At 33.8% G+C, this 115343-nt stretch carries 111 protein-coding genes and 1 riboswitch (2 of these 112 cut by a window edge); of the genes, 19 read left to right on the forward strand and 92 right to left on the reverse strand.

The features are described from left to right. The 7 genes from ptsP to C1Y58_RS03535 form a co-directional block, all read right to left on the reverse strand. Positions 1 to 535: the 5' portion of a phosphoenolpyruvate--protein phosphotransferase gene (gene ptsP, locus C1Y58_RS03505; RefSeq protein ID WP_105614589.1), read on the reverse strand. 1172 nt of this gene lie to the left of the window's left edge; 535 of the gene's 1707 nt are visible here — the first part of the coding sequence; its start codon is at positions 533 to 535; its stop codon lies off the left edge, out of view. Positions 536 to 840: 305 nt separating this feature from the next. Next, positions 841 to 3675: an excinuclease ABC subunit UvrA gene (gene uvrA, locus C1Y58_RS03510; RefSeq protein WP_105614590.1), complete on the reverse strand. Its 2835-nt coding sequence runs from the start codon at positions 3673 to 3675 to the stop codon at positions 841 to 843. Positions 3676 to 3864: 189 nt separating this feature from the next. After that, positions 3865 to 4335: a hypothetical protein gene (locus tag C1Y58_RS03515; RefSeq protein WP_105614591.1), complete on the reverse strand. Its 471-nt coding sequence runs from the start codon at positions 4333 to 4335 to the stop codon at positions 3865 to 3867. A gap of 100 nt (positions 4336 to 4435) precedes the next feature. Further along, positions 4436 to 5452 (reverse strand): spore photoproduct lyase, encoded by a 1017-nt coding sequence (gene splB, locus C1Y58_RS03520; RefSeq protein WP_105614592.1) that lies wholly within the window; start codon positions 5450 to 5452, stop codon positions 4436 to 4438. Then, on the reverse strand, positions 5453 to 6127 hold the full coding sequence (locus tag C1Y58_RS03525) for an HDIG domain-containing metalloprotein (protein WP_105614593.1): 675 nt from the start codon (positions 6125 to 6127) through the stop codon (positions 5453 to 5455). A 163-nt stretch (positions 6128 to 6290) separates the two neighbouring features. Continuing rightward, positions 6291 to 7568 carry a stalk domain-containing protein gene (locus tag C1Y58_RS03530; protein ID WP_170311503.1) on the reverse strand — a complete coding sequence of 426 codons (1278 nt, stop codon included), beginning with the start codon at positions 7566 to 7568 and terminating at the stop codon, positions 6291 to 6293. A gap of 270 nt (positions 7569 to 7838) precedes the next feature. Further along, a complete protein-coding gene (locus C1Y58_RS03535; RefSeq protein ID WP_105614595.1) occupies positions 7839 to 10313 on the reverse strand; it encodes an FAD-dependent oxidoreductase in 2475 nt (824 codons plus the stop codon). Positions 10314 to 10693: 380 nt separating this feature from the next. On the opposite strand from C1Y58_RS03535, the gene C1Y58_RS03540 reads away from it, so the two are divergent. After that, complete coding sequence (locus C1Y58_RS03540) at positions 10694 to 11113, forward strand: metal-dependent transcriptional regulator (protein ID WP_105614596.1); 420 nt, start codon at positions 10694 to 10696, stop codon at positions 11111 to 11113. Between the two features lie 67 nt (positions 11114 to 11180). Here the strand turns inward: C1Y58_RS03540 and C1Y58_RS27320 are convergent, their stop codons facing one another. The 13 genes from C1Y58_RS27320 to C1Y58_RS03605 all read right to left on the reverse strand — a co-directional run bounded on the left by C1Y58_RS27320 (position 11181) and on the right by C1Y58_RS03605 (position 28306). Continuing rightward, positions 11181 to 12563, reverse strand: coding sequence for a nucleoside recognition domain-containing protein (locus C1Y58_RS27320; protein ID WP_242985321.1), 1383 nt, complete (start codon positions 12561 to 12563; stop codon positions 11181 to 11183). Continuing rightward, positions 12550 to 13335, reverse strand: coding sequence for a FeoB small GTPase domain-containing protein (locus C1Y58_RS27325; RefSeq protein ID WP_105614597.1), 786 nt, complete (start codon positions 13333 to 13335; stop codon positions 12550 to 12552). Before C1Y58_RS27325 ends, C1Y58_RS27320 begins: the two co-directional genes overlap by 14 nt. A gap of 10 nt (positions 13336 to 13345) precedes the next feature. Then, positions 13346 to 13591, reverse strand: a complete 246-nt coding sequence (locus C1Y58_RS03555; protein WP_330404372.1) for a FeoA family protein — start codon at positions 13589 to 13591, stop codon at positions 13346 to 13348. 251 nt (positions 13592 to 13842) lie between these two features. After that, positions 13843 to 14562 carry a helix-turn-helix domain-containing protein gene (locus tag C1Y58_RS03560; RefSeq protein WP_157949931.1) on the reverse strand — a complete coding sequence of 240 codons (720 nt, stop codon included), beginning with the start codon at positions 14560 to 14562 and terminating at the stop codon, positions 13843 to 13845. Positions 14563 to 14624: 62 nt separating this feature from the next. Then, positions 14625 to 15893: an MFS transporter gene (locus tag C1Y58_RS03565; RefSeq protein ID WP_105614599.1), complete on the reverse strand. Its 1269-nt coding sequence runs from the start codon at positions 15891 to 15893 to the stop codon at positions 14625 to 14627. A 222-nt stretch (positions 15894 to 16115) separates the two neighbouring features. Further along, on the reverse strand, positions 16116 to 16388 hold the full coding sequence (locus tag C1Y58_RS03570; protein ID WP_105614600.1) for an HPr family phosphocarrier protein: 273 nt from the start codon (positions 16386 to 16388) through the stop codon (positions 16116 to 16118). 26 nt (positions 16389 to 16414) lie between these two features. Beyond that, entirely contained in the window at positions 16415 to 17674 is a 1260-nt protein-coding gene (locus C1Y58_RS03575) for a zinc-binding dehydrogenase (protein WP_105614601.1), read from the reverse strand. 38 nt (positions 17675 to 17712) lie between these two features. Continuing rightward, positions 17713 to 18642, reverse strand: coding sequence for a 1-phosphofructokinase (pfkB, locus tag C1Y58_RS03580; RefSeq protein ID WP_105614602.1), 930 nt, complete (start codon positions 18640 to 18642; stop codon positions 17713 to 17715). A 74-nt stretch (positions 18643 to 18716) separates the two neighbouring features. Beyond that, positions 18717 to 20579 (reverse strand): PTS mannitol transporter subunit IICBA, encoded by a 1863-nt coding sequence (locus C1Y58_RS03585; RefSeq protein WP_105614603.1) that lies wholly within the window; start codon positions 20577 to 20579, stop codon positions 18717 to 18719. Positions 20580 to 20616: 37 nt separating this feature from the next. Beyond that, positions 20617 to 22716, reverse strand: a complete 2100-nt coding sequence (locus C1Y58_RS03590) for a BglG family transcription antiterminator (RefSeq protein WP_105614604.1) — start codon at positions 22714 to 22716, stop codon at positions 20617 to 20619. A gap of 297 nt (positions 22717 to 23013) precedes the next feature. Next, positions 23014 to 25218: an ASKHA domain-containing protein gene (locus tag C1Y58_RS03595; protein WP_105614605.1), complete on the reverse strand. Its 2205-nt coding sequence runs from the start codon at positions 25216 to 25218 to the stop codon at positions 23014 to 23016. 474 nt (positions 25219 to 25692) lie between these two features. Further along, positions 25693 to 27066, reverse strand: a complete 1374-nt coding sequence (locus C1Y58_RS03600; protein WP_105614606.1) for an MATE family efflux transporter — start codon at positions 27064 to 27066, stop codon at positions 25693 to 25695. A gap of 409 nt (positions 27067 to 27475) precedes the next feature. Then, a complete protein-coding gene (locus C1Y58_RS03605) occupies positions 27476 to 28306 on the reverse strand; it encodes an AraC family transcriptional regulator (protein ID WP_105614607.1) in 831 nt (276 codons plus the stop codon). 157 nt (positions 28307 to 28463) lie between these two features. Here C1Y58_RS03605 and C1Y58_RS03610 point away from each other — a divergent pair, with 157 nt between their 5' ends. Then, positions 28464 to 29729, forward strand: a complete 1266-nt coding sequence (locus C1Y58_RS03610; RefSeq protein ID WP_105614608.1) for a uroporphyrinogen decarboxylase/cobalamine-independent methonine synthase family protein — start codon at positions 28464 to 28466, stop codon at positions 29727 to 29729. A gap of 49 nt (positions 29730 to 29778) precedes the next feature. On the opposite strand, the gene C1Y58_RS03615 is transcribed toward C1Y58_RS03610, so the two are convergent. The 4 genes from C1Y58_RS03615 to C1Y58_RS03630 form a co-directional block, all read right to left on the reverse strand. Beyond that, a complete protein-coding gene (locus C1Y58_RS03615) occupies positions 29779 to 30981 on the reverse strand; it encodes a glycoside hydrolase family 88 protein (protein ID WP_105614609.1) in 1203 nt (400 codons plus the stop codon). 92 nt (positions 30982 to 31073) lie between these two features. Then, positions 31074 to 32705 carry an extracellular solute-binding protein gene (locus tag C1Y58_RS03620; RefSeq protein ID WP_105614610.1) on the reverse strand — a complete coding sequence of 544 codons (1632 nt, stop codon included), beginning with the start codon at positions 32703 to 32705 and terminating at the stop codon, positions 31074 to 31076. Positions 32706 to 32789: 84 nt separating this feature from the next. Next, positions 32790 to 33683 carry a carbohydrate ABC transporter permease gene (locus C1Y58_RS03625; protein ID WP_105614611.1) on the reverse strand — a complete coding sequence of 298 codons (894 nt, stop codon included), beginning with the start codon at positions 33681 to 33683 and terminating at the stop codon, positions 32790 to 32792. Positions 33684 to 33694: 11 nt separating this feature from the next. Continuing rightward, positions 33695 to 34648 carry an ABC transporter permease gene (locus tag C1Y58_RS03630; RefSeq protein ID WP_105614612.1) on the reverse strand — a complete coding sequence of 318 codons (954 nt, stop codon included), beginning with the start codon at positions 34646 to 34648 and terminating at the stop codon, positions 33695 to 33697. A gap of 327 nt (positions 34649 to 34975) precedes the next feature. On the opposite strand from C1Y58_RS03630, the gene C1Y58_RS03635 reads away from it, so the two are divergent. Continuing rightward, positions 34976 to 37237 carry a helix-turn-helix domain-containing protein gene (locus C1Y58_RS03635; RefSeq protein ID WP_105614613.1) on the forward strand — a complete coding sequence of 754 codons (2262 nt, stop codon included), beginning with the start codon at positions 34976 to 34978 and terminating at the stop codon, positions 37235 to 37237. A 97-nt stretch (positions 37238 to 37334) separates the two neighbouring features. On the opposite strand, the gene thiD is transcribed toward C1Y58_RS03635, so the two are convergent. The 13 genes from thiD to C1Y58_RS03695 all read right to left on the reverse strand — a co-directional run bounded on the left by thiD (position 37335) and on the right by C1Y58_RS03695 (position 49286). Continuing rightward, a complete protein-coding gene (gene thiD / locus C1Y58_RS03640) occupies positions 37335 to 38132 on the reverse strand; it encodes a bifunctional hydroxymethylpyrimidine kinase/phosphomethylpyrimidine kinase (protein ID WP_105614614.1) in 798 nt (265 codons plus the stop codon). Next, positions 38129 to 38785 (reverse strand): thiamine phosphate synthase, encoded by a 657-nt coding sequence (gene thiE / locus C1Y58_RS03645; protein ID WP_105614615.1) that lies wholly within the window; start codon positions 38783 to 38785, stop codon positions 38129 to 38131. The genes thiD and thiE overlap by 4 nt, the downstream gene beginning before the upstream one ends. Further along, entirely contained in the window at positions 38766 to 39596 is an 831-nt protein-coding gene (gene thiM / locus C1Y58_RS03650; protein WP_105614616.1) for a hydroxyethylthiazole kinase, read from the reverse strand. The genes thiE and thiM overlap by 20 nt, the downstream gene beginning before the upstream one ends. Continuing rightward, positions 39590 to 40273, reverse strand: a complete 684-nt coding sequence (gene tenA, locus C1Y58_RS03655; protein WP_105614617.1) for a thiaminase II — start codon at positions 40271 to 40273, stop codon at positions 39590 to 39592. Before tenA ends, thiM begins: the two co-directional genes overlap by 7 nt. After that, the gene (locus C1Y58_RS03660) at positions 40273 to 40884 is read right to left on the reverse strand and encodes an energy-coupled thiamine transporter ThiT (RefSeq protein WP_105614618.1); all 612 of its coding nucleotides are present in this window, start codon (positions 40882 to 40884) and stop codon (positions 40273 to 40275) included. Before C1Y58_RS03660 ends, tenA begins: the two co-directional genes overlap by 1 nt. 119 nt (positions 40885 to 41003) lie before the next feature. Continuing rightward, positions 41004 to 41114: riboswitch (TPP riboswitch) on the reverse strand. 70 nt (positions 41115 to 41184) lie between these two features. Continuing rightward, positions 41185 to 41253: a hypothetical protein gene (locus C1Y58_RS27220; RefSeq protein ID WP_242985336.1), complete on the reverse strand. Its 69-nt coding sequence runs from the start codon at positions 41251 to 41253 to the stop codon at positions 41185 to 41187. 17 nt (positions 41254 to 41270) lie between these two features. Continuing rightward, positions 41271 to 41327 carry a hypothetical protein gene (locus tag C1Y58_RS27225; RefSeq protein WP_408646586.1) on the reverse strand — a complete coding sequence of 19 codons (57 nt, stop codon included), beginning with the start codon at positions 41325 to 41327 and terminating at the stop codon, positions 41271 to 41273. Between the two features lie 36 nt (positions 41328 to 41363). Then, entirely contained in the window at positions 41364 to 42308 is a 945-nt protein-coding gene (locus C1Y58_RS03670) for a sugar phosphate isomerase/epimerase family protein (RefSeq protein WP_105614619.1), read from the reverse strand. Between the two features lie 165 nt (positions 42309 to 42473). Further along, on the reverse strand, positions 42474 to 43325 hold the full coding sequence (locus tag C1Y58_RS03675; protein WP_170311504.1) for a helix-turn-helix domain-containing protein: 852 nt from the start codon (positions 43323 to 43325) through the stop codon (positions 42474 to 42476). 222 nt (positions 43326 to 43547) lie between these two features. Beyond that, the gene (locus tag C1Y58_RS03680) at positions 43548 to 45329 is read right to left on the reverse strand and encodes an NADH-dependent [FeFe] hydrogenase, group A6 (protein ID WP_105614621.1); all 1782 of its coding nucleotides are present in this window, start codon (positions 45327 to 45329) and stop codon (positions 43548 to 43550) included. A 13-nt stretch (positions 45330 to 45342) separates the two neighbouring features. Continuing rightward, on the reverse strand, positions 45343 to 48432 hold the full coding sequence (nuoF, locus tag C1Y58_RS03685; protein ID WP_105614622.1) for an NADH-quinone oxidoreductase subunit NuoF: 3090 nt from the start codon (positions 48430 to 48432) through the stop codon (positions 45343 to 45345). Positions 48433 to 48451: 19 nt separating this feature from the next. Then, the gene (locus C1Y58_RS03690; protein ID WP_105614623.1) at positions 48452 to 48946 is read right to left on the reverse strand and encodes an NADH-quinone oxidoreductase subunit NuoE family protein; all 495 of its coding nucleotides are present in this window, start codon (positions 48944 to 48946) and stop codon (positions 48452 to 48454) included. 37 nt (positions 48947 to 48983) lie between these two features. Beyond that, positions 48984 to 49286 carry a hypothetical protein gene (locus C1Y58_RS03695; protein ID WP_105614624.1) on the reverse strand — a complete coding sequence of 101 codons (303 nt, stop codon included), beginning with the start codon at positions 49284 to 49286 and terminating at the stop codon, positions 48984 to 48986. Positions 49287 to 50208: 922 nt separating this feature from the next. Here C1Y58_RS03695 and C1Y58_RS03700 point away from each other — a divergent pair. Beyond that, complete coding sequence (locus tag C1Y58_RS03700; protein WP_105614625.1) at positions 50209 to 52551, forward strand: ATP-dependent Clp protease ATP-binding subunit; 2343 nt, start codon at positions 50209 to 50211, stop codon at positions 52549 to 52551. 54 nt (positions 52552 to 52605) lie between these two features. Here the strand turns inward: C1Y58_RS03700 and C1Y58_RS03705 are convergent, their stop codons facing one another. The 3 genes from C1Y58_RS03705 to C1Y58_RS03715 all read right to left on the reverse strand — a co-directional run bounded on the left by C1Y58_RS03705 (position 52606) and on the right by C1Y58_RS03715 (position 54728). Beyond that, positions 52606 to 53565: an alpha/beta hydrolase family protein gene (locus C1Y58_RS03705; RefSeq protein WP_105614626.1), complete on the reverse strand. Its 960-nt coding sequence runs from the start codon at positions 53563 to 53565 to the stop codon at positions 52606 to 52608. Positions 53566 to 53653: 88 nt separating this feature from the next. After that, the gene (locus tag C1Y58_RS03710) at positions 53654 to 54097 is read right to left on the reverse strand and encodes an NUDIX hydrolase (RefSeq protein WP_105614627.1); all 444 of its coding nucleotides are present in this window, start codon (positions 54095 to 54097) and stop codon (positions 53654 to 53656) included. Positions 54098 to 54101: 4 nt separating this feature from the next. Next, a complete protein-coding gene (locus C1Y58_RS03715) occupies positions 54102 to 54728 on the reverse strand; it encodes a class I SAM-dependent methyltransferase (RefSeq protein ID WP_242985322.1) in 627 nt (208 codons plus the stop codon). A gap of 224 nt (positions 54729 to 54952) precedes the next feature. On the opposite strand from C1Y58_RS03715, the gene C1Y58_RS03720 reads away from it, so the two are divergent. The 3 genes from C1Y58_RS03720 to C1Y58_RS03730 are packed head-to-tail and all read left to right on the forward strand — an operon-like array spanning position 54953 to position 57545. Continuing rightward, the gene (locus C1Y58_RS03720) at positions 54953 to 56032 is read left to right on the forward strand and encodes a P-loop NTPase family protein (RefSeq protein ID WP_105614629.1); all 1080 of its coding nucleotides are present in this window, start codon (positions 54953 to 54955) and stop codon (positions 56030 to 56032) included. Positions 56033 to 56049: 17 nt separating this feature from the next. Beyond that, positions 56050 to 57180: a vWA domain-containing protein gene (locus C1Y58_RS03725; RefSeq protein WP_105614630.1), complete on the forward strand. Its 1131-nt coding sequence runs from the start codon at positions 56050 to 56052 to the stop codon at positions 57178 to 57180. A 32-nt stretch (positions 57181 to 57212) separates the two neighbouring features. After that, positions 57213 to 57545 (forward strand): hypothetical protein, encoded by a 333-nt coding sequence (locus C1Y58_RS03730; protein WP_105614631.1) that lies wholly within the window; start codon positions 57213 to 57215, stop codon positions 57543 to 57545. Between the two features lie 34 nt (positions 57546 to 57579). Here the strand turns inward: C1Y58_RS03730 and C1Y58_RS03735 are convergent, their stop codons facing one another. Both C1Y58_RS03735 and C1Y58_RS03740 read right to left on the reverse strand, forming a co-directional pair. Then, the gene (locus C1Y58_RS03735) at positions 57580 to 58308 is read right to left on the reverse strand and encodes a helix-turn-helix transcriptional regulator (protein ID WP_105614632.1); all 729 of its coding nucleotides are present in this window, start codon (positions 58306 to 58308) and stop codon (positions 57580 to 57582) included. 2 nt (positions 58309 to 58310) lie between these two features. Continuing rightward, positions 58311 to 58814, reverse strand: a complete 504-nt coding sequence (locus C1Y58_RS03740) for a GyrI-like domain-containing protein (protein WP_105614633.1) — start codon at positions 58812 to 58814, stop codon at positions 58311 to 58313. Between the two features lie 167 nt (positions 58815 to 58981). On the opposite strand from C1Y58_RS03740, the gene C1Y58_RS03745 reads away from it, so the two are divergent. Next, positions 58982 to 59455, forward strand: coding sequence for an SAM-dependent methyltransferase (locus C1Y58_RS03745; RefSeq protein WP_105614634.1), 474 nt, complete (start codon positions 58982 to 58984; stop codon positions 59453 to 59455). Between the two features lie 53 nt (positions 59456 to 59508). Here C1Y58_RS03745 and C1Y58_RS03750 read toward each other — a convergent pair whose 3' ends face one another. The 15 genes from C1Y58_RS03750 to C1Y58_RS03820 all read right to left on the reverse strand — a co-directional run bounded on the left by C1Y58_RS03750 (position 59509) and on the right by C1Y58_RS03820 (position 72824). Further along, the gene (locus tag C1Y58_RS03750; RefSeq protein ID WP_105614635.1) at positions 59509 to 60555 is read right to left on the reverse strand and encodes a uroporphyrinogen decarboxylase family protein; all 1047 of its coding nucleotides are present in this window, start codon (positions 60553 to 60555) and stop codon (positions 59509 to 59511) included. 42 nt (positions 60556 to 60597) lie between these two features. Then, positions 60598 to 61500: an AraC family transcriptional regulator gene (locus C1Y58_RS03755; RefSeq protein WP_105614636.1), complete on the reverse strand. Its 903-nt coding sequence runs from the start codon at positions 61498 to 61500 to the stop codon at positions 60598 to 60600. 59 nt (positions 61501 to 61559) lie between these two features. Further along, positions 61560 to 62537 carry a biotin synthase BioB gene (gene bioB / locus C1Y58_RS03760; RefSeq protein ID WP_105614637.1) on the reverse strand — a complete coding sequence of 326 codons (978 nt, stop codon included), beginning with the start codon at positions 62535 to 62537 and terminating at the stop codon, positions 61560 to 61562. 115 nt (positions 62538 to 62652) lie between these two features. After that, positions 62653 to 63237 (reverse strand): hypothetical protein, encoded by a 585-nt coding sequence (locus C1Y58_RS03765; protein WP_105614638.1) that lies wholly within the window; start codon positions 63235 to 63237, stop codon positions 62653 to 62655. 68 nt (positions 63238 to 63305) lie between these two features. After that, positions 63306 to 64469 (reverse strand): hypothetical protein, encoded by a 1164-nt coding sequence (locus C1Y58_RS03770; RefSeq protein ID WP_105614639.1) that lies wholly within the window; start codon positions 64467 to 64469, stop codon positions 63306 to 63308. After that, positions 64456 to 65781 carry an AraC family transcriptional regulator gene (locus tag C1Y58_RS03775; protein WP_105614640.1) on the reverse strand — a complete coding sequence of 442 codons (1326 nt, stop codon included), beginning with the start codon at positions 65779 to 65781 and terminating at the stop codon, positions 64456 to 64458. Before C1Y58_RS03775 ends, C1Y58_RS03770 begins: the two co-directional genes overlap by 14 nt. Positions 65782 to 65942: 161 nt before the next feature. Beyond that, positions 65943 to 66647 carry a Bax inhibitor-1/YccA family protein gene (locus C1Y58_RS03780; protein ID WP_105614641.1) on the reverse strand — a complete coding sequence of 235 codons (705 nt, stop codon included), beginning with the start codon at positions 66645 to 66647 and terminating at the stop codon, positions 65943 to 65945. A gap of 90 nt (positions 66648 to 66737) precedes the next feature. After that, on the reverse strand, positions 66738 to 67151 hold the full coding sequence (locus tag C1Y58_RS03785; RefSeq protein ID WP_105614642.1) for a GNAT family N-acetyltransferase: 414 nt from the start codon (positions 67149 to 67151) through the stop codon (positions 66738 to 66740). Between the two features lie 27 nt (positions 67152 to 67178). Continuing rightward, on the reverse strand, positions 67179 to 67643 hold the full coding sequence (locus C1Y58_RS03790) for a pyridoxamine 5'-phosphate oxidase family protein (protein ID WP_330404378.1): 465 nt from the start codon (positions 67641 to 67643) through the stop codon (positions 67179 to 67181). An 81-nt stretch (positions 67644 to 67724) separates the two neighbouring features. Further along, the gene (locus C1Y58_RS03795; RefSeq protein WP_105614935.1) at positions 67725 to 68402 is read right to left on the reverse strand and encodes a DUF1287 domain-containing protein; all 678 of its coding nucleotides are present in this window, start codon (positions 68400 to 68402) and stop codon (positions 67725 to 67727) included. A gap of 128 nt (positions 68403 to 68530) precedes the next feature. After that, positions 68531 to 69232, reverse strand: coding sequence for an HAD family hydrolase (locus C1Y58_RS03800; protein WP_105614643.1), 702 nt, complete (start codon positions 69230 to 69232; stop codon positions 68531 to 68533). 63 nt (positions 69233 to 69295) lie between these two features. Further along, complete coding sequence (locus C1Y58_RS03805) at positions 69296 to 70033, reverse strand: alpha/beta fold hydrolase (protein WP_105614644.1); 738 nt, start codon at positions 70031 to 70033, stop codon at positions 69296 to 69298. 24 nt (positions 70034 to 70057) lie between these two features. Beyond that, the gene (locus tag C1Y58_RS03810) at positions 70058 to 70924 is read right to left on the reverse strand and encodes a class I SAM-dependent methyltransferase (protein ID WP_105614645.1); all 867 of its coding nucleotides are present in this window, start codon (positions 70922 to 70924) and stop codon (positions 70058 to 70060) included. 13 nt (positions 70925 to 70937) lie between these two features. Beyond that, the gene (locus C1Y58_RS03815; RefSeq protein WP_105614646.1) at positions 70938 to 71465 is read right to left on the reverse strand and encodes a GNAT family N-acetyltransferase; all 528 of its coding nucleotides are present in this window, start codon (positions 71463 to 71465) and stop codon (positions 70938 to 70940) included. A gap of 447 nt (positions 71466 to 71912) precedes the next feature. Beyond that, entirely contained in the window at positions 71913 to 72824 is a 912-nt protein-coding gene (locus C1Y58_RS03820; RefSeq protein WP_105614647.1) for a TIM barrel protein, read from the reverse strand. 346 nt (positions 72825 to 73170) lie between these two features. Here C1Y58_RS03820 and C1Y58_RS03825 point away from each other — a divergent pair, with 346 nt between their 5' ends. Further along, a complete protein-coding gene (locus C1Y58_RS03825; RefSeq protein ID WP_105614648.1) occupies positions 73171 to 73917 on the forward strand; it encodes an MBL fold metallo-hydrolase in 747 nt (248 codons plus the stop codon). A gap of 54 nt (positions 73918 to 73971) precedes the next feature. On the opposite strand, the gene C1Y58_RS03830 is transcribed toward C1Y58_RS03825, so the two are convergent. After that, a complete protein-coding gene (locus C1Y58_RS03830) occupies positions 73972 to 74412 on the reverse strand; it encodes a DUF2721 domain-containing protein (protein WP_105614649.1) in 441 nt (146 codons plus the stop codon). A gap of 79 nt (positions 74413 to 74491) precedes the next feature. After that, complete coding sequence (locus C1Y58_RS03835; protein ID WP_105614650.1) at positions 74492 to 75466, reverse strand: FMN-binding protein; 975 nt, start codon at positions 75464 to 75466, stop codon at positions 74492 to 74494. Between the two features lie 194 nt (positions 75467 to 75660). Here C1Y58_RS03835 and C1Y58_RS03840 point away from each other — a divergent pair, with 194 nt between their 5' ends. Further along, on the forward strand, positions 75661 to 77574 hold the full coding sequence (locus C1Y58_RS03840; RefSeq protein WP_105614651.1) for an alkyl/aryl-sulfatase: 1914 nt from the start codon (positions 75661 to 75663) through the stop codon (positions 77572 to 77574). A gap of 94 nt (positions 77575 to 77668) precedes the next feature. On the opposite strand, the gene C1Y58_RS03845 is transcribed toward C1Y58_RS03840, so the two are convergent. The 4 genes from C1Y58_RS03845 to C1Y58_RS03860 form a co-directional block, all read right to left on the reverse strand. After that, positions 77669 to 78154 (reverse strand): hypothetical protein, encoded by a 486-nt coding sequence (locus C1Y58_RS03845; RefSeq protein ID WP_105614652.1) that lies wholly within the window; start codon positions 78152 to 78154, stop codon positions 77669 to 77671. Between the two features lie 163 nt (positions 78155 to 78317). Continuing rightward, positions 78318 to 78806 (reverse strand): hypothetical protein, encoded by a 489-nt coding sequence (locus C1Y58_RS03850; RefSeq protein ID WP_105614653.1) that lies wholly within the window; start codon positions 78804 to 78806, stop codon positions 78318 to 78320. Further along, complete coding sequence (locus C1Y58_RS03855) at positions 78799 to 79299, reverse strand: RNA polymerase sigma factor (protein WP_105614654.1); 501 nt, start codon at positions 79297 to 79299, stop codon at positions 78799 to 78801. Before C1Y58_RS03855 ends, C1Y58_RS03850 begins: the two co-directional genes overlap by 8 nt. A 199-nt stretch (positions 79300 to 79498) precedes the next feature. Further along, complete coding sequence (locus tag C1Y58_RS03860) at positions 79499 to 80329, reverse strand: MerR family transcriptional regulator (protein WP_105614655.1); 831 nt, start codon at positions 80327 to 80329, stop codon at positions 79499 to 79501. Positions 80330 to 80452: 123 nt separating this feature from the next. Here C1Y58_RS03860 and C1Y58_RS03865 point away from each other — a divergent pair, with 123 nt between their 5' ends. Next, entirely contained in the window at positions 80453 to 81790 is a 1338-nt protein-coding gene (locus C1Y58_RS03865; protein ID WP_105614656.1) for an MATE family efflux transporter, read from the forward strand. Between the two features lie 139 nt (positions 81791 to 81929). On the opposite strand, the gene C1Y58_RS03870 is transcribed toward C1Y58_RS03865, so the two are convergent. The 4 genes from C1Y58_RS03870 to C1Y58_RS03885 all read right to left on the reverse strand — a co-directional run bounded on the left by C1Y58_RS03870 (position 81930) and on the right by C1Y58_RS03885 (position 84382). Further along, positions 81930 to 82784 (reverse strand): alpha/beta fold hydrolase, encoded by an 855-nt coding sequence (locus C1Y58_RS03870; RefSeq protein ID WP_105614657.1) that lies wholly within the window; start codon positions 82782 to 82784, stop codon positions 81930 to 81932. A 78-nt stretch (positions 82785 to 82862) separates the two neighbouring features. Beyond that, positions 82863 to 83555 (reverse strand): TetR/AcrR family transcriptional regulator, encoded by a 693-nt coding sequence (locus C1Y58_RS03875; RefSeq protein WP_105614658.1) that lies wholly within the window; start codon positions 83553 to 83555, stop codon positions 82863 to 82865. 186 nt (positions 83556 to 83741) lie between these two features. Continuing rightward, entirely contained in the window at positions 83742 to 83936 is a 195-nt protein-coding gene (locus tag C1Y58_RS03880; protein WP_105614659.1) for a YwbE family protein, read from the reverse strand. 107 nt (positions 83937 to 84043) lie between these two features. Next, entirely contained in the window at positions 84044 to 84382 is a 339-nt protein-coding gene (locus C1Y58_RS03885) for a winged helix-turn-helix transcriptional regulator (protein ID WP_105614660.1), read from the reverse strand. A gap of 154 nt (positions 84383 to 84536) precedes the next feature. Here C1Y58_RS03885 and C1Y58_RS03890 point away from each other — a divergent pair, with 154 nt between their 5' ends. Next, positions 84537 to 85070 (forward strand): GNAT family N-acetyltransferase, encoded by a 534-nt coding sequence (locus C1Y58_RS03890; protein ID WP_105614661.1) that lies wholly within the window; start codon positions 84537 to 84539, stop codon positions 85068 to 85070. 52 nt (positions 85071 to 85122) lie between these two features. On the opposite strand, the gene C1Y58_RS03895 is transcribed toward C1Y58_RS03890, so the two are convergent. The 5 genes from C1Y58_RS03895 to C1Y58_RS03915 all read right to left on the reverse strand — a co-directional run bounded on the left by C1Y58_RS03895 (position 85123) and on the right by C1Y58_RS03915 (position 88692). Then, positions 85123 to 85548, reverse strand: a complete 426-nt coding sequence (locus C1Y58_RS03895; protein ID WP_105614662.1) for a DUF6608 family protein — start codon at positions 85546 to 85548, stop codon at positions 85123 to 85125. Then, positions 85545 to 86006 (reverse strand): LytTR family DNA-binding domain-containing protein, encoded by a 462-nt coding sequence (locus tag C1Y58_RS03900; RefSeq protein WP_105614663.1) that lies wholly within the window; start codon positions 86004 to 86006, stop codon positions 85545 to 85547. Before C1Y58_RS03900 ends, C1Y58_RS03895 begins: the two co-directional genes overlap by 4 nt. Before the next feature lie 22 nt (positions 86007 to 86028). After that, positions 86029 to 87006, reverse strand: coding sequence for an alpha/beta hydrolase (locus C1Y58_RS03905; RefSeq protein WP_157949932.1), 978 nt, complete (start codon positions 87004 to 87006; stop codon positions 86029 to 86031). Positions 87007 to 87253: 247 nt separating this feature from the next. Beyond that, a complete protein-coding gene (locus C1Y58_RS03910; RefSeq protein ID WP_170311505.1) occupies positions 87254 to 87751 on the reverse strand; it encodes a cysteine hydrolase family protein in 498 nt (165 codons plus the stop codon). A 98-nt stretch (positions 87752 to 87849) separates the two neighbouring features. Then, positions 87850 to 88692, reverse strand: coding sequence for a CPBP family intramembrane glutamic endopeptidase (locus C1Y58_RS03915; protein WP_170311506.1), 843 nt, complete (start codon positions 88690 to 88692; stop codon positions 87850 to 87852). A 186-nt stretch (positions 88693 to 88878) separates the two neighbouring features. Between C1Y58_RS03915 and C1Y58_RS03920 the strand changes: the two genes are divergently transcribed. Continuing rightward, a complete protein-coding gene (locus tag C1Y58_RS03920; protein ID WP_105614667.1) occupies positions 88879 to 89469 on the forward strand; it encodes a helix-turn-helix domain-containing protein in 591 nt (196 codons plus the stop codon). Between the two features lie 111 nt (positions 89470 to 89580). Here the strand turns inward: C1Y58_RS03920 and C1Y58_RS03925 are convergent, their stop codons facing one another. The 7 genes from C1Y58_RS03925 to C1Y58_RS03955 form a co-directional block, all read right to left on the reverse strand. Continuing rightward, positions 89581 to 90294 carry a DUF434 domain-containing protein gene (locus C1Y58_RS03925; RefSeq protein ID WP_105614668.1) on the reverse strand — a complete coding sequence of 238 codons (714 nt, stop codon included), beginning with the start codon at positions 90292 to 90294 and terminating at the stop codon, positions 89581 to 89583. 83 nt (positions 90295 to 90377) lie between these two features. Then, on the reverse strand, positions 90378 to 91298 hold the full coding sequence (locus C1Y58_RS03930; protein WP_170311507.1) for a helix-turn-helix transcriptional regulator: 921 nt from the start codon (positions 91296 to 91298) through the stop codon (positions 90378 to 90380). Positions 91299 to 91391: 93 nt separating this feature from the next. Next, entirely contained in the window at positions 91392 to 92615 is a 1224-nt protein-coding gene (locus C1Y58_RS03935) for a GGDEF domain-containing protein (protein WP_157949933.1), read from the reverse strand. A 280-nt stretch (positions 92616 to 92895) separates the two neighbouring features. Beyond that, complete coding sequence (locus tag C1Y58_RS03940; RefSeq protein ID WP_105614671.1) at positions 92896 to 93312, reverse strand: hypothetical protein; 417 nt, start codon at positions 93310 to 93312, stop codon at positions 92896 to 92898. Between the two features lie 27 nt (positions 93313 to 93339). Next, a complete protein-coding gene (locus C1Y58_RS03945) occupies positions 93340 to 93906 on the reverse strand; it encodes a hypothetical protein (RefSeq protein WP_105614672.1) in 567 nt (188 codons plus the stop codon). A 124-nt stretch (positions 93907 to 94030) separates the two neighbouring features. Beyond that, positions 94031 to 94600: an RNA polymerase sigma factor SigZ gene (gene sigZ / locus C1Y58_RS03950; protein ID WP_157949934.1), complete on the reverse strand. Its 570-nt coding sequence runs from the start codon at positions 94598 to 94600 to the stop codon at positions 94031 to 94033. 132 nt (positions 94601 to 94732) lie between these two features. Then, positions 94733 to 95020, reverse strand: coding sequence for a putative quinol monooxygenase (locus tag C1Y58_RS03955; protein WP_157949935.1), 288 nt, complete (start codon positions 95018 to 95020; stop codon positions 94733 to 94735). Between the two features lie 203 nt (positions 95021 to 95223). Between C1Y58_RS03955 and C1Y58_RS03960 the strand changes: the two genes are divergently transcribed. Together C1Y58_RS03960 and C1Y58_RS03965 are read left to right on the forward strand one after the other, a co-directional pair. Further along, a complete protein-coding gene (locus C1Y58_RS03960) occupies positions 95224 to 95613 on the forward strand; it encodes a winged helix-turn-helix transcriptional regulator (protein ID WP_105614675.1) in 390 nt (129 codons plus the stop codon). A 300-nt stretch (positions 95614 to 95913) separates the two neighbouring features. Continuing rightward, entirely contained in the window at positions 95914 to 96420 is a 507-nt protein-coding gene (locus C1Y58_RS03965) for a flavodoxin family protein (protein ID WP_170311508.1), read from the forward strand. A gap of 91 nt (positions 96421 to 96511) precedes the next feature. Here C1Y58_RS03965 and C1Y58_RS03970 read toward each other — a convergent pair whose 3' ends face one another. The 4 genes from C1Y58_RS03970 to C1Y58_RS03985 form a co-directional block, all read right to left on the reverse strand. After that, entirely contained in the window at positions 96512 to 97030 is a 519-nt protein-coding gene (locus tag C1Y58_RS03970) for a GNAT family N-acetyltransferase (protein WP_105614677.1), read from the reverse strand. Positions 97031 to 97061: 31 nt separating this feature from the next. Then, a complete protein-coding gene (locus C1Y58_RS03975; protein ID WP_105614678.1) occupies positions 97062 to 98024 on the reverse strand; it encodes a 4Fe-4S binding protein in 963 nt (320 codons plus the stop codon). Positions 98025 to 98156: 132 nt separating this feature from the next. After that, a complete protein-coding gene (locus C1Y58_RS03980) occupies positions 98157 to 99935 on the reverse strand; it encodes a sensor histidine kinase (RefSeq protein WP_105614679.1) in 1779 nt (592 codons plus the stop codon). Beyond that, positions 99932 to 100693 carry a response regulator transcription factor gene (locus tag C1Y58_RS03985; RefSeq protein WP_105614680.1) on the reverse strand — a complete coding sequence of 254 codons (762 nt, stop codon included), beginning with the start codon at positions 100691 to 100693 and terminating at the stop codon, positions 99932 to 99934. Before C1Y58_RS03985 ends, C1Y58_RS03980 begins: the two co-directional genes overlap by 4 nt. A gap of 259 nt (positions 100694 to 100952) precedes the next feature. Between C1Y58_RS03985 and C1Y58_RS03990 the strand changes: the two genes are divergently transcribed. The 3 genes from C1Y58_RS03990 to C1Y58_RS04000 are packed head-to-tail and all read left to right on the forward strand — an operon-like array spanning position 100953 to position 104066. Next, a complete protein-coding gene (locus tag C1Y58_RS03990) occupies positions 100953 to 102260 on the forward strand; it encodes an ABC transporter substrate-binding protein (protein WP_157949936.1) in 1308 nt (435 codons plus the stop codon). A 58-nt stretch (positions 102261 to 102318) separates the two neighbouring features. Beyond that, complete coding sequence (locus C1Y58_RS03995) at positions 102319 to 103221, forward strand: carbohydrate ABC transporter permease (protein ID WP_105614682.1); 903 nt, start codon at positions 102319 to 102321, stop codon at positions 103219 to 103221. Further along, positions 103221 to 104066 (forward strand): carbohydrate ABC transporter permease, encoded by an 846-nt coding sequence (locus tag C1Y58_RS04000; protein WP_105614683.1) that lies wholly within the window; start codon positions 103221 to 103223, stop codon positions 104064 to 104066. The genes C1Y58_RS03995 and C1Y58_RS04000 overlap by 1 nt, the downstream gene beginning before the upstream one ends. A gap of 59 nt (positions 104067 to 104125) precedes the next feature. Here the strand turns inward: C1Y58_RS04000 and C1Y58_RS04005 are convergent, their stop codons facing one another. Then, a complete protein-coding gene (locus C1Y58_RS04005; RefSeq protein WP_105614684.1) occupies positions 104126 to 105451 on the reverse strand; it encodes a GEVED domain-containing protein in 1326 nt (441 codons plus the stop codon). A 329-nt stretch (positions 105452 to 105780) separates the two neighbouring features. Here C1Y58_RS04005 and C1Y58_RS04010 point away from each other — a divergent pair, with 329 nt between their 5' ends. Continuing rightward, positions 105781 to 109065, forward strand: coding sequence for a hypothetical protein (locus tag C1Y58_RS04010; RefSeq protein WP_105614685.1), 3285 nt, complete (start codon positions 105781 to 105783; stop codon positions 109063 to 109065). Positions 109066 to 109153: 88 nt separating this feature from the next. Here the strand turns inward: C1Y58_RS04010 and C1Y58_RS04015 are convergent, their stop codons facing one another. From C1Y58_RS04015 to C1Y58_RS04050, 8 genes are all read right to left on the reverse strand, one after another. After that, a complete protein-coding gene (locus C1Y58_RS04015) occupies positions 109154 to 109903 on the reverse strand; it encodes an ABC transporter permease (RefSeq protein ID WP_105614686.1) in 750 nt (249 codons plus the stop codon). 1 nt (position 109904) lies between these two features. Further along, complete coding sequence (locus C1Y58_RS04020) at positions 109905 to 110834, reverse strand: ABC transporter ATP-binding protein (protein ID WP_105614687.1); 930 nt, start codon at positions 110832 to 110834, stop codon at positions 109905 to 109907. A 3-nt stretch (positions 110835 to 110837) separates the two neighbouring features. Beyond that, positions 110838 to 111293, reverse strand: coding sequence for a GyrI-like domain-containing protein (locus tag C1Y58_RS04025; protein WP_105614688.1), 456 nt, complete (start codon positions 111291 to 111293; stop codon positions 110838 to 110840). A 14-nt stretch (positions 111294 to 111307) separates the two neighbouring features. Next, positions 111308 to 112174, reverse strand: a complete 867-nt coding sequence (locus C1Y58_RS04030; RefSeq protein WP_105614689.1) for an AraC family transcriptional regulator — start codon at positions 112172 to 112174, stop codon at positions 111308 to 111310. Between the two features lie 154 nt (positions 112175 to 112328). Next, positions 112329 to 112637 carry an AzlD domain-containing protein gene (locus C1Y58_RS04035; protein WP_105614690.1) on the reverse strand — a complete coding sequence of 103 codons (309 nt, stop codon included), beginning with the start codon at positions 112635 to 112637 and terminating at the stop codon, positions 112329 to 112331. After that, on the reverse strand, positions 112627 to 113349 hold the full coding sequence (locus tag C1Y58_RS04040) for an AzlC family ABC transporter permease (protein WP_105614691.1): 723 nt from the start codon (positions 113347 to 113349) through the stop codon (positions 112627 to 112629). Before C1Y58_RS04040 ends, C1Y58_RS04035 begins: the two co-directional genes overlap by 11 nt. A 142-nt stretch (positions 113350 to 113491) precedes the next feature. Further along, complete coding sequence (locus C1Y58_RS04045) at positions 113492 to 114520, reverse strand: hypothetical protein (RefSeq protein ID WP_105614692.1); 1029 nt, start codon at positions 114518 to 114520, stop codon at positions 113492 to 113494. 516 nt (positions 114521 to 115036) lie between these two features. Beyond that, positions 115037 to 115343: the final stretch of a sensor histidine kinase gene (locus tag C1Y58_RS04050; protein WP_105614693.1), read on the reverse strand. 1493 nt of this gene lie beyond the right edge of the window; only the last 307 of its 1800 coding nucleotides appear in the window; its start codon lies off the right edge, out of view — the gene reads right to left on this strand; the stop codon is at positions 115037 to 115039.

Below are 115343 nucleotides of genomic sequence, written 5' to 3' on the forward strand. Positions count from 1 at the left end.
CCGTTATAATACCTTTAACTTGCTTACTTAACCCGACTGTGTCAGAAGGCGTTAGGTCTTTAGCTATAAGGATAACGGGTTCATTAATATCTGCAAGTGATTGGTGATCGATACCTAATAGAATTTGAATCAAACGCCTTGTCACATCATTAATATCAGCAGCTCTCCCTTGAATATATGGATCAGGAATAGCCATAAACATTTTCTCAATGTTTTGTCTTGCAGCTTCTACTGCTACTTCAGCCTTTTTCCCTTGATCTATACTCTCCTTAATCCTTTCAGCTAACATAGGATCTTTTAACATCATCAAATGTGCTTCAAAAATTTCAGCTTCTTCTTCTCCAATTTCATTTAAAGCCTTTTCTTTGAGAGCATTTAGTTGTAATTCTGCCTCTAGGTATGCACTATCAATCTTTTCTTCTTCATACACGATTTCTTCTTGTGCAACTTCTATATCATTAATGATTATTTCTTGTTGATTATAAATAAACGGTCTAGCTATCCCTATTCCTTTACTTACAGCTATGCCCTGCATTCAATCACATCCAATCATTTAAATTATTGTAAGTTGATTGTTTTTGATTGATTTTATTATAATATAATCAAAACCAAAAATCAAGCATTTTTTATAATAAAATTTCTTATATTTTAACTATTATTAATAAAATTTCATAATTAGTTGCACAACATCAACCACATAAATTTATATAATCACTCTATATTTGATTGTTTATCATCAAACCAACCAGATAATTTGATCGTTTTTGATTGTTTATTCATATAAAAAAACCTCATCAAACAACCTACAGTCGAACTGTGTCATTTAACAAGGTCTTATTGCTATTTATCTTTATTTAAAATTTTATTGAGGAATAGTCCTGTATAGGAACCTGCTGTAGTAGAAACATCCTCTGGTGTTCCAGTTGCTATGACTTTACCTCCACGGTCTCCCCCTTCGGGTCCCATGTCAATGATATAGTCTGAAGTTTTTATAACATCTAAGTTATGTTCAATAACTAATACGCTATTGCCACCTTCTACAAGCTTCTGCAAAATATGAATGAGTTTATGGACATCTGCGAAATGAAGTCCTGTAGTAGGTTCATCTAAAATATACATGGTCTTACCTGTACTTCGTTTACTAAGCTCCGTAGCCAGTTTTACCCTTTGAGCTTCCCCACCTGATAGTGTTGTAGATGGTTGACCAAGTTTAATGTAACTTAGACCTACATCGTTGAGGGTTTGAAGTTTTCTCTTTATACGAGGTACATTCTCAAAGAATTCCAGAGCTTCTTCGACTGTCATCGCCAATACTTCTGCAATGGACTTCCCTTTATATTTAACATCTAATGTCTCTCGATTATAACGTTTACCATGGCATACTTCACAAGGAACATAGACATCGGGTAAAAAGTGCATTTCAATTTTAATAATACCATCACCACGACAGGCTTCACAACGACCACCTTTGACATTGAAGCTAAATCGTCCTTTTTGATAACCCTTCATTTTAGCTTCTGCAGTCTGAGCATAGATATCGCGAATATGATCAAATACTCCAGTATATGTAGCTGGATTTGATCGAGGTGTACGACCAATAGGTGATTGATCGATATCGATTACTTTATCAAGGTGTTCAATACCAACAACATCCTTGTGTTTACCTGGTTTTATTTTTGATTTATTCAAATCTCTTGCTAAGCGTTTATATAAAATTTCATTAACAAATGAACTCTTACCTGAACCTGATACCCCAGTTACACAAGTGAAAATACCTAAAGGTATATCAATGTTGACACCTCTTAAATTATTTTCATTGGCACCCTTGAGTTTTAGCCATTTACCATTGGGCTGACGCCTTTGATCAGGAATTTCAATCTTTTTACGACCGCTTAAATAGGCTCCAGTAAGTGATTCTTCATTCGCCATAATGTCTTCTACTGTACCTTGTGCAATAATGGCACCACCATGTGAACCTGCCATTGGGCCAATATCAACAATATGGTCTGCTTCAAACATGGTATCCTCATCATGTTCCACGACAATCAATGTGTTCCCTAAATCCTTAAGGCGTTTCAACGTTTTAAGTAAGCGTTCATTATCACGTTGATGTAGTCCAATACTTGGCTCATCTAATATATAGAGTACGCCAACTAGACCAGAACCAATCTGTGTTGCTAAACGAATCCTCTGAGCTTCTCCACCAGATAGGGTTCCAGCTGACCGGGATAAAGATAAATAGTCCAAACCTACATCAACTAGGAAACCAATTCTGGCGTTGATTTCTTTAAAAATCTGTTCACCAATTAATTGTTGTCGTTCTGTTAGCTCTAAATGGTTAAAGAATGTATGGGCATCACGTACAGACATCTCTGTGATTTGTGAAATATTTTTATCCCCTACTTTTACAGCAAGTGCTTCAGGCTTTAACCTAGCACCTTTACAAACATGACATTCTGTGTTGGTCATATAGGCTTCATATTCACCACGCATATACTCTGAAGATGTCTCTTGATAACGTTTATGGAGATTAGCAATAATACCTTCAAAGTCGTACTCGTAAGTCTTCTTACCGTAAGACCCGTTAAAATTAACCGTTACTTTCTGACCATTGGTACCATTAAAAATCATATCCTTTACATCATCGGATAAATCTATAAAAGGTACATCCAAAGAGAAGTTATATACCTTGGATAGTGAATCAAAGAGAGCACGAGCCATACTGTCTTTATTGGATATTGCATTCCACCCTGGAACATTAATTGCCCCTTCTGCTAGTGAAAGATGGGGATTCGGTACAATGAGTTCTGGGTCAAATTTCATCTTCATACCTAAGCCTGTACAGTGTGGACAAGCACCAAAGGGGTTATTGAATGAAAATAACCTAGGCTCTATCTCATCAATACTAATATTACAATCTGGACAAGAGAAATTTTGGCTGAAATTCATACTTTCACCATCTATAACATCAACAACTAATAATCCACCAGTTAAATGCATGACTGTTTCAATTGAATCTGTTAAACGCTTTTCAATCCCATCCTTAATGACAAGACGGTCAACCACAACTTCGATGGTATGCTTTTTATTTTTTTCTAATGAAATTTCTTCTGAAAGTTCGTACATGTTGCCATCAATACGTACACGAACATAACCTGATTTCTTTGCTTGTTCTAATAACTTAATATGCTGTCCTTTACGCCCTCTAACTACGGGTGCAAGAATCTGTATTTTGGTACGTTCAGGTAAACCCATGATAATGTCAACCATCTGGTCAACAGTTTGTTTCTTAATTTCTTTACCACACTTAGGACAGTGAGGTATACCTACACGAGCATAAAGTAATCTTAAGTAATCATAAATCTCTGTAACAGTCCCTACTGTTGAACGTGGATTACGGCTAGTCGTTTTCTGATCAATGGATATGGCTGGTGATAACCCTTCTATATGTTCAACATCAGGTTTTTCCATTTGTCCTAAGAACTGTCTGGCATAGGCTGATAAACTTTCTACGTAGCGTCTTTGTCCCTCTGCATATATAGTGTCAAAAGCTAAAGAAGATTTCCCTGATCCACTCAATCCTGTAAAAACGATAAGCTCATCTCTTGGTATCTTTAGATCTACATCTTTAAGATTATGTTCTTTAGCACCTTTTACATGTATATAGTTTTTCATGTTAAATCACCTCACAAACACTTACTTTCTTCATACAACTAGGCAATATTATATCATAGGAAATCATAAAAAGCAAACATATGTTTGATAGCTACTACAAACGAACAAACATAGGCTGAAGACATTAGAAGAGCAGCTTAACGATGAATAAAGTAAGCTGCTCTTAAACTCTAACTTGACTGAATTTAATTATTTATCACTTAAAAAACTCTCTAGATCTGCATCGGTTTCTTTAACCATAATTTCCAAGGTCTTATTAAAAGTTTTACCTAATAGTTTTCTTTCTATTACTAATTTAATTTTATTAGGTGTAAGGACTTCATAACTTTTAACTTGACTCCATTTAATAAACAATTCATCATATACTAATCCATTCTCATACAAGCCATCTTTTATAATCAGAGTGTGGAAAAGTAAATCCACCATAAAGGCAACGATAATTAATAGTACATAAATATTCCCTACGTATAACCAAAGGAATATACCTAATATCAATAATATTAGAAACTTAAAATTAGCTGATGATTTGTAGATGTTATAAACTTTAATTTGTCCCTTGGTAAAGAGAATCGTTCGTATAATATCGTAACCTAATAAAATTGCGGTTACTATAAAAAATGCTCTTAAAATCATATTTAGATAAATAGGATTTAGACACATAAAATCACCCTTTACTCATTTATATATCTATTTTAGCATAGAAAAGCTAGAAATAGTGTGATTTTCTGTCTAATTATTGTTAATAATCTGTGAACACAATCTATATAATATATAATATTTTATGTGGAAATGAAAATTTCTCTATACGTTGCTGAAAAAACATTTTCATCTCCTCAAGTTGCTCTTTTTGATAGACATATTTACCATAGCCAAATTGACCATATTTAAACTTTCTTTCTGTTTCATCCATGGGCAACTCGCTATTCTCAAACACTTCATTAATGATATTTTTAGCTCTTGCTGTAAAACGATGAGAGATAATTTCAAAAGTAATAGGATGATCTAACATAACATTGCTAAATGTCCTGTCAATATCATCAAGGAGATTTCCATATTGCTTCTGCCATCCTTCCTCTAGAAAAACGGGTGCTATGATAAAACCACTAGGGTATTTAGCTTCAATTACTATTTGGGTTCCTAAAAGACGTTGACTAAGAGAAGGGGTTTTATGCTCAAACTTTTTAATAATGTCTTCTGCATTAATGCTAAATCTTATCTCCGTATGATTTCCATGATCCAATCCTAAAAGTGAATCCACGTTATTGTATTTGGATACAAATCGAAATCTCCCTTTTTCTTGCAGCCCAAAGAAATTGATCGTTTTAGCTAAACTATGTGTATAGTCTTCCATCGGTAATGGATCGGAAGTTGCTGCTCCTTCAAAGATAGTTATCTCTTTCATTTCATCTATATATTTTTTTGCTTGCCCCAATATATCATCAACATTGACATAGACCCTTGTATAGGGTTTATCACCAAACTGAGTATTGAGATAACAATATTCACACTGTCCAATGCATCCAGTAACTAAAGGTAATTGAAAATGAGCTGAGGGTTTACAACTTTGAAATTTCATGGTTTTACGTACGCCAATAACGATAGTCTTCTTACCTGCTTCGTATTTTTCTCGCCGTTCTTTAGGTAATCCTGTTACACGATTAGATTTAAGCAAAACCACATCCACTTTACTTTGTTCCTTAAAGGTTTCATATAACTGTTGCCCAAGGGGATATTCCAAAGCATCTTTTTCAATTAGTACGCTTGATGGTATAAACATTTATAACATTCCCTTTTCCATATTCTCTATTAACTCTTCAAGTTCGTCTTGATTTCTTGAGTATTTAATACACGCTTTCAAGAAACTGATAATCCCCTTTAACTCTTCATCTTTTGTAACATCCTTTAATTCACCTCGTCCTAATCGATCACATAATGATAGCAAACCAATTTCTGTAGGAACAACTTCATTCACCATGGTTCTCAAGTCTTGAAAAGGTAAGTTTTTATTAACAAATAAAGGCTGCATGTGCCACCTAACTAAAGGCATAACAGCTTCTATAAAAGTTACATCATCAGTAAGTTCTTCTAATACTTTCTTAGCTAGATTTTTACCTTCTTTATCGTGATCGTAAGATGTAATACGCCCCTTACGGACTTTGGTTGTGGTCAATTTACCAATATCGTGAAGAAGTGCTCCCCACATAAACACCTTTGGATCTCGGCTAGCACTTTTCAACTTGGCAGCATTATCCACTACCATCATCACATGATTCCATACATGTCCTTCTGGATGATATTTTTTATTCTGTGGTATTTGATCCAGCTTGAAAAGATAAGAAATCGTTAAATTCTTGGGATAATCTTCAAACTCTTTTAGTTCATTAAAGTAAACACTTGGCGTATCATTATGGAGTAATTGATGGGTATAAGTTTCAAACAGCTCTTTGTTCATAGTTTCTCCCTCATCTCTATAAGTTGAATGAAATAATCAAATAAAATATTGAACTCTTAAGTAATTTATATGATATAAATTCGATACATCTAGTTTATACCATATAGTAATTAGTCATACATGTCAAAGATCTCAACACCTAAAAAGGAATTGAGATCTTTATCTAATTACTAATGAAATTCTGTGTATAATAAGGTACATTATTTTCTGTAAACCATACACCTACGCCTAATCCGCTGTAGTTTTCATTTAACATATTATTACGATGTCCTGATGAGTTCATCCATCCACTTACAACATAAATAGCATTTTTGTAGCCCATTGCTATGTTTTCACCGTAATAGGAATATTTAATACCTGCATCAGTTGCTCGTTCCCATGGTGCTTCACCTTGAAGGTTCCTATGACTAAAGTAAATATTATCACTCATGTCTTGACTGTGTAAGCGTGCCACTGTTGCAACGTCCTCTTTCCATATGAGAGGTTCTAGCCCTCGATTAACTCGCTCAACATTAGTAAGATCAAATATATCTTTCTCAAAGCTAACGCCTAATTCAACACCACCATTACCGTAATAACTGCTGTTTGAAACGTTGGCATCTATCATTAAAACAGATGTTACTTTATTATTATCTAAACTATCCACAAAAAATGTATACTCAATATTTTGACTGGTTGCATATAATTGAGAGCTACTACCACTCCTCGTTTCAAATGTCTGCTTTAAAGCTGTAGTAGATACTCCATATTTAACTGAGTTAGTTAATTGCCAATAAGCAGCATTAGTATAGAAGGCAACAACTTGATTATTCCTCACACCTACTTGTACATAGTTGCTATAATCACTGTTATAAATGTACCAAACAAAGTCATACTCGCTGTCATCAACTCTATTAGGTTGCCCTAATGTACTTGTCAACTTTGAAACAAAATCACCCATCTCCACACCTCTTAAGCCCTCTTTGCTTATATCTATTTGCTCAGGTGATGGTAGTTTACTACTATCTGATTCAACATAGATTGCCCATTCCTCATCATTCCATTGTACTGAGCAATCAAATGCCTCCAATACAATACGCAGAGGGATATAGATACGGTCATTAATCATGATATTTTCTGTATCACTATCAATTTTATAGCCATTTTTTATTATATAATGCTCACCCATTGGTACAGCGATTACTGTATTATCTTTGACAGCATAACCTACTTGCCTTTGTGGCTCCCACATTACCTCAGCTCCAAATGCCTCCGAAAACGCTCTAAATGGAATTTGAGTTCGATCATTGTGGTCAATAAACGGGTATCCCAACTCCTTATTAACCTTTACTCTTTCTCCATTAATAAATAACTTTAGTTCCCTAGTCTCTGAATAAACAGTCAATAGTCCTAAAGTCATTATCATTAAAAATAATAGGGTTACTATTCTCCGGCTCGTCATCTTTTTGTGTCCCCTTTCTGTCATCACTCCTATTATCATAGTTGTCATACTTCTATTACAGAGGTGGTAGAATTACTTGAAAAGTGACAAGACACTGTATGTCCAAATAATCACTATATAAACAAAATATGCAAGTCCTTGGAACAATGTTTCCTATATATTGTTAATGTTTTATTAAAAGGAGTATTTTAAAAAGGACCAATACTATTTTATCTTTAGTATTAGCCCTTTTGACCGATATCATTTCTTTCCACATATATATATTATTTTTTAGATAAATAGATTAACATTGGCATCGTCTGCTGCCCCAAGATAGGAAGCTACGCCTGCATATTCAATGCCATCCATCAATTCTTCTTTTTTAAGTCCCATTACATCCATTGACATTGTACATGCTACGATACGTACACCATTTTTCTTAGCTAAAGCGATAAGATCTTCAAGAGAGTCAACATTCTTATCTTTCATAACTTTTTTGATCATTATTGACCCCATACCTGCCATGTTCATGCGTGAAATACCAAGTTTCTTACTTCCTCTAGGCATCATTTTTCCAAACATCTTCTCGATGATAGATTTGCTTACTTTCACCTTTTCATCTTTTCTAAGAACATTTAATCCCCAGAATGTAAAGAACATGGTTACTGGCTTACCCATAGCTGCTGCTCCATTTGCAATAATGAAACTTGCAATGGCTTTATCTAAATCACCACTGAAAACTACCATTGAGCTTCCATCTTTACCGTTAACATCACAAGTCATACCTTCAATTTCTTTGCAACAGTCAGGTCCTTTTTTAAGATAAACAACAAAGTGATCTTTACATTTCTCTGAACGAATAAAAGTATTATTTGTTTTTTCACACCATGTTTTTACGTCAACTGGAAAACCAGGATCAGTAGCTGTAACTTCTAATACTTCACCTTCATTCATATCATTAATCTTGTTATACACTTGCATAATAGGTCCCGGACATTGAAGTCCACAAGCATTGAGTTTGATAGTATTCATACTTTTCACTTCCACTTTTTCTGTCTTCTCTTCTTTTATGCCTTGCCTGGGAGGTGTGATATCAGATGTATTATAATCCTTTGTCACAACACTGTAATAGCGATAACCACCTAATAAATTTTTAGCTTTATAGCCGTTTTGCATTAAAATTCTAGCACCAATATAGGCACGAATACCAACTGCACAATATACAACGATTGTTTTATCTTTTGGAAGCTGGTTAAGTTGTTTACGTAAGTCATTGAGTGGTATATTGATTGAACCATCAATGAAGCCCATATCTCTTTCAATTGGTTCTCTTACATCTAATACAACAATGTCATCTCTATTAGCTTCTTCTAGTTCCCTTACTAGCATAGGCTCTACAACACCACTTAAGATATTTTCAGCTGTAAAACCTGCCATGTTGACTGGATCCTTTGCTGATGAGAAAGGTGGCGCATAAGCTAATTCTAATTCTTCTAGATCATAAACTGTTCCACCAAAACGGATAGAAGCAGCGATTACATCAATACGTTTATCAACACCATCATACCCTACTATTTGTGATCCTAGAACTTTACCTTCCATATCAAAAATTAATTTGATTGTCATTGGTACTCCACCTGGATAATACCCAGCATGTGAATTAGGGTGTACATAAGTCACTCGATAATTCTTACCATAATTCTTATCGATTTTCCCTAGTACTTTCTCACTGTTACCTGTTGAAGCTACTGCTAAATCAAATACTTTAGCAATGGCTGAACCTTGAGTTCCTTTATACTTCTCTTGACGTCCACATATATTATTAGCAACAATACGCCCTTGCTTATTAGCAGGTCCAGCTAAAGGAATCATAGCTTTTCGGTGATTAATAAAGTCAACAACTTCTATCGCATCTCCTAAAGCATATATATTTTCATCTGAAGTTTGTAGGTATTCATTGACGATGATACCTCCACGTTGATTAACGTCTAAGCCAGCATCACTAGCTAATTGACCATTAGGTTTTACACCAATTGATAAGATTACCATATCTGTTTCGATTTGTTCGCCATTTTGGAGGTGAACAATAGTAACATCACCTTTTTGCTCAAATTGTTTCACACCATTGCCTAAGTGTAAATTAACACCTTTAGAAGCTACATGAGCATGAACGAGTTGAGCCATATCATAATCTAAGTTATTCATAATTTGGTCTGCCATCTCTACTATAGAAACATGTAAACCTCTATCATGTAAATTCTCAGCCATTTCAATACCGATAAATCCGCCACCTACAACAACTGCTCTCTTAGGCTGCTTTTGGTCAACGTAAGATTTAATTTTATCTGTATCTGGAACCGTCCATAAACTAAAAACATTAGGTAAATCAATACCTGGAATAGGCGGTTTAAGTGGTGAAGAACCTGGTGATAAGACTAAAACATCATAGCTTTCATCATATTCTTCGCCTGTCTTAAGATTTTTCACCTTAACTTTTTTATTATCCTTATCAACGCTAAGAACCTCGTTTTCAACACGGACTTCCATATTGAATTTTTCACCCATGCCCTCAGGTGTTTGTAGCAATAAGTTGCTTCTTTCTTCAATGGCACCTCCAATATAATAAGGTAAACCACAGTTAGCATATGAAATATATTTACCGCGCTCAAAAAGAATAATCTCTACTTTTTCATCCATTCTACGTAATCTAGCAGCTGTACTTGCTCCACCTGCTACACCACCAACGATTAAGACCTTTTTACTCATTATTATACCCTCCCATCAATTTATCATTGATTCAATATATTTGTTAAATACTTGTCAATTCAATTTAGAGTTCTTTATATTTATATATTATGATATTACGATTAAAATGTCAACATCTATTTATTAATATATTAAGAATTTATGATGTTATTTAATGGAAGAAAAAAAGTAAGGTATCTGACACCTTACTCACAAAGTATCGAAAAGTTTAGTTTGTCAATTTCTTTGGTTGAATAATACCACATTCTTAACTACGGAAACATGATACACTTCTATGTCCACATTCAAATGACATATACTATTATAAGAATGAAACTCTTCATCCTGAAGTTTAATTAATAAAATTTCAGCTATTTAGATAAATGAAAGAAGGTTTTATTATGCTTACACCAAGCCTTGAGGATTATTTAGAAGAGATCTATAACTTTTCCTTAGAAGATGAAAAAATTAGAATACGAGATATTGCTGATAAGTTAAGCGTCTCTCCTCCATCAGTTGTAAAAGGTTTAAAGAAGTTAGAAATTGAAGGCTATATTATTTATGAAAAATATAAGGGTATAAAACTAACGGAAAAAGGTCGACTAGAAGGTAAAAGGCTTGTTAATCGCAACAATATCCTAAGAGAGTTTATATTAATGATTAACCCGGATTGTGACCAAATGATTGAGGCGGAAGCTTGTGAACATTACTTAAGCCCATCAACAATCCAATCCTTTGAATGTCTATGTGGCTTTTTTAATAAAAGTCCAAAAATTCTAGAAGCTTATCAAGAGTTCAAGAAAGGACAAAAAAATAGATAAAGTAAATGAATACTTTATCAGAGATTTATTAAAAGGCCTTGAACACTATTTATTATACGCATTTCTTTTAGAAAAGTAGCATGAACAAATTATAAAATTGTGTTGTTATAAAACATACTACAATTGCTATAATTGTTGGCAATAGAAAGGACACCAAAGTCCATTTTATACTACCAGTTTCCTTCTTAATGGTATAGAGTGTCGTACCACAAGGAAAATGCAATAAAGAAAATAGCATGACATTGAGAGCGGTTAACATGGTCCATCCATTATTTACAAAGAGTTGTTGCATTTCTGCAAGACTATCTAATTCCAGCATAGATCCTGTCGCCATATAACTCATGATCAATATTGGAATGACAATTTCATTAGCTGGTAGCCCCAATATAAAAGCCATCAATATAAGTCCATCTAAACCAATCATGATTGCAAATGGATCTAAAAATCCAGCTGCATGATTAAGTATACTTACATCGCCAATTGTAATATTCGCTAACAACCATGTAATCACTCCAGCTGGGACTGCTATTACTACAGCCCTACCTAACACAAAAATGGTCCTATCAATTAATGATGTATAGATAACCCTACCCAGTTGCGGTCTTCTAAAGGGCGGTAGTTCCAAAGTAAACGTAGATGGGACGCCCTTAAGCATTGTCTTCGTTAAATATTTTGAGACAATTAATGTTATAAAAATCCCAAAAATGATCAATCCTGTCACAAATAAAGTAGCTACAATCGAACTATAGGCTGAAGCCACTGCACCGCCTACAAAAATTGTTGCAATCGCTATTAACGTTGGAAATCGGCCATTACAAGGAACAAAGTTATTTGTTATGATAGCTATTAATCTTTCGCGAGGTGAATCAATAATTCTACTGGATATTACTCCAGCTGCATTACAACCAAACCCCATACACATAGTAAGAGATTGTTTACCATGTGCACCTGATTTTTTAAAAAGTTTATCTAAGTTAAATGCCACTCTAGGCAAGTAACCCAAATCTTCAAGTAGTGTAAATAAAGGAAAGAAAATAGCCATTGGAGGTAGCATAACTGATATAACCCACCCTGCAGTTCGGAACATACCTAATACCAATATGCCATGTAACCACTCAGGTGCATTCAACGCTGTAAAAGCTACTGTTAATTGACCCTCTAGCCACCCGAATCCTTCAGCTAATAATGCTGATGGCACATTAGCTCCAGCAATTGTAATCCATAATACAAGCGCTAGTAATGCTATCATGATAGGGTATCCCCAGACCGTTGATGTTATGACATCATCTATTTTTTCTATTATTCTTTTTTTATATTGCTTTTGTCGTACAACTACAGAAGATATTTTTTCAGCTTGTGCATAGATATCCTTAACGATATGATCCCGTACCTCAAGGTCTTCAATCGTCAATTCACTTGAAAGGTCTAACAGACCCTTATAGTCCGTCATAACCACACTCCCCTCTACTTTCATCGCAGTATATATATTGATAGATAGAATCCAATATTGTCTGATCACCATCTATTAATCGTAAGGCTACCCATTTTGAATCTAGCCTCCCTTGCAATAAGCGATCAATATAAGGAACCAACTTGTTAACAACTCTTTCAACATCTTCAGAATAATGAACCTTTAATGGTGTTGATTTCTCGATACCTAGTGCTACATCATAGACCTTTTGTAAAAGGAGCTCTAAACCATCGCCGCTCCTAGCAGATGTGGGCACAATAGGTACACCTAATTCTTTTTCCAATGCAGGAATATCGATATCAATATGCTTTTTCTTTGCTTCATCCATTAGATTTAAACAGACAACTACACGATCTGTAATTTCCATAACTTGTAGTACCAAGTTTAAATTTCTCTCTAGACATGTTGCATCTACTACTACAACAGTAGCTTTTGGCTTTCCAAAACATATAAAATCTCTAGCTACCTGTTCTTCCACCGAATTGGCTAATAAGGAGTAAGTACCAGGCAAATCCATGAGTACAAACTTACGATCTTTATAACGAAAACTTCCTCTAGCATTTTGAACAGTTTTACCAGGCCAATTGCCAGTATGTTGCTTAAGCCCAGTTAATTGATTGAACACAGTACTTTTCCCCACATTAGGATTACCTGCAAGGGCAATTACTATTTCTTCCTTGGTATGTAATTTAACATTAAAACTATGGAACCTTTTATGATTGTCACAACCTTTACATCCGTTACAAGACATAAGCTCCCCCCTAAAGTCTCTCAACTATGATTTGACTCGCCTCTTCTTTTCTCAAAGCTATTTCAGCTCCTCGAACGATATATGCTTTTGGGTCTCCTAATGGACTTCTCCGTGACACCAGTACTGTAGCTTCAGGAATAATACCTAAATCCATCATCCTTCTTCTATTCAGTCCATTATTCTTTAAGAACCTAACTTTAACAAGTTTCCCAATGGGTACATCGCTTAATTTCACAAGATGCATTGCTTCACTCAATCCATATCCTCCCCCAGTCTCCTGTTGCTTATCTATTAAATCCTAATTTTGACTATATATTAGCTAAGGCTAACAAATTATTTATTTTTGATTATATATAAAGCTTATGAATATGGACATTTAATTGTTCTGGTGAAAAAGCTGTGAATGACAAACAAATTTTTGAAGGATGTTTTTGGTTGTTTTGCTTGCATTAAAAAAAGCCATGCATATGCAACGGCTTTCTAGTATAACTTAATTCACTTTAATATTTATCCAACTATTTCTTCAACACCATTAAGCATATCTCTAATTAAAGTATCAAAGGTGTCCTTATGAAATTTACTATAGAAAGTTCCCATACCTAGTACACCAATAAGTTGTCCACTACGGTCCACTAAGGGAACTGCAATCCTTAAGATTTCTGAATGAGAATTGCTCTTATAGGTTAGATAGCCTTGATCTTCTATTTCATTAAGCATCTCATTTATTTCTACTCTTTTCTCTTCTTCTAATTGGGCAAGAATATTACTTTTTGTACTTTCATCATTGTAAGCTAAATAGGGGATACCCCAAGGTGCATGTGTCAATATGTCTTTTTCAGTATGCCCTATTTCCATCATAGTTAAATTATCCTTATGGGCTATTTTATTAAGTGCTGTATAACTGTTTTCGCCGTACCCAATAACTAGGACTGTTACCTCATATTTCTCACTAATATATTCAAGTACTTTCTTTGAGCGATTAACAAGACTCCTCCATAGTGTATTGGATTTGGATAAGATAACTGATTTCATACCAATCATGTATTTTTGGTCTTTGGTTCTGGAAAGATATCCTGATTCCAATAGTACCTTTATATATCGATTTAAACTACTCACATTATAACCTGTTAATTTTTGAAGTTGACCAAAACTCAGTGTTTCTTCTTTTGCAACTAGATCTATAATATGAAGCCCCTTTGAAAGCGCTGGAGCTGGACTTTTTTCCATTCTCATCATTCCTTAAACTTTATTATTTTTTCTATTATACCAAAACAGTTGTACTTTTTGTATTATATAGCTAAATTTTTCAACCTTCTATTAAAATAGAGAATAGCAATAATATGTAATAATCCAGATAACATAAAAATAATCAAATAATAATCTACATGAAGAACACTGGCAAGTTGGTCAATTAATTTATTATCTTTTACACTTATAATTTTACTGACTACATTACTACTAATGAAATTAGCCACGCCCATAATACAACCGTTAACAGATAAATAGATGATTCGATATTCTTCTTTACCAAGCATCAAGTTAGCCTGAAATTTAGCTATATTGGCGGTAATCATAAACAATCCCTTAAGAAATATAATGATTGGGTAGATAATCATTGGACTAATTCCAACAAAAAACCATAGCAAATTTGTTAACCCAAACCCTATACCAGCATAAATTAATATTTTTTTCCATCCATACTGGTCAACCTTACGTCCGCACTTTCTTGCCGTTAACATTTTTATAAACGCTGTAATACTACCTATTGTACCGATAAAACCTAAATTCAACCCTTGATACTTAACAGCATAGTAGGAATAATATGCATTTCCAAAAAAAAGTGCGAAAGTCCAAATCAAATTGAATTTAATAAAGGTCATATAGTTTTTATCTCGAAAGACGATTTTTATCTGCTCCATTATAGGCATCTTACTTTTATGCTCTACTGATAGCGGCATATCTTCTAGAAAGTAAATATTAATCATATCAACCATTACAAATATAAGATAAATCAAGAATATAATTAAATAAGTATTATACTCACCACCAAAATAATCCAATACTTTTCCAAGAATAAATGGAGATGTCATACCAATTAAGTTATTTAACAGATTACGAGTTGAAAAATATTCACTCTTATTCTCTAATGGGACAAATTTATTATTCCATTCAAGAAAGCCTATTTCATTGATAGCATGAAAAGAATAAAAAGCAAATAGAATCAACACCATACTATAGTATTGAAATTCGCCTGTTAGCAACTTAGGTACAATAATTAATAGATAAATGCTTATATATTGTATGACTTTAAATAAAAAGATTGCTTTCTTTCTGCTTTGAAAATGGTTAAAGATATTAGGGGCAAAAATTTGTAAAATCCCTGTTAACCCCATAATCGATGCTAAGACACCAATTTGCCACTCTTCCAGACCTAGAAACAAAACATAACTGGTCATAAAAACTGAACTTAAAGTGGTTAAATTAATGATAAAACCTCTACTTAAAAAACTTATAAAAAATCGATTTCGAGTTTTCTTAAAGTTAAAAATCTCCTGCATGCTCACCCTACTTTCATATATCATAGTATTTCTTTTATATATAATATTATACTATAAAATATGTTGAAGTGCAAAAAAATAGTACTAAAAAGCTATGAATGACAAACAAATTTAGAGGATATCTTAGTTGTTTTACGTGCATTAGGTTCAACAAGAAAAGAGTACCCTCTGTTGGATACTCTTTTTTAATGCTATGTCCTTGAACTAGATATGGTCATAACTTTATTTAGTAAAACCCCTTTTTACACAATCAATTAAACCGACTACAGCTTGATCTTCATCTTCTCCTTCTGCAACTATTGTCAATTCATCGCCTTTCATAGCAGCCATTGACATAATGGATAAAATGCTTTTCGGGTTATATTTTTTCGTTTCATCACTATTTTTTAGAACAGTTATATCTGATGAAAAATTCTTAGCAATTTGAGTAAAAACATTCGCTGGTCGAGCATGCAACCCTTCTTCATTTACTAGAACCGCCTTATCTGTTTTCATAATCCGATCTCCCTTTCATTTCACTATCAATGTGTTATATGATTTAATAAATATTTTTCTGCTTCTGCTGACCATAGACCATTGTGTTTATCGATAATTTTAGCCAACTGTGCAAAAACCGGATCGCCCTTTCCTTTCTCAGAAAAATCAGAAATTGCAGTCAACTCCATATTTATATTGGTATATATTAATTTCTTCCCACCTGGAATGCTGGGTAGGTTTTTAACTGTGTCAATAACACTATCCATACCACCTATGTGAGTAATCATTACTGCTGGATTAATTAATCCTTCTGCTGACATTTCTAATGATTCTCTCATATCATCATCATTACCACCAGTGGAACCCATGATATGGGTAGGTGTATAGTGGATATTATAAAAGTTCACTTCAGCAGAGAATTGAGTATCTGTAGGACCAGCAAAAAAATTTAAGCAACCATCTCTCCCCAATATTTTATCTGCACCTTCAATGACTGAACGAACAGGGGCATAGACAAATACATCATCATAACCAGTTCCTCCACTTAGTTCATTTAAGTATGCTGTTACATTCTTTACATTCTTTGTATTGACATAGATTAACTTAACACCACATTTAGCAGCTTCTTCAACTGTGAATAAAGATTGAGCTCGTTTAATTCTCTCTTCATCAATATCAGTAACCACCAAAAGTGATGGTCTTCTGTCACAGTGTAAGGCATAATCTATAGCTCCTAGCCCCATGGGTCCAACTCCAGCTAACAATGCCATTTTACCACCCTCTACAATCCCCATATTGTGTATATATTTGCCTGTAACGGTATGATAATTAGCATGGAAACCACCTATTACACATGACATAGGCTCTGCTAATGATGCTTCATAGAAAGCTTCACCTTGATAATCCAGTAAGTAACCTAACTCCATTACTTCATTTGGAATAATCATGTATGTAGCGTTGCCACCAAAAAATTCATAAGAATATCCTGGTGCATAAGGGCTTCCTTTATAATTTAAAGCAGGTTGAATGGCAAATTTTTGTCCTTCTTGGAATGCATTTTTCCATTTATCCCCTACTTTTACTATTATCCCTGCGAACTCATGCCCCATTATTGTTGGATGAGTAGCAATATTCTTTGGCACTCTTTTATGCTTTGCTCCTTGAACAACAGCTTTATAAGTTGACATGCAGATACTATTAGAAATAACATGTGCTAAAATTTCATCTTCTTTTATTTCGGGTAACTCAAATTCCTCTAATTTCAAGTTATTGGTACCATATAATCTTACAGCTTTCGTTTTCATGATTGTCTCCCTCCAAAGTAATTTGCTTTAATGAGCTCTCATATATATCTATAAGTAACTTGTTTTCTATATTCATTAATCTCATCTATACTTCCCATCATAGTCCCTTCATTCTGAACCGTTGCTGTACTTGAAGCCACAGCCAATGCAATGGCATCTTCTAAAGAGTAATTTTTATCTGTGGCATAAGCTAATGCCCCAACCATAGAATCACCTGCACCTGCCGTACTTTTAACATCTCCTTTTATAGCATCAACAACGATATTTTTGTCTATTGTTAATAGAATGGCACCTTTTTCTCCTCTTGAAATCACAATAATTTCTACACCGTATTGAAATAATTTTTCTGCTTGCTTAATGACCTCTTCCTCACTATAAAACTCCGTTTTAAATAGTCTTTCAAATTCGTGAATATTGGGTTTGATCAGATATGGTCCTTCTTCTATTGCCTTTTCTAATAACTCGCCATCTCCATCTAATATAGTTCTTATACCCTTCTGTTTAGCCTTTCTTATCCACTTTGCATATATATCAGAATCCACACTTTCAGGCACACTTCCTGCTAATACAAGAATATCGCCCTCATTAATTTGTTTGAAAAGTTTTTCTTCAATTAGCTTTAGTTCTTCAGTAGAAATATTTGTACCTTGCTCGTTAATATCTGTATAGGTGTCTCCGAGTAAGTCTACGACTTTTATATTCGTCCGAGTATTCCCATCTATCTCAAGGAAGTCGCATTGTATATCTAATTCTGCTAATTGCTGTCTTATAACGTTACCTATACTCCCTGCAAGAGCCCCTATAGCTATATTCTTACCTCCTAAATTACTAATCATTTTTGAAACATTAATACCTTTTCCACCAGCGTCTTCTCTTATTTTTTGGACACGATTAACATTATTTATTTCAAAGTTATTGACTATAATCGTTTTATCTAGAGCTGGATTCAACGTTACTGTATAGATCATGTCTTAGCTCCTTCCCAAAGACCTTTCAAATATCTTAGCATTGAGAATAATTAACTTGATTTAGATTTTATCTTTTATTGCTTTGTAAATTGTTTATAGAGAAAATCAATATCTTTTGTAGTCCATAATTCTTTCAATCTCTCTTGATCATCTAATACCTCTGCTAAATTCGATAGTATTAAAAGATGTTCATTCCCAACACCAGCAATACCAATAATCAAATAACCTTTTTCGTCACCAAACTCTATTCCATCTGGAAATTGCATAATTGCAATACCAGTCTTATGAATATTTTTCTTAGCATCACTTATACCATGTGGTATAGCTGTACCACTCCCAATATATGTTGTTAATTCTTCTTCTCTTTTCAACATAGCATCAATATATTCTTTTTCAACATATCCAGAATTCACTAATAACTGCCCAACCATTTTAATTGCTTCTTCTTTAGGAACACTAGCTAAACCAACCTTAATGTTTTCTCTTTTTAGAATTGTATTTTCATTGATTTCTTCTTCATGAGTCACGGATGAAGATGGATGCGATAACAGTTGTTTAACTAACATGTCATAAGCACTTGTGCTTACAAAATCATCGATAGATATGTGCCAGGCATTTGGAGCTACTTCCTCTGCTCTTTGGGTCAGTTTTTCATGGGTAATAACAATATCTGCATCACTTGGTATATCTTCAATAGCCGTATTTTTAACCTGAATGGTTAAGCCTGCATTTTTGATTTTACTTCTTAGCTTACTAGCTCCCATGGCACTTGACCCCATTCCTGCATCACATGCAACAATGATTTTACTTACTGTTGTTTTGACAACACTGGATTTCTTACCTTTTAAATCAATCATTTTCTTCTTAGCTTCTTCAAATTGATCTTCTTCAACTTTGTTTGCTGTTTTTTTGATAAAAGGTGCTGCTACAAAGAAAGTTACTACTGTCGATATCACTACACCTGCTAATACAGGTAATAAGCCTCCTTTTGGTGCCATGGCTATTAAAGCGAAAATACTTCCTGGTGATGGCGTTGCCACTAGTCCTGCTCCCAGTATACTGAACGTTAAAACACCACTTGCTCCACCTGCTATAACAGCTAATAACAAGATAGGCTGCATTAATACATATGGAAAATAGATTTCATGTATCCCACCTAAGAAATGGATGATAATTGCACCTGGTGCTGATTGTTTGATCATGCCCTTGGAGAATACCCAGTAGGCTAATAATATGCCAAGTCCTGGTCCTGGGTTTGTTTCTAATAAGAAAAAGATTGACTTCCCTACTTCTGCTGCTTGCTCAATACCTAATGGTGACAATACACCATGATTGATGGCATTATTTAGAAACAGAATTTTAGCTGGTTCAATAAAGATTGAGGATACTGGTAATAATCCTGCACTAACAATAGCTTCTACTCCAGCTCCTAATGCATTGCTTAAACCTGCTACCACTGGTCCGATACCTAAATAAGCCACTAAGGCTAGCACCATACCTAGAATACCTGCTGAGAAGTTGTTAATGAGCATCTCAAAACCTGTTGGAATTTTTTCTTCTACAAGTTCATCAAATTTCTTGATTACATAACCACCTATTGGCCCCATAATCATTGCACCAATAAACATTGGAATATCTGCACCTACGATGACACCCATTGTCGCTATAGCCCCAATGACGCCTCCCCTTGTACCTGCAACCATCTTACCCCCTGTATAACCAATGAGTAATGGCAGTAGGTTGATAATCATTGGTCCTACTAAAGCTGAAAGGTTTTCATTTGGTAACCACCCTGTTGGTATGAACAAAGCTGTAATTAATCCCCATGCAATAAAAGCTCCTATATTCGGCATAACCATGCCACTTAAAAATCGTCCAAACTTTTGGATTCTTTGTTGTACTATTGGATTTGAATTCTTTATAACAGTATTTGCCATTATACTTCCCCCTTTTAATTCTACTATCTCTAATGGACTAAAGCTGCGTTTTGTCCTGGTAGAAATTATCTAGAATATCTGATAATTCAGTATAGATCTCTTCTTGTACCCCATCCTTTATACTTTTAGCAAAGTTTTCACTTGATATAATCATCTTACTTATTTCACTTAACACTTCAAGAGCTTGATTATTGCCGGCTACTGGCGCTACCATAACGATAATCACATTAACATTGGATTTTAACTTAGACTTGTTGAGTACTTCAATCAACTTCTTTGTTCTAAAAACAATAAAATAAATTTCTTCTACTACCGATGAGCGGCAATGTAGAAGCATCATACCCTTTTCACCTAAAAGAGTAGCGCCTTTTTCCTCTCTGTCTCTAAAGTCAAGAGCCAACTGTCGCTGCTTTTCTTCTGTTTTTACAATCCTCTGACTTACTTTTCTAATCAAATCCTGAATATCAGAAACCTCTACATCATCCATCAATAAAAAATGATTGAATATTTGTATAATACTTTTACTATAAATAGCTAATAAGGTTAATTTATCTTTCAAATTAATCGACTTTCTCTTTTTAGGATAATAGTTTCTTTTCAAGTAACTATTCTTAAAACCTCTAATGTTCATTTTGTCTTCTTTCGATAGGATGTAGTTAACGACAATTACTCGCTCTGATATTCTTTCGATAGGAATTGTGGATATGATAAAATCGATCCGCATCTCTTTAAGTATATCTTCGTTAATATCGATGGCCGAAATAGTACTAACGATTTTGATATCAGGAAATTCATTCTCAATTTCAGACGCTAATAATTTAGACGCCCCTATGCCATTGGGGCATGCAACTGCTACTAAATACTTTTTTTTCTTCGCAGATGATTGGTGATGCATAGCAGCTCCAATGTGCGTAGCTATGTATGCTATCTCAGCCTCCGGAACAATTATATTCATCTGCTCTTCCATGACCTTCACGCTCTTGGCAGTAGCCCTAAACAATTCAGGATAACTCACTTTAATTTCATCTAATAGTGAATTTTGTATTTCTAAGTTCATTTTTATCCTTTTAATTGCAGGTCCTAAGTGTCTGACTAATCCGATAAGAAGTTTTTCATCATCCTCAAGATAACTTTTTGTTTCAACCTCAGCTATCTGTATGATCTTTTTAGCCAGCTTAATGAGTTTATAGTCTTCGATCATTGAAATTTTGTTATCAAATAATGTATCACGTACTTTTGCACCAATAATATGCATGGAAATATAAGATATATCTTCTTGACTAATGTGAATTTTATGTTTTATAGGTAGATTTTTACTCCAGTCTTCAACGAAATAATAAATCTTTGTTTTTGATATTTCTTCATTAATTTGAGGGTCTAATTGAATAAATGATTGTTTTTTTACCCTATGAAGCGTAATTGCTATGCGCATTATTAACCCAATATAAGCATTATCTGCATACTTATATCCCATACTTTCCTCAATACTTCTAATTAGCTCTTCTATAGAAGCCAAGCTTTCAGTGGCAATCAATTCGAGTAGAGTATTATTAATTTTTGTACTGGTTTTCTTGTTTTCTTGGAAAGTGTGGTTTTTAATCATATAAAGTAAATGAGATTCCTTGTAAATTTCATTAAATAAATGAACGATAGCACTTCTAATCTCTTTTTCTTTACTATGGAGATAAATACCTAATCCTGGTTTCCTAATTAACTCCATCTCGTATTTACCTAACCATTTTTCAACTTTATCTAAATCGTGACTAATAGTGCCTTCAGTTACGTCAAATATTCTTGTAAAACTATATAACTTTACAGGCTCTTGATTACTAAGTAACTGACTTGTAGCAATTACCTGTCTTTCCCAAGGTGTATATATGTAAGGGGTTTCTTCTGCCATTAGTAATTTCTTAATTGCTTTTCTCTTATCTTCATCAGCTATGATTCGTATCCCTTTACTCTTTCTCTTATCCAGTTCTACACCTTGAGAACTTAACCAATCTCCACCCTTTTCGATTTCTCTTAGTACAGTTCTTGAGCTAAGTCCCATTTCATTTGCAATAGTATTGATTGTAATATAATCAAATTGATTGATGAGTATTGCTAATATGATTTTCAGTCTTGGACTTAGTTTCATAACTGTATCCTTCCCTTCTACAATTCAATAGTATAATTATACTTTCGGCATAAATGCCTTTAAAAAATCGATTAACTCTATATCACTTAAGTGTAATTTAATTGTATAATATCGCCAGCTATATTGAAAGATAAAGAAAATGATTTATGTCAATATTCAATAGTGACAAAATTAAAAAGCCTATAGAATCAGTCGTTATAGTAAGTTATAATTTTTTCTGATATAAAAAAACTATTGTACAATAACAATAGCTTTTATTTTAATATCTTTTCATTTAATTTATTTAATTCTTTCTTATTACTCCTGGTCAAAAAACATTTGCTCCATAAATAATTCATTGAATCCATGAATATCTGACAATACGATACTTCTAGTATGGCTCACAATCTTCAACGTATTTTCTTTACCTTTATGATCTAAAAGGTACTTAACAGCTCCGCCTAATGCCGAATTGCCAATACTCTTTATTCTATTTTGTAACGCCTTTGGGATAAGACCTATTTTAACAGCACTATCCACATTCAGATTAACGCCAAAACCTCCTGCTAGAAAGACATGCTGTATATCATCGTAACAGCATTCATACTCTTTAATCAATGATTCAATACCAGCCCTTATCGCCGCTTTTGCTAACTGTATTTCTCGAATATCTTTTTGTGTTACTGTTATGGTATCTCCACCAATACAAACTTCATCCCCATCGAATGGGGCTTGCAATGCTCCTGTCGAATCAATCCATCCATGATTTAATCCCTCAGCCATAAAATCTAAGATACCACTACCGCATAATCCAATAGGTGGGTCATCGGCGATGGTTCCGAAATTGAAATAGGGATGGGTATATTTTATATTTCTGATAGCACCAGGTACACTTCCAACTCCGCTGGAGATATTCCCTCCTTCAAAAGCTGGTCCGGCCGCTGTCGCTGAAGCAATAATCTTATGATGATTCCCTATTGCCATTTCTCCATTCGTACCAATATCAATAAATAAACTGATAGACTCTTGCTTATTGAGATCACTATAATATATACCAGAAATAATATCAGCACCTACAAAGGTTGATATACCTGGTAATAGAGTTACATCGCAATGAAGCAAATTGGTACCAAGTAATTGCTGAAAATCATACTCCATCAATTCCACAGTAACAGGTTCAAAAGGGAAAATTCCTAATGTGTCACAGGATAATCCTAATAATAGATGGAACATAGTGGTATTTCCGACAATAGTAATATGTCTTACTTTTTCACTCTCTTCATTTTGAAGTAGCTCCTCTATTCCCTTTAATATATCCTTCTTAATGAGCACACTTAACTCTGTTAAGTATCCACTATTGGCATTTTGAATTCTACTAATGACATCCGCTCCATACTTGGATTGAGAATTCAAACATGAATAACTGTTAAGGATTTCGCCAGTCTTTAAATAGATTAGCTGTATAGCTATTGTTGTTGTACCAATATCAATAGCTATACCAAGGTTAGACTTATCTTCCCTACTGTCACTACTCTCTCTCAAAACTTTAGGAAGTATTAACTCTCGGTCATAATCCTCCAGTACATCCATTTGATCATATGGATTTATTAACTCTACAGTACAACTTTCTTCAATAACAGCTCCACAGGCTAATCGATAGCCTTCTTTGATCTGATTTTGAGTAAAAAACGTTAGATCTATATCTGAAGGTGTTAATCTTCCCTTAATAAGTTTAATGGTACATTTACCACAAGTACCATTCCCACCACAAGGTGAGGGTATAAGAATATTGTTCTCGCTAAGTATATCTAAGAGGTTTGTATGACAATATACAGGAATCTTATAATGGTTTTTGTCATCTATAACAGTTAATTCGATACTTTTATTTCTCCATTTACACTTCATAGCATGCTGGCATTCTATACAATTATGACCGCTATCTATATCTGAAGGTAATATTTCTTCATTAACTCCACATACAAAAGACAAAGCTTTAGCAGGATTAAGCATAAAACCAGTTGTTACACACATGTTTAACTGTTGTTGTGGATCAACTTCTTTTAAGAGAATTTCTTGATATTCTAGAGGGATTTCACCATCACCAGGATATAATCTTCTTGTCAAGTGTAGACCTCTTTTTTCAAAATCCAGCTTAATTGTCTCATAAGCCTTATTTTCTAAACTGAAGGTGAGATCATCCAAAATAGCATCAATCATGAAACCTTCAAGGTAATGATCATTTTCCATCGCCTCTGAACTTAATTCGCATACCTTATGACCTAAGGTAACAACTATAGAAACAAGGGAGGTACAATAGTTAAATATGTTACCTAACCTCTCTTTATTGTTGTTCTCATTAAGTTGATAAGCGATAATAGGCTCAATAGCTTTCATTACTTGAGGCAGAATTTCATCATATCGATTGCTTACCTCATGATAAATAGAGCTATCTACATAACATTCCATTGCATTTAATGTTCTTTCTTTATTTGGCTTAACTATAATGTTTCTTAGTATACTCATCGCTATCCCTCATTATCTATGTTTAAATGAACAGATTTCCATACAGGATTATTATTGATTACTATTAGTATAGCATTGATGAGCAAAACCCTCAACGTAACGATAAATCGTGTGTTGTTAACTTGTGATAATGTCACCTTAAGATTAATTTTAGAAAATGTCACTTTTGATGACACTCTAAATATGATAAAAGGAATGATTACATTGTCAAAAAAACAATTAACATATAAGATCATTAATAGATTTGTTGAAAAATGAAATCATCCTTGGAATACGCTCTTCACAACAATTTCAAAAGGTCAACTTCCTTCATTTCAAAGGCATATTAGCTGAGAGGTATCAGATCCAAATCTCATACTCCTCTCTTTCTAGTATGCTCAAAAATGCAGGATTTTCACAAGCTCATTTTCATGCTCAAGTTGAAGGTTCAGATCATCAACACTCCCTGTTTTATCCCAACACTCCCATTTATCCTTAATATTTGTACATTATTCTATATCTGCTTATAACAAATATTGATACAAAAATTGTTACTGCTTCTGCAAATGGCACCGATAACCAAATACCATTTTCTCCAATGATGCGTGGGAATATAAGTACAAAAAGCACGATAAGAAATAGGGTTCTTATAAAAGACACTATAGCTGCCACCTTTCCATTAGATAATGCAGTAAATAATGCTGATGCAAAAATATTTATCCCCTGTGGTAAAAAAGAAAGTGCGAATAATCTTAACCCTGATAATGTAAGGTCATATGCTGCACTTCCTTCCGTTAGATACATACAAACTATGAAATCCGACCCTAAAAGAGTGAGAATATAAATTACAACACCCCATGTAAGATTAATCAGCAAACTTAGCTTAATTACTGTTCTTAGACGTTTTGGTTTATTCGCTCCATAATTAAAGCTTATTATAGGTGAAACACCTTGCGAAAACCCTAAAAATGCTGATTGGAAAAGATACTGTGCATACATAATAACACCTACAGCCGCTACACCCATCTCACCTGATATTCCTAATATAATAATGTTAAATAAAAAAGTGGTAATTGTTCCAGCTAATCCGGTTACCATTTGAGATGATCCAAAAAAGCATGATTGTATTAAGACTTTTATATTCCATTTAGGAAGCATAAAGCGTAAATTTTTCTTTTTAGTTCTTGCAAAATACAACAAAAATGTTATTGAAGGAATAGTATAGCCTATACCTGTTGCAAATGCAGCTCCTGCCACACCCATATTCATCTTTGCAATAAAGACAAAATCCAAAATCATATTTGTGACACCACCTACTATACCGATCATAAAACCAAAATATGGTCTACCATCAGCGATGAAAAACATTTGCGACGAAAGGAGTAACAATAACAAAGGGGCAAAAGGTGCTAATGTTCTAAGATATGTTGATGCATAAGGCGCAAGTATGTCTGTTGCGCCAAAAAAGCCAATTATTTGTTCTGTAAAGACTGTACCAACAAATATTAAAACTAACCCAACAGCAATTGTGAATAGAGTAATCAAACTCAGATTACGGCCAGCAAGTTCTGCATTTCCTTCCCCCATCTGTCTGGATAGAATTGCACACCCACCAGTTCCAATCATTAACCCAATTGCAATAACGAAAGAAGTCCAAGGAAATACAAGGTTTATAGATGCAAATGCATTTTCATTAATAAAATTTGCAACAAAATATCCATCTACTGCAGAGTAAAGAGATGAAAACATCATTAATAAAACTGTCGGGATAGTGAAGAGTAAAAGTGATCTCAATTTAAAATCTTGGTCAAGCCAAGAATCATCCCCCCAATCATGTTCTGAACTCCATTTTTCATTTTCTGAATACATAATATTCCTCCTTATTTGATATTTGTTATTATGAAGCAAGCGAACGATTGCTTAGAAAACAAAAAATGGAGTGCCACAATAGTTTAACTAATTGCGGCACTCCATATTAATCTCGTAAGACATATGTTGCACGAATCATATAATTTATATTATCACAAATTTTTGAGTAAAATCAAGTATAATATTTATTAGATATTTTTTTGTATGCATCTGTGGACATCTTTTTTTCTTACAGGCTTCTTCGGTAACTTTTTTCACGGAATTTGATGCTATATGGAATAAATGTGACCCAACTAGAATAAAAGGGACATTTTCTCGCGTTAATAACACATAAAAAAAGAGACATTTTCTATACCAGATATTGTTTAATAGCTTTAAAAAAAGCATCTTTGGTTAATTAAAGGCAATGTCAATTCTGAAGACTACTCCAGTATTTTCGGTAACTTAAAGGTGTCGTATCCTCATGCTGTTTAAACACCTTTATAAAATAACTAGAATCACTAAAACCTACGCTGAAAGCAATCTCTGTAATTGATAAGCTTGAGCTTTCTAATAAGGACTTGGCTTGGTTCAGCCTATATTTTATTAAATACTCATAAGGGGTAATCCCCATATACCTCTTGAATATTCGTATGAGGTAATATTTATTAACAAATAATTTCTTCGCAAGAGCATCTAATCCTATGGTGTTGGCATAATGGGATTCAATCATATCTATTGCATTCAGTACAATAGGAGGTATAATGATATTCTTTGAATTTTGTTCGATGGTTTTTAACATTAAATGTGTCATTATGTCATTTAAGTATCCCGATAATAATATGTCGTAATAGACACCTTTATTTGCAGCAATATCTATCATTAACCTAATTTTCTTATTAATTAGGCCATTGACTTCATCTCTATAAAATGGACCGTGATGATCAAGAATATAATTAACCTGATTAAAGCTTTGTTCCCCTTTAAAATGAACCCATTGAAACTTCCATTCACCCGTTTCTCCAGTAAAGTAGACATGAGGTTCATTACAATTGATAATGAATCCTTCTCCTTTTCTCGTTGTATATTTCTGATTCTTATATTTTAGGCACCCTTGGCCATCAGTAGTAAATATAACTAGTATACTATTATATTTTTTTCGTTTAATAACATAGGAGTTGTCACAAATATATTTCCCTACCGCTTGTACACACGGTACCATTCCTCCTGATAATTCACTGGATATATGTTTAAAAGACACTTTTTCCCCCAAATCAAACACCTCACAAATACTTCATCAATATATTTATATTTTAAGTCAATATACTCCATTGTTATTTAATCTTAAAGACTTTACACTCAATATAAGTATATCAATATATTTATTTCAAAGCAATTGATAATAAGGGGGAATAAGGATGAATACAACCTTTTCTATTACTCAAGAAGAACGACATTATTTAAGAGAACTTGCAAAAAAGCAGTTAGAGTATGCTAATCTTTCCATAATGGATGAGAGAAAGAAGCTCTGGTATGCTCATAATGGTTTAAAAGGAGAACGGCCAGTCATTGTTATGGAAATGGATACTTTTAAGCGAGATCTACTACCTGCTTTCAAATGCCATTCAAAAGCAGCTATTGAAATCGAAAAAAATTTGCTAATACCAATCATTAACCATGAACTTATTGATGATGATAAAGTTGTTCCAAATTATTATACTGTCTATTCGAAAATACATATTAATGAATTTGACTTCAATATCAGGAAGCAGTATGCTGTTGATGCTACTGGAAGAGAAGTAGGCTTTACACAAGAACATCCAATTAAAAACTTACCTGTCGATCTACCACAACTGAAGCATTCAACATATCATGTGGATAGAGAGTATACTTATGCTTGGAAGTCTTTTGTTGAAGAAGTTATTGGTGATATACTGCCCGTAAAACTCAAAAACGATAAGCTTAAGTGGCATGTAGTCCCATCAAGGATGATTGTTGATCTCATGGGGCTTGAGAATATGATGTATGCCATGATGGATTATCCTGAAGAGCTACATCAATTATATGAATTTATAAAAAATGATATTTTGAACTTTATAAAGTGGCAAGAAAAAGAAGGTTTACTCAGCCTCAATAATAAGAATGATTATGCAGGTGCTGGTAGTTATGGTTTTACTAATGAATTGCCATCTAATGATTTTGACAAGACCCAACTTGTAACAACTAAAGATATTTGGGTTAATATGAATTCTCAAGAATCGGTCGGTATCTCTTCCAGTATGTATGGTGAATTTATTTTCCCCTATTACCGTGACTTAGCAAAGGAATTCGGCTTAGTTTACTATGGATGCTGTGAACCCGTTCATGATATATGGGATGATTATATTAGTAAACTTCCTAACCTTCGAAAAGTGTCTGTTTCCCCTTGGTGCAATGAAGAATTCATGGGAAATGCTCTTAAAGGAGAAAATATAATCTATTCAAGAAAACCTAGCCCGAATTTTATTGGCGTAGGTCAATTTGATGAAGTTGAATTCAAAGAACATATCAGTCATACATTGAATGCTGCAAAGGGATGTCACCTTGAAATCATCTTCAGGGATATTTATACACTTTCAGGTGAAAAAGATAAACCAAGAAAAGCTGTTAAGATTCTTCGGGAATTAATTGAAGATATTTGGTAAAAGTGTTCAAGGATACCATCCTTGAACACTTTTATATCTGTATACTTTACTACCAATATTTATTCCAGACTTTAAGGACTCTCATTAACGCTTCAGTATAAAAGTAATCTCCCCAAATACAAAGATCATCTATATTTGTGTTTCTTTTGTAAGCATATACACCATGAAGTAGAATTCCATTTGAATGAGGTATTTTTTTGGTAGTATAATGTTTTGAGAGTGTTTTTAACATCTTTAAAGCTGCTTTTTCGTAAATCATTTTATCTGAATCTGATACTGGAAGGTGCTTAGATAACTCTAGCAATCCACATATAGCTGGAGTAGCAGCTGAAGTGTCCCTTTGGCAATCATTTTCTGTAAATACTAAATCCCATCCACATATATCGTCATCAGGAAGTCTATTGAGATAATAATTGGCCATTTTTCTAGCAATTTCAAGCATTCCTTTATCTTTTGTATAGCCATAAGTCAGTGCAAACCCATAGATAGCCCATGCTTGCCCCCTAGCCCAACTAGATGTATCGCTATACCCTTGACCTACTGTTTTAGCAACTACTTTCCCTGTATTTTTATTAAAATTCACTTCTTGAAATGTTGAAGCATCTTCTCTAAGAGCATGCTCTGCTGCCTGCTTCATGTGTTCATATGCCATCTGATAATATTTAGGATTTCCTGTAACTTCACTTGCCCAAAACAATAAATGCACATTCATGCTACAATCAATAATGAATTGAGATTCATCATCTGGAATAATACCAGGTCTTTTTCCCCTATCGATAATACCTATAGATTTAACATACCTTCTACTCAAGTAATCCGCAGCACCTATAGCAACTTTTTTTGCTTCTTCATTACCATTAATTTTATAAGGTGCAACGCATGATAAACTATATAAAAACCCTAAATCATGATGATCAATTCCAAGTCTTCCATCTAATCTTTTTTTGAAACTCTGTACATGGCTTTCACCTATCTTTTTATACTTTTCATCATCAGTCCATTCATAAGCAAGCCAAATCATTCCACTCCAAAAACCTTGAGTCCATCCACCACCATTAAATTCTTGCGAATATTTATTTTTCATTGTTACAGCTGATGGAAATACATCATCTGAAAACTCTTCACTCATTTCTTCTATCTTACTTATTATAAAATCCATTTCATTAATAAAATCTTGCTTATTTATTTTAAAATCTAAAAAGCGTTGCACATTATTAACCGGTTCATTTATCACATTTTTAATGAATTCCATATCATCACTCCTTGTATATTTAATATTGCTCTCATTTACATCTATATATCGAATATTTAATAGCCAGCATAAATACTGGCTATTAAAGTAATTTATTTAGATGAGTTATATCTATCTAGCGCTGATTGATAGATTTTGATATATTCATCTAACCCCATATCATAGAGTTTTTCAACATAATCATCCCATTCCTCATCTATACCGCCTTCCATCATCCATCTTGCATAATTTTCATTAGCATAAGTATTTATATCTGCTGATAACTGTGATATTCTTTCATTCTCCTCTAATGTAAAGAACACATCCGGATAAGTTTCTTCTGGATAATAAGCATTATATAATTGATCAAGTTCTTGCTTTTCTATGATGTGTGCTGGTTTGTCAATAAATCTATCACCATTACTTTTAGTCATAACGAATACTCTATGTCCATTCCAAGGAAAGTACTTATCATCTTCCTTGTTTCCTCGTTCAGGAATTTTTGTAATACTAAGTGTGTCATCATCATTCTTCTCCATATGAACACCAATGTAATACTGTAAACTCGCTTGGACAGCAAAATCTGGTTCATATAATGCATCAATCCATCTCATTGCTATCTCAGGTACCTCACATTGTGATGTAATTACTCCTCCTCCTCTTGCCACCTTACTTCCCATAAGTGGCCATAACTGATCGCCATTTGGTCCAGCAAGTGGTGATATTGCTACATAATCGTTATCTTCTTCTGATCTTCTCCAACCAGTACTTCTCCAACTTTGAAATGCACCAATAATTCTCTCTTCCCCTTTAGTTTTACCTTTTAGCACAGAACCATCTTGAGTAAACGCTTCTGGATCAATTAACCCTTCTTGAAATAACCTGTTGAAGTACGTTATCGCTTCTTTGTATTCTGACAATACTGCCGTATAAACTACTTTACCATCATTTACAGCTATATGTGTTTTATGATCATCAACCACACCAAAGGAACCAAACAAATCAGAAATATTATTATTATTGAATGTTAATGGTATTTCATCTGATTTATCATTTCCATTTGGATCATTTTCTTTAAAGGCTTTTAGAACATGATAAAATTCTTCTGTTGTTGTTGGTACTTCTAAATTTAACGTATCTAACCATTCTTTGTTCATATAGAGTGGAGCACTAGTTGTTATCGGGAACCCTCTATCAAATGAAGGTCCTCCATAAATATGACCATCTGGCGCTATCGAAGCCAACTTAACCTGAGGATGCTCTTCGAATACTTTTGTAAGATTTAAACCATATTCATCGATTAAACCCTCCATAGGAACTAATAACCCTTGAGTACCATATTTCAACACATCACTATTACTAAGTACACCAGCTCCTATAAAGATGTCTGGTAAATCACCACTAGCAAAAAGCAGACCCTTTTTCTCTTTCCATGCGTCTTCAATAACAGCTTCCCATTCAATGTGCACATTCGTTTTTTCTTCAAGATCTTGATAAAGAATAGGATTGATTTCGCTAGAACCTTCTTGAACTGTTCCTAAAACTTTTAAAGTAACCTTTTCATTGACAATTGGGTAACCAGTTTTATTGAAATTATCCTCTTTTTGCTCTGTTTCTTGCTTTACTGATTGATTACTATTAGAGTCATCTGCATTAGTATTGTCAACAGAGTTACTTGTACATCCTACAACTGCCATTACCATAAACATCCATAAGCTTATTACTGTTGTCAACTTTTTTTTCATTATACTTCCCCCATTCGTTTGTTTAATTATTTATTATCATCAAATACATGCAGCATTACACCTATTTGATAAATACAGCACTATCTATCCTTTTACTGATCCAATCATTACACCTTTTATAAAGTATTTTTGCATAAATGGGTAAATAATTAATACCGGAATACTGGATACAATAATTAGCCCATATTTCATTAATTCTACTAGCGCTTGTCTTCTTTCCGCATCTTCCATGTCCATCATTGTATCACTTACATCATTTTGAACAAGTATCCCTCGTAGGATTAGCTGGAGAGGATATAAGTTATTATCCTTTAGATAAATTAACCCCTTAAAGTAATCATTCCAATGTGCTACACCATAATACAAAGCTAGCACAGCCATAATAGCTTTGGAAAGAGGTAATACGACTTTAAAAAAATATTGAAAATGAGAGCTACCGTCAATTGTAGCTGCTTCATAGAGCTCCTCAGGTATGGTATTTTCCATAAATGATCTAGTGATGATGACATTAAATACATTGATGGCACCTACTACCACCATTACCATCCAATTATTGAGTAAACCTAAATTCTTCACCACTAAATAAGTGGGAATCAATCCACCGTTAAAGTACATTGTAATAATTAGAAAGATCATGACTACTCTTTTACCAGAAAACTTCTTTCGGGATAATGGATACGCCATTAACATGGTTAAAAAAATATTAATAAGCGTTCCAAGAAAAGTATACATTAATGTATTTCTATAACCAATCCATATATCTTTATATTCAAAAATCTTTTTATATCCTTCAAAGGTTACTTGCACCGGTACAAATATAACCTTACCACTTTGGACAGCAACAGGATTTGAAATCGATGCAATAATTATAAAGTACAAGGGATATAAAACAACTATTAACGCTAAAGACAAAAGAAAGTAATTCATTGTATCAAAAATTATATCTTCACGTGATCGTTTAATAGAAATCGTCTTCATTGCTTTCCTCCCTACCATAGACTTGTCTCAGTTAGTTTCTTAGCCAATCGATTCACTGATACAAGTAAAATAATATTAATGATTGTATTAAATAGACCAATTGCAGCTGAATAGCTGTATTGTGCTTCGATAAGCCCCACCTTATATACATAGGTGGAAATAATCTCAGAAGACTTAAGATTCATATCGTTTTGAAGTAGGTAAGCTTTTTGAAAACCAACATTCATTATCCGCCCAAGACTTAATATCAAGAGAATAACTGCAGTTGGCATTATACCTGGTATATCAATATGTCTAATAATTTGAAACTTTGATGCTCCATCAACCTTGGCGGCTTCGTATAGTTCAATATTAATTCCTGCTAATGCTGCAAGATAAATAATCGAACCCCATCCAGCCCCCTGCCAAATACCAGATAGAACGTAAATTGTTTTGTACCACTCTGCTTTTGCTAAAAAGACTATAGGATCTTTTCCTAATGCCATTAGCATAACATTAACAAAACCATTCCTCGGAGATAAAAACATCTGAATCATCCCCACCAAAACAACTATTGAAATAAAATGAGGTGCATAAGTGACTGTTTGCACAACCTTTTTAAACCTTTTGTTGACAGTTTGATTCAACATCAGTGCTAAAAGAATAGGTATAGGAAAACCTGCAGCAAGCTGATAAAAACTTATCCCCAATGTATTGATCATCAATCTCCAGAACTGATAGGATGATATAAATCTTTCAAAGTGCTTTAATCCTACCCAAGGGCTTCCCCATATCCCCTTGATATCAATAAAATCTCTAAAGGCAATTTGTACACCATACATAGGTATGTAATGAAAAATAATAAAATAAATAATACCCGGTAATAAAAAGAGGTATAGTTGATAATCTTTTCTTAACGTAATGAAAGTCTTCTTCGAAAAGAATATATGCCTATTTTTATTTTCGTTTAAACTTATAACCTTCATCTCTTCCCCCTAACTACTAAATAATCCAAAAAATCTTTTTTAACTTTATAGGACATATAGCTTAGTTATAACTTAGCAGCTGCTTATGGTGTTTATTATAATGAATGTACTCAAGAAAAGTAAATCAACAGTTATCTATCAAGTATGCTCCAATTTAGTAAACTTCCTGACAACCCTTGAAAAGTAAGCAATACGCTTATTTTCTTTGAGATAATATGCATTTATTAAACCCATATGCATTTATTAAAAATTACCATATACTCAACAATGAATTAGGAAATCATGGTATAATTACTACACATTATTAATTTCTACAGGAGTGATACTATGTTGACAATGAAAAAATCACCAATCTTTTATAAGTTTTTGGCTTCCTATTTACTACTTTTAAGTTTGCCAATTTTGCTTCTTGGAGCATACACATACACTCACTCCATCAAGACTTTAAGTGAAGAAGCTATGCTTAATAATGTTGATCATATCAATAAACTGAAAAATATTATCGACTTTCAAATTGTTCAGCTGGATAGTACAAGTAATCAGCTGAACCTTAACACTGATTTAAAACCATTCTCTCTAATCGACAACCCCGTTAAAGCTCTAGAAATAAAAAAAGAGCTTATGAATTTCACAGTAACAAATCCGTTTATCTATGAAATCTTTTTATACTATCATGGTGATACCTATATCTATTCCTCTAAAACATCATGTCAAATTGACTCTTTCAAAACATACTTATATGACTATGAAAACTGGTCTTTGGAACAATTTAAATATGACATCAATAATGCTAAGGAATTTTCTTTACGTCCAGTAGAAAGCGTAACCTATACTGGAACATTGGACATGAATTTATTCACATTTATCTATCCACTTTCAAATGATGGTGTAAATCCTTATGGTACAGTTTTGGTGTTAGTAAATGAAAACCAGTTTAATAAGCTTATCAATAGCATTGAATCTTATAATGATATGAATACAATTATACTTGATAAAAATAACGAAATCGTATCTCAGTCTTATGATGCTGATTATTTACAATCTGAAATATTTAGGACCTTTTATACTGGATATGAAAGCGCTCCTAAGACAAAACAACTGACATGGAATAATACAGAATACATAGCATCAAAAGTTAAATCATCGGAGACTGGATGGTCATATATCTCCGTTGTACCTTATAAAACCATTATGAATAAAGTTATATCAACCCAATCTAAGTTCGTTTATAGTATCATTCTGATTACTATCCTTGGGGGACTTGTCATCTACTACATTATGCGTACAAATTATTACCCTATATATCAGTTAAAAAATTTGTCTCAGAAAATCATTAATGTTTCTGATGCCTATAACCCAGTAGATGAATTAGATTCCGTACAAAAGACAATTGAATATCTTGCAGAGAAAAATAAAGAATTAAAGCTGAAGGTTGATAATAATGTTATTCCAACCAAAAACTTTATATTTATAAGGCTTCTTCGAGGCGATTACAGTCAAATCCAACATTTGAACAATGACTTAAAGCATTGTAACGTGCAGTTTACTAATTCAAATTTTGTTATTAGTATCTTTTATTTTAAAAAGATATCTAATGAGATAAAAAATCACCTTGCCCCTCTCATCGAAAATGCTCTAACTCTTTTTAATACCTATTCATTAGAGCATGTAGAGCATAATAAGCTTATTCTTATATCTACAATTAAAACAAATGATGTAGTTATATTTAAAACCGAACTTGAGAAACTGCAAATAAATTTATTAAGTAGTTATAACATTTCCTCCACAATAGGTATAGGTAGCCCATGTGAAGGAACTAATTCTATACCAAAATCTTACATGGAAGCTTCAACAGCTGTTGACTACCGTGTAGTTAAAGGTAATAATCAAGTAATAACCTTTGAAGAAATTGCACCCAAACAATATTGCAATGATCTATATCCTCATGAGCAAATACATATTCTTCAAAATATCATAAAGCTAGGTGATATTTCTAAATTAGATAATATATTATCCAACATTGTTAACTACTTAAAAGACAATAACACGCCTATCTTTATCGCTAGAGGAATTTGTTATGATATGATTCATGAAATAGGAGAAACAGTAGATACTTTAGAAAAATCCTCCATTACTAACGACAAACTTTTTCCTGACATCTTCACTATAGTAGAATTTGATACTCTAGAAGAATTAGTAGATACCATAAAATCCTTTAGTATTGAGATTTGTAAAATGGTAAAAAGAAGTAAACAGATAAAGTCCAATAATCAGACCCAAAAGATGATTAACTATATAGAAACTAAATACGATGATCCTTTATTTTCAACTGAACAAATGGCTTCACACTTCAATATGTCATCAGCAAGCCTATGCCAAGTCTTTAAAAATAGTACAGGATATAAAATTTCAGATTATGTAATTGAGTTAAGAATTAATAAAGCTAAAAACATGTTAGTAACTACAGACCTTCAATTGAAAATGATTGCAGAATACGTGGGATATTTTAATGTTTCCAGCTTTATAAGAAGGTTCAAGAAAATAGAAGGCATCACACCTGGAAATTATCGAGATTTGAATAAAGCCTGACCATTCTATTAGTTGGTTTCTCTTATTAAAAAAAGAGCGATCTTCCCATCGCTCTTTTATTAATATTAACTCTTATCTACTTATATATATCACTCTATCATTTATTCATCGCTTGTATAATCTGGTAGCAATGGTTCAATGGTCCACGACCTTTACCTAGATCCATCTGATCTTCAATAGCTCCTGTGATAAATGATTTACTACGTCGAACACACTCTTCTAAACTATATCCTAAGGCAAGATTACTAGCAATAGCAGAGGAAAGTGTACAGCCTGTTCCATGGGTATTGGCATTATCTACTCTATGCCCTTCAATCCAATAGTATTGACCATCTGAATAAAGTAAATCATTGGCGTGTTCTTCTAGATGACCACCTTTAATTAATATACTCCCATTCACCATTTCACTTATCTTTTTAGCTGCTTTCATCATATCATCTGTGGTTTGAATGGTCATATCACTTAACAAGGCTGCTTCATATAAATTAGGTGTTATCACCGTTGCTAATGGCAGCAACCTTGAACATAGAGCTGTCATAGCTGACTCTTCCAATAATAAACTACCAGAAGTTGCAACCATCACTGGATCAACTACCATATGCTTAGGCTGGTACTTCTTTAACCCCTCAGCAATGGTTTCAATAATGTCTTTTGATGCCACCATACCAATTTTAACACTGTCGGGTGGTATATCCGTAAACACACAATCCATTTGATTTTTTACAAAAGCTGTTGTACATTCTTCTATACCATAAACACCTGTTGTATTTTGAGCTGTTAATGCAGTAATGACACTCATCCCATAACAACCATGAGCCATAATCGTTTTTAAATCTGCTTGAATCCCTGCACCACCACTACAGTCTGATCCTGCAATTGTTAATACTTTTTTCACTCGTTATCCCTCACTTCACTAAATAGAACATCGCATTTATTTCGTAACTCCTCTGCTGCAGCTCCACAATCCTCCTTTGCAAGAATCGCCGATACGACTGCAACACCACATATACCACCGCCTTTAAGTTCTTTAATATTGTCACTATTAATACCTCCAATAGCAACAACAGGTACATCAACTGCATCGCAAATTCCACGGAGTGTATCAAAGGCAATGGCTGATGCATCATCTTTTGTCATGGTTGGAAACATAGCACCAACCCCTAAATAATCAGCACCTTCTTTAACCGCTTTAACTGCTTCATCAACTGTGCCTACAGAGACTCCAAGTATCTTCCCTTCACCAAGGCGTTCTCGGGTCTTAACGACATCATCATCCTCTTGTCCAATGTGTACACCGTCTGCATCACAGGCAAGGGCAATATCAACAGCATCGTTGATAACGAAGGGCACTTGATAATCCTTGGCAATGTTCTTCATTTCCTTGGCTAATACTAAAAATTTTTCCTTTGCTAAATCCTTTTCTCGTAATTGCAGAAATGTTACACCATTTTTAAGGCTGGCTTCAACCTGTTGGCATAGACCTTTTTCATCAGCCCATGAACGATCTGTTACTAAGTATAGTCCTAATTTATTCTTCAAAGTATTCAACACGTACACCTTCTTCTAGTTGATCTTCTGTCATTAAGCTAACCTCATCTATGAGATACATTCTGAAATGACCGGTTCCCTCTTCACGTTCCAATACTTTTGCGGCAGCTTTTTCGCCAGCAAAGCTCATATGAACAATGGCATGTACTGTACTTTCAAAAACTTCATCAGGTTGTCCACCACAATATGTAGCAATCATACTACCAAGCATACAGCCTGTTCCTGTTATTCGTGCCATTAATGTATGTCCATTTCGGCACAATGCCACTTTTTTACCGTCAGTGATAATATCCAATGAACCGGTGATCACAACAATACTACCAAACTTTAAAGCAGCTTTTTTTGCAAAGGTAATAGATGAGTTCAATGTATCATCGGTTATCATATCTTCCTCTTGAACATCCACACCACTGGTTGTTTTTGCATTGTTATAAAGGGCACGAATTTCTGAACTATTTCCTTTAATAACAGCAATTTTAAAATGCTCTAATAAGCGACCTGCTGTTTCATTACGCAGTGTAGAAGCACCCACTCCAACAGGATCTAAAACGATAGGTTTTCCTAGGGCATTTGCTTTTTTACCTGCTAACAGCATGGACTCTACTGTTCTTGTATTAAGTGTACCAATGTTTAAATAAAGAGCACTACTAATGGCTACAATCTCCTCAACTTCTTTCGCATCATCTGCCATCAAAGGTGCGCCTCCTGTTGCTAAAACCATATTAGCGCAATCATTTACTGTTACATAGTTGGTGATATTATGAACTAGAGGCGTTTTTTCTCTAAGATTTGTCATCATTTTTTTTAACATGAGTATTCTCCTTCATTCATTTTATAGCTCATATCCCAAAAAGCCATTTCATATTCACAGGATGTCAAAAAGATCTGAATAAGATGTTCTTCTTCCTCTTTAGAAATACCTTCACAAATCCGATCCAATAATCGACAAGATTCCAAACTAAACTCTTCAAATTCTTTTCCTGCATAAGCTTCTATCCACGCCTTGTAATAGTTACTTTCCAAGTTATCTTTATAACCTTCTTTAAGCGCTTTCCCGATATGTTCATAGGTAAGGGTACATGGCAATGCTGACATAAATATTTCTTTCACATTCCCTGTTGGTAAGAAACTCAGCATGTAATCTAGATAAGCTCTATTCTCTGGCAAAACCGGGTCCTTATCCACTTTATAAACATCTAGACCATAATCCATCAAATACTGGGTATGCATATTGGTTTCATCAGAAACCACCACACCGATGCAACTGTGCAAGAACTGTAAATCTTCAATCCGGTCCACCAACAGAAATGCACCAGCATAGACTTTACCATAGTCCTTTAAGTACAGCGAGTCTTGAATAAGGTACTGTTTAAATCTATCACGTGACAATGTACCTTCTCCCAGCCCTTTTACAAATGGATGATCTAAATATTTTTCATAATAAGCCTGAACACGTTGATCATTTACTAAACGCCATGAAAAGGTCATTAAATCACCTTCTTTCTTAAAACGCTTAACTTAGCAAAATTATTAGCTGATAGCAATAATAACACTAAAACACTTAAGGCAGCTTCAACACCATAACCTGTTACATTATAAACTATTGAATACAACCAAGTATTCATTCCTTCAGGAGCAAATTCTCCAAAAAAGATAATCCCTGAAAGAATACTAAAACATGTTGATAATGTCACTGCAAGTCCTGCACCTAACCCTAGTTTCACTTTACTCTTCGTTCCAAACATCGGCACAAACGCTACTGCCATCATAGCCCCAAAATAATCAAGAGGCAGTTGCATGATAAAATAGGGTGGCTGCACAATAATTTTTAAGAATGCAACGACAATGGCTGATAATAAAGCCTCCTCTGTGCCGAATAATACGGCTAAAAGCATAATAGGTAAAATTGAAAGTAAACTACATCCTCCGCCCTGTGGAAAGGGTACGAGTTTAATGGTGTATAACACCATGGTCAATGCGGAAACAAGTCCTACACGTGTCAGTAATCTAGCATTAAATTGAATGCCAATGAGCTGACGTATGCTAACGAAAAAGACTGCACTTGTCAGTAGAATTGCAATAATAACTGCACTATTCAAAAATGATCTCCCTCTCTATATCTCATATTAAAATTTTATATAAAAGGAATACCACTAAATAAGTCAGGGAAATCCAAGACAAAAGAAAAAACGCGCTACCAAAGGCAACACGTTTTAAAAACACGGTCATAATATTTTCCTTACGCTGGCATTACCCATACAAGTTAGAGGGTCTACATCGTATTAGATGTACTCTCAGCCTGATTACACAAGCTCCCCTTATATATAAAATTATAGTTCATTATACCTCTTTTTTAATCATGTATCAAGCCTTTCTCCCAAAATTTAAATCTGGTATTTTTAATCATTCTCCTTTTCATTATATCGACCACGATCCACATAGTGTGTATGAAGAATTTCATGTGCCACATGGCTATTTGGTTTTTCTAAGAAATCTGCCCTCCACCGCTTAAACAGCCACCTGGGCAACACATGATTTCAATAAATTGATAAGGTGATGTACACTTCCATACTCTCTTTTAATTGAGCCTTCGTATAAGTTCACTTACTCCACTTTTTATCATCTCAGGTGTATTGTATTGACAGAGCTCTAGAACTTTAATCTGAGCAGTATGAATGTATTCAAGATAATTATCCAATACGTTGCTTTTCGTATAAGGAGCAAAATGATCCTCAAAGTTCTCATTAAGATCATGAATATGAACCCCTAACAATTTATCCTTATATTTTTCCAGTACTTTGTGCCCATCAAAAGTCTTTAACCTGTCTAACATTTCTCCATGTCCAATATCATACCACATATAAACAGGTGCTCCTTGTAAACCTGTGAAAATCATTTCATATTCATCGGAGTTAGGTATTTCATGGTAATTGGCTCTATTCTCCAACCCTAATTTCACATGTATGTTCTTCTTAGCCATATAGTTGCATATCTCTTCTAAACTATTGATTATTAATTCTGTATGTACTAAATTAAATCTCTGCCTAAGTGAAATAGCTTCTTCAAATAATTGACTGTATGCTTGAGACTCTACTCCATCATTAAGATATACCCGACGAAGCTTATCATTATAATACCCATCATCTTCTGGACATACAATAACTTTACTTGAATGAATGACAATGGCTTCTGCATCCAACCTGTTTGCGTATTCAACAGTTCTAATGGTATATTCAATGGCTTGTCTCCTTTTGTCATTATCCTCAAACCCTAAAAATACTGAAGATGGTCCAAATTCTGGTGATGCTTTTGGACATACATTATGTAAGCTTGAAACCGTCATTTGTCCTGATTCGATAAGTGGATACATCTCTCTTATCATTTGTTCAGTTACATTATAGTTTAACTCCACTTGATTGAAGCCTAACTCTTTAATTTCTTTTAACATATCATATCCTGAGAAATCTTTCATCTCAGCTTTATGCACATTCCATGAAGAGGAGCAAGAGAAATTATTAATCATTTATATCCCCCGTTCAATACACTTTATATCCTTTAGTGTTTAATATTTTTTTCTACATCTAGGGTTTAAAAATGATTTTTGTTAATAAACCCAAAAGTAGGTGAACAATCATTAAAATAATTATACATCTACCTTTAGGAAAGAAAATGGCTTATTCTGTTGACCTTATGGCATATTCTGTTTTCGATAGTCAGTTGGAGAAAGCTTAAAGAATTTCTTGAATTTCTTTGAGAAATATAAAGCATCATTATAACCTAATTCATACGCAATTTGTCTGATGTTCATATCCGTATTCAATAGCATTATACTTGCTTCATCCATTTTAATATGATCCACATATTGCAGAAGTGAAAACTCTGTGATTTCTTTAAAAATATGGGCCAAATAATCTGTAGATACATTACAGTTTTCTGCAATCTGCTTGACTGTAATCTTCTCATGTTGATGACTTTTAATATATTCAATAGCTTCCTGAACGATAATATTTTTGCTATCAATTTTTACCTGATCACAATCATTGTTTAGGTTTAATCTTCTTTTGACACGCCAAATTAATTGTAAAATAATAGCTTCTACTATTTGTTTCGTACCGAGTTCTTGCTCTTCTAGTTCAATAATGATCTGTTCCATTAAGGTTACAATATCTTTATCAGCATTTCTGATGATTTGCTCTTGAGGATGACTTAATTGATCCATTTGCTTATATCTAAATTTCAAATAGATAAATTCTAAGGGTTCTATATAACTTACTTCCCTATGTTTTTGACCAGGATGGATGATATAAAAGTCTCCTGCATGTGCAATATGTTCTTGGTCATCACACCAATATTTCACTGCCCCTTTTCTTATATAAACATATTCATTGGAGTGATGCAGATGCTCCCAAAAACTCCATTTCTCCTCTGCCTTATTAATTCCCACTGCTACAAACTTAGGAATCGTATATACTTCAGAAAATCTTTTACTAAATTCATAAACTCTATTGGAGTGAGTAGAACCCCTATCCTTTTCTATCATCATGAAACCTCCGTCATAATAGAATCACGTTCAATCCTTTCCCATATTATATACTAGTTTATTAGATTATCAAAGTGCTTAAGTACGCAATAGATGAGGAGATTACGCTTGGATAAAAAATGTAAAAAAGAAGCCAGATTGGCTTTTATTGAGTCAGGATGGATAATATTCAGTCACTTAATGTAGTGAAGAAAAGAGCGGTCCCTCGACCGCTCTTTCTTATTACTCATCTGTATTCACTTTTTCATTATATCGACCACGATCCACATAGTGTGTATGAAGAATATTATGTGCCACATGACTGTTTGGCTTTTCTAAATAATCTTCGTACAATTTCATAAGAAGTGGATTATCATGTGATTTACGTAGATCTTTATTCTCATCCTCACGATAAATCGCTTCAAGACGCTTTTGTCTGATTTCAGCATTGGTTGGTCGTGGTTGACCTCCACCACTTATACAACCACCTGGACAACACATGATCTCAATAAATTGATAAGGTGATGTACCTTCTCTAATTTGCTCGAGCAGTACCCTAGCATTATCCAACCCGCTGGCTACAGCTACTCGAACTGTTTTTCCTTCTAAAGCTTTCCAATCATCGGCGGTGTTCTCAAAAGTAATGGCACCTTCCTTAATAGACTCTAGACCCATTATAGGCTCTACATGAAGGTTCTTGAATGGTAATTCTTCACCAGTTATGATTTCATAAACTGTACGAAGAGCCGCCTCCATAACACCACCTGTTGTACCAAATATATCTGCAGCACCAGAAGAGATTCCAAAAGGAATATCGAATTTTTCTTCAGGAAGATTCTTAAAGTCAATACCTGCTTCTTTAATCATCTTAGCTAATTCTCTTGTCGTAAGAACAGCATCTACATCATTGATCATTTCTTCCCTTGTTATCTCAAATTTCTTCGCTGTACAAGGCATAACAGATACAACAAAGATATCTTTAGGGTCCTTTTCTAACTTCTCTGCATAATAGGATTTAGCTACTGCCCCCAACATCATATGAGGTGATTTACACGTTGATAAATGACCCAGTAAATCGGGGAAGTGATTCTCAATATATTTGATCCATCCTGGTGAGCAACTTGTAATCATAGGAATTTTGATATCCTCACCTGCTAATAGATTGCCCATTCTTGTTAGGAACTCAGTACCTTCTTCAAGGATGGTTAAGTCTGCTGCAAAGTTGGTATCAAAAATATCATCGAAGCCCATTCTTCTTAATGCAGCAGCCATTTGCCCTGTTACAAGAGTGCCTGGTTCATAGTCAAATTCTTCTCCAAGAGCAGCCCTAATGGCTGGTGCTGTTTGAACGATAACTCGTTTACTGTCATCACTTAGTGCATCCCATACTGCCTTTGTGGAATCTACCTCCATTAAAGCACCTACAGGACAAACTAAAGTACATTGACCACAATAAGCACAGTTAACACTAGCCAATTCAAAATTGCCACTTGGACTTATAGTCGTTTGGAACCCGCGATTTTGGCTGCTAATGGCTCCAACTCCTTGAATCTCATTACAGACAGTTTCACAGCGTCTACATAAGATACATTTAGACATATCTCTATAGATAGAGGGGTTAGAGAATTCTACATTAGCTTTTGATTGCTCTCCTTCGAAGCGAACTTCATCCACTTGCAATAGTTCACCTAGGTCTTGAAGCTCACAACTACCATTTCTTCTACAACTTAAACATTCTTTATTATGATCAGATAACATCAACTCGTAGAGTAGTTTTCTAGCTTTTCTTACTTTCTCTGTATTGGTCTTAATGACCATTCCCTCTGTCACTTTCGTAATACAAGAAGCTTGTAAAGTTCTTGCTCCTTCTACTTCAACAACACATATTCTACAGGAACCACATTCATGAACGCCTTCTAAATAACAGAAATTAGGGATGAGAATGCCATTCAGCTTGGCAGCTTCTAATATATTAATACCTTCTGGAACTTCATACTGGTTTCCATTGATCGTAACATTAATCATAATATCCTCCTCCTTATCTTCTGTCACAGCGCAGACATCGCATAGACTCTGCAATTGCGTTTAATCTGTGGAATCCGTATACTACTTCATCAAAGTTATCGCTTCGGTCTTCTGGGTCAAGAACATTCATTGGGAATCGGTCATGCTCAACAACTTCTGCATAGTCAACAGGTGATGGTATCTCAATCTCTGGACCTTTATTCAATACACCTTCTCCTCCAAGATACATATCAATGGATTCAGCTACTTTCTTACCATCTGCAATAGCTTGAATCACTGTATCTGGTCCACGTACAACATCGCCACCTGCGAATACACCGTCAAGATTGGTCATCATAGTATCATCATCAACCACGAAGGTTCCCCATTTAGTTGTTTCTACTTCTTCTTTCTTAATAAACGGTAAATCACTGTATTGGCTAATTGCGGGAATGATCATATCAAATTCCATTGCATAGACTTGACCTTCCACTTCAACTGGACGACGACGACCTGAACGGTCAAACATACCAAGAATCATCTTTTGCATCTTAATACTCTTAACCTTTCCATCTTCACCTTCGATTGAAACAGGCTTAATCATTGTATGTATTTGTATACCTTCCTCAACAGCCTCTTCGATTTCACGCCAATCAGCAGGCATATCCTTCTTACGACGACGATAAAGGATATGTACTTCTTCTGCACCTAAACGTAATGCTACCCTGGAAGCATCAATGGCTGTATTACCACCACCGATTATCGCCACCTTCTTACCAACAACTGTTTCTTTGCCTGTATTTACATCTCTTAAGAAATCTAATCCATAATAAACACCGTCTAACTCTTCCCCATCAATACCTATCTTATTGGAGAATTGTGTACCTGTTGCTACAAAAACAGCCTCATGCTGCTCACGTAACTCTTCAAAAGATATATCATTACCTACTTCAACGCCAAGCTTAATCTTAACGCCTTCTTGTTCAATAGCTTTTATCTCTTTATCTAACATAGCTTTTGGTAGACGATACTCTGGAATACCAAATGCTAAAATACCACCAGCTACTTCTTGCTGCTCATAAACCGTTACATCATAACCTAAACGTGCTAAGTAATAACCACAGGATAATCCGGATGGACCAGCACCAACTACTGCTATGGATTTACCATTATATGCATACCGATCATTCGATGAAGGAATACCTTCTTTAAGTACAACATCAGAAGCATAACGTTTTAAATCAGCAATAGCAATAGGCTCATCTAATTGAGCACGGCGGCATTTATACTCACAGGGATGAGTACAAACACGACCACAAACTGCCGGGAATGGATTTTCTTGGCGAATTAAATCATAAGCATCTTTAACGCGATTAGCTGCGATCAATGCAATATATCCAGGTACATTAATACCAGCTGGACAAGCATTCTCACAAGGTGATAAGAACATGTCACCACACGCTCCTGCAGTACACTTCTTATCTTGAATATGCTCTTCATATTCATGTTTAAAGTGCTTAAGAGTACTTATTACTGGATTAGGTGCTGTTTGACCTAGACCGCATAAGGCTGATTCTTTAATCATGTCTCCTAACTCTACTAATTTATTAATATCATCTTCTTCGCCTTCACCCCGGGTAATACGCTCGAGAATCTCTAACATACGCTTCGTCCCTAAACGACAAGGTACGCATTTACCACAAGATTCTTCTTGTACGAAGTCCATGAAGTATCTGGCTACATCCACCATACAGTTATCTTCGTCCATGATGACAAGACCACCAGATCCCATAATGGAGCCTAACTCTTTCAATGAATCATAATCCACCGGTACGTTTAATGATTCCTGAGTTAAACATCCGCCTGATGGACCTCCTGTTTGAGCAGCTTTAAACTTCTTATCATTTTTAATGCCACCGCCGATATCATATATAATATCTCCTAAGCTAATTCCCATTGGCACTTCAACAATACCTGTATTTCGAACTGCACCTGCTAAAGCAAATACTTTAGTACCTGGACTCTTCTCCGTTCCGAAACCTTTAAACCACTCAGCTCCATTGAATATAATTTTAGGAACATTAGCATAAGTTTCAACATTATTAATTACTGTTGGTTTATTAAATAAACCTGAATTAGCTGGGAATGGAGGTTTTTGACGTGGCTCTCCTCGCTTGCCCTCTATTGAGTGTATCAAAGCTGTTTCTTCACCACACACAAAAGCTCCAGCACCAATTCTAATCTCTAAATCAAATGTAAAGTCTGAACCAAATAAAGGTCCAGCTAAGAGACCGTATTCTTTAGCATCTTTAATTGCTTTTTCTAATCTTTCTATAGCAATAGGGTATTCCGCCCGAACATATACATACCCCATTGATGCTCCTACAGCATAACCAGCTAATGCCATCCCCTCAATGATCCCATGTGGATCACCTTCCAGTAGACTTCGATCCATAAATGCACCTGGATCACCTTCATCAGCATTACAAATAACATACTTTTGATCACCTTTTGCTTTATAAGCAAAGGACCATTTTAAGCCTGTTGGGAAACCTCCACCGCCACGTCCTCTTAAACCGGATTCCTTCATTACATCAATAACTTCTTCAGGAGACATATCTGTTACAGCTTTCGCTAATGCACCATAGCCATCATTAGCTATATACCCATCAATTGAGCCGTAATCGATGACACCACAGTTCTTTAAAACAATCTTTTCTTGTCGTTTAAAGAACTCAATATCATTGATGCAGGGAATAAATTCATCTTTGTTTGGATCATAATAACATTTTTCTCTAACGATCTCCCCATCAATGATATGACGCTTAACGATTTCACCTACGTCTTCTGGATCTAATTTAATATAATAGGTATTATCAGGTTCAACAAGAATGGATGGTCCCAAATCACAAGCTCCAATACACCCAGTTTGGTTAATTAAAACTTCGTCTAATAATTCACAATTTTCCAACTCTTTTACCAATGCGTCTTTAACTGCTTCACAATTAGATGATAAACACCCTCCCCCAAAGCACACATTGAGTACGTATTTATATCTATTCTTTTTACCAAGGAACTCTTCTTTAATCGTCTTAAGTTCTTTTTTTGATGTTATTTTAGCCATACACAACTTCTCCTTTTACTTAAAATTGGTTTAAAACATCCTTTAGCTTATCCGGATTAACTTGCTTGTAAACAACATCATTAATTGTAATGGCAGGTGCTAATCCACAAGCTCCAATACAGCGCATGACTTCAAGGGTGAACTTATTGTCCTCTGTCGTTTCCCCCACATCAATACCTAGGATGTCTTTTAAACGGTCTAAAATTTTCTTACCACCACGTACATAACAAGCTGTTCCTAAGCATACACGGATGGTATAGTCACCGCGAGGTTGTGTCGTAAAATAAGAATAAAAGCTAACAACACCTGAGACCTCAGACACTGGTTTATTCATTTGCTCAGCGATATATTTTTGTAGCTCCATTGGTAAGAAGCCATAAATCCCTTGTGCAATATGGAGAACCTGTATAAGGCTTCCTTCCTTATCTTTATAGTCCTCAATAAATTCATCAAGGAGCTTTCTTTTTTCCTCTTCACTCATTTCTTTACAATTACAAGTGCTTTTTACTTCCATCCTATTTCCTCCTTAATTGCAACGCTCTAATGTATTCTCAAGCCTCTGTTTCCATCATTAAGGTGTCGATATATTCTATTTGCTCTTTGAGTTTTTTGATTTCATTTTTATGTTCTTTAATTTCACTAGTTAATTTGGATTTTTGTTCATAAAGCTCACTATAATGAGGCTTTACATATTCTGAGATTCTATTGTTGACTTCTTCCAGTTCATTATTGTACCTATGCCATGCTTCTTTTAAACTCTTGTCATAGTCACCTCCCTCTATATAATGTTTGATACAGTTAATGTCGTACAATAACTTGCTTCTTTTTTGGATGCATTCCATGATTTCTTCCATCTTTGTGCCCCCTTCATACATTTTCACCAGACTAATTGCCTGGTGTGATATTAATTACTTATTCCTTTGAACTTTATTATATGACTAAGAAAAGTACCGTGATCAAAGAATTCTTGACCCCTATACTTAGCTTTGTCAATGTATCAACTTGCGCATAAAACAAAACGCCTTTGAACCTACTGTTACAGAGCATGTCATGTTAAGTTCAATATATAGCTGATAGCATTCTTCATTAATAATAGGTATAAGTCTGTAATTTTGGGTATATACACTTGATAGGCCAATTCTGGGATGATAAGCATAGTTACGTGAATAAAGAGCCATAATAAATGAGATCATTAAGTTTGGATATAAAGAAAGATACTTGTACGAGATAGTCAAGCATTGGTGAAAAGTTAGTAGTGAATAAAGTACTCACATTATGATAAAAGTATAACAAAATAAATCTTACTACTATTATATAACAAGACTACTCCCCTTTTCAATAGTAATACATATTTTACATTGGTTAACTTTTTAACGTTAAACAACTAACAATAAGCTTATAAAATGTGGTGATTCAGCTATTTAAGCATATGTAAAAATGGGGAGCAAAAACGCTTCCTCAAATTAGACATAAAGCACTTCTTTTTTTGGTAAAATTATAACTAACAATGAGGTCAAGCTGCACATTTATTACTTAAACCGAATAATATAATTTAATAATATTAAATAACATTTCCTTAGTCTACAATATATAATATAGAAATTGTTAGCAATAGACATAATAATTTAAAAGTGTTATACTAGTTCTAATACAATCAGAATATATTAGTAGATTCATATATTCTGATTTAATAAATAAAATATAAATAATTACTCACCCCAAAGTAATTATTTAATTCTGTTTAATATAGATTATAAATAGACGGAGTTGATCAATATGATGAAATGTCAAGTGTGTAATAATAACATTGCTGTCATCTTCATAAATAAAATTGTCAACGGCAAACAACAACCTTTGGCACTCTGCATGGAATGCGCGAAAAAACAAGGCATATCTCCAATGGATCATTTAATGAAGCAATCTGGTATGTCAGAAGATGATATCAACAACCTTAATACCCAAATGATGTCTATGTTCAATGATATGGATGTCAACATGGATGAATTAGCAGATATGGGGGATGATGATGATCAATCATCTAATCCTTTTTCAAAGATGTTCAGCGCCTTTACAGGTGGTGATGGCTCCAATGATGCATTTAACATTACTAATTCAGATGATACTAAGGATAATGAGGGACCTGATATAAAAACAAAAAAAAGACCAAAACCTTCTAAAAGCCGTAAGCATCTAGATTCTTTTGGCATTAACTTAACAGCGAAAGCAAAAACAGGCGGCGTAGACCGCATTGTAGGTCGTCATCGAGAAATCGACCGTGTTATTCAAATTTTAAACCGTCGTTCCAAGAACAATCCTGTTCTTATCGGTGAACCTGGTGTTGGTAAGACAGCTATTGCTGAAGGCTTAGCTGTACGAATTGCTGAGAAGAAAGTCCCTGCCAAACTTTATAATGCTGAGATTTACCTATTAGATCTAACAGCTGTTGTAGCTGGAACTCAATTTAGAGGTCAGTTTGAATCTCGTATGAAGTCTATTCTCAAAGAAGCAAGCGCAGCAGGTAATGTTATTCTTGTTATCGATGAACTTCATAATATAGTAGGTGCTGGTGAAGCTCATGGTGGTGCCATGAATGCTGCCAACATCCTCAAACCAGCTCTCGCTCGTGGTGAGGTTCAGATCATCGGTGCTACAACTCTTGAAGAGTATCGTAAGCATATCGAAAAAGATTCAGCTTTGGAGAGACGTTTCCAACCTGTTATCGTAGATGAACCAAATATCGAAGAATCCATTGAGATATTAAAGGGCATTAAAGATTATTATGAGAAATACCATCACGTTATCATTTCTGATGACATTATAGATGCAGCAGTTAATTTATCTGAACGCTACATCACAGACCGCTTCTTACCAGATAAAGCCATCGATGTTATTGATGAAGCTGGTTCAAGAGCCAATTTAAAGAATCAAGGTCTTGTTGAGTTAGAAGCACTTAAAGAAGATTATAACAAAATTCAGTTAGAAAAAGATGAAGCTGCAGCAGTTGATGATTACGAAAAGGTTGCTCAGCTGAGAATGAATGAAATCAAAATCCAAGAGCAAATCAAGGCCATTGAAAATCAATGTAATGATGTGGATATTACCATCGAAGATATTGCTCATGTTATAGAATCATGGACTAAGATCCCAGTACAGCGTATTACTGAATTAGAAGCTGAACGCTTACTGAAATTAGAGAATCGTCTTCATGAACGCGTAATTGGTCAACATGAAGCCATTATTTCTGTATCTAAAGCTGTTCGACGTAACCGTTCTGACTTTAGAAAGAAACGTAAACCATCCTCCTTTATCTTTGTTGGTCCAACAGGTGTTGGTAAAACAGAGCTAGTGAGGGCTTTAGCTGAAGAATTATTCGGTACAGAAGAAGCTTTGATTCGTGTGGATATGTCAGAGTATATGGAGAAACATACTGTTTCCAAATTAATCGGTGCACCTCCAGGATATGTAGGCTATGATGAAGGTGGACAATTAACTGAAAAAGTTAGAAGAAAACCTTACTCTGTTGTTTTATTAGATGAGATTGAAAAAGCTCACCCAGATGTTTTCAATATGTTGCTTCAGATTCTAGAAGATGGTCGCTTAACGGATAGTCAAGGTCGTACCGTTAACTTTGAAAACACCATTATCGTTATGACATCCAATGCTGGAACCAATACAAAAGGTTTAGGCATGGGCTTCAATAATAATGAAAAAGCAGCTTTAGAAAACAAGGTACAAGGCGCTCTTAAAGAAGCTTTCCGCCCAGAGTTCTTGAATCGCATTGATGAAATCATTATCTTTGACCAGTTAGATAAAGACGAACTTCGCCAGATTGTCGATCTCATGTTAAAAGAAGTTTATATTGATGTTCGTGCAAAAGGCTTGAAAATTGATGTTGATGACGATGTAAAGGACTTCTTACTTGAGAAAGGTTATGACCCTAAATACGGTGCTCGTCCATTAAGAAGAACCATTCAAAAGTTCATTGAAGATGATATCGCAGAAAGTTATATTAAAGGCGAACTTAAGAAAGGTGTAAAAATTCTCTTTATAATGGAAAATGAAAAACCAACTCTTAAGCTTGTCAAAGAAGATAATTTATTAGAAGATCAAGGTGAATAGATATAGCAAAAAGCGGATGGTTATAAACCATTCGCTTTTCTTATAGCATTAACCCTATTCCAATATAAATTCTAATGCCTTATTAACTCTTTCGTCTAGATCATCAGGATACCAATGACCAACACCATCCATGATATGATATTGATAAGTAAAACCCACCTCATCAAACTCATGAATAACCTCTTGTACAGTCGGCTCTATTTCATTTTCTCCTTCAATGATAACGCCTTTAATTCCTCGCTTTTTAGCATCTTCGGTATGCTTTTTATTGAATGTTTTCAATTCTTCACCTGGACAAAGAGATACAAAGCCTCTAACTGGGATCACATTATACATCGTAATATCAGCTGCTGCCATTGAACCACCAGAAAATCCACCAATGATAATTCGCTCATTATCGATCGAATACTTTCTTGCTATTTCTTCATAACATGTTCTAATTTCTTTTCTCGCCACCTCAGGATCAATCAGCCATCCGAAACCATTATAGCAATATACTTGTGAGGACTGAGGATATACTACAATGAATCCTTCTTTGACTAAAGCCTCTGGTTTCCAATACCAGCTATGTTCTTCAATATTTCCATCAGAACCATCACCATGAAGATTTAAGAATAAAGGATATTTTTTCTCCCTTGAGTATCCTTCAGGTAAATGAACCTCGTATTTAAACTCAGCTTTCTTTTTAGCTTCCTCTAGTAACAGGTCATTTTTCTCAATTAATTCATCATATCTTTCTTCTTTTTTTAAAGGTTCAAACCTCTTCCATACTAAAGGACAGGCAAAACCTAATTCAGTCATATCCATAAAAGTGCTTATGCATTTCTTATAATCCGGTATTTCTGTATATATTCGTGCCTTATCCAGCATGATTATGAAAAGATTCTTTTCATATTCCTCCTGTGGCAGTAGATCCTTTCCATGATTAAGTAAATCTATAACACCTTCGTAATCTTTTTTAATATATTGCTCTGTATAAGCTTTTTCATACTCTTTAAAGTTACTAAATTTCATATTTTCTCCCCCTTTGTTTCCTAATATGCGATCTTCCTACATTATAAATTAACAAAGCTGACATCAGTATGTCAGCTTTGAATATTATTTATAAATCCCAACCAAATTGTGAAAATTGAACGCCTTGTTGATAGTTATCTAGTCCCCATTTAATATATGGAATTATATTTTTAGGTAAGTCTTTAACATTAAACCATTTTAATTCGTCACATTTATTAGGCTCCATATTGACTATATCTCCTTGCCATTGATTAGCTACAAGGAAATAGTCAATACGCTCTTCATGATCCTTCTTGCGATGCATAACTTGTACAGGAATCATATTCTGTCTTTCAATAGTAATACCAGCTTCTTCTTTTGCTTCTCTGATCATGGCCGTTATAAAATCTTCATTACCATCAACGTGCCCCGCTACCACACTATAATTACCATCTTCATATCCAGTATTGTATCTTCTTAGCAGCAAGACTTCATCTTCCTTCATTAAAAATAAGTGTACTGCAACAGGCATTACAAATCGTTCTTTAGCCATAGCCTTATCCCCTCTTTCTCAATGCAACTTCCCAAAGAATTTTGTCCTTGATTCGAGTCATTTGATACTCTTCAATATGAAGAATATCCCACTCATCAAATAATGCTCTAACCTGCTCCTCATTAAAATACCTCTTTTTTCTACCATGTACCTGGTAATAGTTTTCTTCTATCTCAAGCCCTTTACCTGCTCCATATACCTCATCTCTTACAGAATTCAAACGACAGATTAAATACCCGTCTTTTGATAATATTGTTTTAATGTCCTTAACGATTCTAAGCGTATCTTCCCAGGAAAAATAATGTAAACATAGATCTGCAATGACAACTTTATGACCGTTTGCAGAAAAAGGTAACCCCTCTAATAAATCAAATTGCCTCGTTTCAACTTGAGGTATAGCCTTGTTTAATGCATTTAGTGCTTCTACAGAATAGTCACATGCTATGGGTTTATACCCTCTTTCAATTAAATATAATGTATTATTGCCTCCCCCACATCCCAAATCGATTATAGGTATATCTTTAGACATTTCTAATTGATCCTGATACTTATCCAACCATAAATCATATGTAATATCTCCATTTGCTTTATGTTTATAATAGTTATCCCATACATCACTATAATTACTCAAGTAAATCCCCCTTTCCAACATCACATAACAAACGTTTGTTCCCGTCCTATAATTATATTCTTAATAACTATGGTATGTCAATAATTTTATTCATTATATTTTTATATTTTCAATTAATCCAAATGTTTAGAATAAACACAGAATAATATTGACAAATTTTTAACAATTCTTTAGAATGGTTATAATGAATGAATTAAACTATAGTTTGTTAGGAGGTCTTTGCATTGAGAATTAGCGAAGCCAAGGAATGTATTAAAGAACTTTATCTTAATACCAATAGTGTAACTGCTCTCATCAGTGAAAGAGGTATTGGTAAAACCTCTGCTTATCAACAATGTGCTAAAGAGTTAGACATTGGTTATATAGGATTGTATGCTGCCGCTCTTGAAGGACCTGACTTTATGGGCTTACCTGATAAAGATCGTGAAAAAGGTATTACTAAATACCTTGCTCCACAGTTCTTACCAACTCAACAAGCCGTTGAAGATGGCATATATCCTGAACGAGGGATTTTAGTATTAGAAGAGATTAATCGCGTGCCCAGTGATACTACTTCTGTCTTATATCCTCTTCTACTTGAGAAGAAGATCAATGGGCATGACTTGGCACCTGGTTGGACCATTGGTGTCACCATGAATCCTGATACCATGAACTATATGGTTAACTCTCTTGATGATGCTATGTTAGATCGTTTTATTTCCATTGAAGTAACCGCCAATATTCATGACTATGTTGACCACTCTCTAAAAAATCATCCAAATGATGACGTCCTAAATTTCCTCCAAGCTACACCAGATATGCTCTTAATCACAAAAAAATCTGCTGATTCAACAGCATTGAATAAAGCCCCAACCCCAAGAGGATGGACAAAAATTCAGGAGTTGCTCAACAACTGTAAATTAGCTCCCCAATTGATGAGTGAGTTGATTGCAGGTATCGTAGGAGCCCAGACAGCTGCATCATTTTATGGTTATCTTGAGAACAGGAATACGAAAGTACCAGCTGTTGACGATGTTTTAAATCATTACGCCAGTATTCGTGAAGATGTAATTCATCTAGTGAATGATCATCGAATAGACTTATTAAATTATCTTATTAAGAAAGTTGTCCTATGCTTTGAACTTAACAATAGTCATATTCAGAACATCCATGGCTTATTAGATGACTTATCGGAAGAACTTCAAATCCTCTTCTTTAAATACCTTGCAACCAATCGTGAAAAGGATATGGATCGTATCACGGATAGTTCCAATCATTTTGATGCCATCAGTGATCGATTAGTTTCTATATTAGAAATCGAGTAGATAGGAGTTGAGGTTACATGACAATTCAAGAAGTCATGCTGCAGTTACTCATTAAACAACCCTTCTATGGCTATGTAGCTGCTGGTATTACTCCAGTTGAGTCAACAAGCATATCCACTTTTAAAATGTCACCCTATCCTTCAATGAAACTCCACTATAATAGACAATGGTTTGAAGGACTAGAAGAAAGACATCAAATAGGTGTTGTTTTGCACGAATTGATTCACCTCATCTTTTTACATGCCTACAGAAGGGAAAATCGAGATATTAATCTATGGACAATTGCATGTGATATGACTGTAAATGAACATATTCATAAAAGGTATCTACATGATGAGGCTATTACAGTTGATAAAATTGCCAAAGAAATAAAAGAGACCGTACCTGCCAAAAAGAGTGCGGAAACTTATTATGATATCATCTCTGCCAGTGATCAAGTTTTATTTTTTACAACAAGAGAAGAAGATATCATCATTGTCATTGATAGTGATAAGGAATTAAAAGCTGATAAGCTTTCTGAAGACTCATTATCAGATGTCAATGAAAGTGCTCTGCAAAATCAGCTATCCCAAGTCATGAATGACGCCTTTTCAGAAGGTGAAAGTCCAGAAGATATGGAATCTTTGATAGATGATATATATATTGATTTCAAAGTCAATTGGCGACAAGTCTTAAAAAGGTTTTTAACAGGAAAAGGTAAGATACAAACTCGAAAATCCTATAAAAGACAATCAAGAAGGTTTGAGAACTTACCAGGAACAAAACGATCAGTTGGAATCCAAGCTTTAGTAGCTATAGACGAGAGCGGGTCCATATCTAATGGCTTGGTTAATAAGTTCTATGAGGAACTAGTGACCATAAGTAAAATCTCTGGCGTTGAGATATCTGTTACAAGGTTTGATACAGAATGTACCCCTCCGGTTAGACTAAAGGAATTTATTAAGACTAAAAATCGAATGAAAAGTGGCGGAACAGATTTTAGACCAATTTTCAAATTAGCTGATCAAATGAAAATACCCTTGGTCATTATATTTACTGATGGTGATGGCAAAGCACCAGAGAGTGTTCATCAGAAAACCTTATGGGTCATTAATAATCGTGAAAAAAGACCTGCAGGCTTTGGGCATTATGTTCTTTTCGATAGTTGAGCTGATATAATGTGAATGGGGATGATCTAAAAGTGTATATAGATATTGATATTATTGGTGGGAAAATTCTTATTGATAAAAAAGTTTTCGCAAAAGAAATGCTTAAAAAGGGAAGTTACTTACGTCAGCTAACGAAAAGTTCAGCTAAAGGTACAACAAAGAAAGATCCCGCTATCATTAAAGAAGATGGATCATCCTTTGTTATTATCGACTATAATGATGCTGCAAATGTCTCCCTAAATGAAGACTTTGATCAACAATTAACCGCTCTAAAAGAAAAATACAGCGGTTTAATCAAAGGACGCATAACTATAAGTTTAACGAGCCATGGTTCTGTATTTCATGTCTTTGATTTTGATAATTAATAGTACTAGACCTACTTAAACCCTAGAACATTTGCTAATGGGATGATCTAGGGTTTAATGTAGGCACAATAATATCAATATATTTGTTTTCTTTTTTTAATAATATATAATTACTAGTCAAATCATTTCTATCCAAATAATTATCAACAAAAAATCGATAGGCAAAATCAGTATTTGTACTGTATACTCTTATTCTATGAACCATATCTTTTAGCTCATAAACGAGGTGTGTATCTTTAACAGCAACGAGATTCCCTTGTAACCTAAATTGTTCATAAGTATGATCCTTGGACAAAACAATCAATGCATTACGATATTCTAACGCTCTAGTGGGTATGCCATCGAAATAGCAGGAAGTTACACCCTCATCTACAAGCTCCCAATTTAAATGATACAAAAAGTCAAAGTAGTGGTCATCGATTGCATCATAATAAGCTAAGTAATCATCGACTCTTATTTGACTCGGATTCATTCCAAATACTTTTTTAAAAGCCCTTGAATAGACTTCATGTGAATTAAAGCCGTACTTAAAAGCCACATCAACTATTTTTGATTGTGTTGCAATAAGATATCTATAGGATTCACAAATTTTCCGTCTAATAATATAGTCATAAATAGATATGTGAGTTACTCTAGAGAACTCCCTTGATAAATAAAATTGTGAATAGGATACTACATCTGCTACATCCTTCACACCAATGTTTTTTTCTAAGTTAGATTCAATGAACCGAATGCTTTCCTTCAGGGCTTCGTAAATGGCCATAGTTATATCCTCTCTACCGGAATATAAGCATCTAGCTCTGATTCATTAATCTTGTCCATTCCCTTAAATCGATGATCATAGGCTTGTATAATGTATTGATAATTTCTTTGTATATTTTTATTTGATGCTATTTCTTGTTCAAGTTCATACCACCAATCGCTGATGATCTCTTTTCCTCGTAAGGTAACTTTCAAATATAGTGAAGAAGGTATATATTTAGAATCCAACTTTACTGGCAATTGACTTGTGTTCACTTTCTCTCCAACGAATACTTGAAATTGCCCATTTTTTGGCGTATCTTCATTATAGATATGCAGTTCATAGAAGTATGAGTCATGACTTGTATAAGTTCGCTCCTCATGAGAATGAACATACGTCATAAATCTCTGCCATGTTCTACCTATCTCATTTTCTTCATCCCATCCACCTTTTGTACTTAAAGGATCTCCATAGAAACTCATTCCACCTAGTAACATGGCATCTCGTTCCACTAATTCTATATCCATAATACCCTCCTTTAGCAATATTCATCAAATTATAATTCATTTTACCATATCTTCCTCCTTAAATTAAGCCTTCTAACAAATTCATCTCAACATGAATCATCAAGATTATGGACTTCTTTGGATTTATAATGGAGTAGATGAAATAAAAAACGAATGGAGGAATAGTGATGTCAGTTACATTTGATCCTATTGGTAAAGTAAAAATTGAAGAATCAAGGTTCTTCTTAGAATTGGATAAGTGTTACTTTGAAGCAACTCTAGGACTTGAAGAATATAGCCATCTTCAGGTTGTATGGTGGTTTCATCTTTATGATAGTCAAGAAACTAGAAGTCAAACAGTAGTCGATAAACCCTATAAAAATGGTCCAGAGAAGATTGGTTTATTAGCTACAAGATCTCCGATTAGACCTAATCCAATAGCCATTACACCTTGTCCTCTAATCCATCTTGATCAAGAGAATCACCGTATAGAGATTGCTTATATTGACTGTGAAAATGATACCCCTATACTGGATATCAAACCATATGAACCCTCAATTGATCGAGTAAGGGATGTTCAAATGCCAAAGTGGTGTCAGCATTGGCCAAAATACTATGAAGAATCAGCGACCTTTGACTGGGGTCAAGAATTTAACTTTTAAATAACAAAAGCATAAGCGTTATTCATAACTTTCATGAATAACGCTTCTCTTTCTTATTCCCCTCTAGCTTCTCTTGCTGCTTCAATCATTGCTAAATAGCCTTCCACAGGTATATATTCTGGTATGGAATTACCTGAACCAAATGCAAAACCCTTATGACCTGTAGAATATTTGATTACATCTTTAACGTAAGCTTTGATTTCCTGTTCAGACCCTTGACATAAAAGCCCAACATCCACTCCTCCAAAATTCCCTATCCTATCTCCATACTGATCTATCCAAAATGAGAATGGGGCAATAACATCTTCATTTGAATGTTTTGCATCTATCTTAACAACATTCAATAAATCCTCCATTATAGGAAATATGTTACCACACGAATGCAATAAGAATGGTTTATGATATGAATGAACGAGATCAACTACTTTTTTATATTCCGGTATAATATGATTTCTTATGGTATCAGGTGATAGGAGTGTCGTATCTTTAAACCCTAAATCATCACCAAAACGATACACACAAAACATATCTCCATATTTCTTCAGGAACTCATTCCATATTTCCAATATAATCTTGCCTGATTGAATAAAGAGATCCCTAAAGAGCTCTGGATCATCAAATAATATTAGACAAAGGTCTGTATATCCTACTAAGTCTTGTACACATTCAAACACACCGTTACCTACTCCCCCTATAGCCTTCATACCTTGGGGCATTTCTTCTCGTAATAGTTCAAAATCCTCTGAGAATTGGCTGAAAAATTTATCTTTTAGTTCTCCCCATGGATATCTTTTAAAATCCTGTCTCGATTGGATAATTCCCTTTTTATGTCCCCCTAAAGCACCTCCATCAGGTAGTATGCTGGTAATGCATCTTTCAAAGCTTATGGTATCATAACCCATATCTTTAAAGAAGTTGATGTAATATCTCATATACTCCTGTCTATCTGCTTTAGTACCACGCATGAGTTCAGTAATATTCTTATTAATGACTTTATCAATAAATGGCTCGTTGATTGCATGCTCATACAATGGCAGTCTTTTGGGTTGAATGTTACTTGCAGCATTTAGTACATGGGTATAGTTTGGTTCAAATCCCATAGAAAACTCCCTCCTCAATCCTTAATACATTTAGTGTAGCAATTAAGATTGAGAAGGGATATTTATTTTTTGCTTATTTCTTTGCACTTTTTGCTTAATTGATTTTGGTGGATAACCTCTCACCCTTTTATATACCCGGTTAAAGCTTGAAATATTACTAAAGCCTGTTTCTAGTGCTGCTCTTGAAATGGTAATCTCTTGAGATATCATAAGCTTCTCGAATTCTATGACCCTTACATAATCTAAATATTCTTTGAAATTACTTCCTATGACCTTTTTAAAATATCTTGAAAGATGATAATAACTCATATTTGTAATCTTAGCAGCCTGTTCTAAAGTTATGTTATCTTTATAGTGACTCTCAATATATTGGAGTAATGGCTGAAGCACGGCTAAATTCTTCTCTGCACTTTCATCAATATATACGCTAAACAGATCTGATCTAATCAAATAGGTGATTAATTGATAAATATAACCTTTTATACATATCTCATATCCTTTTTTCTGATCTAAGAATTCCTTATAGATTTCTATTATGATATGACTGATCCTTTCATGTTCTACAGCTTCTTCTGTTATGAAGGCATTCTTATTTTTTGGTAAGTTTAAAAAAGATAAGAGATATTTAGTCTCATTAAAATTCTTTAGATTGGTTTGAATTAATTCAGGTAAAAATTTAAAAACAAGAATTCTCACCTCTACATTTCTTTCACAAATCGTGGCATGAATATCACCACTATTTATAATAATGATATCATTCTTTTGAAGAATTAAAGAATGTCCATTGATCTGCTGCTGACATGTACCTTTCAGCATATATAATATCTCAATACTATCATGATAATGGGATTTAACATCAATATAACTTTTTAAGTTGTCCTGAATAAAGACATCTACTGGGAAAATGTCTTTTGAAGTAATTAAATATTCTTTATAAGGATACATAAAAACCACCTGTTAGCTTTTTATTTCATTTTACTAACTAGGTGGCTACTTGTAAATACTTATCTATTATATTCAAAACCTTTTGATCTTACCATTTCAATATCTTCGTTAATCTTGTTACCTACAGTTGTTAAGTAATTACCAACAAGAGCAGCATTAATGCCAGCTTCAAATCCTTTAGCTTGTAAATTTTTCAAAGCATTTCTTCCACCTGCATAGCGGATGAAAGCTTTCGGTAGGATAAATCTAAAGATTGCCATGTTTTTTAAAATCTCCAATGGCTCTAGGGTAGGTTGCCCTTCCATGGGTGTTCCTTTAATCGGATTGAGAACATTGATTGGCACAGATCGAATGCCTAATTCTTTGACCTTAAAAGCAAGTTCAATCCTGTCCTCTTCGTTTTCGCCCATCCCAATAATACAGCCTGAGCATACACTGAGTCCTGCTTCCTGAGCATTACTTATAGTCGTTAATCGATCAGAGTATGGATGCGTTGAACAGATTTCCTTATAATAATCTTCTGATGTTTCTAAGTTGTGATGATAAGTTCGAACCCCAACTTCTTTAAGCCGTCTAGCTTGATCAGTTGTAATAATACCTAAAGATGCACATAAGCGAAGTCTAGGAACTTTTTCGTTTAAATAACGATATATCTCAACAATTTCATCAAAATCTTTACCTGATAACCCTCTACCACTGGTAACAAGTGAAAAATGGTCCACACCATAACTTGCATTTTCTAGTGCTCTCTCTATAGCCTTTTCTTTGCTGATTAATGGATACTCTACAACGCCTGTTCGATAATGAGCTGATTGAGCACAGTATTTACAATCCTCAGAACACTTACCGGATTTGGCGTTCATAATGGTACAAAGGTCTACCCTGCTGCCCATGAAGTGCTTTCGAATCTCATTAGCGCAGTCATATAGTATTTCATAATCTTCTTCATCAACAGCATACAATTGTAATGCTTCATCTTTTGTTATTTCATCACCGTTTATTATTTTATCTTTTATGGATTTTATATGAATACTCACCTTAGCTTCACCTCATCAATAATTCCGTCATAATACTTTTTTTATTATAAGATGAACTTAAAAAATTGTCAACTCAATCACATGACCACGTTGACAATTCAATAACTTTAATCTTTTAAATATCTGTATATTCTTCTTTAGAATCGTAAGAAGTTTCTTTAATGGATTCTATAAAGGCTTCTTTACCTTTAGGTCTGATGGAACTTTTAATTTCTTTAGGATAATTTTTAGCCTGTTTCTGATAGCTGTTAACTTCTCTTGGAGAACTGTTAGCTTCTTTAAATAGATGTTTACTGGAACCCATTTGAACTCTCTTCTTAACTGGATAAACAAATAGTGTAGCCAATATTAAGCTATAAAAAAGTGGATTAAGTATAACATTAGAAAAGATAATGCCTCCATTTCCCATTAATCTGGTCATCGTAACAATACCGCCTGTTAAAACCATGAATTTAAACAAACCATCAAAAACATGCACTACTTTCTCTTTTCGATCATCATCTAATTTAAAAGTAGGGTTGAAGAAAAATTGATAACCAGATTGTACTTCCTCATAGCACCTTAAAGCAATAATATACAGGATACTTGAGAAAATAATGATAGCAAGAGCTTTGGGATCATAAAAAGCATTGATAGGAATGAATTGAGTGACGTCTAGAAGTATAAACATCATATAGATTAAGGCAAATAAAATATACATGGTCTGCCTCCTTTTTCTTCTTATTATACTTATACTCCCATTCTCATGTATTTATGCCACTCCGTGTCCTATTTCATCTTTTTGAGCAGTTCAACAACATCTTGATCTAATTCTCTACATTGATCAATGACCCTTATCATCTTCTTTCGAATGTTCTCATCTGCGAGAAGTTCTTTGTTCATATGATGACCTGGACTATGCTCGATGAGGCTAGCCATCTCATACATGTAGTTATGTTGTTGATCACAACATTTCATAATCTTTTCTAGAATATCTTTATACTCTTCTAGATACTCTATAGCTTGTTCAGCAAATCTAGCAGCATACCATCTTCTTTCTGCATAATCCCAAGTGATGGGATTGACTGCCTTAAAAAAGAGCTCCTCAGTCATTTTATCATCCATGTCCATTGTTTGGTCCGCTAATACCTTCTTCCATTCCTTAAGACCTTCTTCATTCTTCAAATAATCTATCGCATCATAAAAGGCTAGGCTATAACCCTCTTTATAGTTCAATTTCTCCTCTTTATCCATGACCAATAGAACACCATAAGATTTCTCATACCAGTGACTAACTTCTATATAAGTTGGGGTATTATTTGTGGAATACGTTGATGGAAAATTCCATCCCATAAGGGTTTCACCATAATCTTTATAACCAACAACCACACATCCCTGTGGTGCATCCAGCAAGCCCATAACGATTACAGGGCTTTCTTTCTCAGATATGTGGGTAACAATAAGGTCTCGAATCTTTCCCTTACCTTCATAAAATTCAATATCATCTCTTAGTCCACTCTCAAAATGTTCTCCATGTACATAAGAGTCTTCTCTCTGACTAAAATACAATTTATAATCATATCCAATAGCCTTCATAGCTCTCTCATAACTTTTTGCTGGTTCAGGAGTCATAGGGGCACTAAAAGCTTCACCAGTCACTCCCATAAGATAAATAAAACTCTTATCCAATCGCCAGTTCATAGATTCTAATATACGATAACCCATATCTTCACCCAGGTAATCTACAAGTGCTCGGAGTGAAGCTGAAAATTCAAGATCTTCTGGACAACGCGGACCAGAAAAATTGTAATCATCTCTCATTTTAGATTTAAGTGTATATTCCTTATGCATTTTTGACAACCTTTCTTCTTGAACTACTTTTAGCATATGAGGTACTTTTTTCGGCCGAAAATCTTTAATCTCTTCTACTTGCTTCAACTTATGAACATGCACTTTTATTCCACCCTTTCTTTTCAATTGGTAAATAAATTGTTAGTTCTGTTTTTTCTTCTAATTGAATCCAGTCCGTCACTTCATAAACAGCAAACCAATGCCCACTTATTTCGTAGTGACTATTGAAAAACGTCCATCGATAGAGGATGTCAACCAGTGACTTGAGATTATCATAAGAGTGGGGCTTAAGACAGGCGTAATAAGCTGTTGGAATACTTTTGTAGGTCTGATTACTCACTTCCATCTGTTTAGTCACAATAATGCCACAATTCCACCATTTATCATCTTGATCATAGCTTAAATAGAATCTATTATTACTACGTAATAGTTGGTTATCTTTTAGATAATGGACTAAGGATTTTGTAGCAACCTCCTCTGCATTTTCGCCGGTCCCCATAAATAGAAGGACTTCTTTTTCCTCAAGTTTAACAACCTCAATCTTACCAGGATTTAGATCTCTAGCTATAGGTAAAAATAGCCTCATCTTATAAAGCTTATTAGACTTAAAAATATATTCTTCAAAATACTGATGATTACCAAGGATAAAGGAACTTGTAGGCAACCAGTTGGAATACAATTGATTCCAAGCATTGTTAATTGCTTTACTTGAAGAACTAATGGTTTCATCAGGTGATAAAACCTCCACTACTGCGTAGTTCCCAGCTTCTAAATTAACGACGTCGATTCCCTCTTCTGTAACCTGTATGTTATCGTCAACCTCTATCATTACTCTATACCCGTATTTTTTCTGAGTGATATCTACTTGATAATTATAACCATACAATGTGCTCTTTTTTTTCATGCATATGCCATTCTTTTTAGTCCACGCCCTAAACGCCTTTATTGCATCTTCTTCTATTCCATCTTCCTTAGAAGCTAAGTGCTCGTAGGCCAAAACTCGCATAGGTGGAATATTGACTACTTTAATAGATTGCTGATTTACAAGAGTGGTCTCATATATGACATCTTTCTTTGGAAAACTGAAGTAAAGAGCACTTTTCTTGTATTCTCTTGGGGTCACTCCTGTAATTTTCTTAAAGGCTTTAATGAATCCACTCTGTGTTTCAAATCCACTATCTAAAGCTATGCTCGTAAGAGCATCATCAGTCTCTTTCACCCTGTTTGCAGCCTTACTTATTCTTCGCTTTCGAATATAATCTTTAACCGAATGCCCTACAAGAGAATAAAATTCTCTATATAATTGCATCAAAGACATGTATGCTTCATCAGCAACGTGGTGAAGAGAGATCTCTTCTCCTATGTTTTCTTCTATATAATCAATGGCTTTCTGCACACAACAATAATCATTCATATAGGGCTCCTGTTTACCGATATTTTACTTTCACTCATGAGTTATCCATATTATAACATATTATCCTTATAATAATTGTCCAATTTTAACAGAATAAAACCCAGTATAGTTTCTTAAGGAAAATATACTGGGTTACTTAATCATTTAAATTTAGTTTTAACTTAACGTCTACGACCAAACATTCTAAGTAATAAAAGGAATAAGTTAATAAAGTCAAGATAAAGGGATAGTGCCCCCATAATACTTGCTTTTGTATGCTCACCAGTTGCTGTCGTCGAAGCAAAATAGTAAGTCTTAATTTTTTGTGTATCATAAGCTATTAATCCGATAAAGATAATGATTCCAACATATGTTGCTATCCAATAAAGCGCTTCACTTTGTAAGAATATATTAACAACGGATGCTATAATGAATCCTACTAATCCCATCAAGAAAAGATTACCTAGTTTCGTAAGATCGGTTTTCGTTACTAAACCATAAACACTCATGATTCCAAAAGTAACAGCAGTTATCATAAAAGTTGATACGATAGAACCTGTTGTATAAACTAAGAAGTAAGCAGAGATTGTTAGTCCATTGACTGCTGAATATACGAGAAATAACGTCACTGCAGTAGCTGGGTTCATCTTGTGAATACGTCTTGTAAGATAAATAACTAAGGCGATCTCACCAATAAGAATACCAATAAAAGTGAACTGATTATAAAAAACAAAATCAAAAACAGATGTATAGACAGTAAACAGTGCTGTAATAGCTGTTATCAATAATCCTAAAGTCATCCAGCCATATACTTTTGTCATAAATCTACTTTGTTCTAATTGCATATCCAACATCTCTTGAGGCGTTAAATGTGGTTGTTGATGCATATATGTTCCCTCCGTTTCAAATACATTTATTATTATTAAGTATAGACCACCAATATAGGCTTGTCAATTAACTAAAATTTGCATGTATGATTATTCGTATGTATACAGAAGACTCTCTGACTTTAAGCCATTGCAGGTTTCATATAATCCAATAGCTGGGGAATTGTCTGGGTCAACAAGTAAAAACATTTTGCACATATTTTTATTAATGCGTAGCTTGTTTAACTCATCCATTAAACTTTTGCCAATACCCTGTCGCCTGTATTCTTCTGCTACATCAATTTCATGTACATAGAGCATGTTGCCTTTACCATCTATCCTTGGTAACTCGTAGGCTAAAGCAAATCCGATAATTTTGCCTTGATCCAGAGCTGCTATAAGATGATGTTCATCTTCACTTAGGAATCTTTTGATTTTATCATAGCTTGCTTCGTCTTTTCCTAAATCTTTAATCATCAGCTGAACTTTGTCAATATCATAAAGTGTCAGTTCTCGAATATGCATGATCTACTCTCCCTATTCTTTACTGTATTAATTTCTTTTTCCAGTCATATGGTCAATGGTAAGTTTAACAACACCCGTTTTATGTTTAGCTTTTTGAATATAGACTAATCCCTCTTCAAGGAAATCTGGACTAAAACGTTGTATCACCAATTTAAGTGCTTCTTCTTTTTCATGATCATCAACAACTTCTTCAGCCTTTCCAAATACAATGACACTAGAATATAGGGTTGTAAATTTCTCACTTAGGATCCTATCACTTCCTACTACCGTAAAGCTTATCTTATTATTCTCTCTTATATTATCAAGCTTATGTCCCTCAAGAGCGCAGTGGAAATAGATAACACCGTTAGCATAGACATAATTCACTGGGACACCATAGGGTTGTCCATTTGAATCAACTGTAGCAAGTATGCCGTAATCACTTTGCTTTAATATCTCAATAACTTCTTCTTCTGAATCAATCTGCCGATTTAAACGTCTCATTTCTCTCATAATCCATTCCCCTTTCGCATACTGAATACCTCATAATATTTTCATTATAGCACAATTATTTAGCGATTGAAGACTCTTCTTTTATTCTTCATAATATCTAAAATGACCGACTATATGACCTTCTTCATACCATTTGAGGAGCAAATTCTGTTCTTTTGGTACTGTCCATGAGTTATGAATAATATAAGGAACACCATCCTTACGTCGTCTATCAGATATAATAGCAATATGATCCGGCTTCTTTAAGACGACTATATCACCTGGTTGCCACTGTGACATAATACTTGCATTATAAGGCTCAACTGTAGTAGTTAAGGTTTCAGCATACTTACTGAAAAAGACAAACTGATTTTTTACCCGACGAAAATCAATGTTAGGATCAGGCTTATCCACTCTTGGATAGTCTTCAAGATGATTGGCGATGTCTTGATCCATGTCTTCTTTTAAATTATACCCTGCATTAGCAAGAGCACGCCAAATGACATCTGTACATACCCCTTCATCCTCTGGCGGATAACCTCCATCATAATAATCACTATGATATGTCGTTTTATTCTTTATCTCTTCTCTAGCCCCTTCAACGATATCCTTTAAATCTGTAACTCCATCACCATCCTTATCATTGGTCAGGGTAATCGTTTCAACACGAAGAGTTGGTTGTAAAAAATAAAGATAATTCCCATACATGTATTCTTCATATAACAAAAAACCCGCAAACAGAATTCCCAGTATTACAATCCTTAGAAAGAACTTCTTCATTTTTTCACCCCAATCCATAGATTACTACTCTCTTACAATATTTTATCATTCTGAGAATTCTTCCACAAGTTAAAAGCCCTCTTAAAACCTTAAGATTAGCTTAAGATTCAAAGAGGGTTATATGCTCATTATTTATTTAATAATCGCTCTAACTCTTCTAAATTATGTATGTATTCCCCATCATAGTCAATTGCCTCACCATCTCTTACAATTAAAATAGCCTGTAGACCAAGAGCTTTTGCGCCTTCAATATTTTTAGGTGAATCATCAATAAATAAAGCTTCCTCTGGTTGAATATCTAATTCTTCAAGTGCAGTCATGTACATTTTCTCATTAGGTTTAAATACCCCTAAGGTCGAAGACATAACAAAGGAGTCAAAATAATCTCTAAGTCTAAAACTCTTAAAGACACGGTCAAGAGAAGGCCAAGTATCTGATACGATACCTAGCTTGTAATGCTCTTTGAACTTAGGTATGTACTCATAACAATCTTCGTAAAAGATAAATTTATCGTCATTGAAAACTGTATCTTTAGCAATCGCTAGTATCTTATCATCATCTATGTCAATTTCATCAACACTGTCAAAAAGCAACTTATAGAACTTATTAAAGGCTTGTAACTCTTCTTCTTCACTTAGAATTAAATGGTTTTCATCTAAGTACTGATAAGCCTTCATGAGAGCTGCTTCTAATTTTTGCTGATTAATTGAATGGAAAACATCTTTTTCTACATGCTCAAAAAAATTAGGTGGAAAAAACCAGTTACCTGTTCGTGGATAATTTAAAGTTCTGCCAGCATCGAATAGTAATGCTTTTATATTATTATACATTGCCTACCTCCTTATTATTGATAACTATACCTTATTATAACATAAAGGTGTAGGTTTAAAAATTTAAAAAAACTCTATACTATCTTTTCTAAATCTATCGGCATTACTCCACATAGCTGGATGGTTTCCAGATGGATAAAGTAGAACCTCTGCTCCATTAATCTTAATAGCCAGTTTACTTAAATCATCCTCGATATGACTGAGTAAGTCATCTTCCTTACTCCCCGTTAAAAGAACAGGACACTTAATTTCATCTAATCGATGATTATAAATATTGGATCCACTCTCAGCCATTCTCAACAATCGGTCCGAATCTAAATTTACAACACTTTCCCAATCATCTCCTTGAGCATAACTCCAAAAGCCTATCTGCCCTTCTGTTTTTTGTTGACGACTTTTAACTTCATTCTTAATCTCTTCCTCATTAAGAACTTCTCCTGTTAAACTATCGGCTACTACTTTAGCAATCTTATCTTTTGCTAATATAGCTAAAGCTAAGGCAGTTATACCCCCACCACTGGTCCCTATGACTAACACATCTGATAGACCTAAATCTTCGATAAACTCTCTCAACATCTTTGCATTTTCCCACCAGAAGTTGGTAGGCAATCGATCAACTCGATCCGACTTTCCATACCCTAGATAATCAGGACAGAAAACACGATAATATTGACTGTAGAATTCAATATCCAATCCATGTACTGCTGATGATGCGGTATCTCCAGGTAGTATCAAAAGGGGGCTTCCTTGACCTTTGTCTTCATAATAAATCTTCTTTCCATGATACATATAATAGGACATGTTATTCACCTCTCACATTTTAATTTACACATTTTTCTTACGTGCGACTACGCCAAGTAGGTCAGTACTATTTGTATACTTATTACCAGTCAAACCATTATAAATCTCTATCACTTCGAAACCATTTTGAGATAATAGCTTACTGATGGTTTCAGGTGTATAGACTTGTTCCCATAAATTATAGGTTTTTACTACTCTATCATCTTTTAAGATTGTATGCTTCATTAAAGATAGCTGATTTTCTTCATCATATGTTTTTTCTTGTAGCTCTATGTAGGGTTCAGCACTCCAAAAGCCACCCTTATCCTGGATATTCCAATGCTTAAAACTTGCTACAAGGTCTTTTCTCACTGGAGTAAATACATCAAAAACAAAATAGCCATCTTCCTTTATTGACCTGTGAATGTTAGATAGTAACTTTTTTTGAGCTTGAACATTCAACACACCAAAATCACAGTAAATCATTAGGGCTATATGAAACTCCTTTTCAAAATCCATTGTTAAGTAATCTTGATACATATATTGAATTGATAATCCTTCTTCTTTAGCTGCTTTTTTTGCAAATTCAATAGATCTCTTAGAGTAGTCCATCCCTGTAATATTTACACCATTCTTACTTAGCTTTTGACAATAAAGACCTGGACCACATCCCAAATCGATTAATCTGCTGTCCTTATTAAGCTTAAAGCGGTTAATGAGCCAGTTAGTTGTTTTTTCTATTGTCTCTTTCTTACGACTAGCAGCATCCCACTCTGGATTGAGATGCGCTTCCAGCATGCATTTTGAGATATGGTCATCATCCCAAAATACTTCTTGTGTCTTTGGTTCCTCAAATGGAACGGTTGGTAACTCTACATATCTTTTTAATGATTCTATGTTAATATAATCCATTAGTATGCCCTCCTTATTGCACAGTTATCTCAAGATGGATGTCTTCTGGTTCCAGTTCATAGAGCTCTTGATTCAGTTCTTTTACTAATACTGCTCCATTTCTCATATAAAAATCAACAGTATTCTTACTAGGTGTGGCAGAAATATAGAGCTTCTTACCTCCAAACTCTATTGCCTTTCCCTTGACTAATTCAATTAACTCAGCTCCAATACCAAGCTTACGAAAATCGTGACTAACAAATAATATATCCATTTTCAAATAGTTCTTATTTTGACCGATTAATTTATTATCAATAGAGGTAACACCTATTAATAAGCTTCCTTCAAAAGCACCATATAAGCACCCACCCTTATCATAAATTTCATATTGTCGTTCAATCAAGTCTTCCAATTCACCATTAGGAAAACCTCGCATATCATAATGTTCCTCTTCTAATTCTAACCTCCCATTACGGTAATAGTAGATTTGATTGATCACTTCTCTTCGATCTATTTCATTCATCTTTTCAATTTCTTCACGTTTTAATTCTCTATATTTCATCGCTCATTCCTCCTCAAATTTCTTGATAAGGTTTATTAATGCATCTCCTATCTCCAAAATAAAGTATTAAAAAAACTGTAAGAAAATATATCTTACAGCATTCACAATTCTTAAAAACGTAAACTCTAAAAACTCAACATTCCCATGTCAAATAAGAATATATAGCAACAGCTTATACATTCATATATTAGAGTTACAGATTTTAAGATGGTCTGTAAGAACTACTTTACTTTCGATTCACAAAAAAGCATACAAAATAAACCTTTATCAGGTTCAAATCATTTCTTTTATTAAGCTTCAATGAATTAGAAAGTAAAAGTACTCATTAACAGACCTCCTTTATTATTCAACTATTTATAATTATACGCAATTCCAAGTAATTAGTCAAGAATGCACCCCTAGTAGATAGATACACTTGTTGCATTCTGTAAAGTATTCTAAAAAATCTTATGCACAATTTTCCCCCGTACTGTTTATAAGCCTAGTAACCCACTCATAACAAGCATCCAATTCTTCATCACTGATTACTTCAGAGCGATGCTCGAACAATATTTTATAAGTATTATTACTTTGATTAATTATGCTTAAGTATCTCTCTACGTCTGCCCACCCTTCATCAGTTTTCAATGTAGGCAGTGCTGGATAATGATTGTTGGAGAAGTTATCAACGACTCTTCCATTAGATAAATGGACTAGCTCTGTGTATTTAGAATAGCGTTCTACTAATGAAAATGGATCAAACTCCTCATCTAACTCATCTTGTAGATGCAGTCTAGCAATATCTAAGCAAAGTTTAATCCTTGGATATTCTTTTAGTAAATCTTCTAATAGGCTAGACTTCCATGTATACTCATTAATGAAATCTAATTCGAGAACTGGTATAAATTCGTATTGGTTGGCTTTATCATTTAACCAATTAAAGAAGAACCGTACTTCTTTTGCAAAAACATCAAAGTTATACTCTGCTTCGAAATCATACTCCGATGAATGACCAAAACGCCATTTACTTAAGTCCAGTTGTTCATGAATAATCACAGGTTTAGGATAATGGATTAATATATATGTAGGATTAAATTGGTTAACATAGTCTAACTCGTTTTCCATATATGCATAAGATTGCTTTCTTGCCTCTTCATCTCTTGATAAAAATTGAGGATCTCTATGAATCCATTGATTAGCACGTAATGGAAAGTGTATACCTAATTGAAACTCCTGCTTCTTGGCATGAGCCACTAGTTCCAAAATATCCTTTTCCTCTTGCATGAGGCATGCCTCAACACCGAAAAAACTCTCTCGAAAATCTCTTTCTTGTTTATCCTTATTAAAGTTATTAAACTGTCCTATCATTAATCTCTTCATAAGTACCTCCTAGTTTCATATAGCTTCTTCTTCTAATAAATATTTCCTTACACCACTCCGTAAATACCCTTTTGTTAATTCTTCCACATTAACATCTATACTACTGAAATTCTAACTTGTTCGGTTAAATAATTCCTACAATCATGATTAAAACTATTATAACAGATTATCAAAAAAAAGTAACTAACCCCTTAATACTATCCATCTAGCACGAATATTATGTACTTTATACCCCATATAGATAAACGTCATAATAATTAGAAATCACACCTAAAGCTTGAAAACTTAATCTATAAAAGTATATAATACATATTAAGAATATTGTTATTTTAAAGGAGTGTTAATCATGGCCACCTTTCTAAGTCAAAAGCGATCACTTTTACCAATTCATTATGAACTAAGTAAAAATATCTCTATAACCTCAACTGGTGTTGTGAATATACATATACCTTTCCTCGTGAATCAAATAGATTTTTTCCCATCAAGCTTTCGTTTAAAAATATTTGATAAAATTATTTATATTGATCCTCTTATCGTTGATCTGGATGATTATGCCGATTATATATTAATTACTCATTCTCATGAAGATCATTTTTCCTTTCCAGATATTAGTAAACTGCTCAAAAAAGAAACTATCATTTTATGTCCTCAAAAGGCTTATAAAAAATTATCAAAAAAACTTAAAGGGTATAAAATCAAGCAAGTAGCTCCTGAGGAGTCCCTTGTCTTTGAGCAACTAACTATTAAAACTATTGCTGCTTATAACACCCGATCTCGCTTAATTACCCCACATCCAAAGTCTGCACTGAATGTTGGCTATATTATAGATGCAGATGGTATCAAAATCTACCATGCCGGCGATACAGATTATACTCCTGAGATGAAAAAACTTGAGAATCTAAAAGTGATATTAACTCCTATTGACGGTGATAACCTGACGATGACCACTGAAAAAGCTGCTGAATTTATCAATGATGTAAAGCCTGAGATTGCCATACCAATGCATTATAATATTGGCACAGGACAAGAAAATTATTTAAAAGGATTAGTCAATGCCAATACACAAATTATTATTATGGATGGGCAAAAATAAAACCTATAATACAAAAAGCATCTATTCCAAAATCTGAATAGATGCTTTACTTCCTTAAATGGCTTTACGATTAGCCTCATTTACTTTACAATCTGAACATAATTCTTCTTCATCTTGGCACAATTGCATGTTTAAAGCTCCTACAGAAAAATAAATTTCCATAAAACATATTACTAGTGATACTGCTAGTAATATTAAAGATAATGCAAACAAGTAGAAGGCTATAAGCTGAAATCCTATAACGATCAAGAACATGCTAACTATGTTGGCAAAAAAGCCACTTATAGCAAAAGCCTGCATGTTTCTAATATATATTAATCTTTTTCTAAGATTTTTGATCTGTCCTGCTACTCTTTTACTAGGGTTTTCTTCATGCTCTTTGTGCAATGCTCGCACTATATTAGCTAACGCAACAAAGCGGTTTGTATATGCAATCATTAAAAGAGATAGTGCTGGAAAAAGCAATGCAGGGATACTAAGTGAAAAATCATTCATCTAAACCACCTCCACAATTATATGCTTATTATGCACTATACTCTATTAATTGTCAATAGATAATAATTATTATTTAATTCTATTCTTCATTCTCTATCTTTACGGCCTCTTTCAGTGCATTATTAACTGCCTTTTTTAGACCAGTAGTGCTTTTTGTAGCACCGCTTATTGTATCAACCTCCAAAGATTGTGACTCAACAATATGACCACTTAACTCATCTACAGCTTGTTCAAAATTAGTCCCTTCATGAGGTTCAGTACCACCAAATTCAATGACCTGGATATCGATAATACTATTTTCTTGTACCTCAACATTAACCTTGACCTTATTACCTTTAAAACCTGTTGCTTCTCCATAGTAAATACCATCATTGTATAAACTGTTTTGAACATCAATAAAATCGTTACTTATATTAAAAACATACAAATTAATGCAGATTGTTATGAATAATAAACTTAAAGCAATTGATTTCTTATATATTGTATCAAGTTTACTGAATCCATTATTTTTTATCTTTAAAAATAAGTATATACCAATGATCAAGCTATATATAATTCTATCTAGACTTCCACTTACCATTATCACATGAGCGAACATAAGTATATAGGCTAAATACGATAAGAGATGTAGTATTTTCCACTGTTTAACAGTCATTTTCTTTCTAATAATAATAAAGGATGTGATAAATAAAGGTATCATAATGAGAAAAGATATAATACCATTCCATTCTAGGACTTGGTTTTCTCCTATTAGGAATATTAAAGCATGAGGTATTAAAAAAATGAAACCAAATATAGAGTATTCTTTTCTTACGGATAAGGTTTTTCTATAGAAATTCCCACCCTTTTTAAATGCACTTTGAAACATAACTACTATAAAAAATGCAAATCCTAAATATCCAGCATTTATTGGATTACTTAATTCTTTCATCCAATAAGATAGCGTACCAAGAATAAAAATTACAATACATAAAATATTAAAATGCTTTTTTATAAATTTATTGAATTTACAAGCCACTAATATAAGTAAAGCTGACAGTATAATTATTAGCATATTGACCTCCCATAGCTTAGCGTCATTACTGATACGCTGTTTTGTCTTATTATACAATCAATAAAGACAGCAAAATACACCAGATCCATGTGAAAACAATGTGAAAGCTGTGGGACAGAAAACTTACAAGTTTACTAGGTTAATCATATTTGGTAACAATCCCATCATAAATTAATATTAGTGGAGGTGGTACAATGGATATATTACGAAAACAAGCTACAGATAAAACAAAGTGTATAAATGAAGAAGCTTATAAACAAATCCATTGGGATAAATTAGCCATAGAAAAAGAATTAAGCAATAAAAATCAAGTTGTAGATGGTGGATTACCTAAAGTCAATAAGGAAAACTCCCCTATTCCAGCTTGGAATTTACAAAGATACGAATTTTTATTGAAAGATAAAACACCTGATACAGTTCATCCAAAACTGTGGGAACAAGGTAAAATGAATATTAAAACGGGCTTATTCAAGATCACCGAAAATATTTACCAGGTTCGTGGTTTCGATCTAGCTAACATGAGTTTAGTCAGGGGTAAGACAGGTTGGATAATAATATGTTGTTTAACATCTGAAGAAACAGCAGTAGCTGCTTTAGATTTTGTTTCTGATAATTTTGAACCCATAAAAGTAAGTGCTATTATCATTACGCATTCTCATGTTGATCATTATGGTGGGGTTCAAGGGGTTTTAAACTATAATTCTACAGATAATCTTAAAGTATACGTCCCAAAAGGGTTCTCTGATGCAGCCATTGAAGAAAATGCCAATGCTGGTGTAGCTATGGTAAGAAGAAGTGTATATATGTATGGAGAAGTACTTCTTCGTGACAAAAAGGGGCAGATTGATTGTGGTATTGGTAAATATGCATCCATTGGAACAGTAACCTTTTCCGACCAGGTTGAAGAAATTGAGCTTGGTGCCCATAAATATGCTGAAAAGATAATCGATGGCGTAGTCATGCAATTTCATCTATCTCCTAATTCAGAAGCTCCTTCTGAAATGAATATCTATATTCCTTCCGAGAAATCTATATGCATTGCTGAGATGTGTACTGCTACACTACATAACATTTATACACTTAGAGGGGCCGAAGTAAGAGATCCAGTGGCATGGGCTGATCATATACAAGAGGCTATAGATTTATTCGGAAATGATTTAACTTCACTCTTTTCTGTGCATAACTGGCCTCGATTTGGCAATGAGTATTGTTTAGATTATATGGCTAAACAGCGGGATTTATATCAATATATGAATGACCAAACATTACGTTTTATCAACAAAGGTTATACCATTGAAGAAATAGGACATATGATCCAGTTTCCAGAATCCCTAAAAGATGAATGGTTTAATAGTCCCTTCTATGGAACAGTTGTCCATAATGTTAAAGCAATCTATCAAAAATATATGGGATGGTTTAATGGAAACCCTATTGATTTAAATAAGATGCTCCCTCAGGATACAGCTAAAAAGTATGTTAAATATATGGGTGGAGAAGATAAAATCATTTGTAAGGCTAAAAAGGATTATGATGCTGGCGAATATCAATGGGTAGCACAAGTTATGAAACAGGTTATCTTCGCTAACCCTGACAATAAAGATGCTAAATTACTCTGTGCTGATGCTCTTGAACAGTTGGGATATGTGGCAGAATCAGGACCATGGAGAAATACATACTTGATGGGAGCTTACGAACTAAGATATGGTAAATTCCCTCTCTCTTCTACAGCTATAACAACTGTAGCCCTTGATAACATGCCACTTAAGGATATTCTTTATCTATTGAGCATTAGGTTGGACGGGATAAAGGCTGGAGATTTAGATTTTAAAATGAATTTTACTATAAGCGACCGAAATGAATCAGCCTGTATGGAAATAAAACGGGGCATATTGAGATATTTATGTGATGAAGCAGAATCAGCTGCAGATGTATCTGTTACTATGACTAAAGATATACTCTATCAATTATCTACTACCAATAATCATATTAAGTTATCAGAAGTAACAGTTAAAGGAGATTTATTGAAGTGGCAAATGTTTTTATCCATTCATGATGATATAGATAAGACCTTTAACATCATGGCACCATTACCTAAAGAAATAGAATAGATAGGTTAAGTACTAATGACATGCAAAAAGATCATGTAGTAGGATTACTTAACTACATGATCTTCTTTGTACTTTATCTGTTAACCAGTTATTCTTACTCTTTGCTATTAGAATAGATGGCTCCTGCTGTAACTTCCTCAGCTTCTACGTCATCTGCTGTCCATCCTTGAATAACATTGCCTACTTCAAACTCTTTAGATACTTCCTCTGCCCCATTATCAGGGTCATCTAAGAAACTTGTTTCTTCAGTAATAATAATCCATTGGTCATTCACTTTTATTTTTGTTCCATCTTCACTGATTTCTTCAATAGTACCGCTAATATTAACTGCAACCTTTGCATTTGGACTATTTTCATCTACCTCTGCCTTTTCTTCTTCTTGACTTTCTTCTTCTTGACTTTCTTCCTCTTGAGCATTTTCTTCTGTTTGGTCAGCTTCTTCTGTTTCAGTACCTTCTTCTACTTCAGTACTAACTTCTGTTCCTGTTGTTTGATCTTCTGGGTTTTCTGTATTGGTACAACCTACTAAACCACTTAATCCCATTGTAACTACCATTGCTAATGCAATTAATCTTTTCATATTCATTCTCTCCCTTAATTCTTAATTATTTTATAATCTTATATTTGTATTTGGTAATTTGCTAACATTGTATATCTACATTTGTCCATTTATTACCTCCTTCACTTGTAATACTTTTGAAAGTGGTAATAAGTTTCACTCTTTTTAAATTTTTTTATTTTTATTACTTTTCATTAGCAAATACCGTATCAACTAATCTATTGTCTTGCTGATTTTCTTGAGAAGTATAAGCAGAAATGATGTTCCCTACCTCAAATACTTTAGAAACCTCTTCGCCAGATTGGGATAAAAATCTTGTGTCATCATTCACCAAGTACCATATCCCATTCAAACGGAAACTATAACCATCTTCGGACACTTCTTCTATCTGACCTGAAACATTCACTTTTACCTTACCCATAAGTATTTTATTACTATCAGGGCTTATTTGTGGTTGATTCATATTATAAATATGAATACCTACAATGATTGCAAACATACATGTAACTACAGCAATCTGCCTTATATGTTTTCTTAATAAAATGGGGGTTTTCTTCGGTTTTTCTTGTTGATTTCTAAGTTCTACTTTCATTAATGTAGAAGTCTTGTTCAATAACTCTTGGCTTGGTCTAATCTGCTCATAGGCTCTTTTTACTTTATCTCTGTCATCCAAGACTGATCACCCCTTCTAAACTCTTTTCAAGTTGCTTTCTTCCTCTAGCTAAACGAGTCTTTATAGTTGCCTCTTTTGCACTTAATATATCAGCAATCTCTTTTACTGAGTATCCCTCATAATAATACAGATAAATAACCTGCCCATATTTTTTAGGTAATGTATTTACTGCCTCATATAATTCACTTGTTTCTGTTATTATATTTTTTGTATCTTCTATTTCTTCACTAAGCTCAGCTCTTTTTTTAAAGTGGGATGATAAAAAAATATTTTTACTACAATTAATGGTAACCCGAATTAACCATGCCTTAAGGTGTGCTTCATTATCAAACGTAGGTTTCTTCTTTACCAATCGTAAGAAAACCTCTTGAAAAACATCCTCTGCATGATATCTATCTTTCGTGTTCGAATAGGCTACTTTATAAACAGTGTCGGAGTATTTATCTAATATATAATCAACATCTTCATCCGTACGCAATGAAAGATGGTTCATATGATCTCCTCCCTTCACTACTAATACGATTAATTACCCAAAAAAGTTTCATTTATTCTATAAAAAATAAATTAATCTACTTTAAATGTGTAAGGAAATAAAAAATAACTACCTATAGGTAATTATTTTATCATTTTTATTGACTTTTTATAGTCACTTATATTTATTTTTTCATGTCGATAGATTTTTATCTGCTGTATTAGTTGATTACCGGTATCTTTATCTCAATCAAAAATTCATCTTGATTATTAATAATAAAACTGTTAATAATGGAGGTTGTGATGATATCCCCTCGAATACTCAAGTGTTCTTGCTTAATATACTGCCTTACCTTAGAGAAAGTCTCTTCTATTCTACTATAAGAGCCTTGATGGTAAGTAAGGATGCATTGTCCTAGTGAATACTCTTCAACATTTGGATCATTCATAAATTGCTGTTCTATTGGCATAAGTATCTTTACCAGATGCTCTCTTTCAACATGATTTAGGTATTGCTCATTATAAATAAAAGAGAGACCATGGTTATGTCCTACCTCTGAATAGTTGGGGTAACACTCTGTTAATTCAAGTAACTTCTTTTCAAATTCATACCAATCATGAATAGTCTGACAGTCACCGATAACCCCATAAATTGCATCACAACTTTGAACTTCAATCAGACTCCCAGAGTTCTCGTAGCGTTCCTTTGTTTTTTCAATTCTTTCAATAATGGTCTCAAGATTCTTTGAGACAGCTTGCATTTTCACAATCTTATTATCCAACTCATCTTTTTGCATTTGAAGGGTTTTTATAGCTTCATCTACTTGATGGATTGATTTATATTTTTTAACTTCCTCCAAAGAAAGTCCTAACATTTTATAAAATTTTATGCGATCGACTTCAATAAATTGTTCTTCTGAGTAATACCTATATCTGTTTTGCTCATCTACTATCGCCGGGGATAATAAACCCAGTTTATCATAATATCTTAAGGTTTGTGCATCGATATTTTTAATCTTAGCAATCTCACCGATTCTAAATCTTTTTCTCATAATATCCCCCCTGATTATTAATTATTATGCAACAAAAGAATTTTCTAAGTTTGATATTGACTTTATAGTAACTATAAGGTTTATAATACTATTTGTCAATTATAGTATTAGAGGAGACAGAATATGAGTAAAAATTTTCAAAACATAAACTTTAAAAACTACTTAAGATTTGTACTTCCGACTATCTTTTCAATGGTATTTATTTCGATTTATACAATGACAGATGGTATTTTTGTTTCAAAAAGATTAGGGAGTACTGCTCTTGCAGCCCTCAACGTAGCGCTTCCTGCATTCAACTTTATATTTGGAAGCATTTTTATGATTGTTATCGGTTCATCAGCCATTATTGGTATTAATCTTGGTGCTAAAGAAGATGAGACAGCTAATAAGAATTTTAGCAATATGGTATATGCATTGGCTTTTATAGCCCTGTTTTATCTTATCATCGGTTTGCTATTCACTGAACCCATAGCAATCTTATTAGGTGCAACTGAGGATTTATTACCTTATGCAAAAGATTACCTCTTTATATTATTTATTGGAACTATTGGCTTTGTTATAAAAATATTCACAGAAATATTCTTGCGATTAGAAGGGAAATTTAATCTCTCATTATTAGCAACAGTAGCTGGTGGTATTGCAAATATTCTATTGGATTATTTATTCATCTACCAATTGGAACTAGGCATTGCAGGTGCCGCACTGGGTACCATACTTGGCGCTTTGATCAATGGTCTATTTGGGATTGTTTACTTTACCTTCAAGCGTTCGAAAATCCGCTTTGTTATGACAAATATTGATTTCAAGTTTCTGTTTGATTCCATGATTAATGGTTCATCTGAAATGGTGTCTAGTATATCCACTGGTATTACAACCTTTTTATTTAACATGGTACTTTTGAAATCAGTTGGTGAGATTGGTGTATCCAGTATCTCCATTATTCTATATATTAACTTTTTATTATCATCCATCTTCATTGGAATATCTATGGGAATACAACCTCTACTCAGTTACAACTTTGGAGCTAATCAGATAACGAATATTAACAAAATTCTTAAAATGTCTTGTATCATTATAGGGTCCATTAGCATTGTAGCCTTTACAGTTTGCAATATTTTTAAGTTTCAACTTATCTCATTGTTTAGCACTGATAATATAGAATTGATTCAGATGACTGCACAAGCTTTTACTATATTCAGTTTTACATTTTTCATAAGTGGCTTTAATATACTTGGTTCAAGCTTTTTTACCTCCCTCAATAATGGTAAATATTCAGCAATCATTTCTTTTAGCAGGTCCATTGTATTTAAGTCACTTATCATACTCTCACTACCATCAATCATAGGTCTAAATGGTGTATGGTTAACTATTCCATTATCGGAGTACTTATGCATCTTCATCACACTTTACTTTTATTTGAAAGTAAAAAAGACCCAGTTATCAATGACAATTTCAGCCTAATTATAGTTTTTAAAGTTAAGAATCAATACTAATAAAGGAATATATATAGAGAGCTATCCTCTAAATATATTCCTTTTATATTAATAATTCCTAGGTTTATTGATGGCACCTCAATTAACAAGTTTCCAGAAGTACTTTGTTATAATACTTTAAAGACGTCACTCATTTTATGATAGACTAGGAAATGACCTTCATCAGGGTAAAAATGCGTAATTGCATTAGGTAATATCTGAGCCATGTATTGACACTGATCACCAATACTTCTATCTTTCCCACCCCAAAATACGTGAACGGTTTTATTGATGTCCTTTAATGGTATTTTCCAATTGGCTGTATGCATGATATCATGGGACATAGCATTATGTTTGATAGAGGTTTCTTGTCTACATCCATCAGAATATGCTTCAGCAAGTTTAAGATAAAAATTATCTTTTTCAAGAGCTTCTAGATCAGGTCCTCTTAATTTTTTCTTTCCAAGAGTGATAAATTTTACAGGATCTTTTTTTATCATCTTAGTTAAAAAATGTGTTTGAATATAAATAATCCAAGGTGCCATCCTAGCAGTTTTATATAATTTTTTATTTACATTCATATCACCTATTGCTTCATCTACAAATGGCCCCACGCTACTGATCAAAGCAACATTTTTTAGTTTATTAGGAATCTTTAAAGCACACATCAAGGTACTTGGTCCACCACCTGAGACACCTGCTATTGAAACTTTATCAATGCCAAGGTAGTCCATTAATTCTAAAATATCAAATGGAAAATTATCAAGATATCCATTAATATTATAATCTGAATGACCATATCCTGGTCGATCTACTGCGATTATTCTAAACATCTCATTATCAAGTACACCAGGTACATCTCGCCACATCAACTTTGAAAATGGTGTGCCATGTACTAATATTAGGGGTTTGCCATTTGCATTACCATACTCTTTATACGCCATTTTTCTTCCATCTTTTAAGGTAATCCAATTGTAATCCATAAAGATTCCTCCTTCAATAATAATGTCTTAGTAGCACTAATCATTTACTCAAACTGTGGAATTTTATAATCAACTTATTTAGGCTTGTGCTCTAGCATCTATCATCTGTAAGACCTCTTCACCATAGAAACTTTGGGACTCAGTCAAATCAAATAAGTTTACAGCTAACCACTCAAAGGCTTCTATCTTTTGTTTTAATTCATTCCAATTTATCTTTTCAGGATCTGTTTCAAGAAATGCTCTTCCAATTGCTTCATTGGTATCTAAGATTGATCTAAGGAAGTGAAAAGCAACTCCATGAGGGTGCTGAAATTTAAATACCCCTTGCTCAATACCTTCAGTAAAGACTCGTTCAAATAACGGTGTACATTGTTGAACTACATCTCTAACTAATAAATGAAGTATTATAGCATTTTCTTCAAGATATATGAGTCTGGCAAATTGATCAATAGATTTATTTTTAAGATCTTTTGCCTTGTAAGCGGCTTGAAATAAATTCAAAACTTTTTCCTTCGGATTTAAGTGCTTCATATCTGCAACCTCTGATATTGCATCTACTATAGGAGTGTTTAATAAATCCACCAATCCATATACCAACTCATCTTTAGATTTATAATAATGAAAGAAGGCTCCTTTAGTCATTTGGCTAGATTCTATGACTCTATTTATCGAAAACTTTTGATAACCATCCTTTGCAAGAAGATTGAGTGCGTTCTGTAATATTTGCTTTTTTTTAGCATTATAATCTTCGTTATTTCTAATCCTTGCCATGGTTTAACCTCCATATATGATATTAATATTAATTTACGATTAATAAACCATTGGTCTATTAATTATAATTATACCACTAGTCTGTTAATTGTCAAGTTAAACTTATTGAAAACTAATAACGACCAGCATTTAATGAATAAATCTGAAGGCACCCAACTTTTATAGTCAGATGCCCTTACGTCTTTTTTACACTATTATCTCCTTTGCCCTACCAACAATACCATTTACTAATCTCACCTTAATACCATGAGGATGCCTGGCTGAATTAGTCAAGATATCTTTTACTACACCTTCAGTTAGCTTACCTGTAGGTTGATCCTGCTTTTGAACAACCTTAACCTTTATACCTGGCTTTATATTTTCTCTTTTACAACCGTCCATTATATTTACCTCTTTCTTAATTACATATAGTCTTTTCTACTCTTTGCACAGGAGTATTCAATGCTGCTTAAAATTTAGAAAAGATTTCTTCATTCTACCACTTAGATCTAATGATTATTTTTCATCAGCTTTCCCCATTTTGCCAATGATTCAAGAGCAGGTATCAAGTCTTTCCCCTCTTCAGTGAGCGAGTATTCTACCCTCGGCGGTATCTCCATATACTGTTTACGATGAACAATCCCGTAACTCTCCATTTCTTTTAGAGATTGGGATAACATCATATTGGTTATACCTTCAATCTTTCTCTTTAATTCATTATAACGTAAAGTATGGTTTTGACTTAATGCCCAAATTATTGGTAGTCGCCACTTCCCACTAATCAGATCCAAGGCATAGGTTAGGGGACAGATATTTTTATATTTATATTCTGCATGATTATCCTTCATTGATTAAAACTCCCTTAATCAGTTTTTTCTTCCTTAGTCAATAAATACTGCATACTTGTACAAATTTGATGATGTATTATAATTATATCATAATTGATCAATTGGTTTGTGCTATGCTATGTTTTTATTAAAAGAAAGATTAGGAGTGAAATTCATGGCTATAACTTATGAAGTTATTGATAATGAGAATATTGAATGTTGCCGTGACTTATGTAATGAACTCATGGTGTTTCAAAAGTCAAAAGCAAGGATTGCACCTGAGTTGTTTGATAACATGAATTTTGATACAAGAATGATTCCTTCAATTCAGAGTGCCATCTATAACTATGTTGCGATTGTCAAAGATGATAATCATATAGTGGGATATGTCTATTCAAATGTTTCCTCAAAAGAAACCTATTCCAATGATTTTGCTACTTTTTTTGACCTTTCTTCAGTAAGTAAAGCAAATGTAGGTTGCTTATCTCAATTTTATATCAAAGAGGAATATAGAGGTCATGGGATTGGATCAGTGCTTTTTGATATGTCAATGAAATGGTTGAATCAATTTGATGAAATTGACGATTATTTTGTCTTCGTTTCTAATGGTAATGATGATGCTTTGGAGTTTTATCAACGTAAAGGCTTTCAATATAGCCATGAGATATTGGATGGTTTTATAAGTGTTCTTAGAAACAATTCTAGATAAGTTCAAAAAGCCGAGAAATTAATTTCTCGGCTTCAGAGCATATTATAATGTTTTAGGCTTTATTACTCTTAATTTCTTGTAATAATTTGTTCTGCATTTTAGCATCTCTAAATACCTCAATATAGTAGAGACTTCCGCCAATTATGTAAGGGATGGTGAAGCTTCTAAAGCCATCTCTATAAGCATCTGGATGAAGTTCAACAAATTGAGCCTCTATAAATAACACAGCAAAAACAAGTCCTAGAGCAATCCCATATTGCACAATAATCATGACCAAAGGAGATAGACGTTCAAAATAATGATGGGTATAGAGAACCCCTACTCCCAGACTGGTCCATAAGATGATATTGAACTCATTAGCTGCGGATATGCTTTCACTTCCATGACCAATGGCTAACCCTGCATTTACAAGAGATATAATGGTATAACTAACACATATGGCAATCAGCATTTCAGAGAGATCTATTTTTTTCCTCATATGACATTACGCCTTTCCTTCAAATATTGCTTAAAATTAGCTTTATAGCTACGATTAATAATTAAGTACTCGTTATTTTCCATGATAGCTTTTATTCGCATATTGACCTCTGGCTTTATGGAATCGATATGAGCAATATTAACAATATTAGATTTATTAATGCGAACAAACCCCTCTTCTGCCAAGTCTATTTCCAATTTAGCCAAGCTCTCTTGTACTTGATAGACTTGTCTCGCTAGATAGGCAAAAGTTCGTTTATCCACGCTTTCGAAATAATAGATATCACTTATATTTATTAATATCTGTTCATTGTCTTCTGTTTTACCATATAGGTGCAAGCATACCTGATCGCCTTCAACGACTTCTACGACTTTCTCTATTATCGGCGTCATTACCTGATAATGGACATCCATATAGTCCTCATCTAGTTGATCATCTTGAAATAACCTGATTTTCAATTTGTCACCACCTGTACAACTATTAGTTGATAAAATTCATCACTCTTTCCTTATATTGTACAGGATAATCGATACATGCTTCAATATGTTTTGTATCTACTAGCCAATATTCCTTCTTACTTCCAGTAATGCTTTCGAAGAGCGCTTCTCCCATATCGCTGGTTGAAAGATCATCTTTTTCACTTTGGATGACTAAAGCCGGGACATTACAATTTTTTAATGCCGTTACTATATTCGCGTCATCAAAGTCAAAATTATATTTCGTCCTCAGTCCCATGTTAGCACACCAGACAGCATATGCACCAGGCAAACCCGTATTCATATCTTCAAATACCATTAAAAACATACTTTCCATACTATCAAATGCAGAATCTAAAATAACTGCATCTACATTTTCATTAGCATGTTCTGTTCCAGCATAAAGCCCCGTCGTAGCAGCTCCCATTGAAAAACCGTGAACAACCATTTTCTTGTCTGTTGTATTTGCTTTCACATAATCCACAAGAGCTTTTATATCCAGCTTCTCGTAATAGCCAAAGGATACTTTTTGGTTCGTTGAATCTCCACTCCCTCTTTGATCCAGTGCTAACACATTCCAGCCACTTTCCAGGTAAATTTCTGCTTGTGGATATACGCTGACATAGTCTCCACCAAGTCCATGAACTAAGATAACTGTATTGTTATCCTTTGTATCTTGGGTACTAAAAAAAGCTACAGGAATTTGGTTACCGTCTTCTGCAGTTAAGGTAATTTTTTCTACAGGATACTGCTTCTCAAAGCTATCTATATCGTAACCCCAAAGCTCAAGTTGCTTCCTACTGTTATCTTTTGTATCATTTCCCTCATTTAAATAGATCAGACCATCGGCTATATTAACACCTAACCCATAGCTTACAATACCAAAACCACTAATTAACAGTAGACAAAGGACAATTATTATAACCTTTACTCTTTTTTTAGTTATCAATTTCCCTTTTTTTTCATTCCCTCTTATTTTCATATCTGTCATCTCCTTATTCTCTTGCTTGAAACTTTTTATTGTTGTTTAAGGATAATATAGCAAAGAACCAAAGGCGATTCTACCAAATCTTTCTAAGTTGCATTTTAGTGTAACTAAGTTACTCTTTTAGAGGTAGAAATTCAAAGAAAACAGACTAGACCATTTAATAAATGCAGTTATGCAATAAAAGAGAAGGGCAATCAAATTGTACAATGATTTTCCTTCTCCTAGTTTTGAAGTATTCATATTAACTTAATTTTTTGAGCATATATTCTAAGGATTCTAAGCTGATAACTGGTCTACATAATTGCGTTTGCTTAATAATTTCTTCATTAAATCCGGCAATCCCATTTTGAAGAACTGAAGCTCCAAAACCTCTCTCCAGTGCACCATTAAGAGAGAACAATACGCAATGTTCAGCAGCAAACCCACTGATCACCACAAACTCGATGTCTAAGGAATGAAGTAAACTCTCCAAGTCTGTCTTCCAAAAAGCATTTGAATAGGTTTTAGTAATATAGTGATCTGTTAAATTCGTCACTAATTCTTCCATTAGTTCAAAGCCTCCAGAGCCAGGTCCATCATCGGTTTCCTCGTCCTGTATAATAATAACAGGTCTTTTAGCCTTTCTAAACATATCGCTTGCCTCATTAATGTATTCTAAGGCTTCATTTATAGATCTCTTGCAATGTTCAATTGTTTTGAATTCCTTTTGCATATCAATGATCAATAATGCAATACTCAATCTAACATCTCCTTTATCAGTTCTCATTCTTTATGTTACAACTAATTATCACATAATCTTTAGGTAAAATATATGCCAAAAACGATTATACCTAATAATCATCTTCCCTTATTATCCTGTACACTCTTTGTTTTTACATTACCTCTTATAGATCTATAAAGTAATATTATAATAAATGCCAAACCACCATAAGTTACAAATAATTCGGAGAAACCAGCATAAATAATTGATGTATATGTTAATGCATTTTGATAAGTATGTGCTAGCATACTGACCCAAGCAGTTCTTAAATATAAGATGCTAAATATGAAAGATAAATGGATAAACATTCTTTCAAATGCGGCTTCTAATCCCCATGCCGATATATGTATAGCGCCAAAAAAGAAGGATGATATGACAACTGCAGCCAATAGCCATCCGTGTTTAAGTCGTTTTGATAATAGCTTAGATAAAGCTACAACAACTAATACGTTAACTGATTCTTCAGCAAAAACAACTAATGGTAAAGTTAATAACCTACTTATGTACTCACTTATGGTCAGAGATATTTGTTCAATATTCTGTGGATCACTTGATGTCCAGCCCAATGCATGAAGTGTTAAGACAAAAATGACACTACTCATAAGGACACTAAATGGGTAAATCCAAAGTACATTTGAAATTGAATTAGGCTTTCCTACATCTTTAAAAGGGGGTCTAAAAAAGTCTTTGAGCACGTCCTTGTTTTGCCAAGTTAATACTAAGGTAATGGATAGAAACAGTACTTTTGTCAGTATATTTCTATTTGTTAAGAGCTCATTATGGATATAGGTTCCAAACATAACCCATACTATTGATATTATGAACCATAATGGTTTAATTTTATTAGCTGATATCAGCTTCAAGGTCTCAGATTCCATATTAATCTGCTTATTTATTACATTCATTATCTTATTCCTCATCATTTACTCCCTTGTTAGTTCGTTCATTGCTTATTGATAGCCCGAATTTAGTTATTAGAGTACCCTTTTTGTTGCAACTAATTATTTTCTGAACTTTATTATAGCATATTATCAACCAAACTCTACTATACGTTTATTGAATTTTAATCTGTCAGCTGTTACTCTTAACAGGTGGAGGTGATCATTATGGATTGCAGTAAAATTGGAAAACTGATTTTAAGTCTGCGTAAAGAGAAGAACATGACACAAAAACAAATCGCCGATGCTATGAATATTAGTGATAAAACCATCTCTAAATGGGAACGAGGTTTAGGATGCCCTGATGTATCTTTACTCAGTGAGCTTTCTCAAATATTTGGAGTAAACATTGAAAAAATTTTATTGGGAGATTTAGATCCCAATCATGCTGATGGAGGAAATATGAAAAGAATTAAGTTTTATGTATGTCGAAACTGTGGAAATATATTAAATAGTACAGGACAGGCACAAGTTTCATGCTGTGGCAGAAAACTAGAGCCGTTACATGCAAAAGAAGCAAATGACGTACACAAGATAAAAATAGATGAAGTTGAAAATGAAGATGATTGCTATATTACAATACCCCATGAAATGACTAAGTCTCACTATATTTCATTTGTAGCTTATGTTACCTATGACAGATTACTTCTTGTGAAACTTTATCCTGAACAAGGTGCAGAATTACGTTTCCCTAAAATGGACCATGGTAAAGTATATTTCTATTGTAGCCAGCATGGATTATGGGTAAATGGAAAATGATAAACAACAGATCAGTGATGTTCTAGCATTGAGAAGGCAGAAAATAACAAGTTCTAAAGCTGAATCACACTTGATGTGTATAAGGGAAGACAAATTGTCTTCCCTTAACTATTAATATAAGTCTACTATATCAGCATCTTCTAGATATTCTTTTATGATATAATTGGCTAAATTAAACCAGCTCTCACAGTGATTAAGTATCACTTTATCTCCTGAAACTACTCTACCCATTTTCATTAATAATACATCTGGATTTCTAACTATCTCAACATCTACATGACTGTTCCAATCTTTTGATATAGCTAGTGTAAGCTGTTTTAGCATACCCGAATTGGATACTGGCTGGTCCAAATAAAATATTACACCTGGTACAAGCAGCTCATCCAATGTCTTTCCTATAAGTTCTAAGGCTGTATATGTTTTATCTATAATTTTGTAAGTTCCCCTTAATCCTGCAAGATCTCGTATAACACCATCATTTCCAAGAAGAACTTTACTCTTTGAAAGAGCAACCTCCAAAGTTATAATTAAATTAAAACCATCGATATAAATAGTTCCATTTTCCCCTTCCTTAAGATCCAAACATTTCTTTTCTCTCTCTTGACACTCTTTACTTGATGCAGTAGATCTCATTAATGCCATCCGTTGTCTCTTTGAAAACTGGTTCTTATCTCCAACAAGGTCCAATATTCTTTCGATTTTGTAACCTCGATCCAATAACCATACCAACTCTTCCTGTGCGGTTTTTAGCTTTTTCATATTTTCCTTGGAGAACCATCGCGTATCATCTTTATCAAAACCTCTTCGTACAACTTTTACTTCCATATATGTGGTCTCCTTCTAATAATTATTTTTGGTATCCTATGGTTATTTTGCAGCATTATTCTTGTACTAAACCTAAATATTTATTAATAGCTATCAATAATTTCTTGAGCCTTTGTTACAAACTCTCTTTTTAAGTCATCAGGTTCAATAATCTTTATTGCATTGCCATAGGTAAAGAGTAAACCTTTCCAACCCTTTTCATACTCTGGTACAGTAAATTCCAAAAGGAAGTCTCCACTTTCCAAATCTATTATATTACCATTTGGGAAGTACTCCTCAACAGATACACGCACCTCTTGTTTCCCTTGTATCTTAACTTTTATATAGTTATATGAATTAAGCTGTTCTTGCTTTTTTAACAATGTTTCAAAGTCATCATGCTTCCTTGAAAATATGTTCTCTGAATCCTCTAAGTTTCTCATTCGGAGGACTTTAAATAATCGATAATCATCTTTCTCTAAACAGTATGCAAGCATATACCAAGCATACCATCTATATACCATACCAATAGGTTCAACTTTACGTCTAGTTCTGTCTCCATAGGCATTTGTATATTCATATTTCAAAATGTGTTTATCATTTATTGCTTGTTCAATAATCTTAAGATGGTCATCCATATCAGTGCCTTCTCTTGATATACTTAAGTCAAATTTAATATTAGAAGAATTTTCAAGACTGAACTTTGAAGAACTCATTATTTTTTCAAAAGTCTCATCCAGTTTTTTATTACTATAGGCTGTACACAATCCAGCTAATGCTGTTTTGATAAACTGGTAGTCCTCTGCTGTGACCATTTGCTTATCAAGCTTAAAACCATCCATGATTCCATAACCCCCATTTGTACCATGCAGAGATACAATGGGGATTCCAGCTAAGCACAAAGCTTCAATATCACGTTGAATTGTTCTTGATGATACTTCAAACTTCTCAGCCAATGTATTGGCATTGACTATATCACGATTAAGTAAATAAATGACTATTCCAAGTAATCTATCTATACGCATTCTACTCATCCCCTATTAGATTTCATCCGTTAAATTAACCACTCTAATAATGACGTAGAGTGGTTGATATTGACTCTATGAAGTTGCACAAGACTAAGCACTCACAATGCAATTTCTGCCCTTCTTTTTAGCTTGATATAAAGCACTATCAGCTAATTTTATCATTTCTTCTGCAGATTCATTACTATAAGTTTTCACACCACCACTAACAGTAACTTGATGTGGTAAACCAAAATCCATCTTTTCAATTTCTGTACGAATACGCTCTCCAAACTTTTTTGCATCCTCTTCATTTGTATTCGTTAGTACGACAAGAAATTCCTCGCCGCCATATCGACCAACGTAATCTGTCTGACGAGAGTATTCAGATAGTAACTTAGCAATTCTAATGATTACTTGATCACCAACTTGATGGCCATAAGTATCATTGATCTGCTTGAAATGATCAATATCAGTCATTAGAATACTAACAGGTTGTGAATAACGTGCTGATCGATTAATTTCATTTTTTAGTGTATCACATATTGTTTTATGATTGAGTAAGTTGGTCATAGAATCTTTTAAGGCTAGGTTTTCTAAGGCCTTATGTTCAAGAAAAACTTTTAATCGTAACCGATAAACAATAACTCCCAATACACAGCAAATAACTGTCATCAAGAAGGCATCTGCTATATAAATATAGATATCTTTTAAAAAGAAAGCATCTGGATGCATAGTTGCATTTAACGGCATATGACCTGGTGGAAGTGTACCCACTGGAGGCTTCCCAGGACCAGGAGGTAAATTTCTCATTTCTTCTGAAATAGGTAGCTCTATTAATAACCTCATATTCAACTGAAAATATAAGTAAAGTCCAATGTTAGTTACTAAAGTTACTAAGGAACGTCTATAGAAAAGTGCCGATGTTCCTGTTAAAGTAAGTATAAACATGGTAATTGAACCTGTTCTGTTGACCTGATCAAGACTAATAATTACTGACCAATATACAAGCAAAATACAGTATAAGGCAATAATCACTTGCAATATTAGTCCATTGATTGGTTTCTTATTAAATATGACCCAGAATGCTATGAGTATAGATAATGTTTGAAAGATGAATACAAAATATGTTAGTTTATTTTCAAAGGCTGGATTTAACCCTTGTTCACTTAAAATAATAACTACTTCAAACAGCATATACACGATGCTTATAATAATAACTCTAAAAAAGTTTTCCTTTGCAATGGTACTATAAAACTCCTCTTTAAGATCTTTTGTAATAGGTATAAATAACCCCTTAAACTTTTGATAAAAACGATTGTTGTCTATTGGCTTCATTGGTCCCCCCATATTTTTTACCATCTAATTTTTTATCGATGATCAATATTCCTCCTAGATTTATCACAATTATCTTTGTAACCCCGTTTTTAGAAGTATACCATCTATAATTGTCTTACTGTAATACATATCGGCTTATTGCTTAAAGTAATTAATAAGATTTAAGTTTAATAAAGGTTATTTCCTATACAAGCTAGCAAACACCATCTTTGATTATAGAACTATAATCAAAAAGGTGTTTTTTAGAGAACCGATTGTTAATCACTTAAGGGGTATACTATTAGCAGCACCTTGGTTTTGTTGGTATTCTTTTTCCTGATATAATAGCATTATATAGTTGTTCTTCATCAGGATAATTTTTTACTGAAATTACTTTACCATCAACTACGATTAATGGGGATACTTTTGATAGTACAAAATTTATATTGGCTTCACTTACTACAAGCCTTTCACCACTTTCTTTGAATACTTTATTCAGCATTGATATAAACTCTTGCTTATTATCTTTTGTTAAATAATAGATCTGAAATTCGTTAGCAGAACCATATCTAATGGAAAAACTCTCAGCTAATTCATCAATTGATAACGATTTCGCTGATCCACAACAACAGCCTGAATTACAACAACATCCGCTATGAGATGATTGATTATTTAACGCTTCATTCACCATAAACACTTCTATCAACCTCTTAGCCATATTATCCTCACCTTTCAAATTATTTTACTACACTGGACAAACATTTTTACATTTTCCACATCCACATTTGCTAAGGTCTCCTTTTGCATTTGGAGCATTTCTAATTGGGCATACTCTTAGGCATTTCATACATTTAATGCAAATGCCTGAAACCTTATGATCTGGTACAAGTGGAGCATCTGTTATAATTGCTCCTAAGCTAGTTGTCAAACCAAATCCTTTAACTACTAGAGAATTTACAGGACTTAATTCTCCAATACCTGCTTCATCTCCCATTCTCACAAGGGATATAGCTCTATTAGTTCCTTCTACTATTACAGAATTATAGCCAAGTGAATTTAAGTAAGTTATTACATCACTTTGGGCAGCAATTGTTCCTATATAATTACTGAATCCTCCCATTTCATCAACACTATCTTCTTTTTTCCCCTCAGCAAACACTATTACTGATTCAAAACCTTCTAAAATATTGTTAGGATGATACTCCTTTGGGGCATTCTCAAATCGTTCCTTTGTTGCAACACCAACTCTATCAAATAGATCAAGCATAACTTTTATCTGATCTGTCATTTCTTTATTGCTTATCTGTGACATACTCACCCACCTTTCTGTAAGTTAAATAGCCTTTACTAGAAAAGACGATACAAACAAAAAAAGGTCACAAAAAACTCCTAAGTCCATTCTTACATATAAACTTAGAAGCTTTTAAGTAACACGCTTATTCACAATTATTATGACATGATCTACATTCAATTTTCTGTTTATAATCAATGATATTACCAAATGTATCTAATTGAAAATCGCAACATTCAAGCAATATCTCCTTTAACATAACCTTCGATCTATGGACCCTCATTTTTGAACAGGATACTGAAATACCTAATTCCTCTGCTATTTCTTTATGCTTCATCCCCTTTATATCATATAGTTCTACAACTTGTTGATACTTCTGAGGAAGTTCAGAAATCATCTTCCCAACACATCTACTTATTTCTTTATTCATATTATCTGAGCACTTTTCATTGTCTAATTCTTCTTCAAATTGCTGGATGTCAACTGATATATCCTTTTTCTTTCTATAATAATCAATCATAGTGTTTTTAGTTATTTTATAAATCCAAGACTTAAGCTTTGATTGATCATCTACTTGATCTATGTTACTTTGTATTTTTATAAAAACTTCTTGGAGAATATCTTCTGAGTCATATTTATTTTTCACTTTACTATTAATATACTTATATAGTTCATTACTCAATTCATTCCAAATACGTGTAACCTTAGTATCCACAATAGTCCTCCAAGCATATTGAAATTATTTATTATATTCTATTCTAATAGAAGCTTAAAGTACTATAAATTATAATTTGAAGAAAAAATATTGAATAAACCCTAGAGCATATTCTAGGGTTTTTACACGTTATTAGAGTACTTTATTACAGACATGTACTTCAGGCATTTGAGTTATATATTTAGCTGATTTCGTAACAATCTTATGGTAGTATTCTGAGGTAGTATGATTATTTAAGGCCTCTTTTGATTCCCATTCTTCAACCATAATCATTACATTTGGATCATTCTCATCTAAGTATGCATCATATCTGATACAACCACTTTGCTTTACAGTAATCTCCACTAACTCTTTCGCCATTTCTAATAGTTGCACTCTATTTTCCTCTGTTAGATATGATTTCGCAATAACTGTTACCATAGACATTCTCTCCTTTTTTCAGTTTCATATTATTTAAAATGATAAAAGCTGTATTATATCCTTAAAGATGTTTCTAGTATATAGCCGACTTATTGATTGTACAAGTACTTACTTTTATGTATAATACTATACATAAGGTAAGTATAGTGATGATATCAAGATGGTGTGTTTAGTATAGATTGAAGAAAAAGGTAGGTGTGTTTATGCCGCATAATAATAAGGAATATTCATGCTCCATCGATCTCACAATTGATTTAATAAGTGGTAAATGGAGTATGTGGGTATTATATGTTTTACAGAACGAAGGTACTATACGTTTTGGAGAACTCAGAAAAAGAGTAAAAGGTATTACTGAAAAAATGTTGATTCAACAACTTAAAAAATATGAATCTTTTGATATCGTCCATAGAAAAGTATATAATCAAGTACCACCTAAAGTAGAGTATTCATTAACCGAATATGGTAACAAGCTCATGCCTATTATCGATTTATTATTTCAGTGGGGAGATGAATTTATGGAATCTCATGAAGACCTCGTTGTTGTTAAAGATCCAATAAAATTTAAAGATCTAGTTGAATATAGTAATAAATAGTAATGGTGCTCTCATCGAGCACCATATTTTTTAAGTTCTTTACGTGAAAAAATACAATAAATTTCTTTAAAAATATAGCCACAATTACTCAGAGATCATACTTACTTACCAAAAGTATAGTATCTTACATTAAAGTAGGTACTTGTAAATATATATAATTCATTTAAACTATTCTTAATGACACTAATTAATTTATCCTAAAGATTCAAAATGCATATATCAATCACGCTAGTGAATTAGTATGACATATGTAGTACTGTTATGGATACTAGAGTTATTGAAATGGGAAGGAGAATAAAAATGGACTTTAAAAACCTAAAAAAGCTTGTTGTATTTTATTCGTTTAGTGGAAATACAAAATTCATTGCAGAAAGTATTTGCGATATTACTGGAGCAGACTTGCTTGAGTTAAAACCCAAAAGTGAAGAAAGCCCTAATCTGTTAAAAAAATTTGTTTGGGTTGGAAGACAGGTTATGATGAGAGAAAAACCAGAATTGCTAACTATTGATAAGAATCCTGAAGATTATGATATTCTGTTTATCGGTGCTCCTATATGGGCAAATAAATATGCACCAGCTATAAATTCTTTTTTAGATAAGATGCCTATTACAGATAAGAAAATAGCTCTTTTCTATTGCCATGCAAGAAGTGATAATAAAAAGGCTCTTAGTTTACTTAAGCAAAAGCTTATAGGAAATGACTTTATAGGTGAAATCGAGTTTAAAGATCCATTGCAAAATAATAAAGAAGAGGCTAGGAAACAAACGAAGCAATGGATAAACACAATTATTAAACCTAGTTGTTAGTACTCACCCTAAGTTGGTCATTGTTAAGATTAAAGCTCCTGAATTTCACTTAGTGAACTCAGGAGCTTTCTTTATTTTATCATTATTCAATTTATAAATACTTTTCCATCCGAATATCTGCACGCCACTCACCGTTATAATAAACAAAATTCTCTTTACGTGCAAAAGTTGAATAACCTATTTTTTCATAAAAAGCCCTTGCTCTTTTATTGTACTCAAAAACTCCTAGTTCAATTCGATGAAGTCCAAGTCTTCTACACTCTTCTTCTAAAAAGTCCATAGCTAAGCTGGCTACTCCCTTACCTCTATAAGCCTTTTCACCTACACAGATACTGATCCATCCTGTGTTTTTTTCTTTTTTATGTACATGATCTGGATCAATCATAATAGACAACTCACCTATAGGATTATCTCCATCCATAATCATATAGATACGCTTTGGTCCTTTATTCGCATTTTCATAGAGCTCTTCTTTTGTACGATCAGGCATTTCTCCTTCAGAGAGATTAGCACCTATAAAGTATTTAATTTCAGGATCATTATTCCACTTTGCTATATATTCAAAGGGTTCCATCTGTGTTTTATCAATTTCTTTAAAGTTAATATTCACGTTATTCTACTCCTTTCATCTGCATACCCACCTACAGACTTTCTTTAGTTTTTTTAAATTCAACTTGGTGCTTTAATTCTTCATATGTCCTTGTATTAAACGCACATTCACGAATGCATACTGTACAACCATAACTATTTGAGAAAGGTACAGCACACTTCTTATAGTCAACACAAATTTTACCACCATCAGTATGCTCTATTGGTGTAGTATAAATGGCTTCACCAGGACATTTTCTAACACACTTACCACATTTATCGCAAAAGTCCTTGATCCAACCATGTGAGTTTTCTTTACTTATTGGTAGATTCTCTATGTTCGTATAAATAGCTGCAATTCTTTGTCTCGGACCACATTCAGGCGAAATGAGTAATCCATGCTTTCCAATAGCACCAAGACCTGCTTTTTCTCCTAGCACAGGATAGATCGCATCCCCTCCTAATGCTGGTCCTGCTTGCGCTTGATACCCGTGATTTCTTAAAAAGTTGGCGATATGATTAACAATTACACCTAATCCATGATAGGTTCGAAAAATTTCTTTTTGTGTTGCCTCACTCGGTGCATTTCGTATAGGTTCTTCTCTCATTTCCATGGTAATGACAATGGCTTTATTAAAAAGGACACTGCGCCCTTTAAAAATATCTTTGGATTCAACATCTGTAAACCCCATTGCTGTAACACCTAGAGAGCGACCATAATCTTTTAACTCCTGAATGAATTCTGGTGTGGCATCCACTTTTGAATCCTTTGGATTATTTTTTAAAGAAGAATAGCTTCTTTTCATCTGATACAGTGTTTTCATCATCGTTGGTAAAACACTTCTCTTTTGACTTAATCCATTTCCCTTAGACTGATCTCCATACTTCATTATCAGCTCAGGAACAATTAACCCTTCTCTAGCATCTTCTGAAGCTGAAAGTAATCCCTCTTGCTGAGGTAATTTTTTTGGATCACCTATTGGAATATGTCTTTTTATAATCTTAGTAGGATTCATGTGAAGCACCTCTTATCGCTGTCATCTTCATCTTTGAAACAATATTGTGATTAATCTTATTATAGCATATTATTCTCGATCATTCATTGAGAAAAAACTATATCTCCCTAATGAATCACTACTAGATAAGTCTTAAATATATGGATTGATCATGTTATCAGGTATACTTATTTTTATTATAGTACCTACTTTTTCTTTGCTACGCACTTTAAAGATAAAGTCATTATCGTAGGCTAGTTTAAGCCTGTGGTAAGTATTATTGATTCCAATATGCTTATAGTTATGTTCTTCAATTAATAAATCCCTTTCAACTTCTATCAATCTTTCTTTAGCCATTCCTTGGCCTGTATCGATAACAATAATATGAAGTCGGTTTCCTCTATTAAAAATTCGCACTCTAATTTGACTTGGTTGATTTTTAACTTTAATACCATGATAGATTGAGTTTTCAATCAAGGGCTGCAAAATCAGTTTGATAATCTTCTTATCGTAACTTTTACTATCAATACGATAATCCATAGTAAATTTATTTTTATAACGCGCTTGCATTAAAGTGACATAACATTTTGTATAGCTTAATTCTTCGTCAACTGAAACAAGCTCCTTAGGATTGGATAAGGAATATTTAAGTATATCGGAAAGATTCTCTAACATAAAATTAATTTGGTTGGGTTTACCAACTATCTTAATTGCCTTCCAAGAGATATTTTCAATGGTGTTGTTTAAAAAGTGGGGATTCATCTGAGATTGAAGTGCTAATAATTCCATGGTTCTATACTTATATTTCTTTTCGGATAATTGAGTTTTAAAATAATTTTGTTCAATAAAGGTCTTTAATATATTTTCAGTAATATAAGCGTATAAGTCATCTGATTTGGTTGACATGATAGGTAATGATTTACCATTCTCAGCCGCATCAATAATATCAATCATATTATTAATTAATATATAATTTTTCTTGGTTTGGTGATATACAATGAAATAGCTTAATATGAATGAAGTTATCAACAATAGACAACATATAATACCCATTATAATAGGAATTTTATATAATGTTATGGCTGGGACAATGGAAATATACTGCCATCCATAAACATCTGATTCTAGTTTATGAACAATATATCTTCTATTATTAGAACGCATATCAAAAAACTGTTCTTCCGAAGACGTAATTTGATTTAAATTTTCAATAGTCATACTTTCAGTATTACTAAAGAGTATATTACCCAGTTCATCTGTAACTAAAAGTTTTTGATCATCATAATTCGTTAAATCACATAATATTTGATTAATATATGAGGCAGAAAGATTCATAACAGCAACACCATGACTAGATGGCAGCACTTTATAAACAGATACCACATCATACCCTGGATCTTTTTCAAATCGTTTTATATACCTTGTTTCAGCCCAAAATTCTTTATCTGATTTATTCTTCATATAGCTGTTATACCATTCTGTATCATAGAATTCTTTAATATTAACAATTTCCTTATTCGTACAAATAAACTTCTCGCTAGAGGCGTCATAATAAATATAGATAGATTTAATATAGGGTTTGGTATTTTCTAAAGAACTTAAAAAATTATAAACTGTATCCCATACCTGTATTTGGTTAATACTATGAGCTTGACTTAATAAAATATTTTTCAACTGTATTGTTAGTGTTGAGTTTAAATCATAATTAACACGTAGCGTATTGACTTCATCAAGAATCAACTCAATATGATCTTCTGTTTGGGTAAGAGTATTATAAGAGCTTTTAATAACTGTATCTTCAATATATCTATTAACCATGACGGTAGCAAAGATACCAAATAGAATCAAAGGAATGATTTGAGGTAAAACAAGAACAGTGAACTTCTTAAAGAAGATTTTCTTTCTTATAGATCTAATCTTTTTTACTGTCATTTAATCAATCCTTTATTCAAACGAAATTGTCTTGGTGTCATACTATAATATTTTTTAAAAGCTCTGGTAAAGTTCTTAGCATTTTGATAGCCAACCATTTCACTTATCTCATAAGTTTTATATTTATAGTCTTTTAAAAGTTCTTTAGATTTTTCCATCCTAACTTTTAATAAATAGGAGGAGAAATTTTCATCAGCATATTTAGCATAAAATTTACTTAAATGCTGTGGACTCATATGCACAATTAAAGCAGCTTCTTCTAAAGTGGCTGTCGTAATGTTGTTATGAATATACTGATTAATATCCTTGATGATATTATCATGGTAAGTTTCTTCTATTATAGTTTCAGATTCTTCTTCACTAGTCTCATTAACTATCTGTTCTTGATCTAATTCATCTTTTAATTTAGAAAAACATGAAACCAACTCATTAAATTTTGTCGGTTTTACTATATATTCTCTCACACCATATTGGAGTGCTTGTCTAGCATATTCAAACTCCTTATGACCACTTAAAAAAATTACCTTAATGGAGGGATAATGGTCTCTGACATAAGAAGCTAATTCTATACCATCCATCATAGGCATCTTGATATCGCTTAATATAACATCTACTGGATTTGTATTAAGATAATTAATTGCTGCAATTCCATTATCGAAAGCAGCAGTCACTTCATACCCCATATCATCCCATGGGAAATAATTACTTAACCCATCCCTAATCTCTTCTTCATCGTCAATAATAATTAATCTATACATCAATGGCACCTCCAAGTAAGAAAACAAGAAAATAAAATGATTCTACTATACAAATATTATAATAGAAATACCGCTCTAAGTCATCTTCCTAGCTAGTGAAATGAGAGAATACTAATTAAAGAAACTTTTTATTATGTAATGACACTTCTTCCGTAATTAATTGAGTAATTAATGATACTAAATAAGAAGGCTAATATCTTTAGGTAATCCTATGTAATTGATATAATATGAGAGTAAAATATGAAAAGGGGATGAAATGATGAAAAAAGTTATAAGTATAGTATTAGTATTATCACTTATCATTACTCTATTTGTTGGTTGCTCAAAAGATGAAACTCCAGCAGAACAGAATAATGCTGAATCAAAAAGTGAAGCTACGAAACCAGAGGACAAGCAAGAGGAAATAACCCTCCGTTATATGTGGTGGGGAAGTGATTCAAGACATGAAGCAACTTTAGCGGCTATTGAGAAATATGAAGAGTTGAATCCTCATATAAAAATAGAGCCTGAATTCAGTGGTTGGGATGGTTATTATCAGAAACTAGTCACACAGTTAGCAGGTGGAACTGCAGCTGACATTATGCAAGTTGATCAACCTTGGTTAGGTGATTTACTAAAAAATGAAAGCACCTTTGCAGATTTATCATCTGTTGATACAACAAATTTTGACTCCAATTTCCTTAATCAATACTGTATTTTCAATGATCAACTCGTTGGTGTTCCTATGGGGATTAATGGGTTAACAATGATCATTAATACTACCTTCTTTAATGAAGTTGGAATAGATTATAACGCTTTAACTGACTGGGAATCCATTGTTGAAGCTGGTAAAGAAATCAATTCACAATATGCAGATAAATATATTTTGTATGATACTGGTATGCTATTTGATACTTATCTTAATCAAGTAACAGGTAACCAACTCGTTAAAGATGATTTATCTTTAGGCTTTACAGAAGAAGAAGTACTTAAAGCATTTCAATTTGTAGACACAATATATGAAAACAAAGTCGTTCAACCGAAGGAAGAATCTGCCTTATTTAAAACTACAGAAAATCCATCATGGATTGATAATAACATGGGAATGACAATGCAATGGCCTTCAATGATCAATTCTCTTGATAGTGATAATAAAGAATTGGAAGTTATATCAATACCTCAACTTGAAGCCGCCAAAGCTTCAGGTGTTGTCGTTCGACCTTCGATGTTAATATCTGTTAATGGTAAGGGTAGTTATATTGAAGAATCAGCAAAATTTATTGATTGGTTAGTCAATAGTGATGAAGGTATTTTAACATTAAAAGCTGTTAGAGGTGTTCCTGCCTCAGCTTATGCTCAAGACTTATTAGTAGAAAATGATTTATTAAATCCTTTACAACAAAAAGGTGTATCAATGGCTCTTGAAAATCCTAGAGACAAAGTTAATTTTTATAGTAGTAATGCTGAAGTATCAGCTGTCAAGAAAGAGATCATTGATAAAGTAGCTTTGGATATTTCATCGCCTGAAGAAGCTGCTGCTGAAATGATCACAAGAATACAACAAGTAGTCGATGAAATAAAAAATTAATTACTTAGCAAACTAACAAGCAGAGCTTTTGCTCTGCTTGTGTTGAAAGGAAGATGACATGAAGATAAAAGCTAGCAGGTATGAAAAAAAAGATTATATTGGCTATTTATTTTTATTACCCTGGATTATTGGTTTTTTACTGTTTAAGTTCTATCCATTTTTAATGTCCTTTTATTACTCCTTTACTGACTTTAATATGATTAACCCTCCAGAGCTAATAGGTTTAAAAAATTTCATTAAGATCTTTACTACAGATGCCGATTTCTATCAGTCATTGAAGGTGACTTTAATATATACCACTTTTTCAGTACCGGTCAAATTGATATTCGCATTGTTTATAGCAATGGTGTTAAGCATGAAATTAAAGGGTATTAACATTTTTAGAACGATTTATTATTTACCATCAATACTAGGTGGTAGTGTAGCTGTATCCATACTTTGGAAGTTTTTATTTATGAGGCAAGGTTTGGTGAATAAGATACTCTCTTATTTAACAATTGGACCAATAGATTTTTTGGGTGATCCAGACGTTGCTTTATACACTATTAGTATGTTATCGGTATGGCAGTTTGGATCATCTATGGTATTGTTTCTGGCAGCATTAAAAAATGTACCTGGAGAATTATATGAAGCCGCTGCCGTTGATGGCGCCGGAAAATTAAGAACATTCTTTAAAATTACCATTCCTATGATTACACCTATCATTTTATTTAATTTAATCATGCAAACAATCAATACATTACAAACTTTTACATCAGCACTTGTTATCACTAACGGTGGACCTGTAAAATCAACTTACCTCTACGGTATGATGCTTTATGAAGAAGCCTTCCAATTTATGAATATGGGATATGCCTCTGCTTTATCATGGATATTATTTATAATTATTATTGGCCTTACAGCAGCTATATTCAAATTCTCTTCTTATTGGACATTTTATGAAGATGGAGGTGATTTCTAATGTCAAATAGAAGACAACTCATAACTTATTTGTTTTTGATACTACTTGGTATTATCATGATTTATCCATTACTATTTCTATTTTCAGCTTCTTTTAAATCCAATGAGGAAATATTCTCATCTATATCCTTATTGCCAAAAGAATTAGCATCTGTTACTTTTGAAGCCTTTAGAAATGGATGGCAAGGTGTTGGGAAGTATGGTTTCTCCACTTTTTTTACCAATTCGTTTTTGATAACTGTACCAGTAGTCATTGTGACGATTATTTCCAGTAGCTGCGTAGCATATGGTTTTGCAAGGTTTAAATTTCCTTATAAAAAATTATTATTTACATTGATGATCTCTACAATTATGCTACCAAGTACTATCATCATGATACCCAGCTACATATTATTTAAGAATTTTGGGTGGTTAAATACTTACATGCCTTTTTGGATACCTGCACTCTTGGGAAGTGATGCCTATTTCATTTTTATGTTTCTACAATTCTTTAGATCCATACCGAGAGAGCTTGATGAATCTGCTATTATTGATGGATGTAATCGCTTAAAAATCTTTACAAAGATTATACTTCCCCTAAGTAAACCAGCAATTATATCTGCAGGTATCTTCAAATTCATTTGGACATGGAATTCATTTGTGGAACCGTTAATATACATTAATAGTGTGAGTAAATACACTGTTGCCCTAGGTCTTAAGATGTCAATTGATACTCAAGGAGGCGAAGTCATGTGGAATGAGATGATGGCTATGTCTTGTTTAGCTATTATTCCTCCAGCTATAATCTTTTTTGTAGCACAAAAATACTTCGTTGAAGGTATATCAACATCAGGATTAAAAGGCTAAAAAAAATGAGCTGTATACCACTAGAAATTAATCTCTAGTGGTATGCAGCTCTTTATTATTTATTGAATATTAATCGTATAATCTTCTGCTTCCCCATCTCCAATACTTCCTGATGATGAAGGGGCTGAGTTATACTTCATAACAACTCTCATTCTTGTTTGTCCTGTTAAGGCAGTTGAAGGTATTGATAAGGAACCGGATACAGCTGATCGACCACTTGCACTAAACACTTCTTCTCCAGCATCACTAAAGTCCCCATCTTGATTGAAATCAATCCAAATCTTCCAATACTCATTATAGGAACGACCTGCGAAGCCAGGTGTCAATTCTACATTATAGCTGTTCCCCTTTGACATATCTGTTACGATGGAAGTGTAATCACCATACCCACTATTAGAACCTGAAGTATTATTCAGCGTTCCAGCATTAACTGTTTCTATCCATTCATAAGTCGTGTTACCGCTAATACTTGGATATGTCCCACCTGTTGAACCACTGCAACCTGTTAAGATAGCATTAGCGTAATCTGCTGTGGCATTAGGACTAGATAGTTGCATCATATCATCATAGAGCCACATGAAACCACCATCAATATCGTATGAGTTTTCCCATGATTCCATTTTAGTTTGTACAGTACTTGCACTGTCCCCGCTACCACTATGAAGACACCATAACCCTGGTATGACGTTCATACCCATAGTATTGGTCCAAGTTCCTGGATCATTGCCAGCACCACCTGCATAGCATTGAAGATAAACACGGTCTACAACGCTACCAAGTTGATTCTTAACACTTTGCCAGAATGAACTATTGGTATATGGACACAATGTTACTTTCATCCCCATGGCATTACACATTTGACCGAATTGTACAGCTGATGTTACATCATAGGTTACCTCATCGTCATAGTTGACAGCATCTGCTCCTGTAGCTTCCATTAAAGCTTTGAAGTTCTTGTACAATACTGTATCAGAACCTGTTCCATCAGCATTAATGAGATTCTTAATGTTCTCGAATGCATCACTTCCCCATGCACCTACGCTAATCTCAACGCGGTTCACAGAAGTTGTACCTTGCTTCAGATCTGCCCAGTTGCTAGCCCAAGAAGCATCTCCTACATAAACTCCATTTTCACAAACTAGAAGATCGTTTAAGTACAAATCTCCATCAGCGCGAACATGTACTGCCCAAATCATTACAGTGTTAAAGCCAGAAGATTTAATGTCATCTACAACTGATTGTCCTCCTGATACAAAAGGTCCTCCACCAAAAATTGCTGCTACAGGTTCTTCAGCCGCTTCTACTGTCATTGAACTAGTACTCATAAAGAGATTGAAAATCATACAAAAAATAATGCTGACACTTAAAAATATTTTCCTTGTCATATGTGTTAACCTCCTCTTGACTTATTTACACTATATATATACGCAGTGACTTCATAAGGAATGTCCAAGTTATTAAATCAACCACTTGATAATGAAAAATACGTAATATATGAAGCAATACCGCCATATATTTCAATTAAATATGAAATAAATTCTTCATTTATAAGAATTTCCAAAAATAATCTTGTAGCACAATAATAAAGTCCTATTACCACAAATTCTTATCTCTTATTACCTTAAATATTTCTAAAAAAAATGAACGAACTGTATCAAACTCTTTATAAAAATGGTATAATTTGATAGATATACTCTATAGGAGCTGAATAACTATGAAGAAAAAAATATGTTCATTAATATATATGTCAACGCTACTACTTGCAGGTTGTACAACTACTGAAGAGGTAGCAAATCAAGCAAGTATGCAACCCATCGATTCAACTAATAATGTAGAACAAGTAGAAGTAATAGATGAGATCAACGTTGAGGCTAATGATTATCTTATCGTCACTAGCTCTGCTTGTGATATGAATGGTGATGGTGACCTTGAAACCATTCAACTTCGAATGGATACAGGTGATTTAACGAGTGAAAACACATATGAAGGGACATTTTCCCTTTCACTATTAAATGATAAGCAGGAATTACTAAATGAAATAAAAATCAATGAGTTTGGTACAATTGCCTTTGAAAAAGACTTCCCAATCCTCTTCAAGGATTATACGGGCGATGGTGTGTTGGACTTTAATATTGGCCAAAAATATAGTCAAGAAGAATTCATTTATCGATTCTATTCCATGTCAGATGACGGATTATTAGAAAAATTATTTGGAGAAGAAAGATTCTTAATTAAGAGCTATGAAAAAGCTCATTCTTATGACTTTCACACTACTCCAGATCAAGCCATTATTACATACCGAGTCGAAACAGATGGTGATAGCAATTCCTTCTATGTATACGAATCCTATTATTGGAATGAGGACGCATTTTATCGTTCCAATTATGTTGATAGTTCCAAATCATATGAAGAAATAAATATAAATGAGATCGAAAGCAAATTTAATAAGCTAGATGCACTAGGTCCTGATATTACAGAAGAAGACCTTTTTTCAACATCTGGCGGAGAATATCAGTGGCTTTTAGATCATGAAGAAGAAGTGCATTTATATAGTTTTTTTCATAGAAGAGAAAAGCATTGGAGTAATACATTGGATCGACTGTTTGACAAGAGGATTGAAAATATAGACCATTTAATAACTAAATTTAATATATTAGAAATAGATGATATCACTCAAGTCCCTTTAGAAGAATGGAAAGATATAAAACACCCTAATCCAGAAGTAAAAGACCTCTTTAAGTATAGTGAAATACCTTATGGAGATAAAACTCTTGTAACAGGACGTATTCATCTCACTAATTTTGCAATCCTTTTTAGTGAAGATGGTGAATATCTTGATGGGATTGAATGGACTGATCATGTTCGAGAAGACTTTAATATTACCTTTTTGGATAATGATAAGTTTATCTCAGTATCCCCTATACAGTTGGACAGGGGGTCAGGTTTAAGTGTATTTGGAAGCCACATTTATGAAGTCATTGATAATAGACTTGTCAAGAAATTAGAATATCCTTATCATGGCTATCAAGAAGGACCTTATACTTGGGGGTATTCAAGAACCTTTCATGTAGTGAACGAATTATATGATGAAGAAAATAAAACTCTAGAAGTCACCTATAACCTCGGTATTGATTGTTTAGGTCCTGAAAGAAGTGTTGAGGTCTTATCCGTTAACAAAACAATACCGTACCAATGGGATTATGAGAAAAAAAGATTCACCCCTAACTATCTTTTTTACGATGATCATCTCGATAATGAACTCTATGTAGATAGTCTTCCAGATGAAATTTTCTTAGCCAATTATTCTATAATGAAAGAATTGATTCATGGTGATGATTATGAGACCAAGGTACGTGATTTGTCTAACATGGCTGTACTTCTTACAAAATGTCTACCTTCATTAAAACGTGATGAACTTTTACAAAGTATCTTAGAACAGTTAGATGTGGAAGAGGATAGCTGGATCATTAATGAGATTCACAACAGTTTATCTCAAAAGCTTATATCACATGACGATCAACAATACATCCTCAACTTAAATGAAAGCGAAACTATCAAGGCATTCTTAGCTGATGAGCAGGAACTAAATCCACTATCAAGTTTTCAGATAAGCCTTATAGAACCCCAAGTTTTATATGAGAAAAATGGAAGTCTCTATATATTAATCAACTATTCATGTGGAACTAAGATGGCTCAATATCAGTTAGTTCAATATGATATGGACAGCGGTAGTGTTATTGATGAAGTTAATATTCCTTCCAGTGGATTTCATGGAAATATAGAAGTCTTGGGTGACAGAGATACCCTTATCATAGAAATGAATTATCGTGATCCTGATTCAGTAGAGCCAAAATCTATAATAACTAACGTGATCTTTGATGTCGAAACCATGAGTTTAATTGAGATTGAACCCAATCGCTTCAAAGAAAAAATGAATATTATCATAGATAAAGTAGCAACTGTTGATATGCGTTACCTCTTACTACATGCTCAAGATGAATTTCAATGGTTTTTGGAACGCCCTAAAGAGACTTTAGCCTATTTTATAACAACAGAAACTGATCCTTACAATGAAAAAGCCTATGAAATAGAATACATTATCACCAATAAACTATACGAGAATAATGATTTAGAGGAGGCTTTTCAATATTTTAATATTGATGATTATACCACGTTTACGCTTGACCAAGTGAAGACTGTATTAGATAGCAGTGATTGGGTATTTCAACAGGAACTATACAAATGGCATGTAGAAGGTGTCAATTACCAACTTTTAGTTGGAGGATTTAAGTTCTCAAGTTTTGCACTTCTCTATGACCAAGAAGGTAACTATCTTGATGGCACCATATGGGGTAATAAACTCATGGAGCCTCTGGAGGTAACATACAGGAAGAATCAAAATTATTATTCTTTCACTCCTATCTGTATGGGCTACGGAACTGGTATTGCGATTTACGGCGAGTCATGGTTTGAAGTCTTTGAAGGAAAACTAATCAATAGGCTTAACTATCCCATCTACGGACACGAAGCCGCCCCTTTTACTATAGGCAATTTGCTCAATTTCCAGATGGTAAAGTCAAGCTATAATACAACAGATGGCAATCTTGAACTTACCTATCGAGTAATAATGGATTTTTATGATGAAGAGGAAACTCCCATAGAAATTCTCAAAACTGCAGCAATAGAATGGTCTAATACAGAAGAAGGTTTTATTGGATACGATGATGCCTACACTAATAACTTATACGAAATAGTATTCACAGATGGTTTGCATGATCAGTTATTTGAAGTAGGTTATGAAGGATTCAGTAGGATGCTATCTGAGGATATAGAATCAATGGATGAATGTGACATCGGACAAATTACCCTTCTTATTACCAGGTGCCAGCCAAGTGAAAGAAGAAACGAACTATTGACCTTACTCCATCAATGGTATAAGAACAGTTCCACCGATAGCAACTCAGAGGTATTTATAGAAGCTATTGAACAAGCCATGTAAAGCTAGTATGTAAAGGGGATAATTCACTAAGCCTGCTATGATGTGAATTATCCCTTATCTTTTTGGGTTTAGATTGTCTAGATTCCATTTACTGAACAGTTTCTTTTTTAAGTCGCCACATTGCTAGTATAAAGCTTACTGAACACATTACTAAAAATAGTACTACGACGGGAAGTAGATCATTAAGTATAATCCTTTCTGAAAATAGCAAGCTTCGCAAGGCATTAATAATATGCGTAAAGGGGTTAAGCATAACAGCTATCCTTAATCCTCCAGACAGATTTTCTATAGGAAATAAGGCAGTGCTCAAAAAAAATATTGGCAATACAATAGCATTCATTATTGTCTCATATATGATTTCATTTGGAAGGATTAAGCTAATTGAGTAAGCCAGTCCTGACATGAAAAATGCTGTCATAAAGATAAGTAATCCCATAATTGCGATTCCCAGTATACCGGAGCTTACTTGTACAGAGAATAATGCTGATACCACGACTAAAATGAGTATTTCTATAAATGAAAGCACTATTGCCTCAAATATTTGACCAAGTACAATGGAACCTCTACTCACAGGTGCTATCATCAATCTATAAAAACTGCCGTTGGATTTCATAATGAAATTGATAAATCCTCCGCTACTACTAGCTGAAAACGTTACAAGCACTAAGATCCCAGGTAGAATAAACGCAGTATAGTTCTCAATACCCATCTTTTGCATGGTTTGACCTGCCACAGCACTATACAAGACAAGCCAAAGAAGTGGTTGCAATATAGTAAAAAGGATAGATAGTGCATTTTGATATCGCCACTTCATATTTCTCCATAGGATATTAAACAATCTATCCCACCTCTCTTTCAAAAGCATCTTCCAAACTGGGCTTATGGACTTCAATTCCATTAAACTCTACATGATGGTCTAGTAGCCACTTATTTATCGTTGTAAAGGATTCACTGATATTTTTTACACCTAAGTAAAGGGATTGATTTTGAGGTTTTGTAAACTCTGTTATCCCTGTGCTATTAAGCAGATCCTTGCATTGGTTGACCTCCTCAACACTTGAAAACTCAATCCGAATCATTGCTTGTTGGGTATAACTGCGTAGGCTTTCAGATGTTCCTTGAATTATAATCTTTCCGTCTTTCATAATGCATATGTTATCACTCAGTTGATCCGCTTCCTCAAGATAGTGGGTTGTTAGAAAGATGGTTGTTCCGTAATCATTTCGAATCTTCCTTAGCAATTTCCACATAGCTTTCCTAGATAGGACATCCATCCCTATTGTAGGTTCATCTAAAAATAAAATCTTAGGTGAGGAAACCATATTCATAGCTATATCCAACCGCCTCTTGACACCACCTGAATAGGATGCAATTGGGTATTTTAGATATTCTGAAAGCTCAAAGTTATCAATTAAAGTCTTAATTCTTTTTTTGACAACCTGAGAATCAACTTTATAAAGTCTGCTCTGAAACATCATATTTCCCATAAGCGACAAGTGCTCATCGATTGATGTACGCTGAGCAACACAAGCAATTTGATGACGAGCCCATGATGGGTCTTTGAATAAATCCTTTCCAAGCATCCTGACATTCCCAGAGGTAGGTTTGAAATAAGTCGTCAAAATATTAATCAGAGTAGATTTACCTGCACCATTGGGTCCCAACAAAGTAAATATTTCTCCACTCCTAACATTAAGACTCAATGCATCTAATGCTCTTACACCATTTCTATATTGCTTCACTAATTTGTCAATTTCAATTGCCAGCATTTTTTAACCTTCTTTCAATGGAAACAGGATCTCCGTAATATACTTATTAGGATTACCTTTTAATAGCATTCCAGGTCCCTTTATAAAGACTTCTCGCCAAGGTATTTCTGTGACAAGAGTATTCTCTTGAATGTAGTTCTGAATGATTTCATAAGTCATTGGTAGGGTATCATATGGTCCTATATGTGTTATAGACAGTGCTCTTACCCGTGGTAATTCCTTAACTGTTATACCACCATGGTTTGGTGTTTCCATTGTAGGAACACACAATTCCATGTCAGCTACACCTGTTTTTACATCAACACTATGGTAGCAAAAGAAGGGAGCTCCATTAGATTTGCCTTTTATACCTTTAAAGACTTGTGGAAAATGTTTACCCGCTTCAGTAAATTGACCTTTATACCTCATCGTGGCTACCCTAATTGGGTCGATATCCTTTATTACAATATGATCATCCATTTGCTTAACCTCCATTATGTGTTATCACTTTTCTTAACCCCAATCCACACCTCAGAATATCCACCATCTGGCTTTTCATCACTGAAAGGATATACTTCGATATCTGGTAGTTGAGCATATTCGTAACCCGAAAAAGGAAGCCATTCTGTTAAAAAACGCCTATAGATTGTTTGAATCGACTCTTGAAAATGACCATCACATTCAAAGATAACCCATGTAGCTGCTGGTACTTCAAACTCAACCATATCATCTTGTACAGCTTGATCAGTAGCAGAACCAATATAATAATAGATTTCCTCAGAATTTTGATATACTGTCACCCCTAAAATGCCTTGTGGCTCTTGATTACTTAATTGACCTATTTGAGAGAACCTACTGCTCTTTAATATTGAATCCCAAAACCCAGGAACAATTTTAAAGTTTTCTTCCATTCCTTCTTGCAATCCAGTTCTAACGCCAACAATCCTAAAAGCCTCTCTTTTTTCAAGTCGATACTTCATGCGCTCACCTCCTGTGACGGTTATCTTAAAACTAATGGGTGGATAAGCATTTAATGAAGTCCCATCTACACGTGCTTGCGTTGGAGCCACGCCATGGACTTTTTGAAATGCACGATTAAATGATGATGGCACATCATAACCATACTTTGAGCCAATATCTATCACCTTAGCATCACTTATCTGCAAGTCAAAAGCTGCTTTTGTCATCCTCCTACGACGAATATATTCAGAGAGAGGAATCCCTGCTACATAAGTAAACATCCGTTGAAAATAGTAGGTTGAGCAGCAGGCTATTTTTGCAGCTTCATCATAAGAGATATCACCTTCTAAGTTAATTTCAATATAGTCAATTGCTTGACTCAATCGTTTTAACCACTCCATCTCAGCACCTCCTTAAACACAGTTTAGCATAATAAAAAATTTATTTCTTCTCTTTTACTGTCTAGTTTGGTAAAGAAAGAATATACACTATAGAAGAACAGAAAATAAAAAACAACCGCTACTTCCATGATATCAGAATAATAGCGGTTGCACCTCAGGCCTGACCCAACATAAATATAAACGCAACAATCACTGATCCAACTACGGGTATAATAACCCCATCTTTGAACCACCCATATAGGCATACAAAACATAGTCCTAAAACCCCAGCTATTGGTAGAGTAGGCGTGGCTTGTAATACTCCTGGAATGATTAATGCTCCAAGGGAAGTATAAGGAATGTATGTAAGGAATAAGCGCCACCTTGGGCTCAATTTTATTTTAGAGATTACATAAAAAGGCAACAGCCTTGGTAAAAAAGTCACTACCATCATGCCAATAATGATCCATATTTTACTGCTCACAAGTGGTCACCTCCTGCTCCTCTTGATACGCTTCAGGTTGAGTTAGGAATACACCTAATAATGAGACAACGACTATGGATACGACTATGTTCCAGCCACTTGAAAGGACATTAAGCCATCCCATAAAAGCATTCACGCTCCCAGAACCCACTGCTAATAGAAAAACTTTTTTTGATTTCTTGACTTCAGGTATTAAGAATGCGGCAAACATAGCATAAAGGGCTATTCCCATACTTTCTCTTAACATGACAGGTAACAATCCTTCTAACATATAACCCAGCCCACTACCTAAAACCCATGATAAATAAGCAGATATTTCTATAGTAAGAACTAGTTCGGTACTAAGCTTACCATTATGGAATGAAGCAACAGAAAAAGTTTCATCAGTAATTCCAAAAGCCATCAATGGAAACCATTTTTTCTTAGGTTGATCCAGCCTTGGTATTAAAGATGCACTCATTAAGAAGTGTCGGAAGTTAACTAAAAAAGTGGTCATCACAATTTCAAGTCCACCTGTCCCCAAACCTATTAAATTTATAGCCATGAATTGACTAGCTCCTGCAAATACAAGGGCTGAAAAAAGAACACATTCTATTAATGTAATTCCTGTATTTTTACTCAAAATACCAAATGCAATCGCTATAGGGATGTAACCTATGATGATTGGTATACTGACAACTATCCCCTCTTTGATTTGTTCTCTTTTTTGCATGAACGCCCTCCTAAACTTGCAAATTTTACTTATCTTACTATACTTTTTGATATAACGCAAGATATTTTCATCGAAACAATAAAGAGTATTAAATAAAATAAGACCTAGAAACATGATTCTAGGGCTATTTCATATTGTTATTTCATCCTTTTTCATAGTACTCAAGAACATCAATACCTATCGCATTTGATATAATCAATAGCTTTTGTATCAATACACCACCATCAATATCTTCACCACTTTTAGCTCTTTCTATCATGTCCCTAATGACTGTCCACTCTTTAACTAGATTTGAGGGAATGGTCTCACTTCGTGCGTGAATAGCTCTTAATAATTCTCTATGACTGTCTATGATCGTATTATAGTTTATTTGATCAACGGATTTTTTTTGTGTTCTAGCAGCTTTATTACTTCTTTTATCAAGAATCTCATTTCTATCGATAATATCTTCAAAGTCAATGTTTTTTATATCCTCAATGCAATGAATAACTTCACCATTCTTCATTCTAATAATAACTTGATGGCGCTCATCTTCTGATAGTGAATCCAGAAGACCACATTGTTCATCAGATAATTGATCCTTTATTTCTTCATAGGTTTCCTGTAATTCCTTTTGTGCCAATTGTGCTTCCTTCTCAACGATTAATTGCTCAACCTTTGCTTCCTGTTTCTGTGATAAAGGCAAATTCAACTCAAGTTGCTCCACGTAGCGTGAAGGCATCAAGTCTGCATAGATCAAGAAGTTATTCACATTAAATGTACCACTTGTGCATCGTTCTAATATATCATCTAATTCCTTGTTAACTTTATTAAATCCCTTCTTAACATCTTTAACAAATGAAGTATCCATATTGGTGAATTTCTTGAAGCATTCACTACCTAGTTTGAACTCAATTTCCTTCCTTGTATGCTTAACAATATACTGGAATCTTAAAGCTCGACCACACTCACATTGATGTGGTCTCTTCCCATACCCACCATCTAGCACGTCTACCAAAATAAAGTCATTGAGTTCGTCGGTATCATTCCGTGAATTGAGTTCTATACCTTTAAGTTGAGCTAACTGCTCTACCCAAATGTCGCACTTAGATTGTCGTATATATGTCTGTAAAAACTGTCTTTGCTCTTCATTTAAAGAAGACAAGCATAAGTGTCTCTCTTTCTCATTCATCCTATCACCCTTTGACTACACTATTAACTCCATTATAGTATTTTAAAATGTATATAGCAATGAACAGACACAAGAAAGTATGGTTTACTACACTAAAAAAGAATCCTTTTACCGTCCAGGATTCTTTTTTCTTCAACCTTTATTAAAGATTGTTATCTGTATGTTCAATCTCCAAATTACTAGTAAATCCATGTAAACATATTTTTCTTTATTGCTTACACTCTATTAACCTATATCCTCTCCTATTAACCCCTTCAACTTTACCGAACCACTTTTATCGTTATTACCCCATAATCACTTCTACAACATTATAATCCTTCAATTACCTTTCAAAATTTCTCTATGTATGATTTAATTATTCTTTCCCATTCTTCACTCCCTTCATATTGTCCACTCAAGCATATTTCAAGTCAAAATCCAACTGTAAATTGTTATTATTTTGTCATCTCCACTTATTATACCTCCATTTAGCTAAAAAAAATAAAACCTCACACGATTGTGAGATTTATCTATTCCTTATTTTATAGGTAAGATGATCTTAAATAAGGTTCCGGTATCTATTATGCTTTCAACCTGAATTTCACCATTAACACTATCTACAATTCCCTTAACGACACTTAATCCAAGACCTAATCCTTCATTACTTCTACTTGTATCTATTCTATAAAATGGATCGAAGATTTTATTAATCTTCTCTTCTGTCATGCCAAGTCCATTATCTTTAACAAATATGGTTACATCCTTCTTAACACGATATCCAAGGATGATTTTTCCATCTTCTCTTGTATACTTGAAAGCATTATCTACAAGGTTGAAGACCATT

Source organism: Vallitalea okinawensis (genome assembly GCF_002964605.1).
GTDB lineage: Bacteria > Bacillota > Clostridia > Lachnospirales > PQDH01 > Vallitalea_A > Vallitalea_A okinawensis.

Coding starts and splice junctions, on each gene's coding strand:
- uvrA (WP_105614590.1), bottom strand. CDS start 3,675: ATGAAAAACTATATACATGTAAAAGGTGCTAAAGAACATAATCTTAAA.
- C1Y58_RS03515 (WP_105614591.1), bottom strand. CDS start 4,335: ATGTGTCTAAATCCTATTTATCTAAATATGATTTTAAGAGCATTTTTT.
- splB (WP_105614592.1), bottom strand. CDS start 5,452: ATGTTTATACCATCAAGCGTACTAATTGAAAAAGATGCTTTGGAATAT.
- C1Y58_RS03525 (WP_105614593.1), bottom strand. CDS start 6,127: ATGAACAAAGAGCTGTTTGAAACTTATACCCATCAATTACTCCATAAT.
- C1Y58_RS03530 (WP_170311503.1), bottom strand. CDS start 7,568: ATGACGAGCCGGAGAATAGTAACCCTATTATTTTTAATGATAATGACT.
- C1Y58_RS03535 (WP_105614595.1), bottom strand. CDS start 10,313: ATGAGTAAAAAGGTCTTAATCGTTGGTGGTGTAGCAGGTGGAGCAAGT.
- C1Y58_RS03540 (WP_105614596.1), top strand. CDS start 10,694: ATGCTTACACCAAGCCTTGAGGATTATTTAGAAGAGATCTATAACTTT.
- C1Y58_RS27320 (WP_242985321.1), bottom strand. CDS start 12,563: ATGACGGACTATAAGGGTCTGTTAGACCTTTCAAGTGAATTGACGATT.
- C1Y58_RS27325 (WP_105614597.1), bottom strand. CDS start 13,335: ATGTCTTGTAACGGATGTAAAGGTTGTGACAATCATAAAAGGTTCCAT.
- C1Y58_RS03560 (WP_157949931.1), bottom strand. CDS start 14,562: ATGGAAAAAAGTCCAGCTCCAGCGCTTTCAAAGGGGCTTCATATTATA.
- C1Y58_RS03565 (WP_105614599.1), bottom strand. CDS start 15,893: ATGCAGGAGATTTTTAACTTTAAGAAAACTCGAAATCGATTTTTTATA.
- C1Y58_RS03570 (WP_105614600.1), bottom strand. CDS start 16,388: ATGAAAACAGATAAGGCGGTTCTAGTAAATGAAGAAGGGTTGCATGCT.
- C1Y58_RS03575 (WP_105614601.1), bottom strand. CDS start 17,674: ATGAAAACGAAAGCTGTAAGATTATATGGTACCAATAACTTGAAATTA.
- pfkB (WP_105614602.1), bottom strand. CDS start 18,642: ATGATCTATACAGTAACGTTGAATCCAGCTCTAGATAAAACGATTATA.
- C1Y58_RS03585 (WP_105614603.1), bottom strand. CDS start 20,579: ATGGCAAATACTGTTATAAAGAATTCAAATCCAATAGTACAACAAAGA.
- C1Y58_RS03590 (WP_105614604.1), bottom strand. CDS start 22,716: ATGAAACTAAGTCCAAGACTGAAAATCATATTAGCAATACTCATCAAT.
- C1Y58_RS03595 (WP_105614605.1), bottom strand. CDS start 25,218: ATGAGTATACTAAGAAACATTATAGTTAAGCCAAATAAAGAAAGAACA.
- C1Y58_RS03600 (WP_105614606.1), bottom strand. CDS start 27,066: ATGTATTCAGAAAATGAAAAATGGAGTTCAGAACATGATTGGGGGGAT.
- C1Y58_RS03610 (WP_105614608.1), top strand. CDS start 28,464: ATGAATACAACCTTTTCTATTACTCAAGAAGAACGACATTATTTAAGA.
- C1Y58_RS03615 (WP_105614609.1), bottom strand. CDS start 30,981: ATGGAATTCATTAAAAATGTGATAAATGAACCGGTTAATAATGTGCAA.
- C1Y58_RS03620 (WP_105614610.1), bottom strand. CDS start 32,705: ATGAAAAAAAAGTTGACAACAGTAATAAGCTTATGGATGTTTATGGTA.
- C1Y58_RS03625 (WP_105614611.1), bottom strand. CDS start 33,683: ATGAAGACGATTTCTATTAAACGATCACGTGAAGATATAATTTTTGAT.
- C1Y58_RS03630 (WP_105614612.1), bottom strand. CDS start 34,648: ATGAAGGTTATAAGTTTAAACGAAAATAAAAATAGGCATATATTCTTT.
- C1Y58_RS03635 (WP_105614613.1), top strand. CDS start 34,976: ATGTTGACAATGAAAAAATCACCAATCTTTTATAAGTTTTTGGCTTCC.
- thiM (WP_105614616.1), bottom strand. CDS start 39,596: ATGTTAAAAAAAATGATGACAAATCTTAGAGAAAAAACGCCTCTAGTT.
- tenA (WP_105614617.1), bottom strand. CDS start 40,273: ATGACCTTTTCATGGCGTTTAGTAAATGATCAACGTGTTCAGGCTTAT.
- C1Y58_RS03670 (WP_105614619.1), bottom strand. CDS start 42,308: ATGATTAATAATTTCTCTTGCTCCTCTTCATGGAATGTGCATAAAGCT.
- C1Y58_RS03675 (WP_170311504.1), bottom strand. CDS start 43,325: ATGATAGAAAAGGATAGGGGTTCTACTCACTCCAATAGAGTTTATGAA.
- C1Y58_RS03680 (WP_105614621.1), bottom strand. CDS start 45,329: ATGATTAATGTTACGATCAATGGAAACCAGTATGAAGTTCCAGAAGGT.
- nuoF (WP_105614622.1), bottom strand. CDS start 48,432: ATGGCTAAAATAACATCAAAAAAAGAACTTAAGACGATTAAAGAAGAG.
- C1Y58_RS03690 (WP_105614623.1), bottom strand. CDS start 48,946: ATGGAAGTAAAAAGCACTTGTAATTGTAAAGAAATGAGTGAAGAGGAA.
- C1Y58_RS03695 (WP_105614624.1), bottom strand. CDS start 49,286: ATGGAAGAAATCATGGAATGCATCCAAAAAAGAAGCAAGTTATTGTAC.
- C1Y58_RS03700 (WP_105614625.1), top strand. CDS start 50,209: ATGATGAAATGTCAAGTGTGTAATAATAACATTGCTGTCATCTTCATA.
- C1Y58_RS03705 (WP_105614626.1), bottom strand. CDS start 53,565: ATGAAATTTAGTAACTTTAAAGAGTATGAAAAAGCTTATACAGAGCAA.
- C1Y58_RS03710 (WP_105614627.1), bottom strand. CDS start 54,097: ATGGCTAAAGAACGATTTGTAATGCCTGTTGCAGTACACTTATTTTTA.
- C1Y58_RS03725 (WP_105614630.1), top strand. CDS start 56,050: ATGACAATTCAAGAAGTCATGCTGCAGTTACTCATTAAACAACCCTTC.
- C1Y58_RS03735 (WP_105614632.1), bottom strand. CDS start 58,308: ATGGCCATTTACGAAGCCCTGAAGGAAAGCATTCGGTTCATTGAATCT.
- C1Y58_RS03740 (WP_105614633.1), bottom strand. CDS start 58,814: ATGGATATAGAATTAGTGGAACGAGATGCCATGTTACTAGGTGGAATG.
- C1Y58_RS03745 (WP_105614634.1), top strand. CDS start 58,982: ATGTCAGTTACATTTGATCCTATTGGTAAAGTAAAAATTGAAGAATCA.
- C1Y58_RS03750 (WP_105614635.1), bottom strand. CDS start 60,555: ATGGGATTTGAACCAAACTATACCCATGTACTAAATGCTGCAAGTAAC.
- C1Y58_RS03755 (WP_105614636.1), bottom strand. CDS start 61,500: ATGTATCCTTATAAAGAATATTTAATTACTTCAAAAGACATTTTCCCA.
- C1Y58_RS03765 (WP_105614638.1), bottom strand. CDS start 63,237: ATGTATATTTTATTTGCCTTAATCTATATGATGTTTATACTTCTAGAC.
- C1Y58_RS03775 (WP_105614640.1), bottom strand. CDS start 65,781: ATGAATGATTATTGTTGTGTGCAGAAAGCCATTGATTATATAGAAGAA.
- C1Y58_RS03780 (WP_105614641.1), bottom strand. CDS start 66,647: ATGCATCAACAACCACATTTAACGCCTCAAGAGATGTTGGATATGCAA.
- C1Y58_RS03785 (WP_105614642.1), bottom strand. CDS start 67,151: ATGCATATTCGAGAACTGACACTTTATGATATTGACAAAGTTCAGCTG.
- C1Y58_RS03790 (WP_330404378.1), bottom strand. CDS start 67,643: ATGAGAGAAATGAGACGTTTAAATCGGCAGATTGATTCAGAAGAAGAA.
- C1Y58_RS03795 (WP_105614935.1), bottom strand. CDS start 68,402: ATGAAGAAGTTCTTTCTAAGGATTGTAATACTGGGAATTCTGTTTGCG.
- C1Y58_RS03800 (WP_105614643.1), bottom strand. CDS start 69,232: ATGTATAATAATATAAAAGCATTACTATTCGATGCTGGCAGAACTTTA.
- C1Y58_RS03805 (WP_105614644.1), bottom strand. CDS start 70,033: ATGTCCTATTATATGTATCATGGAAAGAAGATTTATTATGAAGACAAA.
- C1Y58_RS03810 (WP_105614645.1), bottom strand. CDS start 70,924: ATGGATTATATTAACATAGAATCATTAAAAAGATATGTAGAGTTACCA.
- C1Y58_RS03815 (WP_105614646.1), bottom strand. CDS start 71,465: ATGAAATATAGAGAATTAAAACGTGAAGAAATTGAAAAGATGAATGAA.
- C1Y58_RS03820 (WP_105614647.1), bottom strand. CDS start 72,824: ATGAAGAGATTAATGATAGGACAGTTTAATAACTTTAATAAGGATAAA.
- C1Y58_RS03825 (WP_105614648.1), top strand. CDS start 73,171: ATGGCCACCTTTCTAAGTCAAAAGCGATCACTTTTACCAATTCATTAT.
- C1Y58_RS03830 (WP_105614649.1), bottom strand. CDS start 74,412: ATGAATGATTTTTCACTTAGTATCCCTGCATTGCTTTTTCCAGCACTA.
- C1Y58_RS03835 (WP_105614650.1), bottom strand. CDS start 75,466: ATGCTAATAATTATACTGTCAGCTTTACTTATATTAGTGGCTTGTAAA.
- C1Y58_RS03840 (WP_105614651.1), top strand. CDS start 75,661: ATGGATATATTACGAAAACAAGCTACAGATAAAACAAAGTGTATAAAT.
- C1Y58_RS03845 (WP_105614652.1), bottom strand. CDS start 78,154: ATGAAAAGATTAATTGCATTAGCAATGGTAGTTACAATGGGATTAAGT.
- C1Y58_RS03855 (WP_105614654.1), bottom strand. CDS start 79,299: ATGAACCATCTTTCATTGCGTACGGATGAAGATGTTGATTATATATTA.
- C1Y58_RS03860 (WP_105614655.1), bottom strand. CDS start 80,329: ATGAGAAAAAGATTTAGAATCGGTGAGATTGCTAAGATTAAAAATATC.
- C1Y58_RS03865 (WP_105614656.1), top strand. CDS start 80,453: ATGAGTAAAAATTTTCAAAACATAAACTTTAAAAACTACTTAAGATTT.
- C1Y58_RS03870 (WP_105614657.1), bottom strand. CDS start 82,784: ATGGATTACAATTGGATTACCTTAAAAGATGGAAGAAAAATGGCGTAT.
- C1Y58_RS03875 (WP_105614658.1), bottom strand. CDS start 83,555: ATGGCAAGGATTAGAAATAACGAAGATTATAATGCTAAAAAAAAGCAA.
- C1Y58_RS03880 (WP_105614659.1), bottom strand. CDS start 83,936: ATGGACGGTTGTAAAAGAGAAAATATAAAGCCAGGTATAAAGGTTAAG.
- C1Y58_RS03885 (WP_105614660.1), bottom strand. CDS start 84,382: ATGAAGGATAATCATGCAGAATATAAATATAAAAATATCTGTCCCCTA.
- C1Y58_RS03890 (WP_105614661.1), top strand. CDS start 84,537: ATGGCTATAACTTATGAAGTTATTGATAATGAGAATATTGAATGTTGC.
- C1Y58_RS03895 (WP_105614662.1), bottom strand. CDS start 85,548: ATGAGGAAAAAAATAGATCTCTCTGAAATGCTGATTGCCATATGTGTT.
- C1Y58_RS03905 (WP_157949932.1), bottom strand. CDS start 87,006: ATGAAAATAAGAGGGAATGAAAAAAAAGGGAAATTGATAACTAAAAAA.
- C1Y58_RS03915 (WP_170311506.1), bottom strand. CDS start 88,692: ATGAGGAATAAGATAATGAATGTAATAAATAAGCAGATTAATATGGAA.
- C1Y58_RS03920 (WP_105614667.1), top strand. CDS start 88,879: ATGGATTGCAGTAAAATTGGAAAACTGATTTTAAGTCTGCGTAAAGAG.
- C1Y58_RS03925 (WP_105614668.1), bottom strand. CDS start 90,294: ATGGAAGTAAAAGTTGTACGAAGAGGTTTTGATAAAGATGATACGCGA.
- C1Y58_RS03930 (WP_170311507.1), bottom strand. CDS start 91,298: ATGCGTATAGATAGATTACTTGGAATAGTCATTTATTTACTTAATCGT.
- C1Y58_RS03935 (WP_157949933.1), bottom strand. CDS start 92,615: ATGAAGCCAATAGACAACAATCGTTTTTATCAAAAGTTTAAGGGGTTA.
- C1Y58_RS03940 (WP_105614671.1), bottom strand. CDS start 93,312: ATGGCTAAGAGGTTGATAGAAGTGTTTATGGTGAATGAAGCGTTAAAT.
- C1Y58_RS03945 (WP_105614672.1), bottom strand. CDS start 93,906: ATGTCACAGATAAGCAATAAAGAAATGACAGATCAGATAAAAGTTATG.
- C1Y58_RS03955 (WP_157949935.1), bottom strand. CDS start 95,020: ATGGTAACAGTTATTGCGAAATCATATCTAACAGAGGAAAATAGAGTG.
- C1Y58_RS03960 (WP_105614675.1), top strand. CDS start 95,224: ATGCCGCATAATAATAAGGAATATTCATGCTCCATCGATCTCACAATT.
- C1Y58_RS03965 (WP_170311508.1), top strand. CDS start 95,914: ATGGACTTTAAAAACCTAAAAAAGCTTGTTGTATTTTATTCGTTTAGT.
- C1Y58_RS03975 (WP_105614678.1), bottom strand. CDS start 98,024: ATGAATCCTACTAAGATTATAAAAAGACATATTCCAATAGGTGATCCA.
- C1Y58_RS03980 (WP_105614679.1), bottom strand. CDS start 99,935: ATGACAGTAAAAAAGATTAGATCTATAAGAAAGAAAATCTTCTTTAAG.
- C1Y58_RS03985 (WP_105614680.1), bottom strand. CDS start 100,693: ATGTATAGATTAATTATTATTGACGATGAAGAAGAGATTAGGGATGGG.
- C1Y58_RS03990 (WP_157949936.1), top strand. CDS start 100,953: ATGAAAAAAGTTATAAGTATAGTATTAGTATTATCACTTATCATTACT.
- C1Y58_RS03995 (WP_105614682.1), top strand. CDS start 102,319: ATGAAGATAAAAGCTAGCAGGTATGAAAAAAAAGATTATATTGGCTAT.
- C1Y58_RS04000 (WP_105614683.1), top strand. CDS start 103,221: ATGTCAAATAGAAGACAACTCATAACTTATTTGTTTTTGATACTACTT.
- C1Y58_RS04005 (WP_105614684.1), bottom strand. CDS start 105,451: ATGACAAGGAAAATATTTTTAAGTGTCAGCATTATTTTTTGTATGATT.
- C1Y58_RS04010 (WP_105614685.1), top strand. CDS start 105,781: ATGAAGAAAAAAATATGTTCATTAATATATATGTCAACGCTACTACTT.
- C1Y58_RS04020 (WP_105614687.1), bottom strand. CDS start 110,834: ATGCTGGCAATTGAAATTGACAAATTAGTGAAGCAATATAGAAATGGT.
- C1Y58_RS04025 (WP_105614688.1), bottom strand. CDS start 111,293: ATGGATGATCATATTGTAATAAAGGATATCGACCCAATTAGGGTAGCC.
- C1Y58_RS04030 (WP_105614689.1), bottom strand. CDS start 112,174: ATGGAGTGGTTAAAACGATTGAGTCAAGCAATTGACTATATTGAAATT.
- C1Y58_RS04040 (WP_105614691.1), bottom strand. CDS start 113,349: ATGCAAAAAAGAGAACAAATCAAAGAGGGGATAGTTGTCAGTATACCA.
- C1Y58_RS04045 (WP_105614692.1), bottom strand. CDS start 114,520: ATGAATGAGAAAGAGAGACACTTATGCTTGTCTTCTTTAAATGAAGAG.